At 69.2% G+C, this 112,181-nt stretch carries 108 protein-coding genes, 5 tRNA genes and 1 other RNA gene (2 of these 114 only partly in view); 45 read left to right on the top strand and 69 right to left on the bottom strand.

The genetic code is table 11. The features are described 5' to 3' along the window. Both ACIPVB_RS13625 and ACIPVB_RS13630 read left to right on the top strand, forming a co-directional pair. Positions 1–257 carry the final stretch of an RNA polymerase sigma factor gene (locus ACIPVB_RS13625; RefSeq protein WP_400369583.1) on the top strand. Its footprint begins 298 nt before the window's first position, so the window shows 257 of its 555 coding nt (coding positions 299–555); its start codon lies beyond the left edge, outside the window; the stop codon is at positions 255–257. Further along, complete coding sequence (locus ACIPVB_RS13630; protein ID WP_400369584.1) at positions 254–1,309, top strand: DUF4349 domain-containing protein; 1,056 nt, start codon at positions 254–256, stop codon at positions 1,307–1,309. The genes ACIPVB_RS13625 and ACIPVB_RS13630 overlap by 4 nt, the downstream gene beginning before the upstream one ends. Before the next feature lie 97 nt (positions 1,310–1,406). Here ACIPVB_RS13630 and ACIPVB_RS13635 read toward each other — a convergent pair. Beyond that, positions 1,407–1,482: transfer RNA gene (locus ACIPVB_RS13635), tRNA-Glu, on the bottom strand. A 187-nt stretch (positions 1,483–1,669) separates the two neighbouring features. Here ACIPVB_RS13635 and ACIPVB_RS13640 point away from each other — a divergent pair. Continuing rightward, positions 1,670–2,308, top strand: coding sequence for an MBL fold metallo-hydrolase (locus ACIPVB_RS13640; protein WP_400369586.1), 639 nt, complete (start codon positions 1,670–1,672; stop codon positions 2,306–2,308). 203 nt (positions 2,309–2,511) lie between these two features. Here ACIPVB_RS13640 and ACIPVB_RS13645 read toward each other — a convergent pair whose 3' ends face one another. From ACIPVB_RS13645 to ACIPVB_RS13685, 9 genes are all read right to left on the bottom strand, one after another. Further along, complete coding sequence (locus ACIPVB_RS13645) at positions 2,512–2,781, bottom strand: HPr family phosphocarrier protein (protein WP_108319101.1); 270 nt, start codon at positions 2,779–2,781, stop codon at positions 2,512–2,514. 27 nt (positions 2,782–2,808) lie between these two features. Next, positions 2,809–4,875 carry a fructose-specific PTS transporter subunit EIIC gene (locus ACIPVB_RS13650; protein WP_400369587.1) on the bottom strand — a complete coding sequence of 689 codons (2,067 nt, stop codon included), beginning with the start codon at positions 4,873–4,875 and terminating at the stop codon, positions 2,809–2,811. 19 nt (positions 4,876–4,894) lie between these two features. Beyond that, a complete protein-coding gene (locus tag ACIPVB_RS13655) occupies positions 4,895–5,860 on the bottom strand; it encodes a hexose kinase (protein ID WP_400369588.1) in 966 nt (321 codons plus the stop codon). Then, positions 5,857–6,642 carry a DeoR/GlpR family DNA-binding transcription regulator gene (locus ACIPVB_RS13660; RefSeq protein ID WP_400369589.1) on the bottom strand — a complete coding sequence of 262 codons (786 nt, stop codon included), beginning with the start codon at positions 6,640–6,642 and terminating at the stop codon, positions 5,857–5,859. The genes ACIPVB_RS13655 and ACIPVB_RS13660 overlap by 4 nt, the downstream gene beginning before the upstream one ends. Positions 6,643–7,027: 385 nt before the next feature. Continuing rightward, positions 7,028–7,456, bottom strand: a complete 429-nt coding sequence (locus tag ACIPVB_RS13665; RefSeq protein ID WP_400369590.1) for a hypothetical protein — start codon at positions 7,454–7,456, stop codon at positions 7,028–7,030. A 285-nt stretch (positions 7,457–7,741) separates the two neighbouring features. Continuing rightward, the gene (locus ACIPVB_RS13670; RefSeq protein ID WP_400369592.1) at positions 7,742–7,951 is read right to left on the bottom strand and encodes a hypothetical protein; all 210 of its coding nucleotides are present in this window, start codon (positions 7,949–7,951) and stop codon (positions 7,742–7,744) included. A 119-nt stretch (positions 7,952–8,070) separates the two neighbouring features. Then, a tRNA-Gln gene (locus tag ACIPVB_RS13675) sits at positions 8,071–8,142 on the bottom strand. A gap of 285 nt (positions 8,143–8,427) precedes the next feature. Beyond that, complete coding sequence (gltX, locus tag ACIPVB_RS13680) at positions 8,428–9,936, bottom strand: glutamate--tRNA ligase (RefSeq protein WP_400369593.1); 1,509 nt, start codon at positions 9,934–9,936, stop codon at positions 8,428–8,430. 10 nt (positions 9,937–9,946) lie between these two features. Beyond that, a complete protein-coding gene (locus ACIPVB_RS13685; RefSeq protein ID WP_400369594.1) occupies positions 9,947–10,897 on the bottom strand; it encodes a LysR family transcriptional regulator in 951 nt (316 codons plus the stop codon). 80 nt (positions 10,898–10,977) lie between these two features. Between ACIPVB_RS13685 and ACIPVB_RS13690 the strand changes: the two genes are divergently transcribed. Then, on the top strand, positions 10,978–12,066 hold the full coding sequence (locus tag ACIPVB_RS13690) for an aminotransferase class V-fold PLP-dependent enzyme (RefSeq protein ID WP_400369595.1): 1,089 nt from the start codon (positions 10,978–10,980) through the stop codon (positions 12,064–12,066). A gap of 226 nt (positions 12,067–12,292) precedes the next feature. Here the strand turns inward: ACIPVB_RS13690 and ACIPVB_RS13695 are convergent, their stop codons facing one another. The 4 genes from ACIPVB_RS13695 to ACIPVB_RS13710 all read right to left on the bottom strand — a co-directional run bounded on the left by ACIPVB_RS13695 (position 12,293) and on the right by ACIPVB_RS13710 (position 16,986). Continuing rightward, on the bottom strand, positions 12,293–13,060 hold the full coding sequence (locus tag ACIPVB_RS13695) for a fumarylacetoacetate hydrolase family protein (RefSeq protein ID WP_400369597.1): 768 nt from the start codon (positions 13,058–13,060) through the stop codon (positions 12,293–12,295). Positions 13,061–13,211: 151 nt separating this feature from the next. Beyond that, a complete protein-coding gene (locus ACIPVB_RS13700; protein WP_400369599.1) occupies positions 13,212–14,318 on the bottom strand; it encodes a branched-chain amino acid aminotransferase in 1,107 nt (368 codons plus the stop codon). Between the two features lie 54 nt (positions 14,319–14,372). Next, positions 14,373–15,422 carry a 3-isopropylmalate dehydrogenase gene (locus tag ACIPVB_RS13705; RefSeq protein WP_400369600.1) on the bottom strand — a complete coding sequence of 350 codons (1,050 nt, stop codon included), beginning with the start codon at positions 15,420–15,422 and terminating at the stop codon, positions 14,373–14,375. A 25-nt stretch (positions 15,423–15,447) separates the two neighbouring features. Then, positions 15,448–16,986: an MFS transporter gene (locus tag ACIPVB_RS13710; RefSeq protein WP_400369601.1), complete on the bottom strand. Its 1,539-nt coding sequence runs from the start codon at positions 16,984–16,986 to the stop codon at positions 15,448–15,450. Between the two features lie 79 nt (positions 16,987–17,065). Here ACIPVB_RS13710 and ACIPVB_RS13715 point away from each other — a divergent pair, with 79 nt between their 5' ends. Continuing rightward, positions 17,066–17,608 (top strand): TetR/AcrR family transcriptional regulator, encoded by a 543-nt coding sequence (locus tag ACIPVB_RS13715; RefSeq protein ID WP_400369602.1) that lies wholly within the window; start codon positions 17,066–17,068, stop codon positions 17,606–17,608. Positions 17,609–17,623: 15 nt separating this feature from the next. Here the strand turns inward: ACIPVB_RS13715 and ACIPVB_RS13720 are convergent, their stop codons facing one another. The 10 genes from ACIPVB_RS13720 to otsA form a co-directional block, all read right to left on the bottom strand. Next, a complete protein-coding gene (locus tag ACIPVB_RS13720) occupies positions 17,624–17,779 on the bottom strand; it encodes a hypothetical protein (protein WP_400369603.1) in 156 nt (51 codons plus the stop codon). A gap of 182 nt (positions 17,780–17,961) precedes the next feature. Continuing rightward, the gene (gene serA / locus ACIPVB_RS13725; RefSeq protein WP_400369605.1) at positions 17,962–19,566 is read right to left on the bottom strand and encodes a phosphoglycerate dehydrogenase; all 1,605 of its coding nucleotides are present in this window, start codon (positions 19,564–19,566) and stop codon (positions 17,962–17,964) included. 332 nt (positions 19,567–19,898) lie between these two features. Continuing rightward, the gene (locus ACIPVB_RS13730; RefSeq protein WP_400369606.1) at positions 19,899–20,246 is read right to left on the bottom strand and encodes a bacitracin resistance protein; all 348 of its coding nucleotides are present in this window, start codon (positions 20,244–20,246) and stop codon (positions 19,899–19,901) included. Continuing rightward, a complete protein-coding gene (locus ACIPVB_RS13735; RefSeq protein ID WP_400369607.1) occupies positions 20,243–20,791 on the bottom strand; it encodes a DNA polymerase III subunit gamma/tau in 549 nt (182 codons plus the stop codon). The genes ACIPVB_RS13730 and ACIPVB_RS13735 overlap by 4 nt, the downstream gene beginning before the upstream one ends. Before the next feature lie 138 nt (positions 20,792–20,929). After that, positions 20,930–21,955, bottom strand: a complete 1,026-nt coding sequence (gene ilvC / locus ACIPVB_RS13740) for a ketol-acid reductoisomerase (RefSeq protein ID WP_400369608.1) — start codon at positions 21,953–21,955, stop codon at positions 20,930–20,932. Between the two features lie 111 nt (positions 21,956–22,066). Further along, entirely contained in the window at positions 22,067–22,576 is a 510-nt protein-coding gene (ilvN, locus tag ACIPVB_RS13745) for an acetolactate synthase small subunit (RefSeq protein WP_400369609.1), read from the bottom strand. 1 nt (position 22,577) lies between these two features. After that, a complete protein-coding gene (locus tag ACIPVB_RS13750; RefSeq protein ID WP_400369610.1) occupies positions 22,578–24,386 on the bottom strand; it encodes an acetolactate synthase large subunit in 1,809 nt (602 codons plus the stop codon). A 44-nt stretch (positions 24,387–24,430) separates the two neighbouring features. Beyond that, on the bottom strand, positions 24,431–26,149 hold the full coding sequence (gene ilvD / locus ACIPVB_RS13755) for a dihydroxy-acid dehydratase (protein WP_400369611.1): 1,719 nt from the start codon (positions 26,147–26,149) through the stop codon (positions 24,431–24,433). A gap of 59 nt (positions 26,150–26,208) precedes the next feature. Beyond that, positions 26,209–26,988 (bottom strand): trehalose-phosphatase, encoded by a 780-nt coding sequence (otsB, locus tag ACIPVB_RS13760; protein WP_400369612.1) that lies wholly within the window; start codon positions 26,986–26,988, stop codon positions 26,209–26,211. 64 nt (positions 26,989–27,052) lie between these two features. Beyond that, positions 27,053–28,540 (bottom strand): alpha,alpha-trehalose-phosphate synthase (UDP-forming), encoded by a 1,488-nt coding sequence (gene otsA / locus ACIPVB_RS13765; protein WP_400369613.1) that lies wholly within the window; start codon positions 28,538–28,540, stop codon positions 27,053–27,055. Positions 28,541–28,751: 211 nt separating this feature from the next. Here otsA and ACIPVB_RS13770 point away from each other — a divergent pair, with 211 nt between their 5' ends. Continuing rightward, complete coding sequence (locus ACIPVB_RS13770; protein WP_295784461.1) at positions 28,752–29,006, top strand: hypothetical protein; 255 nt, start codon at positions 28,752–28,754, stop codon at positions 29,004–29,006. 66 nt (positions 29,007–29,072) lie between these two features. Here the strand turns inward: ACIPVB_RS13770 and ACIPVB_RS13775 are convergent, their stop codons facing one another. Genes ACIPVB_RS13775 through ACIPVB_RS13785 form a run of 3 tightly spaced genes read right to left on the bottom strand, consistent with a single transcriptional unit; the run spans position 29,073 to position 31,683 of the window. Continuing rightward, the gene (locus ACIPVB_RS13775; RefSeq protein WP_400369614.1) at positions 29,073–30,260 is read right to left on the bottom strand and encodes an acetyl-CoA C-acetyltransferase; all 1,188 of its coding nucleotides are present in this window, start codon (positions 30,258–30,260) and stop codon (positions 29,073–29,075) included. Further along, a complete protein-coding gene (locus ACIPVB_RS13780) occupies positions 30,257–30,910 on the bottom strand; it encodes a CoA transferase subunit B (RefSeq protein ID WP_400369616.1) in 654 nt (217 codons plus the stop codon). Before ACIPVB_RS13780 ends, ACIPVB_RS13775 begins: the two co-directional genes overlap by 4 nt. Continuing rightward, a complete protein-coding gene (locus tag ACIPVB_RS13785; protein ID WP_400369618.1) occupies positions 30,910–31,683 on the bottom strand; it encodes a CoA transferase subunit A in 774 nt (257 codons plus the stop codon). Before ACIPVB_RS13785 ends, ACIPVB_RS13780 begins: the two co-directional genes overlap by 1 nt. Positions 31,684–31,983: 300 nt before the next feature. On the opposite strand from ACIPVB_RS13785, the gene ACIPVB_RS13790 reads away from it, so the two are divergent. From ACIPVB_RS13790 to ACIPVB_RS13800, 3 genes are read left to right on the top strand one after another with little or no spacing between them, the layout of a single operon-like run. After that, the gene (locus ACIPVB_RS13790; RefSeq protein WP_400369868.1) at positions 31,984–32,727 is read left to right on the top strand and encodes an IclR family transcriptional regulator; all 744 of its coding nucleotides are present in this window, start codon (positions 31,984–31,986) and stop codon (positions 32,725–32,727) included. 54 nt (positions 32,728–32,781) lie between these two features. Further along, a complete protein-coding gene (locus ACIPVB_RS13795) occupies positions 32,782–33,252 on the top strand; it encodes a MarR family winged helix-turn-helix transcriptional regulator (protein ID WP_400369619.1) in 471 nt (156 codons plus the stop codon). Then, positions 33,249–34,481, top strand: a complete 1,233-nt coding sequence (locus ACIPVB_RS13800; RefSeq protein ID WP_400369620.1) for an MFS transporter — start codon at positions 33,249–33,251, stop codon at positions 34,479–34,481. Before ACIPVB_RS13795 ends, ACIPVB_RS13800 begins: the two co-directional genes overlap by 4 nt. On the opposite strand, the gene ACIPVB_RS13805 is transcribed toward ACIPVB_RS13800, so the two are convergent. After that, entirely contained in the window at positions 34,478–35,509 is a 1,032-nt protein-coding gene (locus ACIPVB_RS13805) for an alpha/beta fold hydrolase (protein WP_400369621.1), read from the bottom strand. The genes ACIPVB_RS13800 and ACIPVB_RS13805 overlap by 4 nt on opposite strands. A gap of 341 nt (positions 35,510–35,850) precedes the next feature. Between ACIPVB_RS13805 and ACIPVB_RS13810 the strand changes: the two genes are divergently transcribed. Continuing rightward, complete coding sequence (locus tag ACIPVB_RS13810; RefSeq protein ID WP_400369622.1) at positions 35,851–37,824, top strand: DUF222 domain-containing protein; 1,974 nt, start codon at positions 35,851–35,853, stop codon at positions 37,822–37,824. 61 nt (positions 37,825–37,885) lie between these two features. Here ACIPVB_RS13810 and ACIPVB_RS13815 read toward each other — a convergent pair whose 3' ends face one another. Both ACIPVB_RS13815 and ACIPVB_RS13820 read right to left on the bottom strand, forming a co-directional pair. Beyond that, positions 37,886–38,419 (bottom strand): NUDIX domain-containing protein, encoded by a 534-nt coding sequence (locus ACIPVB_RS13815; protein ID WP_400369623.1) that lies wholly within the window; start codon positions 38,417–38,419, stop codon positions 37,886–37,888. 262 nt (positions 38,420–38,681) lie between these two features. Further along, positions 38,682–38,757, bottom strand: a tRNA-Lys gene (locus ACIPVB_RS13820). 103 nt (positions 38,758–38,860) lie between these two features. Between ACIPVB_RS13820 and ACIPVB_RS13825 the strand changes: the two genes are divergently transcribed. Then, positions 38,861–39,685 carry an inositol monophosphatase family protein gene (locus ACIPVB_RS13825; protein WP_400369624.1) on the top strand — a complete coding sequence of 275 codons (825 nt, stop codon included), beginning with the start codon at positions 38,861–38,863 and terminating at the stop codon, positions 39,683–39,685. Then, positions 39,682–40,314, top strand: a complete 633-nt coding sequence (locus tag ACIPVB_RS13830) for a hypothetical protein (protein WP_400369625.1) — start codon at positions 39,682–39,684, stop codon at positions 40,312–40,314. Before ACIPVB_RS13825 ends, ACIPVB_RS13830 begins: the two co-directional genes overlap by 4 nt. A 21-nt stretch (positions 40,315–40,335) precedes the next feature. Here the strand turns inward: ACIPVB_RS13830 and ACIPVB_RS13835 are convergent, their stop codons facing one another. After that, on the bottom strand, positions 40,336–40,698 hold the full coding sequence (locus ACIPVB_RS13835; RefSeq protein ID WP_400369626.1) for a hypothetical protein: 363 nt from the start codon (positions 40,696–40,698) through the stop codon (positions 40,336–40,338). Positions 40,699–40,748: 50 nt separating this feature from the next. On the opposite strand from ACIPVB_RS13835, the gene ACIPVB_RS13840 reads away from it, so the two are divergent. Further along, positions 40,749–41,288: a YaeQ family protein gene (locus tag ACIPVB_RS13840; protein ID WP_400369627.1), complete on the top strand. Its 540-nt coding sequence runs from the start codon at positions 40,749–40,751 to the stop codon at positions 41,286–41,288. Between the two features lie 95 nt (positions 41,289–41,383). Here ACIPVB_RS13840 and ssrA read toward each other — a convergent pair. Continuing rightward, positions 41,384–41,753, bottom strand: a transfer-messenger RNA (tmRNA) gene (gene ssrA / locus ACIPVB_RS13845). A gap of 137 nt (positions 41,754–41,890) precedes the next feature. On the opposite strand from ssrA, the gene ACIPVB_RS13850 reads away from it, so the two are divergent. Next, on the top strand, positions 41,891–42,547 hold the full coding sequence (locus ACIPVB_RS13850) for an SIMPL domain-containing protein (protein WP_400369628.1): 657 nt from the start codon (positions 41,891–41,893) through the stop codon (positions 42,545–42,547). Positions 42,548–42,554: 7 nt separating this feature from the next. On the opposite strand, the gene smpB is transcribed toward ACIPVB_RS13850, so the two are convergent. From smpB to prfB, 4 genes are all read right to left on the bottom strand, one after another. Continuing rightward, positions 42,555–43,031 (bottom strand): SsrA-binding protein SmpB, encoded by a 477-nt coding sequence (gene smpB / locus ACIPVB_RS13855; protein ID WP_076676126.1) that lies wholly within the window; start codon positions 43,029–43,031, stop codon positions 42,555–42,557. A gap of 68 nt (positions 43,032–43,099) precedes the next feature. After that, on the bottom strand, positions 43,100–44,017 hold the full coding sequence (gene ftsX / locus ACIPVB_RS13860) for a permease-like cell division protein FtsX (RefSeq protein WP_400369629.1): 918 nt from the start codon (positions 44,015–44,017) through the stop codon (positions 43,100–43,102). After that, positions 44,014–45,081: a cell division ATP-binding protein FtsE gene (gene ftsE / locus ACIPVB_RS13865; RefSeq protein ID WP_400369630.1), complete on the bottom strand. Its 1,068-nt coding sequence runs from the start codon at positions 45,079–45,081 to the stop codon at positions 44,014–44,016. The genes ftsX and ftsE overlap by 4 nt, the downstream gene beginning before the upstream one ends. Before the next feature lie 124 nt (positions 45,082–45,205). Beyond that, positions 45,206–46,318 carry a peptide chain release factor 2 gene (prfB, locus tag ACIPVB_RS13870; protein ID WP_400369631.1) on the bottom strand — a complete coding sequence of 371 codons (1,113 nt, stop codon included), beginning with the start codon at positions 46,316–46,318 and terminating at the stop codon, positions 45,206–45,208. 71 nt (positions 46,319–46,389) lie between these two features. Here prfB and ACIPVB_RS13875 point away from each other — a divergent pair, with 71 nt between their 5' ends. Then, the gene (locus ACIPVB_RS13875; protein ID WP_400369869.1) at positions 46,390–47,640 is read left to right on the top strand and encodes an MFS transporter; all 1,251 of its coding nucleotides are present in this window, start codon (positions 46,390–46,392) and stop codon (positions 47,638–47,640) included. A 63-nt stretch (positions 47,641–47,703) separates the two neighbouring features. Here ACIPVB_RS13875 and ACIPVB_RS13880 read toward each other — a convergent pair whose 3' ends face one another. Next, the gene (locus tag ACIPVB_RS13880) at positions 47,704–48,723 is read right to left on the bottom strand and encodes an NADPH:quinone reductase (RefSeq protein WP_400369870.1); all 1,020 of its coding nucleotides are present in this window, start codon (positions 48,721–48,723) and stop codon (positions 47,704–47,706) included. 121 nt (positions 48,724–48,844) lie between these two features. Here ACIPVB_RS13880 and ACIPVB_RS13885 point away from each other — a divergent pair. Both ACIPVB_RS13885 and ACIPVB_RS13890 read left to right on the top strand, forming a co-directional pair. Then, a tRNA-Leu gene (locus ACIPVB_RS13885) sits at positions 48,845–48,926 on the top strand. A gap of 68 nt (positions 48,927–48,994) precedes the next feature. Next, entirely contained in the window at positions 48,995–49,744 is a 750-nt protein-coding gene (locus tag ACIPVB_RS13890; RefSeq protein ID WP_400369632.1) for a DedA family protein, read from the top strand. Positions 49,745–49,759: 15 nt separating this feature from the next. Here the strand turns inward: ACIPVB_RS13890 and ACIPVB_RS13895 are convergent, their stop codons facing one another. Then, positions 49,760–50,617, bottom strand: a complete 858-nt coding sequence (locus ACIPVB_RS13895; protein WP_400369633.1) for a Ku protein — start codon at positions 50,615–50,617, stop codon at positions 49,760–49,762. 148 nt (positions 50,618–50,765) lie between these two features. On the opposite strand from ACIPVB_RS13895, the gene ACIPVB_RS13900 reads away from it, so the two are divergent. Further along, complete coding sequence (locus tag ACIPVB_RS13900; protein ID WP_400369634.1) at positions 50,766–53,378, top strand: ATP-dependent DNA ligase; 2,613 nt, start codon at positions 50,766–50,768, stop codon at positions 53,376–53,378. 36 nt (positions 53,379–53,414) lie between these two features. On the opposite strand, the gene ACIPVB_RS13905 is transcribed toward ACIPVB_RS13900, so the two are convergent. The 5 genes from ACIPVB_RS13905 to murI all read right to left on the bottom strand — a co-directional run bounded on the left by ACIPVB_RS13905 (position 53,415) and on the right by murI (position 57,391). Further along, entirely contained in the window at positions 53,415–54,116 is a 702-nt protein-coding gene (locus tag ACIPVB_RS13905; protein WP_400369635.1) for a GNAT family N-acetyltransferase, read from the bottom strand. Between the two features lie 107 nt (positions 54,117–54,223). Next, a complete protein-coding gene (locus tag ACIPVB_RS13910) occupies positions 54,224–55,141 on the bottom strand; it encodes a cation diffusion facilitator family transporter (protein WP_400369636.1) in 918 nt (305 codons plus the stop codon). Positions 55,142–55,212: 71 nt separating this feature from the next. Continuing rightward, complete coding sequence (rdgB, locus tag ACIPVB_RS13915) at positions 55,213–55,809, bottom strand: RdgB/HAM1 family non-canonical purine NTP pyrophosphatase (RefSeq protein WP_400369638.1); 597 nt, start codon at positions 55,807–55,809, stop codon at positions 55,213–55,215. Between the two features lies 1 nt (position 55,810). After that, a complete protein-coding gene (gene rph / locus ACIPVB_RS13920) occupies positions 55,811–56,536 on the bottom strand; it encodes a ribonuclease PH (RefSeq protein ID WP_400369640.1) in 726 nt (241 codons plus the stop codon). Positions 56,537–56,572: 36 nt separating this feature from the next. Further along, positions 56,573–57,391: a glutamate racemase gene (gene murI, locus ACIPVB_RS13925; RefSeq protein ID WP_400369641.1), complete on the bottom strand. Its 819-nt coding sequence runs from the start codon at positions 57,389–57,391 to the stop codon at positions 56,573–56,575. A 91-nt stretch (positions 57,392–57,482) separates the two neighbouring features. Here murI and ACIPVB_RS13930 point away from each other — a divergent pair, with 91 nt between their 5' ends. After that, positions 57,483–58,808 (top strand): nicotinate phosphoribosyltransferase, encoded by a 1,326-nt coding sequence (locus tag ACIPVB_RS13930; RefSeq protein WP_400369643.1) that lies wholly within the window; start codon positions 57,483–57,485, stop codon positions 58,806–58,808. Between the two features lie 136 nt (positions 58,809–58,944). On the opposite strand, the gene ACIPVB_RS13935 is transcribed toward ACIPVB_RS13930, so the two are convergent. From ACIPVB_RS13935 to ACIPVB_RS13945, 3 genes are read right to left on the bottom strand one after another with little or no spacing between them, the layout of a single operon-like run. Then, a complete protein-coding gene (locus ACIPVB_RS13935) occupies positions 58,945–59,211 on the bottom strand; it encodes a DUF3039 domain-containing protein (RefSeq protein WP_243498275.1) in 267 nt (88 codons plus the stop codon). Between the two features lie 50 nt (positions 59,212–59,261). Continuing rightward, positions 59,262–60,824 (bottom strand): hypothetical protein, encoded by a 1,563-nt coding sequence (locus ACIPVB_RS13940; protein ID WP_400369645.1) that lies wholly within the window; start codon positions 60,822–60,824, stop codon positions 59,262–59,264. After that, on the bottom strand, positions 60,800–62,821 hold the full coding sequence (locus tag ACIPVB_RS13945) for an ATP-binding cassette domain-containing protein (RefSeq protein WP_400369647.1): 2,022 nt from the start codon (positions 62,819–62,821) through the stop codon (positions 60,800–60,802). Before ACIPVB_RS13945 ends, ACIPVB_RS13940 begins: the two co-directional genes overlap by 25 nt. A gap of 704 nt (positions 62,822–63,525) precedes the next feature. Between ACIPVB_RS13945 and ACIPVB_RS13950 the strand changes: the two genes are divergently transcribed. Together ACIPVB_RS13950 and ACIPVB_RS13955 are read left to right on the top strand one after the other, a co-directional pair. Further along, positions 63,526–64,434: a hypothetical protein gene (locus ACIPVB_RS13950; protein ID WP_400369648.1), complete on the top strand. Its 909-nt coding sequence runs from the start codon at positions 63,526–63,528 to the stop codon at positions 64,432–64,434. Positions 64,435–64,505: 71 nt separating this feature from the next. Continuing rightward, positions 64,506–65,840, top strand: coding sequence for an aminoglycoside phosphotransferase (locus ACIPVB_RS13955; protein ID WP_400369649.1), 1,335 nt, complete (start codon positions 64,506–64,508; stop codon positions 65,838–65,840). A 125-nt stretch (positions 65,841–65,965) separates the two neighbouring features. Here ACIPVB_RS13955 and ACIPVB_RS13960 read toward each other — a convergent pair whose 3' ends face one another. Further along, positions 65,966–66,448, bottom strand: coding sequence for a MarR family winged helix-turn-helix transcriptional regulator (locus ACIPVB_RS13960; RefSeq protein ID WP_400369650.1), 483 nt, complete (start codon positions 66,446–66,448; stop codon positions 65,966–65,968). A gap of 183 nt (positions 66,449–66,631) precedes the next feature. Between ACIPVB_RS13960 and ACIPVB_RS13965 the strand changes: the two genes are divergently transcribed. Further along, a complete protein-coding gene (locus ACIPVB_RS13965; protein WP_400369651.1) occupies positions 66,632–66,796 on the top strand; it encodes a hypothetical protein in 165 nt (54 codons plus the stop codon). A 26-nt stretch (positions 66,797–66,822) separates the two neighbouring features. Next, positions 66,823–67,164, top strand: a complete 342-nt coding sequence (locus ACIPVB_RS13970; protein WP_400369652.1) for a hypothetical protein — start codon at positions 66,823–66,825, stop codon at positions 67,162–67,164. Between the two features lie 167 nt (positions 67,165–67,331). Here the strand turns inward: ACIPVB_RS13970 and ACIPVB_RS13975 are convergent, their stop codons facing one another. Then, a complete protein-coding gene (locus tag ACIPVB_RS13975) occupies positions 67,332–68,876 on the bottom strand; it encodes a S1C family serine protease (protein ID WP_400369653.1) in 1,545 nt (514 codons plus the stop codon). A 148-nt stretch (positions 68,877–69,024) separates the two neighbouring features. Between ACIPVB_RS13975 and ACIPVB_RS13980 the strand changes: the two genes are divergently transcribed. The 3 genes from ACIPVB_RS13980 to ACIPVB_RS13990 all read left to right on the top strand — a co-directional run bounded on the left by ACIPVB_RS13980 (position 69,025) and on the right by ACIPVB_RS13990 (position 71,022). Continuing rightward, on the top strand, positions 69,025–70,230 hold the full coding sequence (locus ACIPVB_RS13980) for an aminotransferase class I/II-fold pyridoxal phosphate-dependent enzyme (protein WP_400369654.1): 1,206 nt from the start codon (positions 69,025–69,027) through the stop codon (positions 70,228–70,230). Between the two features lie 161 nt (positions 70,231–70,391). After that, the gene (locus ACIPVB_RS13985) at positions 70,392–70,682 is read left to right on the top strand and encodes a hypothetical protein (protein WP_400369655.1); all 291 of its coding nucleotides are present in this window, start codon (positions 70,392–70,394) and stop codon (positions 70,680–70,682) included. 121 nt (positions 70,683–70,803) lie between these two features. Next, positions 70,804–71,022: a hypothetical protein gene (locus tag ACIPVB_RS13990; RefSeq protein ID WP_400369657.1), complete on the top strand. Its 219-nt coding sequence runs from the start codon at positions 70,804–70,806 to the stop codon at positions 71,020–71,022. Positions 71,023–71,061: 39 nt separating this feature from the next. Here the strand turns inward: ACIPVB_RS13990 and ACIPVB_RS13995 are convergent, their stop codons facing one another. Beyond that, complete coding sequence (locus tag ACIPVB_RS13995) at positions 71,062–71,868, bottom strand: carbon-nitrogen hydrolase family protein (protein ID WP_400369659.1); 807 nt, start codon at positions 71,866–71,868, stop codon at positions 71,062–71,064. A gap of 265 nt (positions 71,869–72,133) precedes the next feature. Between ACIPVB_RS13995 and ACIPVB_RS14000 the strand changes: the two genes are divergently transcribed. From ACIPVB_RS14000 to ACIPVB_RS14015, 4 genes are all read left to right on the top strand, one after another. Further along, positions 72,134–72,207: transfer RNA gene (locus ACIPVB_RS14000), tRNA-Met, on the top strand. Between the two features lie 146 nt (positions 72,208–72,353). Further along, a complete protein-coding gene (locus ACIPVB_RS14005) occupies positions 72,354–72,644 on the top strand; it encodes a hypothetical protein (protein ID WP_400369661.1) in 291 nt (96 codons plus the stop codon). Between the two features lie 11 nt (positions 72,645–72,655). Further along, entirely contained in the window at positions 72,656–74,404 is a 1,749-nt protein-coding gene (locus ACIPVB_RS14010; protein ID WP_400369662.1) for an alpha/beta hydrolase, read from the top strand. Positions 74,405–74,934: 530 nt separating this feature from the next. Beyond that, positions 74,935–75,228: a WXG100 family type VII secretion target gene (locus tag ACIPVB_RS14015; RefSeq protein WP_400369664.1), complete on the top strand. Its 294-nt coding sequence runs from the start codon at positions 74,935–74,937 to the stop codon at positions 75,226–75,228. Positions 75,229–75,420: 192 nt separating this feature from the next. On the opposite strand, the gene ACIPVB_RS14020 is transcribed toward ACIPVB_RS14015, so the two are convergent. The 14 genes from ACIPVB_RS14020 to ACIPVB_RS14085 form a co-directional block, all read right to left on the bottom strand. Next, complete coding sequence (locus tag ACIPVB_RS14020) at positions 75,421–75,630, bottom strand: hypothetical protein (protein ID WP_400369666.1); 210 nt, start codon at positions 75,628–75,630, stop codon at positions 75,421–75,423. A 165-nt stretch (positions 75,631–75,795) separates the two neighbouring features. After that, complete coding sequence (locus tag ACIPVB_RS14025) at positions 75,796–76,698, bottom strand: carbohydrate ABC transporter permease (protein WP_400369668.1); 903 nt, start codon at positions 76,696–76,698, stop codon at positions 75,796–75,798. A 9-nt stretch (positions 76,699–76,707) separates the two neighbouring features. After that, a complete protein-coding gene (locus ACIPVB_RS14030; RefSeq protein ID WP_400369669.1) occupies positions 76,708–77,571 on the bottom strand; it encodes a carbohydrate ABC transporter permease in 864 nt (287 codons plus the stop codon). 59 nt (positions 77,572–77,630) lie between these two features. Continuing rightward, positions 77,631–78,926, bottom strand: a complete 1,296-nt coding sequence (locus ACIPVB_RS14035; protein WP_400369670.1) for an ABC transporter substrate-binding protein — start codon at positions 78,924–78,926, stop codon at positions 77,631–77,633. After that, positions 78,923–79,930, bottom strand: coding sequence for a phosphotransferase (locus ACIPVB_RS14040; protein WP_400369672.1), 1,008 nt, complete (start codon positions 79,928–79,930; stop codon positions 78,923–78,925). The genes ACIPVB_RS14035 and ACIPVB_RS14040 overlap by 4 nt, the downstream gene beginning before the upstream one ends. Positions 79,931–80,192: 262 nt before the next feature. Further along, positions 80,193–80,726, bottom strand: a complete 534-nt coding sequence (locus tag ACIPVB_RS14045) for a serine O-acetyltransferase (protein ID WP_400369673.1) — start codon at positions 80,724–80,726, stop codon at positions 80,193–80,195. Next, positions 80,668–81,174 carry an acyltransferase gene (locus tag ACIPVB_RS14050; RefSeq protein ID WP_400369871.1) on the bottom strand — a complete coding sequence of 169 codons (507 nt, stop codon included), beginning with the start codon at positions 81,172–81,174 and terminating at the stop codon, positions 80,668–80,670. Before ACIPVB_RS14050 ends, ACIPVB_RS14045 begins: the two co-directional genes overlap by 59 nt. 44 nt (positions 81,175–81,218) lie before the next feature. Beyond that, the gene (locus ACIPVB_RS14055) at positions 81,219–82,067 is read right to left on the bottom strand and encodes a glycosyltransferase (RefSeq protein WP_400369674.1); all 849 of its coding nucleotides are present in this window, start codon (positions 82,065–82,067) and stop codon (positions 81,219–81,221) included. Then, positions 82,064–82,582 carry a hypothetical protein gene (locus tag ACIPVB_RS14060; protein ID WP_400369676.1) on the bottom strand — a complete coding sequence of 173 codons (519 nt, stop codon included), beginning with the start codon at positions 82,580–82,582 and terminating at the stop codon, positions 82,064–82,066. The genes ACIPVB_RS14055 and ACIPVB_RS14060 overlap by 4 nt, the downstream gene beginning before the upstream one ends. A gap of 1,614 nt (positions 82,583–84,196) precedes the next feature. After that, the gene (locus ACIPVB_RS14065) at positions 84,197–85,489 is read right to left on the bottom strand and encodes a lipopolysaccharide biosynthesis protein (RefSeq protein WP_400369678.1); all 1,293 of its coding nucleotides are present in this window, start codon (positions 85,487–85,489) and stop codon (positions 84,197–84,199) included. Next, positions 85,486–86,520, bottom strand: coding sequence for a hypothetical protein (locus tag ACIPVB_RS14070; RefSeq protein WP_400369680.1), 1,035 nt, complete (start codon positions 86,518–86,520; stop codon positions 85,486–85,488). The genes ACIPVB_RS14065 and ACIPVB_RS14070 overlap by 4 nt, the downstream gene beginning before the upstream one ends. 215 nt (positions 86,521–86,735) lie before the next feature. Further along, on the bottom strand, positions 86,736–87,521 hold the full coding sequence (locus ACIPVB_RS14075) for a WecB/TagA/CpsF family glycosyltransferase (RefSeq protein ID WP_400369681.1): 786 nt from the start codon (positions 87,519–87,521) through the stop codon (positions 86,736–86,738). Then, complete coding sequence (locus ACIPVB_RS14080) at positions 87,446–88,651, bottom strand: glycosyltransferase (RefSeq protein ID WP_400369682.1); 1,206 nt, start codon at positions 88,649–88,651, stop codon at positions 87,446–87,448. The genes ACIPVB_RS14075 and ACIPVB_RS14080 overlap by 76 nt, the downstream gene beginning before the upstream one ends. Before the next feature lie 375 nt (positions 88,652–89,026). Further along, positions 89,027–89,536, bottom strand: coding sequence for a CPBP family intramembrane glutamic endopeptidase (locus tag ACIPVB_RS14085; protein ID WP_400369873.1), 510 nt, complete (start codon positions 89,534–89,536; stop codon positions 89,027–89,029). Positions 89,537–89,900: 364 nt separating this feature from the next. On the opposite strand from ACIPVB_RS14085, the gene ACIPVB_RS14090 reads away from it, so the two are divergent. The 6 genes from ACIPVB_RS14090 (at position 89,901) to ACIPVB_RS14115 (ending at position 96,407) form a co-directional block, all read left to right on the top strand. Continuing rightward, positions 89,901–90,515 (top strand): low molecular weight phosphatase family protein, encoded by a 615-nt coding sequence (locus ACIPVB_RS14090; protein WP_400369683.1) that lies wholly within the window; start codon positions 89,901–89,903, stop codon positions 90,513–90,515. Between the two features lie 143 nt (positions 90,516–90,658). After that, entirely contained in the window at positions 90,659–92,173 is a 1,515-nt protein-coding gene (locus tag ACIPVB_RS14095; protein WP_400369685.1) for a polysaccharide biosynthesis tyrosine autokinase, read from the top strand. 65 nt (positions 92,174–92,238) lie between these two features. Continuing rightward, positions 92,239–94,053 (top strand): DUF4012 domain-containing protein, encoded by a 1,815-nt coding sequence (locus tag ACIPVB_RS14100; RefSeq protein ID WP_400369687.1) that lies wholly within the window; start codon positions 92,239–92,241, stop codon positions 94,051–94,053. A gap of 223 nt (positions 94,054–94,276) precedes the next feature. Beyond that, complete coding sequence (locus tag ACIPVB_RS14105) at positions 94,277–94,825, top strand: LPXTG cell wall anchor domain-containing protein (RefSeq protein ID WP_400369689.1); 549 nt, start codon at positions 94,277–94,279, stop codon at positions 94,823–94,825. A 111-nt stretch (positions 94,826–94,936) separates the two neighbouring features. Continuing rightward, positions 94,937–95,425: a hypothetical protein gene (locus tag ACIPVB_RS14110; protein ID WP_400369691.1), complete on the top strand. Its 489-nt coding sequence runs from the start codon at positions 94,937–94,939 to the stop codon at positions 95,423–95,425. 154 nt (positions 95,426–95,579) lie between these two features. Then, on the top strand, positions 95,580–96,407 hold the full coding sequence (locus tag ACIPVB_RS14115; RefSeq protein WP_400369693.1) for an SMP-30/gluconolactonase/LRE family protein: 828 nt from the start codon (positions 95,580–95,582) through the stop codon (positions 96,405–96,407). 162 nt (positions 96,408–96,569) lie between these two features. On the opposite strand, the gene ACIPVB_RS14120 is transcribed toward ACIPVB_RS14115, so the two are convergent. Together ACIPVB_RS14120 and ACIPVB_RS14125 are read right to left on the bottom strand one after the other, a co-directional pair. Further along, on the bottom strand, positions 96,570–96,944 hold the full coding sequence (locus tag ACIPVB_RS14120) for a serine O-acetyltransferase (protein WP_400369695.1): 375 nt from the start codon (positions 96,942–96,944) through the stop codon (positions 96,570–96,572). Positions 96,945–97,149: 205 nt separating this feature from the next. Further along, positions 97,150–97,503, bottom strand: a complete 354-nt coding sequence (locus tag ACIPVB_RS14125; protein ID WP_400369697.1) for a hypothetical protein — start codon at positions 97,501–97,503, stop codon at positions 97,150–97,152. A gap of 569 nt (positions 97,504–98,072) precedes the next feature. Here ACIPVB_RS14125 and ACIPVB_RS14130 point away from each other — a divergent pair. Further along, entirely contained in the window at positions 98,073–98,732 is a 660-nt protein-coding gene (locus ACIPVB_RS14130; protein ID WP_400369699.1) for a formylglycine-generating enzyme family protein, read from the top strand. Here ACIPVB_RS14130 and ACIPVB_RS14135 read toward each other — a convergent pair. Beyond that, positions 98,716–99,186, bottom strand: a complete 471-nt coding sequence (locus ACIPVB_RS14135; protein ID WP_400369700.1) for a MarR family winged helix-turn-helix transcriptional regulator — start codon at positions 99,184–99,186, stop codon at positions 98,716–98,718. The genes ACIPVB_RS14130 and ACIPVB_RS14135 overlap by 17 nt on opposite strands. Positions 99,187–99,258: 72 nt before the next feature. Between ACIPVB_RS14135 and idi the strand changes: the two genes are divergently transcribed. Genes idi through ACIPVB_RS14170 form a run of 7 tightly spaced genes read left to right on the top strand, consistent with a single transcriptional unit; the run spans position 99,259 to position 104,879 of the window. Next, the gene (idi, locus tag ACIPVB_RS14140) at positions 99,259–99,810 is read left to right on the top strand and encodes an isopentenyl-diphosphate Delta-isomerase (RefSeq protein WP_400369702.1); all 552 of its coding nucleotides are present in this window, start codon (positions 99,259–99,261) and stop codon (positions 99,808–99,810) included. Then, positions 99,807–100,877, top strand: coding sequence for a polyprenyl synthetase family protein (locus ACIPVB_RS14145; RefSeq protein WP_400369704.1), 1,071 nt, complete (start codon positions 99,807–99,809; stop codon positions 100,875–100,877). The genes idi and ACIPVB_RS14145 overlap by 4 nt, the downstream gene beginning before the upstream one ends. Next, entirely contained in the window at positions 100,874–101,743 is an 870-nt protein-coding gene (locus ACIPVB_RS14150) for a phytoene/squalene synthase family protein (RefSeq protein WP_400369706.1), read from the top strand. Before ACIPVB_RS14145 ends, ACIPVB_RS14150 begins: the two co-directional genes overlap by 4 nt. Beyond that, a complete protein-coding gene (gene crtI / locus ACIPVB_RS14155; protein ID WP_400369708.1) occupies positions 101,740–103,296 on the top strand; it encodes a phytoene desaturase family protein in 1,557 nt (518 codons plus the stop codon). Before ACIPVB_RS14150 ends, crtI begins: the two co-directional genes overlap by 4 nt. Position 103,297: 1 nt before the next feature. Next, the gene (locus ACIPVB_RS14160) at positions 103,298–103,678 is read left to right on the top strand and encodes a lycopene cyclase domain-containing protein (protein ID WP_400369709.1); all 381 of its coding nucleotides are present in this window, start codon (positions 103,298–103,300) and stop codon (positions 103,676–103,678) included. Continuing rightward, the gene (locus ACIPVB_RS14165) at positions 103,675–103,992 is read left to right on the top strand and encodes a lycopene cyclase domain-containing protein (RefSeq protein WP_400369712.1); all 318 of its coding nucleotides are present in this window, start codon (positions 103,675–103,677) and stop codon (positions 103,990–103,992) included. The genes ACIPVB_RS14160 and ACIPVB_RS14165 overlap by 4 nt, the downstream gene beginning before the upstream one ends. Next, positions 103,989–104,879 (top strand): prenyltransferase, encoded by an 891-nt coding sequence (locus tag ACIPVB_RS14170; protein ID WP_400369713.1) that lies wholly within the window; start codon positions 103,989–103,991, stop codon positions 104,877–104,879. Before ACIPVB_RS14165 ends, ACIPVB_RS14170 begins: the two co-directional genes overlap by 4 nt. Positions 104,880–105,404: 525 nt before the next feature. Here the strand turns inward: ACIPVB_RS14170 and ACIPVB_RS14175 are convergent. Together ACIPVB_RS14175 and ACIPVB_RS14180 are read right to left on the bottom strand one after the other, a co-directional pair. Continuing rightward, positions 105,405–108,356, bottom strand: coding sequence for a UPF0182 family protein (locus ACIPVB_RS14175; protein ID WP_400369714.1), 2,952 nt, complete (start codon positions 108,354–108,356; stop codon positions 105,405–105,407). 43 nt (positions 108,357–108,399) lie between these two features. Further along, positions 108,400–109,539, bottom strand: a complete 1,140-nt coding sequence (locus ACIPVB_RS14180) for a PDZ domain-containing protein (protein ID WP_400369716.1) — start codon at positions 109,537–109,539, stop codon at positions 108,400–108,402. Positions 109,540–109,669: 130 nt separating this feature from the next. On the opposite strand from ACIPVB_RS14180, the gene ACIPVB_RS14185 reads away from it, so the two are divergent. After that, positions 109,670–111,094 carry a zinc-dependent metalloprotease gene (locus tag ACIPVB_RS14185; protein ID WP_400369717.1) on the top strand — a complete coding sequence of 475 codons (1,425 nt, stop codon included), beginning with the start codon at positions 109,670–109,672 and terminating at the stop codon, positions 111,092–111,094. 808 nt (positions 111,095–111,902) lie between these two features. On the opposite strand, the gene ACIPVB_RS14190 is transcribed toward ACIPVB_RS14185, so the two are convergent. Beyond that, positions 111,903–112,181: the end of an ATP-dependent helicase gene (locus ACIPVB_RS14190; protein ID WP_400369719.1), read on the bottom strand. 1,473 nt of this gene lie beyond the right edge of the window; the window shows 279 of its 1,752 coding nt (coding positions 1,474–1,752); the start codon falls outside the window, past its right edge; it ends in the stop codon at positions 111,903–111,905.

Below are 112,181 nucleotides of genomic sequence, written 5' to 3' on the forward strand. Positions count from 1 at the left end.
AGCTCGACGATGCGGTCCCCTCGGTCGTCGACGTCGAGGCGCAGGTTGTGCGGGCCGAGACGGTCGCGGCGATCCTCGCCGCGGTCGATCGGCTGAGCGACCTGGATCGCGAGATCTTCCGGCTGTGCGCGGCGGAGGGATATGGATACGAAGCCGCCGCGGCCTCGCTGGGCGTGTCGCACGGCACGGTGCGCAACCGCCTCTCCCGCATCCGCTCCCGGATGCGCGCCACCGCGATGGAGACGGAGACCCCATGACCACCCCCACCCTTGCCCCGCTCACCGACGACCGGATGGATGCCGTCGAGACCGCCGTCTTCGCCCGGATCGCCGACGAGCGCGAGAGACGCCGCCGGCGCCGGCGCGCCGTGTGGGGCGGCGCGGCCGCTGCGGCCGCCGTGGTGATCGTCGCGGGCGTCGTGGGCCCGGGGTTGACCACCGCCCGAGACGGTGCGTCCAGCACCTCGACCGAGGCCGGCGGCGGCGTGACGGAGCAGTTCGACGGCGGCGTCTCCTCTGGCGATGCGCCGCTGGTCCCCCTCGCTCCGGAGGGCGCCTCCGATTCGCGATCGTCGTCGGGCGCCGCCGACGCCACCGCGACCGCCGGGCGCGACGTCGTGGCCACCGGCTCGAGCTCGGTCGAGGTGGACGACGTACGCACCGCGATCGACGCGGTGAGCGCGGCGGCCGTCACGGCCGGAGGCTACGTCGAGTCGTCGCAGATCGGCGGCGGTCAGGTCGTGATGCCGATCGACGGCGCCGCCGCGCCCGCGATCGGTTCGGGCTTCGTCACGGTCCGCGTGCCGGCCGAGGCTCTCGGGGAGGTCATGGACGGACTCCGCGACATCGGCGAGGTCACCGCGACCAGCGTCACCCGCTCCGACGTCACCCCGCAGACCGTCGACCTGCGTGCGCGGGTCGCGGCGGGCGAGGCGTCGGTGGCCCGACTCACCGAACTGCTCGCGCAGGCGGCATCCGTCGCTGACCTGGTGACGGCCGAGACCGCCCTGGCCGACCGGCAGGCGCAGCTCGACAGCGACCGTCAGGTGCTGCAGAGCATCGAGTCGCAGGTGGCCCTGTCCGCGCTGAGCGTGCAGCTCGTCGAGCGCTCCCCCGCCGTCGCCGCCGATCCGGCGGGCTTCGGCGATGGGCTGTCGGCGGGATGGAACGGGCTCGTGGCGACGCTGAACGGCCTGGTGGTCGGGCTGGGGTTCCTGCTGCCCTGGATCGTCGTGGCGGCGGCCGCGGGCGCGATCGTGTGGGGCGTGCGGCGGGTGGTGCAGCGGCGGCGCGCAGCGCGCGAGGGGTGAGCTGCGGCGGCGGATCCCCTTCACGGGGCGCCCTGCCGCACATCTCGCCGACAACGAAGAAGAGCCCCGACCATCCGGTCGAGGCTCTTCTTCGTGTTGGTGACCCCAGCGGGATTCGAACCCGCGTTACCGCCGTGAGAGGGCGGCGTACTAGGCCGCTATACGATGGGGCCGCGTCGCAACGTGTTCAAGTATGCACCACGAATGACGCGCACGCAAAATCAGGGCCGAGCCACCGATATCCCGGGCGTGTCCGGCCACCGTACCGTGAACGCGCGCCGCGCGGAAGACCCGTTAGGCGATGTTCACCCGACGCGCCACCGCTTGCCGCCGCCGGCGGAGCGGGAGTTGACTCGCTGCATGCGCATCACGAAGCACGAACACGCCGCCCTCGTCGTCGTCGACGCCGGTCACTCCCTCGTCATCGATCCGGGAAGCTTCACCTCTCCCCTCGAGGACCTCGTGGGCCTCGTCGGCGTCGTCATCACCCACGAGCACGCCGACCACTGGACTCCCGAACACCTCACGCGCCTGCAGAAGGCGCACCCCGATGTGCCCGTCTACGGCCCTGAGGGCGTGCGCCACGCCGCCGCCGGGTTCGACGTCACCGTGGTGCACCCGGGTGACCGGCTGGATCTCGGCCCGTTCCATCTCGAGTTCTTCGGGGGCCGGCACGAGGTCATCCACGAGTCGATCCCCGTCGTCGACAACGTCGGCGTCCTGGTCAACGACGCCCTGTACTACCCGGGCGACTCGTACGCGGTCCCCAAGCACAAGAAGGTCGCCCTGCTCGCGGCCCCGGTCGGCGCCCCCTGGCTCAAAATCGGCGAGGCCATCGACTACGTGCTCGCGGTCAAGCCGGAGCGCGTGTTCGCCACGCACGACATGACCCTCTCGGTCGCGGGCAAGCAGATGGGCGACGCGCGCCTGACCTGGGCGGTCGAGCAGAACGGCGGCTCGTTCGTCGACCTCAAGCCGGGCGACTCCGTCGAGGTCTGACCGGGTCACGGGCCGGAGCCGGGCGTGCACAACTCCTGAGAACCGATCCCGAAGCGGTCGTTTCCGACGGCGGACCGGTACGGAGACGGGCGTTGCGCAGGAGTTCGGCCCGGATTCGGTCCGCGCCCGGTCGCACCGCCCGGAGAAACAGTGGATGCCACGAGCCCGAAGGCCCGTGGCATCCACTGTTCTGCGTCGCAGGGTTACTGCGCGTCGAGGTCCGTCTCGAGCAGGGCGACGAGCTCGTCGAGCGCCTGCTCGGCACCCTCACCCTCGGCCTTGAGCGTCACGACCGTGCCGTGGCCGGCTCCGAGTCCCATCAGCGACAGGATGCTGCCGGCGTTCAGGTCGGGACCGCCCTGGGCGGCGATGGTGACGGGCACCTTCTTCTCTTGCACGGCCTGCACGAAGAGCTTCGCGGGGCGGGCGTGCAGTCCCGAGCTGCTGGCGATGGTGGCCTGACGTTCTGCCATGGTGATTCCTTTCGAACCGGAGGGGTCTTAGGCGGCGACGGTCGCGGCGGGAGCCGCCTCGGCGACGGCCGCATCCTTGGTGCTGCGTCCGATGCCCTTGAGAGCAACGACGATGAGCGCCGTCACGACCGTACCCACAATGATCGCCAGCGGAAAACCCCACACCGGGTTGATGGCGAACAACACGAAGATGCCGCCGTGCGGAGCGTAGGACTGCACGCCGATCAGCATGCTCAGTCCACCCGTGATCGCGCCGCCCACCATCGAGGCCGGGATGACGCGCAGCGGGTCGGCTGCGGCGAACGGGATCGCACCTTCCGAGATGAACGAGGCGCCCAGCAGCCAGGCGGCGGCGCCGTTCTCGCGCTCGACCGGGGTGAACTTGCCGCGGGCGAGGATCGTCGAGGCGAGAGCCATGGCGAGCGGGGGGACCATACCGGCGGCCATGACCGCGGCCATGATCATGTAGGGCGTGGTGTTGGTCTGGGTCGCGGCGGCCAAGCCCGTGGTGGCGAAGACGTAGGCGACCTTGTTGACGGGCCCGCCGAGGTCGAAGCACATCATCAGACCGAGGATGACACCGAGCACGATCGCGCCGGCGCCGCTGGCGGCGAGACCGGTGAGACCCTCGGTGAGCGCGGCCATGAGCGATGCGATCGGGCGTCCGAGGAACAGGATCATCAGACCCGAGGCGAAGATCGACCCCAGGAACGGCACGATCACGACCGGCATGAGGCCGCGCAGCCAGCGGGGGGCGTCGAAACGGCCGAGCCACCAGGCGATGAACCCGGCGAGCAGACCGCCGATGATGCCGCCGATGAAGCCCGCGTTCATCAGGACCGCGACGGCACCGGCGACGAAACCGGGGGCGATGCCCGGGCGATCGGCGATCGCGTAGGCGATGAAGCCGGCGAGCACGGCGACGATGAAGCCCATCGACGTCGCGCCGATCATGAACGCGACCGAGCCGAGGTACTGACCCAACGGGCCGAAGGACGACGTGATGTCCTCGGTGGGAAGGTCCCACAGCGAGTTCTGGATGATGACGTTCGCGGCGTTCGCCGTGACCTCGTAGCCGCCGAGCAGGAAGCCCAGGGCGATCAGCAGACCGCCACCGGCGACGAAGGGGATCATGTAGCTGACACCGGTGAGCAGCCACCGCTGGATGCGGCGTCCCACCGACTGCTGCGCGACGGGGGCGTCGGAGGCGGATGCCGCGCCGGCACCGCCCTGCACCCGGGCCGCGTTCGGGTTCTCGGCGGCGGCCAGGGCCTCGGCGATGAGCTGCTTCGGCTGCTCGATGCCGCGCTTGACCCCTGCGCGGACGACGGGCTTGCCGGCGAAGCGCTGGGGTTCGCGCACGTCGACGTCGACGGCGAAGATCACGGCGTCGGCGTCGTCGATGACGCTCTGCGGCAGGGCCTTGTACCCGCTCGAGCCCTGCGGCTCGACGATCAGCTCGACGCCGTCGGTCTCGGCGCCGGCGGCGGTCAGGGCGTCGGCGGCCATGAAGGTGTGGGCGATGCCGGTGGCGCACGCGGTCACGGCGACGATCTTCTTCGTCGCGGTGGTCGTGGTGGAACGGGCCTCGGCGCGCGTGGCGGCGGCGGGGGCCGCAGCGGCGGCGACCGACGGCTCGGCGGCCGGGGTGATGGCATCCGTGATGAGGCGCACGGCCTCGGTCTCGGACGAGGCACGGCGGAGGCCGCCGGTGAAGTCGTCCTTCATGAGGCTGCGGGCCAGCTGCGACAGCACCGACAGATGGGCCTCGTCGGCGCCCTCGGGCGCGGCGATGAGGAACACGATGTCGGCGGGCCCGTCGGGGGCGCCGAAGTCGACGCCCGGGGTGAGGCGGGCGAAGGCGAGGGTGGGCTCGGTGACCGACGCGCTGCGCGCGTGCGGGATGCCGATGCCGCCGGGCAGGCCGGTCTCGTCCTTCTGCTCGCGGGCCCACGCGTCGTCGAAGAGCTCCTGTGCGCTTCGGGCGCGGCCTTGCGCGACGACGCGCTCGGCGAGGGCGCGGATCACCGACTGCTTGTCGGTGCCCAGGGGCACGTCGAGGGTGACGAGCTCCGGAGTGATGATGTCGGACATTGTCGGTGACCTTTCGTGGTCAGTGTGTAGCGATAGGGGTGGCGAAGTCGGAGACGGCGATCGGGCCCGCGGGCAGATCGGCCGGTGTCGGGGCCTGGGTCCCCGGCAGGGTCGCCGCGGCGGCGCCGTAGGCGATGCTGCAGGCGAGACGGTCGGGGGCGGTGGCCCCCTCGACGGCGGCCAGCAGGTAGCCGGCGAGCGAGCTGTCGCCCGCGCCGACCGTGCTGGCGACCCGGATCTTCGGGGCGCGTCCGCGCCAGGCGCCCTCGGCGGTGAACAGCAGTGCGCCATCGGCACCGAGGGTCACGAGGGCGGATGCCACGCGGTCGGGCACGAGAGCCGTCGCACGTCGTGCGGCGTCGGCGAGGGTGTCGGCGTCGCTCGTGTGGTCCTCGCCGACGAGCTCGGCGAGCTCCTCGTGGTTGGGCTTGATCAGGTCCGGACGGGCCGTGGCCACGACGGCGGCGAGAGCCTCGCCCGACGCATCCACCGCGATCAGCGGGGCGTCCGCACCCCAGCGCTCGCGCACGGCGACGATGAGGTCGGCGTAGAAGGTCGCGGATACGCCCGGCGGCAGCGATCCGGCCAGGACGAGCCAGGTCGCGCCCTCGGCGGCGGCGACGACGCCGGCCGTCAGGGCGTCGGCCTCGGCGGGCGACAGCTCGGCGCCCGGCAGGTTGAGCTTGGTCGTCTCGCCCGCGGGGTCGGTGATGGTCAGGTTGGCCCGCGCGCGACCGGCGACCTCGATCAGGTCGAGGGCGATCCCGGTGTCCTCGAGCAGGACGCGATAGGGGTCGTGCGCTCCCACGGGAACGACGGCGCGGGCGGCGACGCCGGCGGCCGCGACGACACGGGCGACGTTGACGCCCTTGCCCCCGGCATCCTCTCGGGACGACACGGCGCGCTGCACCTCGCCGGCGACGAGCGCGCTCGGCAGGACCACGGCGCGGTCGGCGGAGGGGTTGGCGGTCAGAGTGACGATCATGCGACGCGCACCTCGATGTCGGCGTCGGCGAGGGCCTCGGCCAGGTCGGCGGGCGGGGCGGCATCCGTGACGAGCACGTCGATCTCGTCGAGCTGGGCGAAGCGCACGAGCAGTTCCTCTCCGAACTTCGCGGCGTCTGCGACGAGGACGACGCGACGGGCCGACTGGATGATGGCGGCTTTGACGGCGGCTTCGTCGGGGTCGGGCGTGCTGAGCCCGAATCCGGCGCTGAGTCCGTTCGTGCCGACGAAGGCGATGTCGGGACGCAGCTGGGCGATGGTCCGCACCGTGTGCGCGCCGACGGCGGCAGCGGTGACACCGCGGACGCGGCCGCCGATGGTGGTGAGCGACAGCCGCTCCTCGCCCGAGAGCACGTGGGCAGCCTCGAGCGAGTGGGTCACGACCTCGACGCCGCCGATCCCCGCGCCGAGGGCGTCGGGCAGCAGGGCCGCGACGGCGGCGGACGTGGTCCCGGCGTCGACGAAGATCGAGCCGCGGAAGTCGTGCCCGAGCAGCTGGACGGCCGCCGACGCGATCGCGCGCTTGGCGTCGCCATGCCGCTCGCGGCGTTCGGTGAGCGGTGACTCGGCGGTGCTGGCGCGGCCGATGTCGACGGCGCCGCCGTGGACACGGCGCAGGGATCCCAGGCTCTCGAGCCGGTCGAGATCGCGACGCACCGTCTCGGTGGTCACGTCGAAGCGACGAGCGAGATCGACGACGCTGACGCGTCCGACATCGCGCAGTTCGCGCTCGATGAGCTGCTGGCGCTCCATTGCGTACACGGGATCTCCTTCGAAGATTCCCACACAGTACAACACGAACCCACATGTAGCAACACATTCTCGACGCCGAGTGGTCGCGCGAGCGCGGCCGGTACGAACGTCGGGCGCACCCGCATTCCGGCACCGGGCTCGGTTGGCGGGCCGCCGATCGACGGAACGACGGATGCCGGCGACTCTCCGCCCCAGGACAGGCGGAGGCATCGCGTGCGCAAGACGCGCCCGCCCGCCCGCACGACAGGCGGGATCATCACCTCCGCGTGCAGCAGCTCACCGCCCGCACGGCGGGCGGCTCGCCCCGAGGCAAATCCCGGCTGTCACCCGTGCGGGAGGTGGTGAGAGAGGCGGCGGCATCCCCGCCCCGCGGGTGCGCTGGCCCGGTCGCGGTTCAGTACGGGACGACGGTGATGGTGAACGCGATCGTCCGACCGTCTGCGCCGGTCAGGGTCGCAGACGTGCTGCCGACCTCGCGGACGATGAAGCCGGGACGATACACCGCCCCCTCGGACGGCCCGCCGGGCGAGAACTCCGCGATCGCGACGTCGGCGGTCGTCCCCGTCCACTCGGCCTCGCTGGCATCGGGCACCGTCAGTACGAGAGCGGTGCCGAGGATGACTTTCACGTCGGTGCCCGCGAGTTCGTCCGGGGCGACGAACGTCGGCGGAAGAGCCCCCTCGATCGGCGACTCCGAGGGGCTCGGCGCGGACGCCGAGGGTCCGTCGCTCGTCGGCGCCGACGGCGTCTCGGGAGCGCACCCGGCCAGGACGATCGCCGCCGCGACGGCCACGACCACGGGGAGCAGAGGAGTGCGCTTCATGAGGACCTTCTCTCAAGACGTGGGCGGATGCCGTTCGGACTCGGATCGTACCGCGGCCCCCCATGTCCACCCCGGCGCACCGCCGTCGCGCGCCGGCACCGATCGCAGAGCCCACGACGTGCACCGCAACCTCGTCGTCAGCTCCAATGAGAGGGCGAGGGCGAATCGGCCACCGCCATTTCCCGTCGTCGAGACGGATGCGACAGGCCCCGACCGCCATCGGGTGCGCACGAGGAGGGGGCGACCGCCCGTCCTGATGACCGTGCGCTGAGGGCGTTCGTCTCCTCAGTCCTCGTCCGGGGCCGGCGCGGTCGGCACGACGGGGATCTGCACGGAGGTGATCGGGGCGTCCACGAGTCCGAGCAGGCTGACGGGTGACGCTCCCGTGGCCGCGTCATCCGGGAGTTCCTCCGCGCGGGACAGCGGCCTGGCGGGTTCGCCGGGCAGACCCGCCCATTCGCTCGGTTCCTCGGGTCGCTGCGTGAAGAGTCCCATGCCTCCTTTGTGCGCGCGCTTCGTCGTCGCCGGGCCCGCCACTCACCGCGGAGATCGGCATCCCGGGCGGGAAAGCGAAAGTCCCGGCGATCTTTGCGATCACCGGGACTTTTCGAAAGCTGGGGTACCTGGACTCGAACCAAGAACAACGGAACCAGAAACCGCCGTGTTGCCAATTACACCATACCCCAATGGCTTCGAGCCGTAACCCGTGCCGAGGATCAAGCTTACGCGAGAGCGCGCCGAGCGCCAAACCGGCGGCCGGGTCCGCGCGTCCCGGGCGCGTCCGGGGCGCCGCTCGCGCGCACCGATCTCGGACCATCGGACGGTTCCCGGCCTTTCCACGCGGCATCTCCGAGTTGCGGCCTCCTCCGACTTTCGCGCCCCGCCTTCCACCCCCGGCCGCCCTCCCCCTAACGCGGCGATCCCCGCCCCTCCAGACGGAGAGACGGGGATCGCTGCGTTCCGTGCGCGCATCAGGACAGGTGCTGCACCAGAGCGTCGAGGCGGCGGAGCGTCTCGGCCTTGCCGAGCAGTTCCATCGACTCGAACAACGGCGGCGACACCCGGCGACCGGTCAGCGCCACGCGCGGCGGGCCGTAGGCGACGCGGGGCTTGAGGCCGAGTTCGTCGACCAGCGCCGTCGACAGCGCCTGCTGCACGACCTCGGTGCGGAAGTCGTCGACGCCCTCGAGGGCGCGGATGGATGCCGTGAGCACCTCGGCGGCGTTGGCGGGCAGGCCCTTCAGTGCGTCGTCGGCGTAGGTCACGTCCGAGACGAACAAGAAGCCGAGCATCCCGGGCACCTCGCCCAGCAGCTGCACGCGCTCCTGCACGAGGGGCGCGGCCTGCGCGATGATCGCGCGGTGCTCGTCCGACGGCTGCTCGGCGATCAGGCCGGCACCCGCGAGGTAGGGGACGATCCGGGCGGCGAAGTCGTCGGCATCCAGCATGCGGATGTGGTCGCCGTTGATCGCCTCGGCCTTCTTCTGGTCGAAACGCGCCGGGTTGGGGTTGACGTCCGCGATGTCGAACGCGGCGATCATCTCGTCCAGCGAGAAGACGTCGCGATCACTCGTGAGCGACCAGCCCAGCAGCGAGAGGTAGTTGAGCAGCCCCTCGTGGATGAAGCCCTTCTCGCGCTGCAGGAACAGGTCGGCCTGCGGGTCGCGCTTGGACAGCTTCTTGTTGCCGGTCTCGCCCAGCACCAGCGGCATGTGACCGAAGCGCGGGACGAACGTCGTGATCCCGGCATCCACGAGAGCCGAGTACAGCGCGAGCTGGCGCGCCGTCGACGGCATGAGGTCTTCACCCCGGATGACGTGGGTGATGCCCATCAGCGCGTCGTCCACGGGATTCACGAACGGGTACAACGGCACTCCCCCGGCGCGCACGAGCACGAAATCGGGGAAGGATCCCGCCGGGAAGGTGACCTCGCCGCGGATGAGGTCGACGTAGGTGAGGTCGTGGTCGGGGACGCGCAGACGCCACGCGGGCTGACGCCCCTCGGCGCGGAACGCGGCCTTCTGCTCGTCGGTGAGGTCACGGTCGAAGTTGTCGTATCCGAGCTGCTTCGCGCGCCCGTTCGCCTCGTTGCGGGCGTCGATCTCGTCGGCGGTGGAGTAGCTCTCGTACACCGCCCCGGCGGCGACGAGCTTGTCGAGCACCTCGCGGTAGAGCTCATGACGCTGCGACTGCCGGTACGGCGCGTGGGGGCCGCCGACCTCGACGCCCTCGTCCCAGTCGATGTTCATCCACCGCAGCGCGTCGAGCAGCTGCTGGTAGCTCTCTTCGCTGTCACGGGCGGCGTCGGTGTCTTCGATGCGGAAGACGAGCTTTCCGCCGTTGTGCCGGGCGTAGGCCCAGTTGAACAGGACGGTGCGGATCAGGCCGACGTGCGGCAGGCCCGTCGGGGACGGGCAGAACCGGACGCGAACGTCGGCGCCGGTGGCGGTCGTGGTGCGGGGATCGGGCGTGGCAGACATCCCCTCGATCCTACCGGCGGACGCCGCCGCGCCGAGGGTCGGCCAGCACCTCGTCGACGACCTCGAGAGCCGCCCCGACGGCCGGAACGCTCTTGGCTCCGCGGGCGGTGACCACGTGCAGCGTCCGCGATTCGGCGGGGGGCAGGCGCGGCGCCGCGATCCCCGCGGGGAGCGGAAGGGATGCCACCGCCATCCGCGGCAGGATCGCCATGCCGACGCCCAGGGCGACGAGGTTCTCGACCGCGATGTAGTTGTCGGTCTCGAACGCGATGTCGGGGGTGAAGCCGGCGCGCCCGCACGCCTCGAGCAGGTGACCCCGGCACTGCGGGCACCCGGCGATCCATCGCTCCCCCGCCAGCTGCGACAGGTCGATGGGATCGTGGGATGCCGCGGGGTGCTCCGCCGGGACCACGACGACCGTGTCGTCGTCGGCGAGGTGGCGCACCGAGAGCCCGGCGGCCGCCTGCGTCAGCTGTTCGCGGCGGTCCCCGGGGTAGCTGTAGATGAGGGCGATGTCGGCGCGGTCCTCGCGGACGGCGGCGATCGCCTCGGGCGGTTCGGCCTCGACGAAGCTGATCGAGACACCCGGTCGGCGCGCGGTCACGGCGGCGATGACCCGCGGGACGACGGTGGATGAGGCCGAGGGGAACGCGGCGATGCGCACGCGCCCGGCGCGCAGCCCCCGCAGCTCGGCGAGGTCTCCCGCGGCGGCGTCGAGCGCCGTGGTGACGGTGGCGGCGTGACGCGCGAGGACGCGGCCCGCCTCGGTCAACCGCACGCCCCGTCCGACGCGCTCGACGATCGGCAGGCCGGCGCGACGTTCGAGCCGCCGCAGCTGTTGACTGACGGCGGGCTGACTGTAGCCGAGCGCCCGCGCAGCGCCCGTGATCGAGCCGGTGTCGGCGATCGCCTTGACGACGCGCAGGGCGTGGGCGTCCAGGCCGTCCTCGGTATCGCTCATGGCTATACATAAGCAAAGCGCATGCATCTCATGCAATACCTGCTCTAGTGCAATGGACGGCGGCCCGGGAACCTGGACTCATGAGCAGCCTCGCCTCGCACTTCGCCGGCGGCCGCGACTACCTCGCCGCCTGCACCCTCGGTCTGCCGTCCCGCGCGACGGTGCGCGCGGTCCGCGCAGATCTGGAGGCCGCGGCATCCGGTCGTCCCGATGTCGTCGCCGCCTCGCAGGCCGTCGAAGACGCACGTGCGTCCTACGCGCGTCTCGTCAGCGTGCCGGTCGACGACGTGGCCATCGGCGCGCAGACGTCCGTCCAGGTCGCGCTCATCGCCGCCTCGGTGCCCGACAACGCCGAAGTGCTGTGCGCCGAAAGCGACTTCTCGTCCCTCGTGGCTCCGTTCGCGCACGCCGGTCGCGGCATCCGCCTGCGCACCGCCCCGCTCGACGAGCTGGCCGACGCCGTCTCGCCCGACACCTGGCTGGTCGCCTTCTCGCTCGTGCAATCGGCCACGGGCCAGGTCGCCGACGCGGTGCGCATCTCAGCCGCGGCCGCGCGTGCCGGAGCGCGCACCCTGGTCGATCTGACCCAGGCCGCGGGATGGCTGCCGGTGGATGCCACGATGTTCGACGCGACCGTGTGCCACGCCTACAAGTGGTTGTGCTGCCCGCGCGGGGTGTCGTTCCTCACGTTCTCGCCCGCCTTCGCACGCGGCATCCGCCCCGTGCAGGCCGGGTGGTACAGCGGAGACGACCCGTGGTCGTCCTGCTACGGAACGGGTGGAGCGCTCGCCGCCGATGCCCGCCGCTTCGACGTCTCGCCCGCGTGGCAGGCGTTCGTGGGCGCCGCCCCCGCCCTCGCCCTCTTCGCCGAGGCCGACATCACCGCCTCCTATGCGCACACCACCGCCCTGGCGGCCCGCTTCCGCGACGGTCTGGGCCTGCCCCGTCCCGAGCGCCCCTCCGCGATCGTCACCTGGCCGGATGCCACGGGCGAAGCCCTCGCCCAGCTCACCGCCCACGGGATCACGGCGTCGGGTCGCGCCGGGCGGGCGCGCGTGGCCTTCCACGTCTTCAACGACGAACTCGACGTGGACAGGGCTCTGCATGCGCTGGGCGTGCGCGGGGGCGGCGACCTGTCAGCGTTCGACGGCCTGGTCTACGCGATCTAGGTCGTTCGCCGCGTCGCCGGACGTGGGCGACGCACGGTGCACAACGGCGGGCCGTACCGGCGACACGCCGCGCGCGCCGGCCGTCACGCGGCGTGTCGCACGCTTGACCCGCCGTTGTGCGCGCCTACGCACCGCCGTTGTGCGCGCGCTCGCCCCGCCGTTGTGCGGGCACCCGGACGGGGCCGCGCTGCGTGGCCACGAGGTCGACGCCCGCCGGGGCGAGGGTTCAGGCGTCGCGAGCGGTGTTGCGCAGCACCCCGATGCCGTCGATCTCGACCTCGACGACGTCGCCCGCCCCGAACGAACCGATCCCCGCGGGGGTGCCGGTGAGGATGAGGTCGCCCGGCAGCAGCGTGAAGACCGCGCTGGCGTAGGCGATCAGCGCGGGGATGTCGTGCACCATGTCCGAGACCGGGCCGTCCTGCCGGACGTCGCCGTTGACCCGGGTCACGATGCGGGCCGCGCCGAGGTCGAGGTCGGTCTCGATGACGGGGCCGACGGGACAGAAGGTGTCGAAGCCCTTCGCGCGCGACCACTGCCCGTCGGTGCGCTGCAGATCACGCGCGGTGACGTCGTTGGCGACGGTGTAGCCGAAGATGTACTCGCCCGCGCGCTCGGCGGGGACGTTCTTGGCGATGCGCCCGATGACGACGGCGAGCTCCCCCTCGTAGTCGGTCTGCTGGCTCAGGCTCGTGGGGCGCACGATGACGTCGTTCGGTCCGATCACCGAGGTGTTCGGTTTGAGGAACATCAGCGGCTCGGCGGGCGCCTCACCGCCCATCTCGGCAGCGTGGTCGCGGTAATTCTTGCCGATGCACACGACCTTGGAGCGCGGGATGACGGGAGCCAGCAACGTCACGTCGGCGAGCGGGACGCGGTCGCCCGTCGTGCCGAACCCGGCGAACATCGGATCGCCCTCGAGCACGACGAGGTGGTCGTCGTCGACGATTCCGTAGCGGAGGGCATCCTGGTGGCTGAATCGAGCGATCTTCACCCCGTCAGCCTAGCCGCGGGGTCCGACCTTGCGCCCTCCCCGCCCACCACGGGGCCGGGTCGCCGGGGTCGGGGCGAGGACGAGCGTCGTCGCCGCGCACAGCACGAAGGGGCCCCCGGCATCGGGGAGCCCCTTCGCGACACACCGCACTTCAGGCGTCGAGTCGGTAGAGCCAGCCGTGCTTGTCGTCGGCCCGGCCGTACTGGATGTCGGTGAGTTCCTGACGCAGCTCGAGGGCAAGGGTGCCGCTCGGCTGCTCGTCGATGAAGTCACGGCCCTTCAGCGTGCCGATCGGGGTGACGACGGCCGCGGTGCCGCACGCGAACACCTCGACGATGTCTCCGGATGCCACGCCCCGGCGCCACTCGTCGAGCGAGACGTTGCGCCCCTCGACGTGGTGGCCGCGGTCGCGGGCGAGCTGCAGCAGCGAGTCGCGCGTGATGCCCTCGAGGATCGAGTCGGACTGCGGGGTGACGATCGTGCCGTCCTTGTAGACGAAGACGACGTTCATTCCACCGAGTTCTTCGACGTTGCGGTCCTGGTCGAGGAAGACGACCTGGTCGCACTCGTTCTCGTAGGCCTCGGACTGGGGCAGCAGGCTGGCGGCGTAGTTGCCGCCGGTCTTCGCCGCTCCCGTGCCGCCCTTGCCGGCGCGCGAGTAGTCCTCGCTGAGCCAGATCGAGACCGGCTGCACGCCGCCCTTGAAGTAGGCGCCCGCGGGGCTGGCGATGAGGTAGTAGGCGACCTTGTGCGCGGGGCGGACGCCGAGGAACGCCTCTTTCGCGAACATGAAGGGACGCAGGTACAGGCTCTGGTCGTCGCCCGAGGGCACCCACGCGCCGTCGACGGCGATGAGTTCCTTGAGCGACTGCAGGAAGTACGGCACCGGCAGCTCGGGCAGAGCCAGTCGGCGTGCGGAGCGCTGCAGGCGGCGCCCGTTCTGGTCGGGGCGGAACGTGTGCACCGATCCGTCGGCGTGGCGATAGGCCTTGATGCCCTCGAAGATCTCCTGCCCGTAGTGCAGGACGGCGGCAGCGGGGTCGAGCGAGATCGGGCCGTAGGGCGAGACGCGCGGACGGTGCCACCCGCCCCGGACCGACCAGCAGATGTCGACCATGTGGTCGGTGAAGTTCTGCCCGAAGCCGGGGCTGGCGAGGATGGCGTCGCGGTCCGCGGCGTTCTTGGCCGCGAGGTTGCGGGTGACCGAGAACTCGAGCGGGTCGAGTCCGGTGTCGGGGTCGGTGTCGATCGTGGTCATCTGTGATCCAAAACTGTTCGTGTGCCGGGGGCGAAGCGAGCCGATCGGTCCAGGTTACGCCTGGACGCGTGCGGCGATGGCGTCGCCGATCTGCGCCGTGGTGCGCTGGCCGTCGCGCTCCGCGATGTCGTCCTCGACCGCGCGGGTGACGCGGGCGGATTCGTCCGAGAGCCCGAGATGGTCGAGCAGCAGGGCGACGGAGAGGATCGCGGCCGTGGGGTCGGCCTTCTGGCTTCCCGCGATGTCGGGCGCAGATCCGTGCACGGGCTCGAACATCGACGGGAACGCGCCGTCGGGGTTGATGTTGCCCGAAGCGGCGAGGCCGATGCCACCGGTGACGGCGCCGGCCAGGTCGGTGAGGATGTCGCCGAAGAGGTTGTCGGTGACGATCACGTCGAAGCGGCCCGGGTTCGTGACCAGGAAGATGGTTGCCGCGTCGACGTGCAGGTAGTCTACGGCGACCTCGGGGAACTCGGATGCCACGGCATCCACGATCCGCTTGTACATCCCGCCGGCGTGCACGAGCACGTTCGTCTTGTGCACCAGGGTCAGCTTCTGCCGCCGGCGCCCGGCGAGGGCGAAGGCGTAGCGGACGACGCGCTCGACGCCGTAGGCGGTGTTGACCGAGGTCTCGTTCGCGACCTCGTGCGCGGTGCCACGGCGGATCGACCCGCCGTTGCCGACGTAGGGTCCCTCGGTGCCTTCGCGGACGACGACGAAGTCGATCTCGCCGGGGTCGGCGAGCGGCCCCGTGGCGCCGGGGTAGAGCTTCGACGGACGCAGGTTGACGTAGTGGTCGAGCTCGAAGCGGAGTCTCAGCAGGAGGCCGCGTTCGATGTTGGCGTCCGCGAGGCGCAGGTCGCCCGGCACTCCCCCGACCGCGCCGAGCAGGATCGCGTCGTGCTCGGCGATGGCGGCGAGATCGGCGTCGGTGAGCGTGTCGCCGGTCTCGAGGTATCGTCCCGCACCGAGCGAGAAGGGCGTCTTCTCGAACGTCACGTCGGTGTCGGCGGTGACGGCGTCGAGCACCTTCACCGCCTCGGCGACGACTTCGGGCCCGATGCCGTCACCGGGGATGACGGCCAGTTTCACGACGCGCGACATCGCTCTCCTCAGAGCTCGGGGCACGTCACTTCGTCGACGCGCCGCGGGATGATCCCAGGGTAGTGGCAGCGATCACCCCGGCCACGACGATCAGTCCCGCGCCGATGAGCGCGGTGACCACGACACCGGAGTCGAACGCGTGCGCGGCGGCCAGGCGCAGCGCCTCTCCGAGGGCGGGATCGTCGAGCGTGTTCGACACCGCCACGGCACCGGCGAGCGTCTCGCGGGCGGCCTGGGCCGCGGCATCCGGAAGACCCGCGGGCAGCACCAGCTGGGCGCGGTAGAAGGCCGCGAGGATGCCGCCGAGCACGGCCGTGCCGAGGACGGCTCCCACCTCGTACGCGGTCTCGGACACCGCGCTCGCGGCTCCCGCCTTCGCCGACGGGGCGCTCGAGAGGATGAGCTCGTTGGACACCGTCTCGGCGGCGCCGATACCGATGCCGAGCAGACCGAAGGCGACGATCAGTTGCACGAGGTCGGCGGTCGAGAACGCGACCATGACGTACGCCACGACCGAGAACGACAGCGCGATGGGCACCACGACGCGCGGTGCGAACCGCTTGGCGACGGGTACGACGGCGAGTCCCGAGACGATCATCAGGACGAGCCCGGGCAGCAGGGCGAAACCCGCGACCATCGGCGAGAGGCCGACGACGAGCTGCAGGTGCTGCGCGACGAAGTACAGGAAGCCCACGAGCCCGACCACGCTGAGCAGGTTGACCAAGATCGCCCCCGAGAACGTGCCCCGCTGGAACAGGGTCATGTCGAGCATGGGCGTCGCGAGCCTGCGCTGACGGCGCACGAACAACCAGCCGAACACGACGCCGACGACGAACAGGGCGGGTGCGAGGGAGAGCGGGCCGTCGACGGCGAGCTTCTTGATGCCGTAGACGATCGGCACCATCGTCGCCAGCGACAGCAGCACGCTAACGGGGTCGAAGCGCCCCGGGTTCGGGTCGCGACTCTCGGGCACGAAGAACGGCGCGAGGATCAGCAGCGGAACCAGCACGGGGACCGCCATGAGGAAGACCGAGCCCCACGAGAAGTGCTCGAGCAGGAATCCGCCGACGATGGGACCCAGTGCGGCGCCCGCCGAGAAACCCGACGCCCAGATCGCGATCGCGAACCGTCGCTGGTCGCGGTCACGGAAGATGCTGCGCAGCAGCGACAGCGTCGAGGGCATGAGCATGGCACCGAAGACGCCCATGAGCGCGCGCCCGGTGATCAGCAGGGCTGCGGTGGGCGCGAACGCCGACAGCGCCGACACGGCGGCGAAGCCGGTCGCACCGATAAGCAGCAGGCGCCGGCGACCGAAGCGGTCGCCAAGCGTTCCCATGGTCACGAGAAGGCCCGCCAGCACCAAGGGGTACACGTCGATGATCCACAGCTGCTCGATGCTCGTGGGCTGCAGTGAAAGGGCGATCTCGGGCAGGGCGAAGCTCAGCACCGTGTTGTCGACCGAGACCAGGAGCACCGGCAGCATAAGCACCGCGAGCGCGAACCAGCCGCGCCATCCGGCGCGGGTCACGGTGATATCCGAGGTGGGTAACGACGAGGTGAGCATGTACCGTTTCCGTTTCTAAACCGTCCAGCCGGTATAGTAACAGATTCCACCACCCGGCCGCCAGTACGATCGAAGAGTCATGAGTCGTCCCCCCCTTGCCCGCGAAGCCGTGCTCGACGCGTTCACGCGCATCCTCGTCGACGACGGAGAGCGTGCGGCGACGATGGATGCCACCGCTCGCGCGGCCGGGGTGTCCAAGGGCGGGCTGCTCTACCACTTCGCGTCGAAGAGCGCCCTTGAAGAGGCGCTCGTCCAGCGGCTCGAGAAGCTCGCCCGCGAGGACGTCGCCGAGATCGAGAGCGCCGACGAGGGCGTCGTCGCCGCGCACCTGCGGTCGTCGCAGAACACCGGCTCACCCCTGGATGTGACGATCCTGGCGGTGTCGCGCCTCGCGCAGAACGGCAACGACGCGGCATCCACGTGTCTGCGCCGCGTGCGCGAGCTGTGGGAAGAAAGCCTGCGCGCCCACACGCGCGACGAGACGGCGCTGCAGATGGTGCTGCTCGTCAGCGACGGCCTCTACTTCAACGCGGTGCTCGATCTGAACGCCGTACCCGGCCCCGCGCTGGACGGCCCCGCGCTCGATCGCTTGATCGACGCCGTCGTCGCGGCGACGACCTGACGCCGACCGCGGGACTCACGGCCGGCGGCGGATCTGGATCCCCCCGACCAGAAGGAGCAGCCCTCCGACGATCTCGAGCCATCCGAACCACTCGGCGGCCAAGACGTCCAGGACCCCCACGGCGCAGAACATGCCCCCGAGCAGCATCAGGGCGATGGCGACCGGGGTCATCCCTCCATGCTCGACGACACACCCTCCGACCCCGATCGCGGGCCCCGATCTTCACCTTCTCGCCGGTCTCTTCTCACGACCCGCCCGCTCCGAGGTGAGGGGAACCGTCGCGCCGGCTTGCGCCTCCGCACCCCGACGACGAGGGGGGCCGCCGAAGCGACCCCCCTCACACCGTGCGGGCCTCAGCCCTCGACGATCTCGATCTGCCGGAAGAGGTCGGCGCCGACGGACTCGCGCATCGCGTCGAGGATCTCGTCCGGCACCGGCGAGTCGACGGTGAGCACCGACAGCGCACGCCCCGTGGCGTCCTGAGCCGCGACCTGCAGACCCGCGATGTTGATACCCGCGTCGCCGAGCTTCTGGCCGTAGATCGCCACGATGCCGGGGCGGTCGGCGTAGCGCATGACGACGTGGTGCTGCTCGATCGGCACCTCGATGTCGTAGCCGTTGATCGAGACGACCTTGGGCACCATGCGCGTTCCCGCGAGCGTGCCGGCGACCTCGAGGGTGGACCCGTCGGCCAGGGTGCCGCGCAGGATCGTGATGTTGCGGTAGAGCGGGCTCTCGGCCTCGACGACCAGGCGGGCCTCGACGCCGCGCTGCTCGGCGAACAGGGGCGCGTTGACGTACGACACGCTTTCGCTGACGATGCGGCTGAAATAGCCCTTGAGCGCCGCGAGGCGGTACACGCTCACGTCGTACTGGGCGAGCTCGCCGCGCACCTCGATGTCGAGGCTCGTCAGGGCGCTGTCGGCGAGGCCGCTGAAGAACTGGCCGAGCATCTCGACGAGAGCGATGCCCGGGCGCACGAAGGGGTCGATCGCACCGCCCGCGACGTTCACGGCATCCGGGACCAGGTCGCCCTCGAGCGCGAGCTTGACGCTGCGCGCGACCGAGACGCCCGCCTTCTCTTGCGCCTCTTCGGTGCTGGCGCCCAGGTGCGGCGTGACGACGACGTTCGGCAGGTCGAGCAGCTTGCGAGCCGGACCACTCTCGGCGGGGGGCTCGGTCGAGAACACGTCGAGGCCCGCACCGGCGATCTCGCCCGAGGTGAGCGCGTCGAACAGCGCCTCTTCGTCGATGAGCCCGCCGCGGGCGACGTTGATGACGTACGCGGTCTTCTTCATGCGGCGCAGCTGCTCGGCGCCGATCATGCCGGTGGTCTCGGGGGTCTTGGGCATGTGGATCGTGACGAAGTCGCTCTGGTCGAGCAGTTCGTCGAGCGAGACGAGCTGCACGCCCAGCTGCTGGGCGCGCGCGGCGGTGACGTAGGGGTCGTAGGCGATGACGCGCATGTCGAAACCCTGCAGGCGCGCGGCGATGAGGGCGCCGATGCGACCCAGGCCGATGATGCCGATGGTCTTCTCGAACAGCTCGGTGCCGGTGAACGAGCTGCGCTTCCACAGCCCCTGCGCGAGCGAGGCGTGCGCGGCGGGGATGCGGCGCGCGAGACTCAGCACGTGACCGACGGTCAGCTCGGCTGCCGAGATGATGTTGGAGGTCGGCGCGTTGACGACCATCACGCCGGCCGCGGTGGCCGACTTGATGTCGACGTTGTCGAGGCCGACGCCGGCGCGGGCGACCACCTTGAGCGACGGCGCCGCGGCGAGGGCCTCGGCGTCGATCTGGGTGGCCGAGCGCACGAGGACGGCGTGCGCGTCGGCGAGGGCCGACAGCAGCGCCGGGCGATCGGTCCCGTCGACGTTCCGCACGTCGAAGTCGGGGCCGAGCGCGTCGATCGTGGCGGGAGAGAGTTCTTCGGCGATGAGCACGACGGGCTTCGTCACGGATGCGTCCTTCGAAACGGTGCTGGGGGTCCGCCGCGCACCGTCGCACATCACCGGCGCGAACCGGGCGCGCGACCCGTGCGGGCCGAGAGTCAGCCTAGCGCGGCGTCGGCACGGCCCCGGACCGTGTGACACCCGGCGGCCATCGCCCGTGCAGCGGCCCCGTCGGGCGCTCCGTGCGCCCGGGACGCCGGTGAAACGGCATCCGTGTGACATCTCGGTGACACGATGTCGCCGAGTTGTCAGCCGGGTGCAGTCTCGCAGCCAGAAGGGGGCGCAGGAGGGCAGGGGGCGCGAGAGACGGGGCGAACGGGATGCCGGAGACCGGGCGATCAGCCCCCGTAGAGGCCGTACGACGTCGTGCCGTAGCCGACGATCGCGAGCCAGAACGCCGCGGAGAGCGTGAGCCCCGCGAGCAGCACGATCGAGAACTGCCCGGCCGTCCGGCGTGCGCCGATCGCGAAGGCGACGCCGAACGCGAGCAGAGGGAACACGATCGGCAGGATGTAGACGAACCACCCCAGGCCGTTGAGCCCGAGCGGGCCGTTCACCTGCTGGATGAGCAGGGCGACGGCGCTCCACACGACGTAGGCGTAGAACAACCCGAACACGCCCGCGATCGTCACGACCAGCCAGGTGGGCAGCCGCCGCGCGGAACCAGTCTGCGCGTCTGCGCTCATGCGAACACTCCCAACGACAGGAACGGCCAGGGCACGAGCAGCACGATCCCGAGGATCAGCAGCAGGAACCGCTGCCAGGTGCGCCACGCGCGGGTCAGGGCGAGCACGGCCACGAACCAGACGATGGGTGCGAGTGCCGCGGCGATCGTCAGGGCGACCAGGGTCACGTCCGGGATCGGCAGACCGAGACCCCGCAGCTGCAAGCCGGCGATCAACCACCCGACGGCGAAGAGCACGAAGGTCGCGGCCACCATACCGATCCCGACCAGTCCGACGTTGCCGAGGGGCGCCGCGTGCTCGGCATCCGCTTCGGGCCGGTCGTTCCGGGCCGGGGTCTCCGGTTCGGGATGCCGCGTGGCCGGCGCCGCGGGAGCGGACGGCTCGGGCTGCAACGGCTCGGGCTCCGGCTCCGGCGGGAGCGGCTCCGGGTCGCGCTCGGCGGGCGACCCGCCCACCCGGCGGGTCGCCCCGTTCTCGCCGACGTCGAGGGTGGGGTCGTCGTCGCCGCCCCACGAGAGGGCGTCGTCATCGCGCGGAGTGCTCACCCGACCACGGTAGCGCCGCTCCCCCGGCCGGCGGCTGCGCCCCGCCGCACGTGGGGGCTCTGGCATCCGGAACCCGACGACCCGCGCAGACGACGAACGCCCCGCGGCCGGAGCCACGGGGCGTTCGATCGACGCGGGTCAGCGTGCGGCGGAACCCTCGACGTAGTCGGCGTCCTGCTGCTTCCACGCGAACAGACCGCGCAGCTCGCGACCGGTCGCCTCGATGGGGTGACCCTGCTCCTTCTCGCGGAGCTCGAGGAACTCCGTGGCGCCGTTGTCCTGGTCGGCGATGAAGCGCTCGGCGAAGGCACCCGACTGGATGTCGGCGAGCACGGCCTTCATGTTCTCCTTGACGTCGGGCGAGATGACGCGGGGACCCGAGACGTAGTCGCCGTACTCGGCGGTGTCCGAGATCGACCAGCGCTGCTTGGCGATGCCGCCCTCCCACATCAGGTCGACGATGAGCTTGAGCTCGTGCAGCACCTCGAAGTAGGCGATCTGCGGCTGGTAGCCGGCCTCGGTCAGGGTCTCGAAGCCCGCCTGGACGAGGTGGCTCATGCCACCGCAGAGCACGGCCTGCTCGCCGAAGAGGTCGGTCTCGGTCTCTTCGGTGAAGGTCGTCTTGATGACGCCGGCGCGGGTGCCGCCGATGGCCTTGGCGTACGACAGGGCGGTGTCCCAGGCCGAGCCCGAGGCGTCGCGCTCGACGGCGATGATGTCCGGGATGCCACGGCCGGCGACGTACTCGCGACGGACGGTGTGACCGGGAGCCTTGGGAGCGACGAGGATGACGTCCACGCCCTCGGGGGCGTCGATGTAGCCGAAGCGGATGTTGAAGCCGTGGGCGAAGGCCAGGGTCTTGCCGGCGGTGAGCTTGTCCTTGATCGAGTCGGCGAAGATCGACCGCTGGTGCTGGTCGGGCGCGAGGATCATGATGAGGTCGGCCCACTCGGCGGCGTCGGCCACGTTCTTGACCTCGAAGCCGTCCTCCTGCGCCTTTGCGGTCGACTTGGAGCCGTCCTTGAGGGCGATGACGACCTCGACGCCCGAGTCGCGGAGGTTCTGCGCGTGGGCGTGGCCCTGCGAGCCGTAGCCGACGATCGCGACCTTCTTGCCCTGGATGATCGAGATGTCGGCGTCGTCGTCGTAGAAGATCTCTGCCATGGGAATGCTTTCTCCTTGTGAGTGGTCTATCGGGAAGTTGAGTGTCCAAGACACGCCCTGAGGCGAGGGATCCGTGCGGCGTGTCTTGGACACTCGAACCGCACGGAACGTTCAGCCGCGCAGGACGCGCTCGGTAATGCTCTTGCCGCCGCGGCCCACCGCGAGCAGGCCGGACTGCGCGAGCTCTTTCACCCCGAAGGGCTCGATCGCCTTGAGGAAGGCACCGACCTTTCCGGAGTCGCCGGTGATCTCGATGACCATGGCGTCGGGGGCGTAATCCACCACCGACGCGCGGAAGAGGTTGACGACCTCGAGCACGTGGGAGCGGCTGGCGTTGTCGGCGCGCACCTTGACGAGCACGTGCTCGCGCTGCACGGAGCTGGCGGGGTCGAGTTCGACGATCTTGATGACGTTAATCAGCTTGTTCAGCTGCTTGGTCACCTGCTCGAGCGGCAGGCCTTCGACGTCGACGACCACCGTGATGCGCGACAGACCCGGCACCTCGGTGACGCCCACGGCGAGGGATTCGATGTTGAAGCCGCGCCGGGCGAACAGGCCCGCGACGCGCGTGAGCAGACCCGGCTTGTCCTCGACGAGGAGGCTCAGAACGTGGCGCGACATCTCAGTCCTCCTGCTCGTTGAAGGCGGGCGAGTGGTCGCGCGCATATTGCACGTAGCTGTTGCTGACGCCCTGCGGCACCATCGGCCACACCATGGCGTCAGCGCTCACGACGAAGTCGATCACGACCGGCCGGTCGTTGGTGTCAAGGGCGAGCTGGATCGCCGCGTCGATCTCGTCTTCGTTCTCGACCCGGATCGCGAGGCATCCGTAGGCCTCGGCGAGCTTGACGAAGTCGGGGATGCGGCGCGTGCCGTGTCCCGTGTTCAGGTCGGTGTTCGAGTGGCGTCCCTCGAAGAACAGCGTCTGCCACTGGCGCACCATGCCGAGCGAGGAGTTGTTGATGATCGCGACCTTGATCGGGATGTCGTTGATGACGCAGGTCGCGAGTTCTTGATTGGTCATCTGGAAGCAGCCGTCGCCGTCGATCGCCCACACGGCGCGCTCGGGCTGGGCGACCTTGGCCCCCATCGCCGCGGGGACCGCGTAGCCCATGGTGCCGGCGCCGCCCGAGTTGAGCCAGGCGTTCGGGCGCTCGTACTTGATGAACTGCGCGGCCCACATCTGGTGCTGGCCGACGCCCGAGGCGTACACGCCCTCGGGCCCCGTCATCTCGCCGATGCGCTGGATGACGTACTGGGGCGAGAGCAGACCATCGGACGTCGGGGTGTACCCGAGGGGGAACTCCTCGCGGAGGCCGTTCAGGTAGGTCCACCACTCGGTGTAGTCGTGGGGGTGCTCGGCGTCGGCGGCGCGGAAAGCGGCGTCCAGGTCGACGAGGACCTCTTTGAGGTCGCCCACGATCGGGACGTCCGCAGTGCGGATCTTCGAGATCTCGGCGGGGTCGATGTCGACGTGCACCACCTGCGCGTGCGGCGCGAAGAGCGCGGCCTTGCCGGTGACACGGTCGTCGAAGCGCGCGCCGAGCGACACGATCAGGTCGCTCTCCTGCAGGGCGAGCACAGCGGGGACGGTGCCGTGCATGCCGGGCATGCCGAGGTGCTGCTCGTGCGAGTCGGGGAACGCACCGCGCGCCATGAGCGTGGTCACCAGCGGCGCACCCGTGGCCTCGGCGAGCACCTTCAGCTCGGCCGAGGCGTTCGCGCGGATCGTTCCGCCGCCCACGTACAGCACGGGCTTCTTGGCGGTGGCGAGCAGGTGCGCGGCGGCCTGGATCTGCTTGCCGTGCGCCTTGGTGACCGGACGGTAACCGGGCAGGTCGATCTTGGGCGGCCAGACGAAGGGGGCTTCGGCCTGCTGGGCGTCCTTGGTGATGTCGACGAGCACGGGGCCGGGGCGACCGGTCGAGGCGATCTCGAAGGCCGAGGCGATCGCGCCGGGGATCTCGTCCGCCGACTTGACCAGGAACGAGTGCTTGGTGATCGGCATGGTGATGCCCACGATGTCGGCCTCTTGGAAGGCGTCCGTGCCCATGAGGGTCGAGAACACCTGGCCGGTGATGCAGACCAGCGGCACCGAGTCCATGTAGGCGTCGGCGATCGCGGTGACGAGGTTGGTCGCGCCGGGACCCGACGTGGCAATCGCGACGCCGACCTTGCCGGATGCCGCCGCGTAGCCCTCGGCGGCGTGGCCAGCGCCCTGCTCGTGGCGCACGAGGATGTGGCGCACGTGCTCGTCGTCCATCAGCGGGTCGTAGACGGGCATGATCGCCCCGCCCGGCAGACCGAACACGTCGGTGACGCCGAGCAGGTCGAGCGAGCGGACGACCGCCTGCGCGCCCGTCATCACGGGCGCCGGGGCGGTGCGGGCGGGCGGCCGGGGCACGGCCGCGGTGGGGGAATCGATGGACATGGGAGTACCTCGAGAACCGGGAGAAGGTGAGAAGGGGATGGCGGTCAGCCCGTGACCGCGCCTTCGGCAGCGGAGTGTACGAGCTGGGAATACTTGGCCAGAACGCCACGGGTATAGCGCGGGGGAAGCGGTTCCCAGCCCTCACGGCGGGAACTCAGCTCGGCGTCATCGACGATCAAGTCGAGAGTGCGAGCGGCGATATCGACCCGTATCAGATCACCATCGCGCACGAAGGCGATGGGACCTGCGTCCACCGCTTCGGGAGCTATGTGGCCGATGCACAGGCCGGTTGTGCCGCCTGAGAATCGTCCGTCCGTCAACAGTAGTACATCTTTTCCGAGGCCCGCGCCCTTGATGGCCGCCGTGATGGCGAGCATCTCGCGCATGCCGGGGCCGCCCTTGGGGCCTTCGTAGCGGATGACGACGACGTCGCCGGCGGCGATCTCGCCCGCCTCCAGGGCGTCCATCGCGCCGCGCTCGCGCTCGAATACGCGCGCGGGGCCCTCGAAGACGTTGCCGTCGAAGCCGGCGGACTTGACCACGGCGCCCTCGGGGGCCATCGACCCGTGCAGGATCGTGATGCCGCCGGTGGCGTGGATCGGGTCGTCGAAGCGGTGGATGACCGTGCCGTCGACCGGGTCGGGGGCGAGGTCGGCGAGGTTCTCGGCGAGCGTCTTGCCCGTGACCGTGAGCGCGTCGCCGTGCAGGAGGCCCTCGTCGAGCATCGCCTTCATGATCACCGGGATGCCGCCGTGCCGGTCGACGTCGTTCATGACGTACTGGCCGAAGGGCTTCATGTCGGCGACGTGCGGGGTGCGGTCGCCGATGCGGTTGAAGTCGTGCAGATTCAGCTCGACCTCGGCCTCGTTGGCGATGGCGAGCAGGTGCAGCACGACGTTGGTCGAGCCGCCGAGTGCCATGGCGAGGGCGATGGCGTTCTCGAACGCCTCTTTGGTGAGGATGTCGCGCGTCGTGATGCCCTGACGCAGCAGGTTCACCACGGCCTCGCCCGAACGGTGGGCGAAGTAGTCGCGGCGACGGTCGGCCGAGGGCGGGGCGGCCGATCCCGGAAGGCTGAGGCCGAGTGCCTCGGCCACCGACGCCATCGTGTTCGCGGTGTACATCCCGCCGCACGCGCCCTCTCCGGGGGCGATGGCGCACTCGATGCGCTTGAGGTCTTCTTCGCTCATCTTGCCCGCGAGGCACGCGCCCACGGCCTCGAACGAGTCGATGATGGTGACGTCCTTCTCGGTGCCGTCGCTGAGCTTGACCCAGCCCGGCGCGATCGACCCGGCGTACAGGAAGACGCTCGAGAGGTCGAGACGGGCGGATGCCATGAGCATGCCCGGGATGGACTTGTCGCAGCCCGCGAGCAGCACCGAGCCGTCGAGGCGTTCGGCCATCATGACGGTCTCGACGCTGTCGGCGATGACCTCGCGCGACACGAGCGAGAAGTGCATGCCCTCGTGGCCCATCGAGATGCCGTCCGAGACGGAGATGGTGCCGAACTGCAGCGGGTACCCGCCGCCGGAGTGCACGCCCTCTTTCGCGCCCTGCGCGAGGCGGTCGAGGCTGAGGTTGCAGGGGGTGATCTCGTTCCAGCTCGACGCGATGCCGATCTGGGGCTTGTCCCAGTCCTCGTCGCCCATGCCGACCGCGCGGAGCATTCCGCGCGACGTGGTGGCTTCGATGCCGTCGGTGACGACGCGACTGCGGGGCTTGATGTCGAACTCGCCGGTGTTCGGGTTGTGCGGTGCGGGCATGATCGCAGTCTATTGCGCGCGTACCGGCGCCCGACGCGCCGCCGGGCCCGAACAGACGATCACGGCGTGTGCGCGCGGCGCAGCCGCGCCACCCGCTCCAGCACATCGACGAACGCGTCGATGTCGTCGACGCACAGCGTGGCCGCGGTGTCCGCGGTTCCGACGTGGATGCCGAGGTCACCGGCATCCAGGGATCTCAGCGCGTCCTCGTCGGTGACGTCGTCGCCCGCGAACAGCACCGCGGTCGCGTCGAGGCGGGCGCGAAGATGCGCGACGGCGGAGTCCTTGCCCTCGTGGCGGAAGGAGAACTCGAGGATGTCGTGACCCGTGCGCCGGCGCCACTGCGGGGCGTCGGCGGCGAGCACGCGGTCGGCGATCTCGCGGGCGGTCGCGGCCGTGTCGGCATCGGCGGTGCGGGTGTGCACGCCGAGGCCGAATTGCTTCGGTTCGACGTGGACCCCGGGCAGCGCGGCGATCGCCGCGGCCACCTCGCGGGTGAGGCGGTCGCGCAGGGCGAGATCCGCGTCGTCGTCCGCTCCCGCGGCCACGACCGCGCCGGGCTCCCACGACTCGGCGCCGTGCGAGGCCATCAGCCACCAGGGCGAGTCGTCGTCGTGCTCGGCGATCACCCGCAGGTCGGCGAGCGTGCGCCCCGACACCAGGGCGACCGTCGTGCGCGGGAGCGCGGCGAGCTCGGCGAGCACGGCACGGGCGCCCGGCGTCATCCGCGCCGTCATCGGTTCATCGACGAGCGGCGAGAGGGTGCCGTCGAAGTCCAGGGCGACCAGCAGCCGTTCGGTGGTCGCGACGGCCTCGATCGCGGCATCAGCGGCGGTCATCCGGCGCTCGTCACGTCGTCGCGGACGGGCGGGGCCGTGCGCGCCGGTGCGGTCCCGAAGGCGGTCATTCGGCATCCGTCTCGTCGATGGGCTCGCGCTCGGGCGTCGAACCGTCGTCGTCGTGCGTGACCTCGGCCGCCGCGGCGGCGGTCGACGCCTTCTCGTGGAACACCGACAGCGCCTCGAGGAAGTCCTGCGACCAGTCCTCGACGTCGTGGTCGCGCACCCGCTTTCGCAGCGCCCGCATGCGACGGCCCTGCTCGGCGGCGGGCATCTCGAGGGCGCGGACGATGGCATCCTTCATGCCGTCGATGTCGTGCGGGTTGATCAGCAGCGCGCTGCCCATCTCGTCGGCGGCACCGGCGAACTCGCTGAGCAGCAGGACGCCGCGGTTGTCGACCCGGCTGGCGACGTACTCCTTGGCCACGAGGTTCATGCCGTCGCGCAGCGCCGAGACCAGCATGATGTCGGCGGCGAGGAACAGCGCGACCATCTCTTCGCGGGGATACGACTGGTGCAGGTAGCGGATCGCGGTGTGCGTGGTGGTGTCGTGGTCGCCGTTGATGCGCCCCACCGTCATCTCGATCTCGTCGCGCAGCTGCATGTAGGCCTCGACGCGCTCGCGGCTGGGGCTGGCGACCTGCACGAGCGTGGCGTCCTCGACGGTGGCGCGCCCGTCCTCGAGCAGTTCGCCCCAGGCCTTCAGCCGGTGCCGGATGCCCTTGGTGTAGTCGAGGCGGTCGACGCCGAGCAGGATCTTGCTCGGGTTGCCGAGTCCCTCGCGGATCTCTCTCGCGCGCTGCTGGATCTCGGGCCTGTTCGCCAGCTCGATGTAGGAGTCCGCGTCGATCGAGATGGGGAACGCCTTGGCCAGGGCCACGCGCGTGGTCTCGCCCTCGGGCACCAGGATGCCGCTGGCCTTGGTCTCGTAGCGCAGCTGGCGCCGCACCGCGCGGGCGAAGTTGCCGGCGTCGGCGACGCGCTGGAATCCGATGACGTCCGCCCCCAGCAGCCCCTCGAGCACCTGCTTGCGCCAGGGCAGCTGGGCGTACAGACCGTACGCGGGGAAGGGGATGTGGTGGAAGTAGCCGATCGTCAGGTCGGGGCGCAGCTCGCGCAGCAGTTTGGGCACGAGCTGCAGCTGGTAGTCCTGCACCCAGACGATGCCGCCCTCGGCCGCGGCGTCGGCGGCGGCCTGGGCGAAGCGCCTGTTGACCTTGACGTAGGCGTCCCACCACGCGCGCTTGTACGTGGGAGCGGCGATCACGTCGTGGTACAGCGGCCAGATGGTGTCGTTGGAGAAGCCCTCGTAGTAGAGCTCGACGTCGGACGCCGACAGGGTCACGGGCACCAGGTGCGTGCCCTCGAAATCGAAGGGCTCCACGGTGGTGTCGGCCTGCCCCGCCCACCCCACCCACGCGCCCTCGGCGCGGCGCATGACGGGTTCGAGGGCGGTCACGAGTCCGCCGGGTGAGCGTCGCCACCCCTCGCCGTCGGGGGTGCGGTCGACGGGCAGACGATTGGCGACGACGACGAAATCGGCCTGGGTCACAGGTCCTCCTCGGGGATCGTCCTCAGGCTAACAGCGGGCCGCGCGCTCGCAGGGGGGTGGACGTCCGGCGCAGGGCCACCCCTCGATAAACGCCGTGCGTGCCGAGACACTGTGCGTCACCGCGTGTCTCGGCCCGAACGGCGTTTATCGGCGGGGTGGGCCGCGCTGTCAAGCTGCGGCGGGCACGCGCCCACCTCGCTAGGTTGAGTGCATGCGCCAGTACATCTTCGGAACCGGTCTCCTCAGCGCCATCACCGGTGGCGTCACGCTCCTGCGCGGCCTCAAGAACGACGAGCCGTTCACGTGGCGCACGGCGCTGGCGTGGCTCAGCTGGGGCATCACCCTCGCCCTCGCGATCGGCGCGGTCGTCGACACGCGTCGCGCGCGGCGCGGGCGCACGATCGCCGGCGACTCCCCCATCTCGAAGAAGCAGGGCAAGCTGCTGAAGAAGCGTCTCGCGCGCTGACCTCCGAACGACGAATGGATGCCGCGGCCGGGCCGTGGCATCCATTCGTCGTTTCGGGGTGCGCGGTCAGCGGGTGAGGATGAGCGCGTCGCCCTGACCTCCGCCGCCGCACAGGGCGACCGCCGCCGTACCGCCGCCACGGCGGACGAGCTCGTGCACGGCGTGGACGACGAGCCGGTTGCCGGAGGCGCCGATGGGGTGGCCGATCGCGATCCCCCCGCCGTGCGGGTTGACGACGTCGTCCGAGACGCCCAGTTCGGCCTGGGAGCGCGCGACGACCGCGCCGAACGCCTCGTTGATCTCGATGAGGTCGAGATCGGATGCCGCCAGGCCCTGCTTCTCGAGCGCTTTCGCGATGGCGCGGGCCGGCTGCGCGTGCAGCGAGTTGTCGGGGCCGGCGACCTGACCGGCCGCACCGACGACGGCAAGCACGTCCCAGCCGTGCTCGTCGGCGGTCGCGCGGGTGGTCACGACGACCGCGGACGCGCCGTCGGAGATCTGCGAGGCGTTGCCCGCGGTGATCGAGCCGCCCTCGGCGAAGGCGGGACGCAGCGCGGCGAGCGTGTCGACCGTCGTGTCGGCGCGGATGCCCTCGTCGGCGGTCACGACGATCGGCTCGCCCTTGCGCTGCGGGATCGACACCGGGACGATCTCGGCGTCGAACACCCCGTCCGCCTGCGCGGCGGCGGCGCGCTGATGCGAGCGGGCGGCGACGGCATCCTGATCCCGGCGCGTCACCTCGTACCGGGCGTTGGCCCGCTCGGTCGAGGCTCCCATGCTCTCGCGGTCGTAGGCGTCGGTCAGGCCGTCGTACGCCATGTGGTCGAGCACCTCGACCGAGCCGTACGCGTAGCCGTCACGGGAGTTCATCAGCAGGTGCGGGGCGCGGGTCATGGACTCCATGCCGGCCGCGACGACGACCGTGGCATCACCGAGGCGCAGCATGCGGGCGGCGTCGATGATCGCGGTCAGGCCCGAGAGGCAGACCTTGTTGATGGTCGCGGCGTGCACGTCCCAGCCGATCCCGGCCTCGATCGCGGCCTGACGGGCGGCGTTCTGTCCGGCTCCGGCCTGCAGCACCTGCCCGACGAGCACGGCATCGACGGCGTCGGCGGGGATGCCGCCGCGCTCGAGGGATCCGCGGATGGCGGCGGCGCCCAACTGCACGGCGCTGAGGGGGGCCAGCTGCCCCTTGAGCCGGCCCTGGGGGGTGCGGGCGGCGGCGACGATGACGACGTCGTTCTGTGCATTCATGCGTGCTGCTCCTCAGCGAGTCGGACGGTCAAGGCGGGTTCGGTGGCGGCCCGCACCTCGTCGACGCTCACCCCGGGGGCGGTCTCGACGAGCACCAGTCCATCTTCGGTCACGTCGATGACGGCGAGGTCGGTGATGATGCGATCGACCACGCCTCGGCCGGTGAGCGGCAGCGAGCACGCGTCGACGATCTTGGGCGAGCCGTCCCTGGCGACGTGCTCCATCAGCACGATCACGCGGGCCGCGCCGTGCACCAGGTCCATGGCGCCCCCGGGGCCCTTCACCATTTTTCCGGGGATCATCCAGTTCGCCAGATCTCCGGATGCCGACACCTGCATCGCCCCGAGGATGGCGGCGTCGATCTTGCCGCCGCGGATCATGCCGAAGCTCAGCGCCGAATCGAAGAACGCCGCGCCCGGCAGGGTCGTCACGGTCTCTTTGCCGGCGTTGATGAGGTCGGCGTCCACCGCGTCGTCCGTGGGGTACGGGCCGACGCCGAGGATGCCGTTCTCGGACTGCAGCACGACGGTGACGCCCTCGGGCACGTGGTTGGGGACGAGGGTGGGCAGACCGATGCCGAGGTTGACGTAGGCGCCGTCGGCGAGCTCACGGGCGGCGCGGGCGGCCATCTCGATGCGGGAAAGGGCCATCAGCGGGTCTCCTCACGGACGGTGCGCTTCTCGATGCGCTTGGCGACATCGGGGCCGACCTCGACGATGCGGTGCACGTAGACCCCGGGCAGGTGCACGGAGTCGGGGTCGAGCTCGCCGGGTTCGACGAGGTGCTCGACCTGGGCGATGCAGGTGCGTCCGGCCATGGCGGCGAGCGGGTTGAAGGCGCGGGCGGCCTTGCGGAAGACGAGATTGCCGTGACGATCGCCCTTCCAGGCGTGCACGAGCGAGAAGTCGGTGGTGATGGCCTCTTCGAGGACGAAGTCCCGCGGCGCACCGTCCACCTCGAAGCGGCGGACGTCCTTCGCCGGCGACGCGACGGCGACCCCGCCGGAGCCGTCGTAGCGGCGCGGCAGACCCCCCTCGGCGACCTGGGTGCCGACGCCGGTCTGGGTGTAGAAGGCGGCGATGCCCGACCCGCCGGCGCGCAGCTTCTCGGCGAGGGTGCCCTGGGGGGTGAGCTCGAGCTCGAGCTCACCGGAGAGGAACTGCCGCTCGAACTCCTTGTTCTCGCCGACGTAGGACGAGGTCATCTTGCGGATGCGACCGGCACCGAGCAGGACGCCCAGCCCCCAGTCGTCGACGCCGCAGTTGTTGGAGACGACCGAGAGGTCGCGCGTCCCCTGCGCGAGCAGGGCCTCGATGAGGGCGATGGGGTTTCCGGACAGGCCGAACCCGCCCACGGCGAGCGAGGCTCCGTCGGGGATGTCGGCGACGGCGACGGCGGGCGAGCCGACGGTCTTGTCGATCATGAGTTCTCCCCCGCGGGGACGGCGCCCCGGGGCGCGGGCGGGGACCAGGTCGTGGCGATCACGCGGACTCCTTCGTAGCAGCGTGGTCCCACTCTCGGCCGGGGCCCGGTCGCGGGGCGACCCCGCTCTTGTCATGTGGATGCCACGCGGCGTAGCGTCCACATCGTGGACACCCCCGCCTCGACCCCCGCCTCGGCTCGCATCTCGACACGCTCCTCGGCCCGCTACTCGACCCCCGCGACCCCCGCCTCGCGCCCCGCATCCGCCGCCGCCGGGCCCGCCGTCCCGGGCGCCCAGGCCATCGCGCGCGCCGCGCACCTGCTGCGCCTGGTCACCTCGGCCGGGGACGCCGGAGCAGCCGTGGGCGACCTCGCGCGCGACGCCGCACTGACCCGACCGACCGTCCATCGCCTGCTCAGCGCGCTGCGCGCCGAGGGTCTCGTCGACCGCGACGACACGACCGGGCAGTGGCTGCCGGGGCCGGAGCTGTATCTGATGGGGAGCGTCGCGGCATCCCGGTTCGACATCACGGCGACAGCGCGCGACATCGTCCGCTCGCTCGCCGTGCGTACCGAGGAGAGCGCGTTCCTGTCGGTGCGGCGAGGCGATGAGACAGTGTGCCTCGTGCGCGAGGACGGCAGCTTCCCCATCCGGTCGTTCGTGCTGTCGGAGGGGGTGCGCTTCCCCTTGGGGGTGGCGTCGGCGGGCCTGGCGATCCTGGCCTTCCTGCCGCCCGAGGATGTGGACGCCTATCTCGAGCGGCATCCGGAGCTGTCCGAGAGGTGGGGGGCGTCGCACTCCCCCGCGCGCCTGCGCACACGCATCGCCGACACGAAGGCCCGCGGGTACGCCGTCAACCCGGGCCTCATCGTGGAGGGCAGCTGGGGCGTGGGGGCGGCGGTCTTCACGCGCGCGGGGGATCCGCAGTGGGCGCTGAGCCTGACGGGGGTCGAGTTCCGTTTCGGCGGCGAGCGCCTCGCGGAACTGGGGCGCATCCTGCTCGCGCATGCCCATCAGTTGTCGACGCGGATCGCGGCGCGATAGTCACGGCATCCGGTTTCAATGCCCTAGGTATATATCAGGGGTATACTTTCTTGCATGACCCGCGACGACGATCTGCAGCGACTCCTGCTCGCCGTGCACGCCCTCACGCGCATCGCCGCGCTCGACACGCAGAGCGAGGCGCCTGCCGCCCAGTGGCGGACGCTCACCCTGCTGCGCGACCACGGTCCGCAGCGCCTGGGCGATCTGGCGACGCTCAGCCGGGTGACGCAGCCGGGGATGACCCGGCTCGTGCACCAGATGGATGCCGCCGGCCTCGTCGCCCGCACCGCTCATCCCGGTGATTCGCGGGTGAGCGTCGTCACCGCGACCGGCGCCGGCCTGGCGGCCCTCGAGCGGTGGTACGAGCAGTTCCGCGGAGCCCTGGCTCCGCACGTCGCCGACATGTCGGACGACGAGTGGCAGGCGGTGAGCGTGGCCGCGGCGGCGTTGTCGGCGCGCGTGGGACTCGTCCCCGTCGGGTCGCACGAAGTTCCCGCGAAGAAGGAGAAGGAGGCCGTCCGGTGAGCACCGGTACCGCAGCAGCACCCCGTGTCTGGAAGCAGCCCGCACAGGTATGGGCCGTCGCGTTCGCCTGCGTCGTGGCGTTCATGGGGATCGGCCTGGTCGACCCCATCCTGCCCGCGATCGCGGAGTCGCTGAAGGCGTCGCCCGTCGAGACCGAGCTGCTCTTCACGAGCTACCTCGTCGTGACCGGTCTGGCCATGCTGGTCACGAGCTGGATCTCGAGCCGCATCGGCGCCAAGGCGACCCTTCTCGTGGGCCTGGGACTCATCGTGGTCTTCTCGTTCCTGTGCGCGATCAGCGGGAGCGTGGATGCCGTGATCGGCTTCCGTGCCGGCTGGGGTCTGGGGAACGCCCTGTTCATCTCGACGGCGCTCGCCACGATCGTCGGCGCCGCCTCGGGCGGCAGCTCCGCCGCGATCATCCTGTACGAGGCCGCTCTGGGTCTGGGCATCGCGGTGGGCCCGCTGCTCGGCGGCATCCTGGGCGAAGTGAGCTGGCGCGGTCCGTTCTTCGGCGTCGTCGTCCTGATGGCGGTCGCGTTCGTCGCGGTGATGGTGCTGCTGCGCGGTCCCGCCCCGGCGCGTACTCCGCTGCCGTTCAGCGCTCCGTTCCGCGCGCTGGGGCGTCCGGCTCTCGCGATCCTGGCCGCGACCGCCCTCTTCTACAACATCGGTTTCTTCACGCTGCTGGCCTTCTCGCCGTTCCCCCTCGGGTTCGGCGCCATGGGCATCGGTCTGACCTTCTTCGGCTGGGGCGTGGGGCTGGCGATCACGAGCGTGTGGGTCGCCCCGCTCCTGCTGCGCCGGATGCGCCTGACGTCGGTGTTGCTGGTCGCTCTGCCGCTGCTCGCGGTCGACCTGCTGGTCGCCGCGTTCGTGGTGTCGTCGGCGACGGCGCTCGTGTTGTGCATCATCGTCGGCGGCCTGGTGCTGGGGGTGGTGAACACCGCGCTGACCGAGGCCGTCATGGAGGCCACCGATCTGCCCCGCTCTGTCGCGTCGTCGGCGTACTCCGCGGTGCGCTTCTTGGGCGGCGCCGTCGCTCCCCCGCTCGCCGCGCTGCTCTGGCACGCGTTCAACGCCGGCGTCCCCTATGTGATGGCCGCGGTGTCGGTCACCCTCTCGGCCCTGTGCATCCTGTTCGGTCGGCGGCTGCTCGCCCACATCGATGCAGCGCACCCGGATGCCGCCGACGAGGGCGCAGCGGTCCTGGTGGGCGACGCGGCCTAAGCCCCGCCCACCGCCTCGACCACGGCTCTCGCGCCGGGGACCGACATGACGATCGAGTAGTGATCGACGTGCGGCACCCGGCGCGTCGTCGTGAGGGCGGGGTGGGCGCGGACGATCGCGTCGAGGTCGGGGTACAGCCCGGGGACCTCGCCCCGCAGTCCCCGCTCCGCCGAGAGCAGCGCGGTGGGTCGCGGCATCCGTTCCCTCGCCCGGGCGATCGTGGTGCCGGTGTTCTGGTCGATCGAGTCGGCCTCCACGGTGGCGAAGGTCGTCGCCGGGCGCAGCTCCGGGGGCGTGCCGCGCAGGTCGTAGGCGAAGTAGGCGTCGAGCAAGGGATCCTCCCGTCCCGCGAAGGCCGGATGCGCCCGCCAGAAGTCCCGATACGCGGTGGGCGTGTCGAAGCGCATGTCCAGTCGCGCGGCGGTGGGGCCGAGGACGTGTCGGACCGCCGCGCGGGGGTCCATTCCGGGCGGAAGGTCGAGCGGCAGGCCCCCGTCGACGAGGAGGACCCTCTCGACCCGGTCCGGATGCCGGTCCGCGAGCACCAGCGCGATGAAAGCGCCCATCGAGTGCCCGACGACGACCGCACGGTCGATGCCTTTCGCGTCCAGGACGGCGACGAGGTCGTCGGCGTGCCGAGCGAGGCCGGTGGGGGCGGACGGTTGTGAGGGTTCTGCCGGCGCTGGCGATGGTGCATGGGCGGACGGATCTGCCGGTTCTGCTGCGGGGCCGGTCGGGTGACCCGGTTCTCTCACGACGGCGGCGGGGCCGGCATCCGTTCCCGGAACCAGCGCGGTGCTGCGGCCCCGGCCGCGCAGATCCGGCGCGATCAGCCGAGCGGACGTCTCCCGTGCCACCCACGACCATGCCAGGTGCGACGCCGTGACGCCGTGCACGAGCAGCCAGGGTGTGCCCTCGGCATCCGGATGCCATTCCCCCACCCGCAGGGTTCCTCCGGGGACGGGGACGTCGGTGGTGAGGGGGGCGGGTGCCGGGGCGTCCTCGCCCCGGAGATCGGCGTCGCACATGAGGGAATGCTGGCACGGGGAGTGTGGGATCGCGCGGTGCGCGGGCTTTATGGGGCGGGGGTCGTGCGCGTTAGGCGGCAGCGATCCGCGGGGCGTGCCGACGGAGGATCGCGCGAGACGTGCCCGCGGGGGGATGGTGCACGCGTCATCCGCGCAATGTTTCGCGGGGGTCATGCGCGCGGGGTCGCTCACCGTCGCTGTCGGCCGCTACACGCGAATCCCCCCGTGCAGCCGGGCCATCGGGCCGACATCGGCACCCCGATCACGGGGGTCCACGTCGCCGAATTACCCTCCGACCGGCTCTTCCGGTCGATGTCGGAGGTCCGCGATACCTTCCTCTCATGACCGATTCGCGCACGATTACCGACCGGCATCAGCCGGTCGTCGAGGCGCGCTTCTTATCCTCAGGTCAGGGTTATGACCCGTTTCCGGATGCCGTTCTCCCCCTTTACGGCGGACTCGACGCACCGCCTCCCGACCCCGACGATCTGCGACTCGACATCGACACGGCGTGGGCATTGCAGTGGGGCGTCGAGGAATCGATGTGGCCGGATCTCGATACGGAGTGGCCGGTCAGTCACGATCTCGGTGCGTCCACGGCCGCGGGCGAGACAGTCGGATCGGGCGCCCTGACGGGCACCGGTTCCCCCTCCGCACTCTTCCCCCCTGCTGATCCCGCTTCCTTCGATGGCCCCGTGTCGCCCGAGACGCGGCTCGCGGCGCTCGATGCCGTCGCGACCGACCGTCGCCGCGCCAGCGCCGAGGAGTACAGCCTGATCGCGCAGATCCTCGACGATGCCGTCGCCACGCCCGAGCCCTGGGCGGGCGCCGACCCCACGCTGGATCTCGCGTGGGACGATGCGCGAGGCCGCTCCGTCGCGGCCGTCCGACGCGACCGTCTCGACATGGCGGAGCGAGCCGCGGTCGCCGAGATCGCCGTGCGTCTGCGCCTGTCCGAGCAGACGGTGCGCGTCCGCGCGGGCCAGGCGCGGACCCTCCAACAGCGCAGTCCGGTGACGTGGCGGACGTTCGTCGAGGGCCGCACGTCGGAACGCCACGCCGTCGAGACCGCTCGTCTCGCCTCATCGCTCCCCCACGATGACGCCGAGTCGTGGAAGGCGTTCGACGTCGGTGCAGCCGACCGGGCGTCGCGTCTGACACCAGCCCGCTTCGCGGTCTCCGCTCGGGCGCTGCGCGAACGCGTTCACGCTGAGTCGCTCGAGATGCGGCACCGCCGCGCGGCGCGTGACCGCGGGGTCTGGATCACCGCCGAGCTCGACGGCATGGCCACGCTCAGCGCACTGATGCCCGCCGACCGCGCGTACGCGGCGATGTCGACACTCGATCGAGCCGCGCGACACCTTGCGACCGCGTCCGACGAAGACCGCACTCTCGCCCACCTCCGGGCCGACGTCATGGCCGACCTCCTGGCGTCTCCTCCCGATGATTGCAAGACCGTCGCGACGGCGGTATCACCTTTCGCGGCCACCTCCACGATGCCCGGAGCTCCCCCCGCGACCACCTCCGCGACCGGCAGCACCGCACCGTCGGCCAGCCCGGCACCCACGACCAGCCGCAAACCCGTGACCAGTCGCGAACCCACGACCACCCCCACACCCGCAGGCAGCTCCCCGCACGAGAGCAGCTCTCCACCCGCAGGCCGCTCCCCGCACGAGAGCAGCTCTCCACCCGCAGGCCGCTCCCCGCACGTGAGCAGCTCTCCACCCGCAGGCGGCTCCCCGCACGTGAGCAGCTCGCCACCCTCGACCAGCAACGCTTCCCCACTCGAGCGCACCAGTGGTCCTCCTCGACCCGGCGGTTCGCCCCCGCGCTCGCGCCCCGGGGCGGCGTCCATCGTCGTCACCGTGCCGGCGCTCACACTGCTCGGCGTGGATGACGAACCCGCCGTGCTCGACGGCTACGGGCCGATCGACCTCGACACCGCGCGTCGGCTCGCCGGCGACTCCGCGACCTGGACGAGGGTGCTCACCCACCCCCTCACGGGCGCGCCGCTCGCTCTCGACCGCACGTCCTACCGCGTCACGGCGGCGCTGCGCCGGTGGCTGGGCGTCACCTCGCCCACGTGCGTGTTCCCCGGATGCGGACGAGCCGCGCGCGGCTGCGACATCGACCACCTCACGGCGTGGGCCGACGGGGGCGTGACCGACGCCGACAATCTCGAGCCCGAGTGCCGACATCACCACCGCCTGCGTCACGAGACGAAGTGGACGCCCGTGCGCGATCCCGCCAGCGGCGACGTCCGATGGCGATCACCTCTCGGCCACGAAACCGACGTCGATCCCGCCCCGTTCTGACCGAGCAGTCACCCCTCGGCCACGAAACCGACGTCGATCCCGCCCCGTTCTGACCGAGCAGTCACACGCGACGTGGCGCGACATCCGCCACCCGCTCGACCAGCACTTCCCACAGCTGCTCGAACCGCGCGTTCCACGGGGTCGCGAATGCGTCCGTACGCCACCGCCGCTGCACCTCGTCGAGGGTCACCCATTCGGCATCCTGGACCTCTTCCGGGTCCGGCGTAGGTGCAGGCTCCCCCTCGATCGGCGCAACCCACAGGTCGAAGAGCGCGCGTTCCTCGATCACGCGGCCCACCAGCACGAGATCGTCGGGCGCCACGCGCAGGTCGGTCTCCTCCGCCAGTTCGCGCACGGCCCCGGTCCGGCTGGATTCGCCGCGCAGAGCGCTCCCGGCCGGGAACTCCCACGCGAGCGGGTAGTCCTTACCCTCCGCGCGCAGACTCACCAGCACCCGCCCCGTCGTCGACACCAGACAGACGGATGCCACGATATGAAACGATCCCGCCGCGACCGGCCCATCGCCCCGGCGGTGCAGGGCACCCGTCGGCGTTCCCTGGATGTCCGTCACATCCCACATCTCGTCGTCCGCCATCACGCCCCCCTCTCGATGCGCGCGCGTGCGCATCGACTTCATCATGTCGATGAGCGGCGTGCGGAGGACAGGCCTTGCCACGCGTGTCGACTGCGACCTCGACCCGAGCAGGGGCGCATCCACCGCCCCCGCTCACTCGACCGAGACGCGCCCCACCCCGCCCCAGACGCCCGACCGAGACGCGTCCCACCCTGCCTCAAACAGCGGCGCCGGATACGCGAAACGCCCGACCAGAGTCTCGCCTGATCGGGCATTTCTGCGGTGGTGCACCCCCTGGGACTCGAACCCAGAACCCACTGATTAAGAGTCAGTTGCTCTGCCGATTGAGCTAGAGGTGCGTTCCGTTCGGCGGGAAAATCCCTCTCCGCGCCGAGGAACGACATTACCAGGCGTGACGCGAACGCGCCAAATCGGGCCGGGAGCGCCGGTTATCCTGGAGCCGTGTCCCGCATCGAAGAGCCCGCCGCGCCCCTCGCGGACCTGACCGACGATCTCGCACTGGCCCTCCGCCTGGCCGACGCCGCCGACGCGGTGGCCATGCAGTCGTTCGACGCAGCAGACCTGCGTATCGACACCAAACCCGACCGCACCCACGTCACCGAGGCCGACCTGGCGACCGAGCGCGCCATCCGCCAGATCCTGGATGCCGAGCGCCCCGGCGATTCCGTCCTGGGCGAGGAGTACGGAACCTCCGGCGACACCTCGCGCCGGTGGGTCATCGACCCGATCGACGGCACCCACAACTACATGCGCGGCATCCCCGTATGGGCGACGCTCATCGCCCTGACCGTCGACGGGGTCGCGCAGGTCGGAGTCGTCAGCCAACCGGCGCTCGGACGACGCTGGTGGGCGGCCGTCGGCCACGGTGCCTGGACCACCACCGCCACCGGTGACACCCGGCGCCTGCACGTGTCGCGGATCGACGACGTCGCGGCATCCAGCATCAGCTTCCAGAGCATCGAGCAGTGGGATGACGTCGACCTCGTCCCCACGCTCCAGAGACTCACCCGCGCGGTCTGGCGCGACCGCGGGTATGGCGATGCCCTGCCCTACATGTGGCTCGCCGAGGGGCGCCTCGAACTCGTCGCCGAGTTCGGCGTCAAAGAGTACGACATCGCCGCGATCGCGCCGATCGTCCGCGAAGCCGGCGGCCGGTTCACCGCGTTCGACGGCTCCGACCGCCTCGACGCCGAGTCGTCCCTCGCGACCAACGGCATCCTGCACGACGACTTCCTGCGACTCCTGCACGAGGAGGACGCCCGATGACCGCGCTCCAGAACAACGGATGCCGGCCGCCCACCGCCCGCGGGGATCTCCGCCGTACGACGAGACGCGCGGCTGCGGCGGCAGCCGCCGCCATGGTCGCCGTCCTCGCGCTGGCCGGGTGCGCGGCATCCGCGACGCCCGACACCGCCCCCAGCGTCGCCCCCACCGCCGAGGGCCCCACCATCGCGGCCCCCGACACCACCGCCACCCCGCCGTCCGAGGCCCAGGACGTCGAGCCCACGTGCGAGAACATCATCCCGCAGGCGACGGCCGACGACTTCGCGAGCCTGGGGTGGACCTTTCAAACCGAGCCGTTCCGCATCGGTGCCGAGACGCTGGACGACGGCATCCAGTGCAAGTGGGGCGACACGAACATCGCGTCCGACCGCGTGCAGATCTTCGGGTGGGCCGTCATCGACGCCGACGACGCGGCCAAAGCGCAGAAGGACCTCGTCGCCGCCGGCTGGAAGATCGAGAAGGCCGACGAGGGCACGTATGTCACCGAGAACCCCGAGTGGCTCGGGGGACGCGGCGTCGACGGTTACGGCCTGACCTACCTGTTCGGCGACGGCTGGGTCAAGCTCGCCGATACCAAGCAAAGCCTCGTCCTGGTCGAGGGCCCGCAGTAGCCGAGGCCGCCGCCCCCGACCTCACCGGTACGGGTTGACGGCTCCCGCGTCGCGACCGGCCGCGAGCCCCTCGTCCCAGGCGTCGCCGCGCGCCTCGAGGCCGCGCCACAGCTCGTCCACCTGCAGCACGCGCTGCGCGAAGGCCACCCAGTCGCTCCACGCGCCCTCGACCGCGCCGCCCCCCGCGCGATCGGCGCCGTCGCCTGCTCGGTCGGCGCCGTCGCCTGCTCGGTCGGCGCCGTCGCCTGCTCGGTCGGCGCCGTCGCGCTGGTGCCCGACGCGCCCGACCGCCTCGCGCCCGACGACGCGCCACCGCGCCGACTCCGGCACGGCGTCGAGGTGGAAGGGACCGATGTCGATACGACGGCTGCGAGGGTCGGGCATCCCCCGACGCTAGCGGGACGCGCATGCCGGAGCGCGTAGGCTCGACCCTCGTGGCTATCGGCGCGACCATTCACACGTTCACCGTGCAGCTCTCCGACGTCGATCGCGGCGTCTACGACGAGCTGCAGCTCCGCGTCGCGCGGCATCCGTCCGAGACGGCGCCGTACATGCTCACGCGCGTGCTGGCGTACTGCCTCGAGTTCGAGGAGGGGATCGCCTTCAGCGAGGGCGTCGCCGCGACGGACGAACCCGCCGTGATGGTCAAAGACCTGACCGGGGCCCTGGTCGCCTGGATCGAGGTGGGGGCTCCGGATGCCGCCCGCCTGCACACCGGCTCCATGAAGGCGCAGCGCGTCGCCGTCTACACGCACCGCGACCCCGAGAAGGTGGCCGCCGCCTGGGCCGGCAAGCGCATCCACCGCGCCGCCGAGGTGCAACTGCACAGCTTCGAGCCGGGGTTCGTCGAGCGCCTCTCGGACGCGATCGAACGACGCAACACCGCGACCCTCACCCGCACCGAGGGCCGCGTGTACCTCGAGCTCAACGACGCATCGGGCGACAGCGAGATCCACACGCGCAGCGCGGATTGACCCCTGACCACCCGACCGGGCACGGGCTGAAACGAAGAAAGCCCCCGCCCCCGCCGAAACGGGCGGGGACAGGGGCTTTCTCACGTGACGACGACTCGTGGAGCTGGGGGGAATCGAACCCCCGTCCAACGCTGGGTCTCCGCGTTTTCTCCGGGCGCAGTCTGTGCAGACGTTCTGCTCGGCCCCGACCTTTGTCACAGACACCTAAGTCGACAGGCCCAGCCTGGGAAAAGTCCCGCGTGACGTCCAGACGCCATCACGCAGCAAGACCCCTAAATGACGCCAGGATCCGTGGCGGGGTCACACACGGTCTGACGGACTATCGGGCTCGCTTACGCAGCGAGGGCGAAGTCAGTGCGCTTAGCATTGGCACTTATTGTTTTGCAGGGAGCGTTTACGAGATAACCCCACATCCTCGGCCCGCTTCTCGCGGGTTCGCAGGCGCTGTCGAAACCGATCAGCCCCGAGAACTCCGTGAAGGAGCGGTCGTCGTCACGCTGTTGAATTACCAACCCGGATGCCGAAGCACCCGAGCATCACAGCCTACAACGAATCGCGGGGCGACGTATTCCCCGAGGGCGGGCTCGTCGTAGGCTCACGCCATGAGCGATGTCGTCATCACCGTCCGGGGAGAGAGCCACGTCCGCGTCCGCGCCGAAGAGGCGGCGGTGCGCGTCACCGTGTCCACCGACGGCCCCTCGCGCGGGCCGGTCGTCGAGCGCGCCCAGGAGCGGGCGACGACCATCCAGGACGGACTCGTCGCGCACCTGCGCTCGGGCGAGGTATCGGAATGGTCGAGCGCGCGCGTCTCGGTGTGGTCGGACCGCCCGTGGAACAACGAGGGCGCCCAGCTCCCCCTGGTGCACCACGCGAGCGTAGAGGTGTCGGCCACCTTCACCGACGCGGGAGCGCTGTCGTGGTGGCTCGGCGACGTGGCCGAGTCCGACGACGTCCAGGTGACCGCGGTCGAGTGGCGCCTGTCGCCCGAGACCCGCGCGCGCGTCGAGCGCGAGGTCGCCGCCGAAGCGGTGCACGTCGCGGTCGAGCGGGCCGCTGCCTATGCGGACGCGCTGGGGCTGGCATCCGTCGCCGCCGTCGAAATCGCGGATGCCGGACTCCTCGGCGCCCGCGCCGAGGCACCCACTCCCCTGGGTGCGCGGATGATGGCCGCGTCGGTGGGAGGGGGTCCGTCGTTCAGCCTGCAGCCGCCCGAGATCGACGTGACGTCGGTCGTCGAGGGACGCTTCCGGGCCGAGTGAAGGGGGCTTACTCGCCGAGACGGTTCTTGGTCCGCATGGCGCGCTCGGCCTCGCGCTTGTCCTCGCGCTCGCGGATCGTCTGACGCTTCTCGAACTCGCGCTTGCCCTTGGCGACCGCGATCTCGACCTTGGCCCGGCCGTCGAGGAAGTACAGCCGCAGCGGCACCAAGGTGTAGCCCCCGGCCGCGACGGCGTGCGAGAGCTTGACAATCTCTTCTTTGTGCAGCAGCAGCTTGCGCGTGCGCTTGGCCGAGTGGTTCGTCCAGTGCCCCTGCGAGTACTCGGGAATGTGCACGGCGTCGAGGAAGGCCTGGCCCCCGTCGATGTAGGCGTAGCCGTCGGTCAGGTTGGCACGCCCCTGCCGCAGCGACTTCACCTCGGTGCCGGTGAGCACCAGGCCCGCTTCGTACGTCTTCTCGATGGCGTAGTCGTGGCGCGCCTTCTTGTTCGACGCGATCAGCTTCTCACCCTGCTCACGAGGCATGGTGCCACCTCCTCATGATCATGGGCACACAGAGCCTTACAGTCTACCCGACGCGCGGCCCGCGCGGATCACGCGCGGAGCCAGCGCCGGATCGCGAAGCTCGCGCTGAGGGCGGCGAGGATCACGCCGATGACCACGATCACCGGGATGACGAACGCCACATCGCCCAGGTCGACCCACGAGGTGATGAACGCGACGCTCCCCCGCAGGTACTGGTCGACGCCGACACCGACGATCGCCCAGACGGCGACGCTGGCCAGGGCGGAACCGACGAGGGCCGCGAGCACGCCCTCGACCACGAACGGCGTTTGGATGAAGCGATTGGACGCCCCCACCAGTCGCATGATGCCGAGCTCGCGGCGGCGGGCGAAGGCCGACAGACGAATGGTGGTCGCGATGAGCAGCACGGCGGCGATGAGCATGAGTCCGGCGATCCCGACCGCGACGTAGGTGGCGACCGTCAGCGCCTGGAACAGCGGTTCGAGATACTGCAGCTGGTCGTCGACGGACTCGACGCCCACCTGTCCTCCGAATGCCTCGGCGATCACGTCGGACTGGCTCTGATCGACCAGATTGATGTTGAACGTCGCGTTGAACTGATCCGCCGTCACCACACCGACGATGTCCTCGGGCAGCTGCTGCTTGGCGTTCTCGAACACCTCGTCGCTGGTGAGGAAGGTGTAATCGCGGATCAGCGGCGCCAGAGCAGAGCCGTCGAGCGTGGCGCGCACCTGGTCGATCTCGTCCTGCGACGCCGCCGCGCCCGCGGTGCATGTCGGCGCGTTCGACGACGTCGCGCACATGAACACCGACACCTGCGCCCGGTCGGACCAGTACGACTGCATCTTGCCGATCTGCATCTGCATGAGCATGGCCGCGCCGACGAAGGTCAGGGACACGAACGTGACGAGGATGACCGAGATCACCATCGAGGCGTTGCGTCGCAGACCCGTGAAGGCCTCCGACAGGATGAGCCCGAGCCTCATGACGTGGGCCCCACTTCGTCGTTGCGGTCCTTCGAGCGTCCGAGGCCGAGCCGGTCGGCCACGCCCAGTGCCTCCACATCGGGAGTGCTCACGGGGATGGAACGGGTGTTCGTGCCCGGCTCGCGCGGCTGTTCGGCCGGCGGGGTGGTCACGGAGGGGACGGATGCCGCGGCATCCGGCGTCCGCGCCGGGCGAACAGCCTCGGCCGGACGCGTCACGGCGTCAGCGGCCGACGCGGCGGGGCGCGCCTCGGCGCGCGGCAGCGGCTCGACCGGACCGGTCAGTCCGGTCACCTCGCGCTGCACCTCGAGCACCGCGGTCAGCGCGGCCACCGCGGCGGCGCCGCGCTCGATCTCGGGCGCGAGACGCGGCAGGCTCGCCGTGTCGCCGTACCCGCCGTGGCGCTCGTCGCGCACCATCTCGCCGCCGCGCAGCTCGATCACGCGCCGCTGCATCTGATCGACGAAGCCGGCCTCGTGGGTGGCCATGACCACCGTCGTCCCGCCGGCGTTGATGCGCGCGAGCAGGCGCATGATGTCGATCGACGTGCCGGGGTCGAGGTTTCCGGTCGGCTCATCGGCGAGGAGCACCTGCGGACGGTTCACCAGGGCGCGGGCGATGGCGACGCGCTGCTGCTCCCCGCCGGACAGCTCGTGCGGCAGACGCTTCTCTTTGCCGTCGAGACCGACGAGCGCGAGCACCTCGGGCACGGCCTGCTGGATGAACCCGCGCGAGGCGCCCGTGACCTGCAGGGTGAAGGCGACGTTCTGGTGCACGCTCTTGTTCGGCAGCAACCGGAAGTCCTGGAACACCGAGCCGATGTGACGCCGGAAGTACGGCACCTTGCGGTTCGACAGCGTCCGCAGGTCGCGGCCGAGCACGACGACGCGCCCTTCGCTGGGGGTCTCGGCCCGCAGGATCAGCTGCAGGCAGGACGACTTGCCCGAACCCGAGGCTCCGACGAGGAAGACGAACTCCCCGCGCTGCACCTCGAAATCCACGGCGTTCAGGGCGGGCTTCGCGGTGCCGCGATACCGCTTGGTGACGTTCTCGAACCGGATCATGGCTCGACGAGCCTAAGCGCGGGTCCCTGTCGCGCCGTCAGGACGCGCCGTGTCGCGGAACGGAGAAAGCCCCGTGGATGCCGGGGGTCCGGCATCCACGGGGCTCTCTCGAACCCGACGACGGTCAGTCGTCGTCGTCCTTGCGCTTTCGCCAACGGATGCCGGCGGCGATGAGGCCGTCGAGGTCGCCGTCGAACACGACGGCGGGGTTGCCGACCTCGTAGCCGGTGCGGAGGTCTTTGACGAGCTGCTGACCGTAAAGGAAGTAGGAGCGCATCTGGTCGCCCCAGCTCGCGGTGATCGTACCCGCGAGCTCCTTCTTCTTCGCCGCCTCTTCTTCGCGCTTGAGCAGCAGCAGGCGCGTCTGCAGCACGCGCATGGCCGCGGCGCGGTTCTGGATCTGCGACTTCTCGTTCTGCATCGACACGACCAGTCCCGTGGGGAGGTGCGTGATGCGTACGGCGGAGTCGGTCGTGTTGACGGACTGGCCGCCGGGGCCGGAGGAGCGGAAGACGTCGACGCGGATGTCGCCCTCGGGCACGTCGACCTCGACCGCTTCTTCCATCACGGGGATGACCTCGACCGCGGCGAAGCTGGTCTGGCGCTTGTCGGCGCCGCCGAACGGACTGATGCGCGCGAGACGGTGCGTGCCGGCCTCGACCGACAGGGTGCCGTAGGCGTAGGGCACGTCGACTTCGAACGTGGCCGACTTGATGCCGGCGCCCTCGGCGTAGGACGTGTCCATGACCTTGACGGGGTACTTGTGCCGCTCGGCCCAGCGCAGGTACATGCGCAGGAGCATCTCGGCGAAGTCGGTCGCGTCGTCGCCGCCGGCGCCGGAGCGGATGGTGACCACCGCGGAGCGCGGGTCGTACTCGCCGTCGAGCAGCGTCTGCACCTCGAGCTGACCGATGACGTCCTTCAATGCGGCGAGCTCGCGGCGGGCCTCTTCGGCCGACTCGTCGTCATCCATCTCGATCGCGAGCTCGACGAGCACCTCGAGGTCGTCGAGGCGCTGCTCGATCTCGGAGACGCGCTTGAGCTCGGCCTGACGATGGCTCAGGCGGCTGGTCACCTTCTGGGCGTTCTCGACGTCGTCCCAGAGGTCGGGGGCACCGGCTTCTTGGCTGAGGCGTTCGATGTCGGCGGTGAGTGCGTCGACGTCGACCACGGCCTGGATGTCGGCGAAGGTCGAGCGCAGCGCCTGGATGTCGGCGGTCAAATCGAGTTCGAGCATGAGACATCAAGCCTATCGTGGACACGGTGACAGCCGACTCTCCCCGGAACGTGCTGGTGCGCTTCGCACCGATGATCTACGGCCCGACGCTGCTGTTCGCGCTCGGCGAGGGCGCCGTCATCCCCCTGATCCCGGTGATCGCGAACCGCCTCGGCGCCGACGTCGCCGTCGCCGCCCTCGTCGCCGCGGCCCTGGTCGTCGGGCAGCTGTGCGGCAACATCCCCGCGGGGTGGGCGGTCGCCCGCTTCGGCGAGCGCGTCACGATGGGGGTCGCCGGCATCGTCGTGCTGGCGGGACTGCTGGGGATCGTCGTCGCGCCGTCCCTGGCGTTCTTCGCGGCGGCGGTGTTCCTCATCGGCTTCTGCGCGGCCGCGTTCGCGCTCGCCCGTCACTCGTTCATGACGACGCGGGTACCGCTCGCCTTCCGCGCGCGGGCGCTGTCGCTGCTGGGCGGGACGTTCCGGCTCGGCATGTTCGTCGGCCCGTTCGTCTCGGCGGCGCTGCTGGGACTGTTCGGCACCGAGACGGCATCCATCGTCTTCTTCGCCGTATGCCAGGTGGCGACGATCCTGCTGGTGTTCCTGGGGCCCGACCCCGAGAAGGCCGTGCCCGTGAGCGCTCCCCCTCGACGCGGCGACGGCGACTCCCGCGAGGCCGAGGACACCGGCGAGGCCGTCACCGGCGCGATTCCCACCGTCGAGCGCGTGGGCGTCTTCCGCACGATGTGGCGGTTCCGCGGGGTGCTGGCCCGGCTCGGCCTGGCCGCGGCCTCGCTGTCGGCCGTGCGCTCCGCGCGGCAGGTCGTGCTGCCGCTGTGGGGGGTGTCGCTCGGACTGGATGCCGGCACGATCGCCGTGGTCGTCGGGGTGTCGGGGGCGATCGATTTCGCCCTGTTCTACGCCAGTGGGCAGGTGATGGACCGCTTCGGTCGCCTGTGGGCGGCGCTGCCGGCGATGGTGCTCATGGGGGCGGGGTTCTTCGCCCTGTCCGTCACCCACGATCTGGGGTCCGCGGCCATGTGGTACGGCATGTTCGCCGCGGTGCTGGGCGTCGGAAACGGCCTGTCCAGCGGCATCCTGCTCACCCTCGGCGCCGACATCGCCCCGCCCGACGAGCCGGCGGCGTTCCTGGGCTCGTGGCGGACGCTGACGGATGCCGGCGGCGCGGTCGCGCCGCTGATCGTGTCGGCGGTGACGGCGGTGGCGTCGCTGTCGATCGGGGTGGCGGCGATGGGCGTGATCGCCCTGCTGGGCGCGGCGGGGTTCATCCGCTGGGTCCCGCGCTACGTCCCGCGCCCGCGCCCGTCGCCCGACCCCGCGTGAGTCGCCGGGAATCGTCGCTTCCGCGCGTCGGGGGGCGACAGATCCTGGCGACTCGCGCGAGGGTCACGCCGAGACGCGGATGAGCACCTTGCCGGTCGCGCCCTGCTCGACCGCGTCGTGGGCGGCGGCGGTGTCGGCCAGGTCGAAGAAGGTCAGCGGCAGGCCCGCGTCCTCGCCCACGGGCAGGGCGCCGTCGGCGACCGCGGCGGCCACGTCCTCGGCGGCCGCGGCGAGCGCCCGCTCCCCCACCGTGTACAGCAGCAGACCCTGCCAGCGGACGTTCTTCGCGAAACTCTCGCGCACCGCCGCGGTGAACTGCGCCCCGCCGTTGTCGGCGTAGTAGCCCACGGTGCCGCCGTTGGCGATCACCGCGACGTCGAGAGCGGCGTTGTCGGCGATGGCGACCTCGACGATGTGCTCGACGCCGTCGGGAGCGATCTCGCGGATGCCGTCGGCCAGCGCGTCGCTCGGGTACTGCAGAACGTGGTGGGCGCCGGCCGCGCGCGCGAGCGCTTCTTTCTCGTCGCTGCTCACCGTCGCGATGACCGTCGCACCGGCCCAGGCGGCGAGCTGGATGGCGGCGTGACCCACGGCGCCGGCCCCGCCCTGCACGAGCACCGTCCGCCCCGAGAGGGCCCCGGGTGCCAGGCGCGACGGGCCGTCCTCGTGCACGGTGAGCGCGCGGTGCGCGGTCATCGCGGGAACGCCCAGGCTCGCGCCGAGCTCGAACGAGGCGTCGTCGGCGAGGGGCACGGCGCGCTCGGCGGGCAGCACCGAGTACTCCGCGGCCGTTCCGGTGGGACGCTGGTGCGCGGCGAGGTAGACCCACACCCGCTGACCGACCGACAGCGACGTCACGCCGGAGCCGACGGCATCCACGATCCCCGCCCCGTCCTGGTTGGGCGTGACCTCGTCGAACGCAAGAGGACGACCCGTGGTCGCGCGCGCCTTCCAATCGGTCGGATTGACCCCCGACACCACGACGCGCACGCGCACCTCCCCCGGGCCGGGCTCGGGAAGCGGGCGCTCGACGAGCGAGAGGACGGAGGAATCACCGGGCTGGGAGTACGAGATCGCCTTCATGCCTGAGAACAAGGGGATCGGCTCCGCAGGAATTCCCTCGACCGGCGCAGAACCGGACGGCCGCATTGACGGCTCGTTCACATCGAGCGCTCCACCGGGCACCTTTAGACTGATCCCACTCGCGGGAGTGGTGAAATCGGCAGACACGCAGGATTTAGGTTCCTGTGCCTTCGGGCGTGGGGGTTCAAGTCCCCCCTTCCGCACGGTCGATGCGTCGCCGCACCGACACCCCCACCGAAACCAGCACCGACTCTCACCCGACGGGACCGTTGTGATCCACACCACCGCTGCGCTGCTCCCGTGGCTCGACCCCGCCACGATCATCACCAACTCGCAGCCGTGGGCCCTGCTGGTGGTCTGCTTCATCATCTTCGCCGAGACCGGCCTGCTGATCGGGTTCCTGCTGCCCGGCGACACCCTGCTGATCATGGCGGGCCTGCTGTCGCACTCGACGCCCGCCGCGCCCAACGGGGTGTTCGGCCTGAACGCCTGGTGGGTGGCCCTGGCCATCGGTGTCGCGGCGTTCATCGGCGGTGAAGTCGGGTACTTCATCGGCCACAAGGCCGGGCCCTCGATCTTCGAGCGCAAGGACTCCGGGATCTTCAGCCGCAAGAACGTCGAACGCACGAACGCGTTCTTCGAGCGCTTCGGCGGGCTGACCGTGATCCTGGCCCGCTTCGTGCCGATCGTGCGCACGTTCGCCCCGATCGCCGCGGGCGTGGGGCACATGCCGTGGCGCAAGTACACGCTGTACAACTTCATCGGCGCCGTCGTGTGGGGCATCGGCCTGACGATGATCGGCTACGCGGTCGGGTACATCCCGTTCATCCGCGACATCGTCACCGAGTACATCGACGTCATCCTGCTCGCCGCTGTCGCCGGCACGGTGCTCTTCATCGCGATCCACTACTTCCGCGAGCGGGCCGCCGCCAAGCGCGAGGGCGCGGTGACCGCCGCGGAAGCGCGGGCGCTCACGCTCGACGCCAAGACCCTCGAAGAGGGCGACCAGCCCGCTCGGTGAGTCGGCCGCGCCGGCTCACGACGCTTTCGAGGACTTCTTCTTCGCGGGGGCTTTCGTCTTCGGCGCGTCCTCGGTCCGGGCCGCGCGCGCGGCGCGGCTGCGCTCGACGCTCGCGCGCAGGGCCTCCATCAGGTCGATGACCTCGCCGCCGTCGTCCTCCTCGGTCTTGCCGAAGGTGGCATCGGTGTCGAGGGCGTCGCCCTGCTCCAGCTTCGCGTCGATGAGCGTGCGCAGTTCCTGCTGGTACTCGTCGGTGAACTCCTCGGGGTCGAAGTCCTTCGAGAAGCTGTCGACCAGGGATGCCGACATCTCGAGCTCCTTCGCCGAGATCCGCACGCTCTCATCCAGCGCCGGGAAAGCGGCCTCGCGCACCTCGTCCGCCCACAGCAGCGTCTGCAGCACGAGCACGTCGCCGCGCACCCGCAGGGCGGCCAGGCGCGTCTTCTGCCGCAGCGAGAACCGCACGATCGCCGTTCGCTCGGTCTGCTCCAGCGTCTTGCGCAGCAGCACGTACGCCTTGGGCGACGACGAATCGGGCTCGAGGTAGTACGCCTTGTCGAGGGTGAGCAGATCGACCTGGTCGCTCGGCACGAACTCGACGACCTCGATCTCGCGGCTGCGCTCGCTGGGCAGCGACGCGAGGTCGTCCTTGGTCAGCACGACCGTCTGCTCGCCGTCGTCGTAGGCCTTGTCGATGTCGGCGTACGGCACGACCTCCCCGTCGATCTCGCAGATGCGCTGGTACCGGATGCGTCCGCCGTCGGCGTTGTGCACCTGATGCAGCGACACATCGTGATCCTCGGTCGCGGAATACACCTTCACCGGCACGTTGACGAGTCCGAACGTCAGGGCGCCCTTCCAGATCGATCGCATGCGCCCAGTGAACACCGAAAAGGGCCGGGATGCCGAGGGGCTTGTGCCCGGGGCGTCCGTCCCGGTGACCGAGCCCGTCGAAGCCGCCTGACCCGCGCCGGACGCCAGCCCTCGGCATCCGGGGCCTCCCGCGCCCTACGCTGGGGCGATGACCGAGCAGACGGTGCGCATCGCGGGCCGCCGCCTGCGCCTGTCCAACCTCGACAAGGTGCTGTACCCCGAGACCGGGACCACCAAGGGCGAGGTGATCGACTACTACTCGCGCATCGCCCCCCTGCTGCTCCCGCACGTCGCGGACCGCCCGCTCACCCGCAAGCGCTGGCCGGACGGCGTCGGCACCGAGGCGGAGCCCGGGCAGCCGTTCTTCGCGAAGGCGCTCGAGCCGGGGGCTCCGGCGTGGGTGCGGCGGCATCCGATCGATCACTCCTCCGGGGCGAAGGACTACCCCGTCGTCGACGACCTGCCCGCCCTCGTCTACCTGGCGCAGGTCGCGAGTCTCGAGCTGCACGTGCCCCAGTGGCGCTTCACCCCGGACGGCGCGCGGCAGAACCCCGACCGTCTGGTGCTCGACCTCGACCCCGGTCCGGGCGTGGGCCTGGCCGCGTGCGCCGAGGTCGCGCGGTGGGCGCGCGACATCCTGCGCGACATCGGCCTCGACCCCCTGCCCGTGACGAGCGGCAGCAAGGGTATCCACCTGTACGCCCGGCTCGACGGCGGCCGCTCCAGCGACGACGTGAGCGCCGTGGCGAAAGAACTCGCGCGCGCGATCGAGGCCGATCATCCCGATCTCGTCGTGAGCCAGATGGCCAAGTCCGCGCGCGACGGCAAGGTGTTCATCGACTGGAGCCAGAACAACGGCGCGAAGACGACGATCGCCCCGTACTCCCTGCGGGGGCGCGCGCGACCGACGGTGGCCGCCCCGCGCACGTGGGATGAACTCGACGAGCCCGACCTGCGCCACCTGCTGTTCAGCGAGGTCCTGGAACGGATGCCGATCCTCGGCGACCCGCTCGCGCCCGTCGACGAGGGCCACGGCCCGCTGCGCGCGTACCTCTCCAAGCGCACCGTCGGCCGCACGCCCGAACCGCTTCCCGCCGGCCCGCACGGCGCACCGGCGGGCGAGGGACTCCCCCGCTTCGTCATCCAGGAGCATCACGCCTCGCGGCTGCACTGGGACCTGCGTCTCGAGCGCGACGGCGTACTCGTCAGCTGGGCCGTGCCCCGGGGCGTTCCGCACACGACCGCCAAGAACAGCCTCGCCGTCATGACCGAGGACCACCCCCTGCCGTACCTCGATTTCGCGGGCGAGATCCCCCGGGGCGAGTACGGCGCCGGCACCATGACCGTCTGGGACACCGGCACCTACGAGCTCGAGAAGTGGCGCGACGACGAGGTGATCGCCACCCTCGTGGGCCGCGCCGACGGACCGTTGGGGCGCGTGCGCGTCGCCCTGATCCGCACCGAGGGCCGGGGCGAGAAGTCGCAGTGGCTGCTGCACCGGATGAAGACGGATGCCGCCGGCCGCCCCCAGCGCGACGGCGACCCGGTGGTGGCCCGGGACCACGGGACGGACGGCGCGCGGACTCCCGCGGCTTCGCCCGGGCCCACGCCCGCGGCGCCGACGCCCGCGGCGCCCTCGTCTGCCGAGCCCACGCCCGCGGCGCCCACGCCCGCCGAGCCCACGCCCGCGGCGCCCACGCCCGCCGAGCCCACGCCCGCGGCACCCACGCCCGCCGAGCCCGCGCCCGCGGCACCCACGCCCGCCGAGCCCACGCCCGCGGCACCCACGCCCGCCGAGCTGCGCCCGATGCTCGCCACCTCGGCCACCGCGGGGATCGCCCGCGCCGCCGCCGAGCGGTGGGGCGAGCCCTGGGTCGAGATGAAGTGGGACGGCATCCGGGGCCTGGGAATCTGGGACGGCCACCGACTGCGGCTGCGGTCGCGCAACGGCAACGATCTGAGCGCCACATATCCCGAGCTGACCGGGGTCGACCTGGGGCTCGGGAACCTTCCGGCGGTGGTGGACGGTGAGATCGTGGCGCTCGACGAGCAGGGGCGGCCGAGCTTCCCTCTCCTGCAGAAGCGCATGAACCTCGCGCAACCCCGCGAGATCGATCGCGAGGCCGGGCGGACGCCGGTGCGGCTGTACCTGTTCGACGTGCTGTCGGTGGGCGGGCGGGACGCGGCATCCCTTCCCCTCCGCCAGCGGCGCGACCTGCTCGTGCAGCTCACCGCGGATGCCGGGCCGCCCGTGGTCGTCCCACCGGTCTTCGACGACGTGGATGCCGCCGTCTCGACCAGCGGACGGTTCGGTCTCGAAGGGGTCGTGGTGAAGGACCCGTCGTCGACCTATCGCCGCGGGGTGCGCTCGGAGCACTGGCTGAAGGTGAAGCATTCGCGGACGCAGGAGGTCGTCATCGGGGGGATCCGCCCCGGCAAGGGCAACCGGTCGGGGTCGATCGGATCGCTCCTGGTCGGCGTCCCCACGGACGAGGGGCTGCGCTACGCCGGACGCGTCGGTTCGGGCTTCGGCGAGCAGACCCTGGCGCGTCTGACCGAGATGCTCGAGCCGCTGCGCACCGACGCCGACCCGTTCGTCGGAGTGCCCTCGGCCGACGCGCGCGACGCGCTGTGGGTGCGGCCGGCGCTCGTGGCCGAGGTGGAGTTCGCCGAATTCACCCCCGGGGGCATCCTCCGCCACGCGCGGTGGCGGGGGTTGCGGCCGGACAAAGCGCCCGATGAGGTGGTTCGCGAGGGGTGACACCCCGCGCCACCGGTGGCCCGTGTCGGACGACCCTCAGTCGGCGAGGACGGTCCACTCCCCGAAACGACGGAAGCCCGAGGCGATCGCCAGGGCGACGGATGCCGCGTTGTCGAGCTGGCAGCGGTACTGCGGCTCGTATCCCCGCGCCAGGGCCTCGGCCGACAACGCGCGCACCGTCGCCCGCGCGAGTCCTCGTCCGCGGAACTCGGGCAGGGTGATGACGCCCAGGTCGGCCAGGTGCGTCGCCCCCCAGGGGTACATGCTCGCGGCCGCCACCAGGCGGGTGTCGACGAAGGTGCCGACGACGAGCCAGTGGTCGAGTTCGACGAACGCCTCGTCGAGCTCGTGCTCGGGCGCGGCGGCGACCATGGTCGCGAAGGCCGGCGCGTCGTCGGCCGTGAGCCGCCGCGTGTGGATGCCGTGCGTCTCGGCCGCGACCACCTCCTGCTCCTCGAGCGGCAGGTAGAAGAGATGGTCGGGGTCGTTCAGGGAAACCCCCGCGGCCTCGATGCGCGTCGTGACCTCGTCGGCGGGGATGGTCTCTCCGTCGTCGAGCCCGATCTGCGCGGCGTGATCGGCCGAGACGGCGACGACCGTCGGGCCGTCCTCCACCCGCACCACCGACACCGCGCGGTTCTCGGGCAGTCCGGGATCGACGACGACGAACGCCTCTTCTTCGGGGACGTGGGCCGCCCGTGTGGGCAACCAGTGATCGGTGACGGCAGAAGAGAACATCGCAGACCTTCCGGGGGTGGGCGTCTGACCGCAGGCTACCCGACCGCCCGTCGCCCGCACACGAACTCCCGCCCAACTCCCCGCGACGAGATGACCTCGGGATCCGGTCAGGCGTGGCGCGTGTCGTGCTCGACGTGGCCCGCCGGCTCGAGCTGGAACGTCGAATGCTCGACGTCGAAATGGTCGGCCAGGCACGTCTGCAGCGAGGCGAGGATCGTCGCGGCACGGCCGTCTTCGAGCGCGGCATCCTCGACGATCACATGCGCGCTGAAGACCGGAGCACCGCGGGTGAGCTGCCACACGTGCACGTCGTGCACGTCCACGACGCCGTCGGCCTCGCGCAGGTGCGCGCGGATCTCGGCGACGTGAACCCCGACGGGCGCCGACTCGGTCAGCACGACGACGACCTCGCGCAGCAGACCGACGGCCCGCGGCACGATCATCACCGCGATCAACAGCGAGGCGATGGCATCCGCCCGCGAGAACCCCGTCGCGACGATCACCACGGCCGCGATGATCACCGCGATCGACCCGACCAGATCGCCGAGCACCTCGAGGTAGGCCCCGCGCACGTTGATGCTGCGCTTCTGCGCGCGCCCGAGCAGCCACATCGACACCGCGTTCGCGATCATGCCGACGGTCGCCACGACGAGCATGAGACCGCCCTGCACCTCGGCCTCGGCGGGAGCGAGCAGTCGCTGCACGGCCTCCACGCCCACCCAGGCGCACAGGGCGATCAGGATGACGCCGTTGGCCAGCGCACCGAGCACCTCGGCGCGCTGGTAGCCGAACGTCCGCCGGTCATCGGCCGGGCGCGCGGCGATCGAGGTCGCCACGAGTGCCACGACGAGAGCCGCGGCGTCGGTGAACATGTGCGCGGCGTCCGCCAGGAGCGCGAGCGAGCCGGACAGGATCGCGCCGACGACCTGCACGACCATCACCGTGGCGGTGAGCGTCAGGGCGGTCGCGAGCAGGCGCTTGCTGCTGGCATCGCGGATGCCGCCGGCCGGCGCGTGATCGTGCATGGATCCAGGCTAGGGCGGTCGCGGCGGGGTTCGCGTGCTGCGGGGGCAGTCGGGAATGAGAACCGGTGTCGCTACAGCTGCGTCAGCAGCGGCACCAGCCGCTCGAACGCCCGTGCCCGGTGCGACTGCGCGTTCTTCTCGGCCGCCGTCCACTCCCCCACGGTGCGCTCGGCACCGGCGGGCTGCCCGTCGGGGATGAAGATCGGATCGTACCCGAAGCCACCCGGACCCGCGGGCGCGGTCGCCAGACGACCCGGCCAGCGGCCTTCCACGGTGTCCTCGGTTCCGTCCGGCCGTACGAGCGCGATCACCGACACGAATCGCGCGGTGCGGTGTGGATCGGCGACATCCGACAGCTGGTCCAGCAGCAGCTCGAGGTTGGCCGCGGCATCCTTCTTGTGCCCCGCCCAATACGCCGAGAAGACCCCGGGCGAACCGCCCAGCACGTCCACCGCGACGCCGGAATCGTCGGCCAGCGCGGGCAGTCCCGTGTGCACCGCCGCCGCGCGCGCCTTGATCAGCGCGTTCGCGGCGAATGTCACCCCGTCCTCGACGGGCTCCGGGCCGTCGTATCCGACCACCTCGAGGTCGGGACGCACCTGGGCGACGATCGCCTGGAACTCCTCGACCTTGTGCGGGTTGTGGGTGGCGAGGACGACGCGCGCCATGTCAGCCCTCGAGGGTCGCGGTCTGGATGCCGCGCAGCTCGGCGCAGCCGTTCACGCCCAGCTCGAGCAGACGGTCGAGCTCGGCCTTGTCGAAGGGTGCGCCCTCGGCGGTGCCCTGCACCTCGACGAACAGTCCGCGACCGGTGACGACGACGTTCATGTCGGTCTCGGCGCGCACGTCCTCGACGTACGCCAGGTCGAGCATCGGCTCACCGTCGACGATGCCCACCGACACCGCGGCGACCGAGTCGCGCAGCACCTCGGCCCGCTGGCCGATGAACTTCTTCTCGCGGCCCCAGGCGATGGCATCCGCGAGGGCGACGTAGGCCCCCGTGATCGCCGCGGTGCGTGTGCCGCCGTCGGCCTGCAGCACGTCGCAGTCGATGACGATCGTGTTCTCGCCCAGGGCCTTGGTGTCGACGACGGCGCGCAGGGCGCGGCCGATCAGGCGCGAGATCTCGTGCGTGCGACCGCCGACCTTGCCCTTGATGGACTCGCGGTCGTTGCGGCTGTTCGTCGCGCGCGGGAGCATCGCGTACTCGGCGGTCACCCAGCCCTTGCCCTTGCCGGTCAGCCAGCGCGGAACGCCGTTGGTGAACGATGCCGTGCACAGCACTTTGGTGCCGCCGAACGTCACGAGCGCGGAGCCCTCGGCGTGCGCCGACCATCCGCGTTCGATGGTGACGGGGCGGAGCTCGTCGTTCGTGCGGCCGTCTTTGCGGGTCATGGGGTCCTCCAGGGGAACGGGAATGGATGCCACGCCTCAGCGCGGCAGGTCGATGGCGCCGGTCTGCACGAGCTGCACCTCGCGCACCTCGCGGCCCATCAGGCGGTGCGCCAAGCGCACGAAATCGTCAGCCGACGAGCCGGTGGCTTCGTAGCGGTGGTGGGAGACGGCATCCGGGCTCGCGAGCAGGTCGCGCGAGACCAGTTGCCGGAAGACGTCCTTCGCCGTCTCGCTGTCGCTCGAGACGAGACTCACGTCGGGGCCCATGACGTAGCTGATCACTCCCTCGAGGAAGGGGTAGTGCGTGCAGCCGAGCACGAGGGTGTCGACGCCGGCGTGGCGCAGAGGCGCGAGGTACTGCTCGGCCGTGGCGAGCACCTCGGGCGAGTCGGTGACGCCCGCCTCGACGAACTCGACGAAACGCGGGCACGCCTCGGCGAACACCGTCAGACGCTCGTTGACCTCGAGCATGTCCTGGTAGGCGCGGGATCCGATCGTGCCGGTCGTGCCGATGACGCCGATCCGACCGTTCCGGGTGGTCGACATCGCGGTGCGGACGGCGGGGCCGATCACCTCGACCACCGGAACGTCGTAGCGCTCCCGGGCGTCGCGCAGCATCGCGGCCGACGCGGTGTTGCACGCGATCACGAGCATCTTGACGCCCTGGTCGACCAGCGTGTCGAGCACCTCGAGGGCGTACTTGCGGACGTCGGCGATGGGCTTGGGTCCGTAGGGCGAGCGCGCGGTGTCGCCGATGTAGAGCACCGACTCGCGCGGCAGCTGCTGCGACACGGCCCGGGCGACGGTCAGACCGCCGACCCCTGAGTCGAAGATCCCGATCGGCGCGTCGTTCATAGGGGTCCAGCCTATCGGGCGGGGTTCGGCGGCGCGTGCGGGCGGGCGGGGCGGGAGCGGCGGGGCGCGAGCGCCGCAATAGGCTGGCGCCATGAGCCGCAGCACCGCCCTGCACACCGACCGGTACGAACTCACGATGCTCGACGCGGCACTGCGCGACGGCACCGCCTCGCGTCGCTGCGTGTTCGAGGTGTTCGGCCGCCGTCTCTCGGGCGGTCGGCGGTTCGGTGTGGTCGCCGGAACGGGGCGCCTTCTCGAGGCGATTCGCGACTTCCGGTTCGGTGACGACGAACTCCGCTTCCTGCGCGACGAGAAGATCGTGGATGCCGCCACCGTCGACTTCCTCGCCGGTTACCGCTTCACCGGGTCGATCACCGGGTACCGCGAGGGCGAGGTGTACTTCCCGGGGTCGCCGCTGCTGACGGTGGAGGGGACCTTCGCCGAGGCCGTGCTGCTCGAGACGTTGGCGCTCAGCATCCTGAATTACGACTCCGCCGTCGCGACGGCGGCGGCGCGCATGAGCGTCGCGGCGGGCGACCGTCCCCTCGCCGAGATGGGCTCGCGCCGCGCGAACGAAGAGGCCGCCGTCGCCGCCGCCCGTGCCGCGTACATCGCCGGGTTCTCGGCCACCAGCAACCTCGAGGCGGGCCGCCGCTGGGGAGTGCCGACCATGGGAACCGCCGCCCACGCGTGGACGCTGCTGCACGACACCGAAGAGGACGCGTTCCGCTCGCAGATCGCCGCGCTCGGCACGGGCACCACGCTGCTGATCGACACGTACGACATCGCCGAGGGCGTCCGCACGGCCGTGCGCGTCGCCGGCACCGGGTTGGGTGGGGTGCGCATCGACTCGGGCGATCTGCCGATCGTGGCGGGCGAGGTCCGCGCCCTGCTCGACGACCTCGGCGCGACCGCGACGCGGATCACGGTCACCAGCGACCTCGACGAGTACGCCTTGGCCGCGCTGGCGGCATCCCCCGTCGATTCGTACGGGGTGGGGACGTCGGTCGCCACCGGCTCGGGGGTGCCGACCGCGGGGCTGGTGTTCAAGCTCGTCGCGCGCGAAGCGGCAGACGGATCATGGGTCGGAGTGGCCAAGGCCTCGGCCGAGAAGGCCTCGCACGGCGGACGCAAGGCGGCGTTCCGCACGCTCGATGCGGGCACGGCGACGTCGGAGCTCGTCGTCGTCAGCGACGGGTTCGAGCAGCTGTCGACGGCCGCCGAGCATCCCGACGCCCGCGCGCTGCAGACCATGCTGATGTCTCAGGGAGAAGCGGATGCCGCAGCCCTCGGCCGAGACGGGGTGGCCGCCGCGCGGGCGCACCACGCACGCGTGCGCGAGGAACTGCCGGTGCGCGCGCTGGCGCTGAGCAGGTCCGACCCGGCTCTGGCGACGCAGTACCGCGACGCGGAGTGACCGCGGAGGCTCGGCGACAGGCTCGGCCGCCACTGACGTGGTCAGCGAGCTCAGCCGCCGCCGACGCGATCTGCGGGCGGACCAGCCGCCGCAGCGCGCGTCGCGGGCGCGGTCGCCCAGCGGCGACCGGCCGTGCTCAGTTGATGAGGGACTCGTAGATCTCTTTGCACTGCGGGCAGACGGGGAACTTCTCGGGGTCGCGCCCCGGGGTCCACTTCTTGCCGCAGAGCGCTCGCACGGGCTTGCCCGTGATGGCGGACTCGAGGATCTTGTCCTTCTTCACGTAGTGCGAGAAGCGCTCATGGTCGCCGGGCTCGATGTTCTCTTCGCGGATGAGCTCTTCGAGCTCGCGGTCGAGGGTCGCGAGGCCCCCGCTGTCCGGTCTGTCGAGAGGCGTGCTCATGGAGAGCCAGTGTAGCCGCGGTCGAGCACATCGGGTCGGAGAGCCGGCCGTCAGGTGGCTTCGGCGAACTCCATCAGGCGGGTGGCTCGGCGCTCGAACACGGCGGATCCGATGGCCACACCCACGACGAGCACACCGGCTCCCGTTCCGACGCCGACCCACAGCGCGAACATCGCGTCGATGGTGGCGCCGTTGATCGCCTGCCACGTCAGCACGATCGACGGCAGGGCCGCGAGGATGGCACCCGCCATGACGAGTCCCTGCGCCACGACGCCGCCGGATCCGGTGCGCTGCGGCTGCTGGAAGGGACTGTCGCCGGGTCGGGACACGGCGTAGGGCGCGAGCACCGATGAGATGCTCGACAGCCCCAGGCCGGCGAGGAACAGTGCCGCGCACACCCCCACCATGGCGGGGAAGAGCACCCATCGACCGTGGGCGACGATGGCGAGCGGCAGACTCACCGCGAGGATCGGGATGCCGATGAGCAGCACCGGCACGAGTCGACCGACGCGGTCCGAGATGCCGCGCATGCCGCTGGCGATGTGCATCCACAGCGCGGTGGAGTCGTAGGCGAGGTCGTTGTGCGGCAGCCACCCGAAGAACAGCGCCATGATCGGCACGGGCAGCAGCACCGCCAGTTCGAAAGGGACGCCGGCGACGAGCAGCGGCACGGTCGAGACGACGGCGGCGATCGGCACGACGACGACGTTCACCACGTATCGGCGGTCGCGCAGCCAGTAGGACAGGCTGCGCGCGGCGACCGCTCCCCCGGGCGTTCCGGGCAGCAGAGAGAACCACCCGAGCCCGCTGCGCTCGCGCACGGGAGCGGGTCGCGGCGTGGTCGTCAACAGCAGCTGGACGAGGGCGAACCAGGCCACCGCGAGCGCCGCCACCGTGGCGAGGGCCACGACCACGCTGCCGACGGCGGCCGCGGCCGACGGCGCGAGCGCGATGCCCCAGGCGGCGCCGATCGGCGTCCAGGCCAGGATCTCGGCCGCCGAGGCCAGCTGCGAGGGCACCGCCCCCCGCCATTCGAGCGAGCCGAGGAAGACCCCCACGGGTACGACCACGACGAGCACGGCGACGAGGTACACGCTCATCAGCTCGCGCGACTGCCGGGGCCGGCGCACCAGCGCGCCGAGTGCCATGCTGACGCGCGCGAAGAGCACGCACGTGGTCGCGCCGAGGATGACGGATGCCGCAGCGGCGACCGCGTGCGCTCCGTGCGCGCCCCACGCGACGGCGAGGGACACCCCCAGCACGAGGACGACCAGCACCGGGACGCTGAGGAACCCGGCGAGCAGCAGGGCCCCGGCGAGGGGGCGCGGCTCGGGTCCGACGACGGCGAAGCGGCGGGGATCGAGCGGGTCGACGGAGGCCGTGATGGGCGGCCCGACGGCGAAGCCGAGGGTGACGGCGGATCCGGCGAGCACGGTGACGACCGCGGTGGTGAGGCGACCGGCATCCGCGAGACCGGCGGCACTGGTGGCCGCGACGACGGTCGCGGCGATGAGGACGATCACGCCGACGGATCGGCGGATGACGTCGCGTCGGTCGCCCCGGAGGGCGCCGAGCATCATGGCCAGTCTCAGGCGGAGAACGTGTGCAACCATTCGAGGCCCTCCACGTCGCCGAGTCCCCCGGACAGCTCACGGAAGCGCTGCTCGAGCGTGCCCTCGCCGCGCACCTCGTCGACGGCGCCCTCTGCGAGCACCTGGCCCGAGACGATGACCGCGACCCGCGAACACACCCGCTCGACCAGTTCCATGCCGTGGCTGGAGAGGATCACCGTCCCGCCGTGGTCGACGTAGGCGCCGAGGATGTCGAGGATGACGCCGCTGGACACCGGGTCGACGGCTTCGAAGGGCTCGTCGAGCACGAGCAGGCGCGGCGAGTGGATCATCGCCCCCGCGAGCATGACCTTCTTGGTCATGCCGGCGGAGTAATCCGACACCGGCCGCGCGAGCGCGTCGACCAGATCGAAGGCACGGGCGAGGTCGGCCATGCGGCTCTCGACCAGGGCTCCCGGCAGCCCGCGCAGCGCGCCGTAGTACGACAGCAGCTGCCGGCCGGTGAGCCGATCGAAGGTGCGCAGCCGGTCGGGCAGGACGCCGATGAGCTTCTTGGCCTCGCGGGCGCGCTTGTGGGCGTCGACGCCGTTGATGGTGACGGTGCCCGCATCGGCGCGCAGCAGGCCGGCGATGATCGACAGGGTCGTCGTCTTACCCGCGCCGTTGGGCCCGACCAGGCCGTAGAACGACCCCGCGGGGACCGTCAGGTCGATCGCGTCGACGGCGCGCAGCTCACCGAAGTTCTTCGTGACGTGACGCAGCGACAGGGCGGGGACCGCGGTGTCGTCCTCGGAAAATCCGGACGGGGATGCCAGCGCCTCGGGCTCGAGGGTGGGTGGGGCGCCGACGGCGGTCGCGGGCGCAGCCTCGGTATCGGGGTCGGGCACGACCGAGGTCTCGGTCGCGGAGACGGTCGCCGTTCCGGCGTCGGGCGAGGTATCCGACCCGGCGGCGTGCGCGGGGACGTCCTCGGCCTCGAGCCCGGGCTCGAACGCGGGCTGGGACTCGGACTCGAAGACGGTGTCGGCCTCGGATGCGGCGGGCGTCTCGGACGCGGCGGGTGTCTCAGACGCGGCGGCGTCGGGCGAGGCGGGCGTCTCGGACGCGGCGGTCTCGGGCGCGGCGGTCGTCTCGGGCGCGGCGGTCGTCTCGGGCGCGCCGGTCGTCTCGGGCGCGCCGGTCGTCTCGGGCGAGGCGGGCGTCTCAGACGCGGCGGTCGTCTCGGGCGCCGCGGGCGCCTCCGGCGCGGACATCGCCGCGGACGCGTCGTCGAGCTCGGAATCGGTCGTCGCCGTGACGTCGGCGACCTCGTCGACCCGGACGTCCGGCGGCGACGGATCGGCGGGAGCCGACGACGGCGCGGCCTCGGCGAGCTCGACCAATGGGTCGGTCTCGGCCGCGGCGGCACCGACCTCGTCGAGCGGCCGCTCGACGACGAGACCGTCCCGCGCGCTCGAGTTCTCGGAATCCCCGGTGGCGGCGAGCGGCTCGGAGTCGCCGGGGGTCGCACCCACGGACGCGGCGACCGCGTCCGGCGCCAGGAAGCGTCCCCGCTCGATCGCTTCGTCATCGGTTCCGACCGGCGGGGTCTCGACCTGCGGCTCCTCGATCGCCACGTCGGCGGGCGTCGGATCCGCCGCGACGGGGAGGACATCGGCGGGCGTCGGATCCGCCGCGACGGGTGGCACGTCGGCACCCGGGGTCTCGTCATCCGTGGGCGGGTCGTCGTGCTCGGTAGAGGCGTGTCCCAGCGCGGGCGCGGGCACAGGCAGCGGCGGTCGCGGCGGAACGACGATGTCGTCGAGAACGAGGGCGGCCGCCGGGGTCGGCGGCGCGGAGCTGGGCGCGGTCACGACGTCACCCGCGGGAGCTGCCTGCTGCGCAGCCCTCTTCGTCGCCGCGGTGTCGTCCTGCACAGGGCCACCCGTCGATCGGGCACCCCCGACCACGGCGAGCGGAGTGGGCTCGGAGGCGACGCCGGTCGACGCGTCGACCTCGGCGGGTACGGGCGGCATGGGCTCGGCGGGCACGGGCGGCACGGCCGCGGACGCGACGGGCGGTACGACCGAAGCGCCGACGGCCGGCACCGCCTCTGTCGCGGCCGCAGGCGTCGCGCGCGGAGCGGCCGGCTTCTTGGCCGTCGCGCGCGGGGTCGCCGGTTTCTTGGCCGCACCGGTCGTACCCGTGGCTCGCGGGGTCGCGGGCTTCTTGGCCGCACTCGCGGCGCGCGGAGTCGCGGGCCTCTTCGACGCACCCGCGGCACGCGGCGTCGCGGGCTTCTTCGACGCACCGGTCGTCCCCGTCGCATCGGCAGAGCCCGTAGCACGGGCCGTCGCGGATCGGGGAGCGCGCGGCTTGGCGGCAGGCGTGGATTTCGATCCGGCAGACGCGGAGGTCGCGGCAGACGCGGAGGTCGCGGCAGGCGTAGACGTCGACGCGGCGGACGCGGCATCCACCGCATCGTCCGAACCCGTCGCCGCCTTCGATCGCGCCGGGCGTTTCGCCGCGCTCGTCCGCGGCGTGGGGGCGGCCGCGGACGGTTCAGCGCTCGTCGCGGCACCCTCGGTGTCAGAAGAGGACGTGTCTGGGAGCTCCGGCAGCGACGCTGTCATCGCACCAAACTATCAACCCCCTCCGACACCGCCCGACCCTTGTGAGCGGGCGCCGGACGTGCCGTGGCGGGTTCGAACCGGATGCCGTCAAGGCACCGCGCGCATTCAGGCTGGCCGTGGAGGATGTGTGCATGTCCGAGAAGGTGCATCGCATCCATTCCCTTCCGAACGACGCACCCTGGAAGGGCGGCCTGCCACCGGTGGGGTCGGAGGAGCACCCCCGCACGATCCGGATGCTGGACCGCGTGCTGTCCGTGCAGCGTCCCGTCGTGCTCGCCCATCTGCGCAGCATCCGTCTGCGGCACCCCAACGCCTCGGTCGACGACATCCTGAAGATCCTCGAGCGTCGCTATCTCGCCGCGGTCACCACGGGCGGCGCGGCCGTCGGGGCGACCGCCGTGGTCCCGGGGATCGGCACGGGCGTCACCCTCGCGCTCAGCGGCGTCGAGACCCTCGGCTTCCTCGAGGCGACCGCGCTGTACGCGCAGTCGGTCGCCGAGGTGCACGGGGTCGCCATCGAGGACCCCGATCGCGCCCGCGCCCTGGTCCTCGCCCTGATGCTCGGAAAAGAAGGGGTCGACCTGGTCTCGCAGCTCGCTGCGCAGGCCGCGGGGCGGGGCACGACGCGGTCGAACTACTGGGGCGAGATGATCACGAAGACCCTGCCGCGCGCGGCCGTCGGCCCCCTCGTCGACCGCATGAAGACCACGTTCGTCCGGCAGTTCGCCACGCGCGGCGGCGCCTCGTGGATCGGCAAGGCGCTGCCCTTCGGCGTGGGCGCGGTGGTCGGCGGCACGGGCAATCACATCCTCGGGCGTCGCGTCCTGGTGAACGCGCGCCGCGCCTTCGGCGCTCCTCCCGCCCAGCTGCCGCCCGACCTCGAGCCCCGTCCCGGCAGCGAGCGCCTCGAACGCGCCGCCGCCGGGGGTGTACGACGTGCCGGGAACGTCCTCGCGGGCGCCGTCGACGCGGCGAGGAACGCGCTCCCGCGCCGCGGCCGGCGCGACGATGACGCCGCGCCCGAGGCCCCGGCATCCTGACCTCTTCTCATCGACGACACCCCGGGCGCAAGTCCCGCGCGCGGCGGCACCGGGCGCGTTAGCCTCGCGACATGGGCGACCTCCTCGAATCCCTGGCCTTCTGGATGCCGCGTCAGCGCTGGTACGGCACGAAGGGCCGCGATCCGCGCCTCACGGTGGTCGCGGACTGGCCCCTCGACGGTGCGGATGCGCACTTGCTCCTCGTGCGTGACGAGGCCGTCCAGCCGGCCATCGTGTATCAAGTGCCGGTCGCGCGGCGCGCCGAGGGTTCGGTCCCCCCGGGCAGTCTGATCGGACCGGCCCCCGACGGACAGGTGTGGGCGGATGCCACCACCGACGCCGCCTTCACCGACCTGCTCTACCGCTGGGTCACCGCCGGCGGCGAGGTGGGCACCGCCCAGGACGGTTTCATCGGCATCGCGCTGGCCACCGAGGCGGGAGCTGCCGCTCCGCGCGCCACCGCGCGTGTTCTCAGCGGGGAGCAGTCCAACACGTCGCTCATCTTCCGCCCCGAGGGCGAGGGCCGACCCGTCATCTGCAAGCTTTTCCGCCAGGTGAACCCCGGCATCAACCCCGACGTCGAGCTGCAGTCCGCCCTCGCGGCCGGCGGTGCCGCGTTCGTGCCGGCGGCGATCGGCGAAGTGCGCGGCTCGTGGACGACGCCCGAGGGCGTGCCCGTGAGCGGCTCGCTCGCCTTCGCGCAGGAGTTCTTCGACGGCGTCGAGGACGCCTGGCGCGTCGCGCTCGACGCCGCCGCGGCCGGTGAGGACTTCGCCGCCCGCGCCCGCGCACTGGGCGCCAGCGTCGCCGGGATGCACGTCGCCCTGGCGCAGCAGTTCCCGACGATCGAGCCCGATGCGGCCGACCGCGCCGCCGTGGTCGGCGCGTGGGAGCGCCGTCTCGCGATCGCCCTCGCCGAGGTCCCCGCCCTCGCGCCGTACGCCGACCGGATCCGCGCGGTCTACGCCGCCGCCGCGACCGCCCCGTGGCCGGCGTTGCAGCGCGTGCACGGCGACCTGCACCTCGGACAGGTGCTCGACACGGCAGCCAACGGGTGGGTCCTGCTCGACTTCGAGGGCGAGCCTCTGCGACCTATCTCGGAGCGCCTGCGCCCGGATGTCGCCGTGCGCGACGTGGCCGGCATGCTCCGCTCGTTCGACTACGTCTCGGGAGCCGTCGCCGACGACGACGGCGCGGCCGTGCGCGCGTGGGTCATCGCGGCCCAGCAGGCGTTCCTGGCCGGATACCGCGAGACCGCGGGAGTCGCGGGCGACGGCGATGACGCACTGCTCGCGGCGTTCGAGCTCGACAAGGCCGTGTACGAGGCGATCTACGAGACGCGCAACCGGCCGGACTGGGTCGGCATCCCGCTCGCCGCGATCGGACGGCTCGCGCCGCTGGACTGACCGGGGCGGGGCGGCGGGGCGCGGCCTCCTCGGGGCGCACGATCGCCGTTCAGAGCGCCGGGGCGCGACGGCGAGTGCGCACAAGGGTCTGCATCGATGCCCAGCCGCGCGTCACACGCCCCGCGTCACGCGGCCGAGATGCCGTCCTCGGCGAGAGCGTCGATGCGCTCGACCTGCTCGTTCGCGGCCTTCGTCGTCTGCTGCAGGAAGTCGGCGAGATCGACCTCGATCTGCGAGTCGAGGCTCGTGATGATGCGGCGGCACGTCTCGTCGAAGCGGGCGAGCTGCGACCACGGCTCTTTCTCGAGGTCGACGGCGAGGTGGATGTGGTTGACGCGGCGGTCGTTCTGATCGAGCTCGCGTCGCAGGATCTCGCGGCGGACGAGGCGTTCGACCATGGTCGTAACCCCCGCGGACGTCACACCGAGGTGCACGGCGAGGGCGGACGGACGGATGCCGGGATGGGCGCCGACGTAGGCGAGGGCCTTCGCGTCGAGTTCGTTCACGCCGAGCTGCTTGCGCGCCTTCGCCGCCGCTTCGTCGCGAGACCGGCAGAACTCGATCAACGCCGTCATCAGGGGTGACGTCGAGTCGGGTTCCGTCTGCATCGGTCCGCTCCCCTTCTGTCGTCCGAACGAGCCCCACTATATCTAACGCGCTTAGGTTCTCGCGTTAGCGATCAGTTGGCGTGAATGTCAGCTTACCTGATCTCTAGTTTACTTAAATACCTGCTAGGCTATCGATCACCGAGGTTGACCATCCTCGGACGACACGAAGAAGGGAACGCCCCGATGACCGGCACCGTCCTCACCCCCACCGCACCGCTGCGGCACCGTTCCACCTTCATTCCGACCGCGGGCGCCGTCACCGGTTCACGCCTCGCGGCCGTCGTCGTCTGGGCGAGCGTCGCGGTCTGCGGCCTCAGCGCCGCTGTCGTCCTCCCCCTCGTCTTCTGACACACCCGCACCACCAGGAGTCCTCCATGGGCACGCTCTTCTACAGTTCCGACGCGCAGCCGATCTCGATCGACGACCGCCTTCTGCAGTACCTGCAGGTGGTTCTGTCGACGAAGCTCCGCCGCGGCGAATCCTTCACGATCACCTGGACCGACGAGGCCGCCGGTCACAAGCGCACCACCCTGTGGGTGCAGCCCTCGATCTCGATGCGCTTCCAGTACGGCGCGGTCGAATCCGAGCCGCTGTCGGGCGGATACCTGCGTCAGCTCGCCGACCAGGCGGCCATGTCGTCGGGTCTGCTGCTCAACGCCGCCACCTGGCAGCAGCACGAAGACGCACATCGCGTCCGGGTGCTCGCTGCCGCCTGACGCCCGCCGCGCCGAAACGCCGTTCCGAGATCTCGGAGCGGCGTTTTCGCGTTCGCGAGGACGCCCGCCGTCACCCCCGACACGACACCCGGTGCACGCCCCCACACACACGAGACGCCGCCCCGGCACGAAGCGGGGCGGCGTCTCGGCGCTGGGGAGCGGAGCGCTCAGCTGGTCGGCATCGAACCGAGGGTCACCTCGGCCGTCTGCTCCCGACCGCCCCGCAGATAGGTGAGCTCGGCCGTGGTGTTCGCGGCGAGCGCGCGCACCTGGGCGGTGAGGTCGATGGAGTTGGTGATCGGGATGCCGTTGAACTCGGTGATCACGTCACCCTCGCGCAGGCCCGCGGCTTGCGCGGCGCCGCCGCTGACGGCCTCGGCCACGTACGCACCGGTGGTGGTCGCGCCCTGCTGGGACGCGGCATCCTGAACCGAGGCACCCAGCAGACCGTGGGTGGCCGAGCCGTTCTCGATGATCTCGCTCGAGATGCGCTTGGCGATGTCGGAGGGGATCGAGAAGCCGACGCCGATGTTGCCCGACTGCCCGCCCGAGGACGATCCGCCGGCGCTCGCGATGGCGACGTTGATGCCGATGAGCTTGCCCTCGTCGTCGACGAGCGCGCCGCCGGAGTTTCCGGGGTTGATGGCGGCGTCGGTCTGGATGACGGCGATCTTGATGGTCTGGTTGGCCGTCTGCGACTGCTCGCCCTGACCGAAGTCGAAGCGGAACGGGCTCTCCTGGCCGGGCTCGGTCTGCTCCTGGTCGGAGCCGTCCGAGGGCGCGGCCGACGAGGCGACCTGGATGGACCGGTTCAGCGCGCTGACGATTCCGGTGGTGACGGTGTTCGGCAGGTCGAGGGGCGCGCCGACGGCGACGGTGTTGTCGCCGACGTTCAGCTGCGACGAGTCGCCGAACTCGATCGGGGTCAGGCCCGACGCGTCCTCGAGCTTGATGACGGCGAGGTCGTAGGTGGGGTCGGTGCCGACGACGGTCGCGGCGTACACCTTGCCGTCGCTGGTGGTGACCGAGATCCGGGCGGTGCCGGTCTGGCCGTCCAGGGTGACGACGTGGGTGTTGGTGAGGACGTAGCCGTCCGCGCTCAGGACGACGCCCGAACCGGTGCCACCGCCCTGCGAGCCGGTCGCGCTGATGGTGACGACGCTGGGCACGACCTTGCTGGCGACGGCGGCGGTGGCGTTGACGTCCTCGGGGTCGTTGACCGTGATCGCGGTGGGCCCCGAGACGGTCGAGGCGTCCGAGCCGCCCCACAGGCTCAGGCCGGCGTAGGTGCCGCCCAGGCCCGCGCCGCCGCCGACGAGGGCCGCGGCCACGAGCAGGGCCGCGATGCGCGGCGCCGAGCTCTTCTTGCGGGGCTTGTCGGCGGATGCCGTGTCGGGCAGCGTCAGCGTGGGGTGCGCGTTCGTGGCGCCGGGGCCGAAGGCCTGTCCGGTCGGTGCGTTCGCGCCCGAGGGGGCCGAGGCGTAGCCGGGGTGCTGCGGCGCGGAGCCCGGCGCGGGCGGGGGCCAGGCGGCGGCCGCCGCGGCCGGCGATCGCGTCGGCATGGGGGGCACGTCGCCCCGCGGGGCGGCGGGGGTGCCCTCGCCGAGGTGGGGGGCGTCGTGGCGCGGCGTCGTGGGGACGGCGCCGTTCGCCTCCGCCGAGGTGTGGCTGTGGTCGTTACCCTCGGGACGGTTGTCCGTGGTGTCGCTCATGGGATGCTCCTTCTTCCAGGCGCTTCTACGATGACCTCGGATCCTGTGGGCCACCTATGACGAGCGTGAGCCGCCTCTATGGGTCTAGCAGGTACACGCCCCACGGCATTCCCGCTTGCGCCGGCCGTGTGTGCGGCATCCTGGTGTCATGCAGCACATTTCCGGCGCGTGGCAGCGCACGGCCCGCGGTGCCGGACTCCTCTCCCCCGACGGCTCCGCGGTTCCGACGATCTTCGCCGAGATGAGCGCGCTCGCCTCGGCGAACGGTGCGCTCAACCTCGGGCAGGGATTCCCCGACCAGGACGGTCCGGCAGAGGTGATGGATGCCGCCCGCCGCGCGATCGCGGATGGCGTCAACCAGTACGCGCCGGGGCGCGGCTTCGCCGACCTGCTCGCCGCCGTCGCCGAGCACCAGCAGCGGTTCTACGGCATCGCCCTCGATCCCTCGCGCGAGGTCCTGGTCACCGTGGGGGCGACCGAGGCGCTCGCGGCGACCCTGCTGGCGCTGGTGGATTCCGCCGACGACGAGGTCGTCGTCTTCGAGCCGTACTACGACTCGTACGCGGCGTGCGTGGCCCTGTCGGGCGCGAAGCTCGTTCCGGTGCCGCTCGGCTGGCCCGACTTCCAGCCCGACCTCGAGCAGTTGGCATCCGCCGTCTCCGACCGCACGCGCGTGATCCTGGTCAACGATCCGCATAATCCGACGGGCACGGTGTTCTCGCGCGAGGTGCTCGACGAGGTCGTGCGCCTGGCGCACCGCCACGACGCGATCATCGTCACCGACGAGGTGTACGAGCACCTGGTGTTCGACGGCCCGCACGTGCCCGTCGCGACGCTGCCCGGGGCGGCCGAGCGCACGCTGTCGATCTCGTCGGCGGGCAAGACCTTCTCGCTCACGGGGTGGAAGACGGGGTGGGTCACCGGGCCGGCCGAGCTGGTGTCGGCGGTGCTCGCGGTCAAGCAGTTCCTCACCTACGTGGGCGCGTCGCCCTTCCAGCCGGCGATCGCGGTGGGGCTGCGGCTGCCCGACGAGTTCTTCGCGTCGGTGGCGTCCGACATGGCGGCCAAGGCGGCGCTGCTGGGCACGGGGCTGCGCGCGGCCGGTTTCGACGTCTCGACGCCGGGCGGGTCGTATTTCACGGTGGTGGATGCCGCCCCCCTCGGCGCCGCGGACGCCGACGCCTTCTGCCGCGAGCTGCCCGGTCGCGCCGGGGTGGTCGGCATCCCGCTCACCGCTTTCGTCTCGCCCGCTCATCGCGACCGGTACGCGACGCTCGTGCGGTTCGCCGCGTGCAAACGCGTGGAGGTGCTCGCCGACGCCGCGGAGCGCCTCGCCGGGATGTCGCGCGGCTGAGCGTCGGAGCATGACGGGTGATTCCCGTCGGCGCCAGCCATTGCGCTCGCAGTCCCTCGTCGCGCATGCTCCCGATGGCGGAGACCGTCGAAGCCACTCACCCGCACACCGCGGTGGCGGAGTCCGTCGCCGCCACCCACCCCGCACCCCGAGGAGCCCCCATGCCGGACGACTGGAGCGTCGAGATCTACGCACCACGCCAGACGCCGGGCGTCGCCCCGACCGGCGGTGAGATCGTCGAGGCGAGCGTCGACGCGTTGCGCGAGAGCTGGCACGACACGATCGAGAAACTGACCGCCGTGGTCGACGGCATCGACGATGACATCTCGACGTGGGGCGTGAACCAGGTCGAGGTGGGGCTGACGCTGAGCGCGAAGGGGCAATTGCTCTTCATCGCCCAGGCGGGCGCCGAAGCGACGGTGAAGATCACGCTCACCCGCCGGCAACCCTGACATCGCCCCACGGGGCATTCTTCTCCTCGCCGTTACCCGGGCGACGAAACACGAAATGTGGGCGTGGTACTTTTCGGCTGAACGCGGGATTCGCCCCCGCGTTCTGGGGGAAGTGGGGACGATGTCTCGTAAACACAACGCACTGCATTCGCGGCCCGCACGCGTGATGGAGCTGTACGGAAAAGATCTGCGCTGGGAGCGCGCCGAACCGCATCTGCGCCTGACCGACGAGACCATCGCGCGGCTGACGCACGAGGGGTACACGATGGCTCTCGTGCGCGTGGGGCTGTGGCGTACGCGCCGTGTGTCGCTGATCCGGCAGTCGCAGCGGCTGTCTTAGGTCGGCCGGCCCCCGGCATCCGTCAGTGGTCAGGGTTCGTCAGCGCGGGGTGACGCGGTAACGCCGCAACTCGAGCGCCGGGTTGACGCGCCGCGCGCGCGCGATCGCCTGCGGGTCGATGTGGGCCACCGCGACGTCGGTGGCCGTGCCCACCTGCGCCAGGATGACGCCCTGCGGGTCGACGATCATGGAGTGCCCGACCCCGAGGGGCGGCGTGTGGTCGGCCGCGACGACGAAGAACGTGTTCTCGATCGCCCGCGCCTGCAGCAGGGTGCGCCAGTGGTGCTCTTTGAGCGGTCCGCGCACCCACTCGGCCGGGACGAGGGCGACGTCGACGCCCGCGTCGGCGAGGGTCCGCGCCACCTCGGGAAAGCGCAGGTCGTAACACGTCATCAGACCGAACCGCAGTCCGTCGACCGTGAACGTCTGCGGGGGCGCGATCTCGCCGGGTTCCACCCAGTCCGACTCCCGCTGGCCGAAGGCGTCGTACAGGTGGAGCTTTCGATACACCGAGCGGATGCCGTCACCCCCGACCGCCACGACCGTGTTGCGCACGCGGTGGCCGTCGTCGGCCTTCTCGAGCACCCCCGCCACGATGGTGACGTCGAGCTCGGCGGCCAGGGCGGTGAGGGCTTGGACGAAGGGCCCGTCGAGGTCTTCGGCGTTCTGGGCGAGCGAGGCGTCGAACGGGTCGACGAAGTAGCTCGAGTACTCGGGGAAGACGATCACCCGCGCACCGCGGCTCACGGCGGTGCGCGTCGCCGCTTCGATGTCGGCGAGGTTCGACGCCCGTGAGGCGACCGGCGCGAACTGACCGATGGCGAGGCCGACGCTGTCGTGGTTCATCGCGCTGTCCCTCTCCCCCGGCGCCGGACGGACGCCGGGACCACGATCCACAGTACGAGGATGACCGCTCCCGCACGACTCCCGCGGTCGCGGCCGCACCCACATCGTCGATCACGTCGATAACCCACACCACGACTCCGATGAGCACCACCGACACGAGAATCGCCGAAAGCGATGCTCATCAGCACATTCTCGCGCGACACTCCCGGGCGGTATGCCCGGATTTGCCATGTCGTTCATCTCGGCGTAATGTTTTCTCTTGTGCCGCGGGGTGGAGCAGCTCGGTAGCTCGCTGGGCTCATAACCCAGAGGTCGTAGGTTCAAATCCTGCCCCCGCAACAAGAAGAAGGCCCCGGATCGCAAGATCCGGGGCCTTCTGCCTTTCCCGGATGCCGCTCCCCCGCGTCGAGGTTCACCCTCTCGGGCGCGCATTTCACCTGTGGACAACCCCCTCTCCGCGGGGTCCGCGGTCTTAGCTGGAACGCATGTCCACGTTCTCGGTCGATCCCGATGCCCTCACCAGCACGGCCGGCGTCGTGCGCAAGCTCGCCGACGTCGCAGCGGCCGAGACGCCGACGGAACGCCCGTCCGACGTCGGTCACGGCGGGCTGTCCGACGCGATCGGGCACTTCGCCTCGGCGACGGATGCCGCGTGGAGTGCTCGCGTCGACGACATGCGCCGCATCCCCGACGCCCTCCACGACAGCGCCGCGGCGTACGAGGACGCCGACGACGAGGCGGCGAGCGCTCTCCGGCGGTCGGACGGGGGCGTCTGATGATCGGTTCGATGTCGACGGATCCGGCCGTCCTCGTCCCGGGCTCCCCCGCATCCATCGACGCGGCGATACGGGGATGGAGGGCGCGGGCGGGCCGCGCCGACGACAACGGCGCCGCCCTCGCCAAGGTCGGCACTCCGGAGGGATGGAAAGGTTCCGCCCCCGCCGCCTTCGCTCGACACGTTCGCAAGGTCTCCGCGTCGTGGAAGCCCCTGCACGAGTCGCTGACGGTCGCCTCCGCCGCGCTGCAGGAGTACAACTCGACCCTCAGCTGGGCGCGAGACCAGGCGGGCATCGCCATCGACACCTGGCTCCAGGCGCTACAGGCCGACGCGTCGGCTCCGCTGCTGCCGACGACGCAGGCGGACGCGACCCGCGCCGAGACGTTGCGCGAGAAGGCGTGGTCGATTCTGCGGCACGCGCAGTCGCGTGTCGCCGAGGCCGGCGACCGCGCGGCGGGCATCATCCGAACGGCCGCGGCGCAACCGACCCTCTCCCCCGAAGGGTGGCAGCGCGTCGCCGAGAGGGTCTCAACTTCCGAGCAGGCGGCGACCTTGCTCGCCTCGCTGTCCGCGGCCGACATCGACGACGTCCTCGCGGCGCGCCCCGACCTCGTCGCCCTCCTGAAGCAACTGGATGCCGCGGCGGTCAACCGATGGTGGACGGGCCTTTCGGTCGCGGCACAGAACGCGCTGGTCGTGTCCGCATCAGAAGCGGTCGGAACCCTTGAGGGCATTCCCTTTGACGCGCGCGACAAATCAAATCGAAGGGCGCTGGCCCAGCGCCTGCGTGACGCTGAAGGAGAGATTGCGGATGCTGAAACTCCCCTGCCGCTCACGCCACCACCCACGGCCGTCGACATCGGGGAGCATCAGCGACGGCTGAAAGCTGCTCGTGAGGAGCTCGAAGCTCTCCGGGGAGTCCGCGACGGGCTCGAATCGGATGCCGATCGACCATCCCGACTCTTGGTCAGTCTGACGGTTGACCATCCGCCGCTTGCTGCTGTTGCGATCGGGAATCCTGACACGGCGGACAACGTCACGATTGCTGTCCCCGGCATGACTTCGGAGGCGGCGAACATGCGCGAGTGGGCTCAATCCTGCGAAAACCTGCACGACGAGCAAGTCACTATCGACCCCAGCAGGACGCACTCGGTGATTGCCTGGATCGGCTACCGAGCGCCGTCCTCTCCCGCATCGGGAGACTTCTCCGTCCTGGGGAATGAAGACGCGCTGAAGGGTGCAGATCGATTGAATCGGGCGCTGCTGGGGGTGGACGCAGTGAACTCGGGCGCGACGATGAACCTTCTTGGCCACAGCTACGGATCAACGACGTCGTCCATCGCGCTTGCGGGTGGTCCACTACGCGTAGATACCTTTGTCGCCATCGGCAGCGCGGGTTTTCCCTCCGAGATCGACCAGGCGAGCGACCTCAACGCCGACGCAGTGTTCGCGGGCCAAGCCACAGACGTGCCCCCTCTCATCGGCGCAAGCGGTGACGATTTGGCATGGATTGGTCGGATATCGCACCACCCTTCGAATCCGATGGACCCAGAGTTCGGCGCGCGACCGTTCGGCACAGGCGATGGCGGCGGAACCCTCGTTCCTGTTGGTAGCCACTCGACAAGCACCGCAGAGGGCGACGGCTACCTCGATAGGGGCACCGAATCTCTTGCCAACATCGCGCGCGCGACAACCGGACACGGAGAGCAAATTACGCCTCCGACATCGAGAAGGTGGATCGAAGATGACCCGTACTGAAGCACGTAAAGCATTGAGTGTGCTTTTGATCGCCGCCGTTCTTCTCTATGTACCTGGCTGCAGTTCCGCCGAGTCCCGAAGGAACGCAACAGAAGTCGAGGACCTCCTCGTCTCGACGATAGAGGACACGGCCCTTCTCGCGGCCTCGACGGATTGGGCTTCGAATAGCGGCCGCCCAGCACCAGGGCCATGTGGAAGCCCAGAGGTAAGCGATTTCGCCTGGTCGATCACAACCGACCGTGGAGAGGACCCGGCGTCCGACGCACGGCGAGTGTACGAGTACTGGAAGGGGCTCGGCATGAGAGCCAGCCTTGTCGAGAGTCCGATCCCGGCCGTCTATGCCCGGGGTGGAGGTGTTCAGACCGTCGCGTTTTCAACCGGGCCAGCTTTGTACTCGATATCAGGAACATCGCTCTGCGCCCCGGGCGACTCTGCCGAGTTGGAGAAACGACCGACCGTCTCGCCTTCTCCCCGCTTTGGGGGGCAGCCATGAACTGCGCACATCTGTTTCGGCTTGAGGAGCTGCGGCGATGACCATCACCTTCGACCCTGCCCGCCACGCACAACTGCTCTCAGCCCTCACCGACAGCGCCACCGCCATCGAGTCCCACCTCGCGGAGCTCGAGAAAGAATCTGATGCCCTCCGTGCACAGTGGAGCGGACAGGCACAGCGGGCGTACGAACGCCTGCACGCGCAATGGGCGTGGCAGATGCTCGACCGCCGCGCGACGCTGAAAGCGACCACCGAGGCCGCTCAGAAGACCGCAGAACTGCTCGACGAAGCCAATCGACGCGTTACCGCCATCTGGCGCAACCTCGCCTGACCCCGCCGGGCGCCCCCGCCGGCACCGGCCGCGCGATGAGGTGAGAACGCTCCGAGGACCTCTGCGCCGCGATCTCCCCGGCACCCACCCCGCACAGAAAGAAAGTCCCGGGCCTCTCGACCCGGGACTTTCCCATCCCCCCCACTGGCTCTCAGTACCGCCCTCGGTCCCCCGACCGAGCAGGCAAGACTGTTACAGATAACTGCGGTGGTGGCTCGAGGCCGCAGCAGGAGCCGCGACGACGAGAGCGGCGACCATCAGAAGAACTCCGGTGTCACCGTGGATGGTCAGCATGACGGCACCGGCCACCGCGAGGACGACCACAGCCGCCCACAACATGATCGTGACCAGGGGTGTCGCCCAGAGCGGCAACGCAGCCTGCTGCGTATAGTCGTTTCGCATTGCTCCTCGCCTTCGAGACGCGTAGGGAACTGCTCCGGAATGTCGGTCTGTTGCTTCTTCGTCACCCCGGCTGGAACGGATGGGGTGCCGATGCAGAAACCATACGCCACACGTCCCCCTTTTGGGGGACATTGTGTCGAGAAACCCCGTTTGATAGGACTGCGGCTAACGGATGCCGCTGCGCGCGAAGCCCTGGACGAAATACCGCTGGAACAACAGGAACAGCAGCACCATCGGCACGACCGAGATCAGGGCCAGCGCCATGCTGGCGCTGTAATCGGGCGTCGACTGCCCCTTCAGGTAGAGCAGACCGATCGGCAGCGTGAACAGGGCCGGGTCTTTCAGCGCGATGAGCGGCCACGCGAAGTCGTTCCAGCTACCGAGCAGGGTCAGCAGTGTCAGGACGGCGATGAGCGGCTTGCTGAGCGGCAGGACGATCTGCAGGAACGTCCGCAGGTGACTAGCCCCGTCCATTCGCGCGGCCTCGATCAGCTCCTCCGGAATGCTCAAGAAGAACTGCCGCGCCAGGAACAGCCCGAAGGCGGCCGCCGCCCCGGGCAGAATGACCGACCAATACGTCCCCGTCAGCTGCAATCCGGTCACGAGCCGGAATTGCGCGACCATGATCGCCTGCACAGGGATCATCAGCGTCGCCAGCGCCAGGATGAACAGGATGCCGCGGCCCGCGAACCGGATCCGCGCGAAGGCGTACCCCGCGAGCAGGTTCACGATGACGGTCAGCGCCGTGACGAAGGCGCCGATGACGAGCGAGTTCGTGAACCACTCCGCGATCGGGAACCGCGCGAACAGCGACGCGAAGTTCTCGGTGCTGAACGTGCTCGGCCAGAACTGCACCCCGCCGGGGCGGAACACCTCACCGCGCGGCGAGAACGCGATGACGACCATCCAGTACAGCGGAAAGAAGATCACCGCCGACGCCACGACGGCCAGGGCGATACGGATGCCGAGCCCCAGCGCCGATCCATCGCGCCGACGACGGCGGCGGGAGGGCGTTCTCTGCGGCGGTTCCCCGAGGGGAGCGATCTGCGTGAGGGTGGATGAAGTCACGGTCGTCCCCTACTCGACGGTGTCGCGCGAGCGACTCGTGCGCCATTGGATGTACGTGAATACGAGGGTGATGAGCAGGATGACGACGCCCAGCGCGGCGCCGTATCCCTGCTCGCGGATCTGGAAGCCGTTGCGGTACGCGTAGGTGCCCAGAACCGAGGTCGAGAACCCGGGCCCGCCCCCGGTCATGACGAAGACGATGTCGAACACCTGGAACGACGCGATGACGTTCATGATCAGCAAGAAGAACGTCGACGGTCCGACCAGCGGCGCCGTGATGCTGCGGAACAGCTGCCACCGCCCCGCTCCGTCCAGACGCGCAGCTTCGTACAGCTCCGGCGACACGCTCTGCAGGCCGGCGAGGTAGATCACCATGTTGAATCCGATCCGCAGCCAGATCGCCGTCACCATCACCGATACGAACGCCGCCGTGCCGTCGGACTGCCACGCGATCGGGGCCGCACCGACCGAGGTCAGTGCTTTGTTGATGATTCCGGAGCCCTCGCTGAAGATGGTGACCGCGATCATTCCGGATGCCACTCCCGAAATGACCAGCGGCAGCACGATGATCGTGCGGAAGACGCCTTTTGCGGGCAGCACCGAGTTGAGCAGCACCGCGAGCGCCAGGCCGCCGAGAAGCTCGATTGGGACGGTGATGGCGGTGAAGAGCAGGGTGTTGCCCAGGCTCTGCCAGAACACGGGGTCGCCCACCATGCGGGTGTAGTTGGCCAGGCCCACCCATTCGGGGTCGCCGAACCCGCGCGAACTGGTGAACGACAGCTGCACCGCGAGAACGATGGGCACGAACAGGAACAGCCCCATCAGCAGCATGTTCGGCGCGATGAACCCGTATCCGGTCAGCGCTTCTTGCACGCGCGCCCGCCGCGGCCGCCGTGTCGGGGCGACGGGGCGACCGCGGACGGACGCGACGGTCACGAGCCGGTCGCCTGTCGGATGCCGGCGGTGATGTTGGCGAGGGTGTCCGCCGTGCTCTGTCCGTTGACGAACGCCGCCTCGAGCTGGTCCTGCATCGATACGGCGATCGCCGCGAGCGACGGCGAGGTGAGCTGCTTCACGTCACTCGGCTGGATGGTCGTGGCTTGCTCGACGAACACCGGCATCACGTCGGGGCGTACCGCGAAGGGAATGGACGACGGGTCGATGTCGACGCGGGTGGGCAACTCGTTGGTGGCCGCGCAGAATGCGGTCATGTTGTCGGCATCCACCATGAACTTCAAGAACTGCGCGGCCAGTTCGGGCTGCGCGGAGGTCTGAGTGGCGACCAGGGCGTTGCCGCCGAGATCGGTGGCGCCGCGGTCGTTGACGGGCAGGGGCAGGGCGGTCCAGTCGAAGCCGGCGAGGTTGTCGATGTCGGGGACGACGAACGAGCCGACGAAGGCCATGGCGACGGATTCCTCGGTGAAGAACGAGTCGGCGTAGGTGGCCGACTTGACCGAGCTGGTGGGCGGGACCCATCCGTTGTCGAAGAACGAGCGGGTGAAGTCGAGGGCTTCGGCGCCGGCGGCGGAGTCGATCTGCGGGGTGGTGCCGTCTTCGCCGAGCAGCGCGCCGTCGGCCTGGAACAGCCAGCTCAACCAACGGGGCGTGCCGCCCAGCTGCCAGTTGTAGACGAACGGGTAGGTCTCGGCGGGGAGGGATGCCTTGAGCTGGGCCGCGACGTCGGCGAACTCGTCCCACGTCCAGGCGTCGGCCTGCGTGGTGGGCAGGTCGGTGATCCCGGCGGCGCTGAGCAGCTGCGTGTTGACGAGCAGGGCCGAGACATCGGTCTGGTGCGGGACGCCGTAGGGTGTGCCGTCGTACGACACCGCCTCCCACATGGCAGGGGTGAACTGCTCGATCTCGTCGGCGGTGAAGTAGGGGCTGACGTCGAGCAGCTGATTCTGGCTCGAGTAGACGCCGAGGTTGCCGTAGTCGACGCGGAAGATGTCGGGAGCATTGCCCGCCGACAATTGCGCGTCGATATTGGTGAACATCTGGTCGTAGGGCACGACGTTCAGCTGGACGGTGACGCCCTCGTTCTCGGCCTCGAACTGCGAGACGAGCTCTTCGAAAGCGGCCTGCTCGGATTCGCTCGCCCACGTGGTGAACGTCAGTGTTCCTTCTTGCTGCGCGTCGGAGCCTCCGCCGGTGAAGCCGGTGCAGGCGCTGAGCGACAGGGCGGTCACCGCGGCGAGCGAAAGCGCGCTCAGCATTCGTGTGTGATTCATGGTTCTTCTTTCTTGTCGGCGAGCGACGGACTGTGGGGCAGCCGTTGGAGCTCTGTCTCGACGAGGGTCACGAGCCCGTGGGGGCCGAGAATGCCGTCGAGCATCCGGAAGGGGGCAGGGTCTGCGGGGTCGCCGTCGAGGGCGGCGAGAAAGGACGACGTAGCGTCTTCGATGGCGCGCACGCAGCCGAAGCGGATGACGCGCTCGCGGTCGATCTCGATGTCGCGGCCGTAGCCGTCATGGAATCTCTCGCGGTGCCGCTCGGCGAGGGGTGCGTCGAACATCACGCCCAGCTCGACGAGCATCAGATCGACCTCGCGTGGCGCGATGGTCGCCTCGTCGAAGTCGATGAGCCAGGGGCGTCCGTCGTCGTCGAGCAGCACGTTGCCCAGGTGAGGGTCGCCGTGGGCGGTGACACGAGTGGTGGGGCGTCGGGTGCGCTTGAGGGTGCGCGCGACGTCGGCGAGGTGGCGCAGCCGGGGGCGGGCGGCATCCCATCTGCGAGAGAGGTCGTCGCCGACGCGGTGGCGGTAGGCCCGGTCGACGGCGTCGATCAGCGCGCGGGGTGACGACGAAGAACGACGGATGCCGCCGCGCTGCGGCCGCACCCCCTGCGGCACGGGCTGGTCATGCACCGCGCGCAGGACGCGCCCGAGTTCGTACCAGTCGACGTGGTCGGGTCCGAGGTCGACCGCGTCGGCGCCGTCGACCCAGTGCGAGACGGTGATGAGGTGTCCGGCCGCGGTGGCCCACAGCGCGCCGTCGAGGGTGGGGACGGGCTGCAGCACTCCCCCGGCGGCGGCGAGCCCGGCGGAACCGGCAAGCGACAGCCCGAACTGCACGTCGCGCGAGGTGATCTTGAGCGCGTAGCGGGTTCCTGCGGCGTCGACGCCGGTCCACATGGTCGCCGAGGCGTCCCACCCGCCCTCGAACTGCTCGAGGTCGGTCAGGTCGAGGTCGTACTGCTCGCGGAGCAGACGGGCGACGCCCGCGGGGGTGGACACGTCGGCACGCGCGCCGCTGAGGGCGTCGCGAGGTGCCCATGCCCCCGAACGCCGTCCCCCCTTGGTGCCGGCCCCCATGGCCGTTGAACGTTCCACTGTGGGGTCAGCCTGGCCCACCGGCGCTCAGACGGCTGGCTCTTGACAAAATCTTCTACCTACCCGGCGAAATCTCGCTGGCACGAAGAGAACCGGGCGGCCTCCTGACTGCAGCGAGCATCGTGGCACGTCATCGGGCAGCTCAGCCCAACGGGGTCTTCCGCGTTCAGGTCTGCTTCACGACACGTGCCTTCGTGCCCACAGCGATACCACGCGAGGGAACATCGTCAACGACAACTGCGCCAGCACCGACTATCGAATCGTCCCCCAAAGAGATCGGCCCGAGAAGTTGTGCGCCACTACCCACCTGAACATGAGAGCCCAGACGCGGAACTCCCTCTCCGTTTCGACGAATACCAATCGTAACTCCGTGCTTCAACACGCAGTTATCACCTATTATGGCGTCTGGATGAACAACTAAGCCGAATCCGTGATTGATGACAAGCGGGACGCCAACGGAAGCGCGAAGCGGCAATTCGATCATCAGACAGGCCGATACTAACTTGTAAACGACCGCAAGGGGCGCAAACGAAAGGCGACGCAACCCGCGGCCAGTCCGCGCCCACTGAGCTGCCCGGAACACAACGAGAAAGAATTTCATCCTCGGTTCGTGATTCGCGGCGCGATCCGCACGGATCTGATCAAGAAGCATCATTGTCAGTCTCCAAATCTCGGACAAACGCAGCTGGAACACCAGCATATAGGCAATTCTCGGCGCAATCACGGATAACCACAGAACCCGCCGCAACAACTGCGCCGCTCCCTACTTTTACCCCGGGAAGTATAATGGCGCCAGCGCCGATCCATACGCCGCGACCGATACTAATTGGCTGCGCGAACTGGTGGCCAGCCCTTCGATATTGATCTCCAATTGCGTGACTACCCGTTATCAGCTGGGCATTCATTCCGACCGCGACATCATCTTCGATAGCGATCTCGGCGGAGGCGTCGAAGAACACACCCCGGTTGATGAATGATCGCGCGCCAATTTTTACACCGGACCCACCGAAAAATACGCGAGGGGAAACCGTGGCACGGTTGCAAGAGACACCAAAAATTCCAAGCAGAACCGGACGGAGACTCTTTAACAACAAAGGACTTGCAATGACCTCGTTCACCATGAAATCCACAAACGAGCTCGCAATCATGGACCGCAAACGCGACATTCTAGATACACCCACGGCTGGCACAATTAGACCGCCTTCTTGATCGGACGAACTGAGAACGAGTTGCACGCGGCAGCAAACAAGTGACGCAGATTTCCCCGAAATGTCGAGTGGTTTGCATTCTTCACCACGGAGAGCACAAATAGCGGGGTTGCCACGACCCATCTGAAACGACTTAGCGCGCCCAGATTCTTTCGCGCGAAAAGAAGTCTATTGCGACTAATCATGGATGTATAAAGAACGCTTTTCCCCGAGCTGGACTGACTGCCGCCGACTTCGTGAATCGCCGACAGACTCGAGTCCACTATGAGCTGGCCACCTCTCATCGTCCAGCGATATGTGAAGTCAACGTCCTCCCAGTATAAGAAGTAGTCTTCGTCAAACCCTTCTAGCAACTCCCACTGGTGTCGGGAGAAAGCCAGGCACGCACCCGAAAGCCAGGGAGCGAAACCGTCGGCCGAAGCTTCGGCGTGGCGCGCCATTCCACGCCACTTCAGTATTACTGATCCCTCGAACCAAACGCCGCCATGCAGGTCGAAGATTTTGGGCGACAGCATAACGTTGGGCGATTCAGACAGGAGAGCCGCCATACGCTCAACCACCTGTGGCGATACCAACAAGTCCGGATTCACGACTACGAATTTGCTATGACCGTCTATGATTGCGCGCTTGATCGCCTCGTTGACCGCCGAGCCAAATCCGAGATTGCGCGGGGATCGAATCAAATTGGCAGCGAAGTCCTCCGCGACCCTCGAGATTCGAAGAACCTCGTCTTGCGACGAGAAGTTGTCAAAGATGTAAAGGTTTTCGTGACCTTTGAAATATTGTGCGATCAACGATGACGTACCGAAGTTCACCACGATGACTGCGATCATCGGACGGACTCCCCGACATAAACTCGCGAGTATTGGCCTGCAATATGAGGCCACTCCCGGAGGGGCATTGGAGGGTTCCCGTCGCCCAGAAGCGACGGCGACGCCAGCAGGGCGTCTCGAATATCCTCCGCGCTAAGGTTCCCGTCGAACAAGCTCACGAGCGCGTCGCCGAATTCGTCGAGAAGAGCTTCACTTGATGCGGAGCGCGGCAGCAGTATGGGCGTACCCACTGACAATGCCATCAGTGCGATTCCTGAATTCTCAAACTTTTCGTAATTCAAGATTACGAGATCGCTCGATGCAAGAGCCGAAAGCAACTCCTGGTCCGACACGTAGTCGAGCCGCAGTGAAACGCGATCGTCGCCCTTCGATCGGTCATGAAGGTCATCGCCGATAGCGACCGATGCTGGGCGGCCGACAATGGTCAGGGATGCCTCCGCGTCTTCATACTCTGTGAAAACTTCGACAATCTCGGGGATTCTTTTGTAAGGGCGTATGAGGCCCGCGGTGATCAACCTCCGACGCTGATTTGGTCGTGCGGGGTTCGGTCCAACGAGCGGCCGGTAAGACCCATGCGGGATAGTCGCAATCGAAACGTTCGCGCGCAACCCCTCGGGGAGCACGGCTGAGCCCATCACCACCGCCGTATCGACGAATTGAAGAAGTCGCCTAACGCTTCTTCGTTCGCGACGTGTGAGCTGCTCGTGGGGCGCGGAATTATGAATTGTATACACGACACGCGCGCGGGTGAGTCGCAGACGCAGTAGTAATAGCGCAAAAAAACATCGCTTGAGGGCTCGCAACGAACGTCGCCTCGCGACTAGCAGATTCTCCGGCCAGTGCAGGTGCAGGACCGACCATCTGCCTAGAAGCGCGGTCCGCCAGCTGAACCAACGTTGCTCTACTTCCAAGGCTTGCAATTCGTCCGAAAGGAGGGTTAGGAATGGATTCGTGTCCGCGGCCGGGGCGCGCGAAGAAGACAGCACTATCAAGGTCTGGACCACCCCGGCACGTTCCTGAGGACTTGCAACAGTCTCTTATCGGGTCGTCCTCCGACAGGAATGCGCCCCTTGAGTTCGGAGGATACGCCGCCATAACCCCACCCGTCAGCGTTACTACGCCAGCTGGTGGTCAATCCTCGTAGGTGCCTATACGAGAGCCCTGGGATTGTTGGCAACCACCACCCGCGGAGAGAGTGGGTGCGAAGCTGCGCGCTATGGGGTATCCGCGACGGTACGATGGCCCATTTGGCGGGCGAATTTCGACGGCGCGGGTCAAGTTCCTGCAGCCCGAAGTCGCTGTGACGGGGCGTGCCTGAATGACGTAATACTGGTGACGACGATATCCATTTACCTGGGATATTCACGCCACCCAGGGGTGACATCTCCGCAAATGCATGCGCGCCCAATTTCAACACCGGTAGAACTAACTCGTCTATGTCGACGTTAAGCAGACTGCGCGACGGACCAGTAATCAGGCTTCGGCTGTGCGCGAACGAGCCATGCTGACAGTAGTCGGAATCCCACATCCGCCGCTCGCCGCCCCCGGGGCCATAAGGAAAATTCCATTCCACAATGATCACCTTCCGCAGGCCTTGTACCGCTGTTAATGCACCCACCAAGCTGTCGACAGCGTAGGACGCGGACCCGTTGTCGTATAGAACAACCGTGTCGCTACCGTGGACCTGTACGTAGTAGGTAGCCCAGTCACGAATCCAACCTGGCTCGTTATCTTTCGAGAGTGTCTGCAGAACCCTTCGCGCAGACAGATCCATCGCTGAGGAGCGAAGATCCTTCACGTCCCACGTCTCCGATTCGTCCGAAACGTGAGCAACGATGCGGCTCGCGGAACTGGTGACCGGCACATCGACAATTGTGCTCCTATCTCCGATGACGACACGCGGCTTCACCGACCTATTGTCAACCTCCAGCCTGAGTAGCGGCGAAAGATTCAAGAGCGGCGGTGCGACAAAGCGAATTACGTTTTCCGTAGCAATCGCATCGTAGAAGACTGTGCGCGCGTCGAATGCTAAGTCGTACCCCGCCTGCCGCGAATGGACGGGCCGCGGGGCTGCTCGTTGCGCACCATCCCCCTGCAGCCTGAACGGCCGTGGCACGTAAATGGAGACCTCAGTCATTCTTCGACCTCGACTTACCCTTATGGAAGCGTATTGAGTAGGGGACAACCTGAAAAACAAACATGCATACAGCGGAAGATATAATCGGACCGGACGCGCCAATCTCACGCGCAAGAATCACCGATAGTGTCACGTTGACCGGTAATGCGAGGGACACGCACCACGCCTGAAATTTTAGCCCGCGGGGATCCATGAAGTTCATGCCGAATGGATACAACACAGCATTCATCACCACGTATAAAAAGAACGACCCAATCAAGACGGGGCTCAGGGTTATCAAACCGTGTGCCACAAAATCCTCGATGAGCGGAAGTGCGCAAACTAAAACCCCCGCGCACCCAGCGGCCACCACTGCAAAGATCGCCGACGCCTTCCCTACTGGAGGTGCCTCTCCCCTATCCTTCATTCTGGAAAAAATTGGCCACAGCGAGACGCCCGCCGCTGCGGTCACCTGCCACACCATCATGAAGATTTGGGAAGACAAATTATACTGCGCAAGCTGCTCCGTCGTAGAAACCTGACTGATCACCACTCGATCGCTCTGCGTAGCAAGAGGGATGGCCAGCGATTGCACAAGCATCGGCCAGGCTGTATGCCCGACGCGCGCTCCCTTCGCTCGTCGAACGAGAAGTCGCCGCAAAGCCCACCGAAAGTCTTCACCTAGCTTCCGGCTCGCAAGCCAAACACAGAGTGCGTTCACAACAAAGGTTGAGATGTAGGCACCGACCGGCAGGAAGGGCCCCGCCGAAGCCCCAGCGGCACTCATCAGGAGGATCATCGCCAATATGAGCGGGTACTGGAGAGATTGAATGAGAATGAGGGCAGTGTTTTGCCCCAAACCCACCAGCGCCCTCGCTCCAATAGACACTGGAAGATTGATTGCGAAAAGCGAGACACAAAGCAGAACCGCTAGGTCGCCTTCCCGTCCCGCGAGCAGCGAATCCCCGAGAAGGAGTCGCCATGAGCCGAGTAATGTGACAACGATTGCCGCCGAAACGAGAACGACCGCCGACGCGGCAAGGATTCTCAGGACAGATAGGAGCGCGCGACGCAAATTGCGCGAACGCGCTCCGTGCTGGGAGACCACATTGATGATTACTGCTGCCATACCGAGGTCTGCAAACGGGAGTAGAGCGACGAGAGCGACCAAAAGGCCGTAGCTTGCATATGCCTCCACCCCCCACCAGCCTATGACAAGCTGCATCGCAAAAAGCGAGACTAGCGCGTTTATTGGCAGGGTAGCGGCCTTCGCTATTGCGGCGGATCCGACGCTAGTCCACCTCATGTTCGCGTCCCAACAAGTTTCGAGGGGGTCGCCGAAGCACATAGGACGAGCGCCAGGACGATCAGTGGCGAATCCGTGTAAATCGGCCCAAACAGCATGCTCCAGATAGCCCACACGCTCAAGAGAGCAGTCATGCCGGTGGTGATCGATCGCCGCAGGTTGGAAATCAAGGATCTAGTGAGTGTGAGCGTCACGAGCACAGCGAAGGCTAAACCCACTACGCCGTACCGCGCCCACAGGTCAGCGATAATCGAATGAAGCTCGACCCCTGACCCGAACATGTAGACCTGAACGTATGGGTTGCTAGAGCCGATACCCACGTTGTCGAGAGCGGCGAATGCGTACCCCAGTTCATTCCACCCTGCTGACACTCCTGGCCCGAAACCCCAGATATGCTGACCCATCAATGCGAAAGTCGCAAACCATTCCGGCCGAGCACCCGAAAGCAGGGAGCCGGTTGCATCGAATTGATAAACAGATCTGGCCTGAATTTCGTTACCCAGAAGCCCATTCAGCGCAGCATCGGTGCCGATCTGATTGATGACAAGCAACGCCAGAACAATTATGACCGCATACACGATGTCATGACTGCCGTTCCTCCGCGCGGCGCGAGCAGAGCCAGCTTGAGACACAACTATCAAGAGCCCGGCGAGTGCGCACATCGCAGCCAGGCTGCGGTAATCAAACGCGACAGAGATGACGGCCAGCGCGGCTAGCAAGAGCCCGGTCGCGATCAGACGTCGCTTTGCGTGGACCGAGTACATCACCGCGAGCAATAGAATCGCTACCGGCAACGCAAGATTGTACTTCCAGACATTCGACATATTGAAGCCGGTTTGCGTCAGGGCAGCCAGACGTCCGAAAGCGAACGCGACGGCAACGGCTTGAAGCGAGCACCTCCGAGTGGCCATTCGCAGAACACAGAACAGAGCGAAGAACGATGCCAACGACCAATTTGACAGCGCATGAAGGTCGGGCGACACCAACCGCCCATCAAGCGATGCCGCAAGTACCAGGATTTCGCCCGCCATCACTAGGACTACGAACCAGACTACCGCCCAACGAAGCCAAGCATCGGACGCTAGGTCACGCAACCACAAAGGTGCCACAACGAGAAGCACTATAGTCGCCGCAGAAATCGAACCATTCACTGTGATCAATGTGGACGCCGAGAATGCTGCTATTGCCCACAAACCAGCATTGGCTGAAGTCGCCGTCGGAGCTTGCGGCTCGGCCGTTCTGACCATCAAGATTGTTGACGCCAATCATGAATATTGCGCCGAATTTTTCGGCGCACAATTAGCGCATGGATCGCATCCACTGTGTATCGACGCCAAAGCCGTCGGGGCTCTCGCGACAGCCTCACAAGCCATGTCAGGCCTAATGGGTACGCCCAACGAGGGTAGTAATCAGGTTGAATGAATTGATCCATCCAACCCCCGCAGGTGAAGGCCATAATCGCGGAATCTGGTGCACACGCATCTTTTATTGCTGCAAGGTATCTTTCTTGCATCGGCGCGCCGAGGCCAATAATCGCAACATCCACGGACGCGCTCAGGATCTGTGAGGCGAACGCCTGGGGCGTCGGCCGGTTCCCGTAGCCGTCGGCGCAGTACACAACCTCGTGCTTGCTCCATCGTCGTTCAAATGCTTGCCGAAAATTCGCTATGGAACTCGGGCTGCCACCGACTAGCGCAATTCTCGCGGCAGGCAGGGAGTCCAGCAGGATAGGCAGTGTGGAGTCAGCGCTCGTACGGCGCGACGGTGGCTCCCCGACAATCCGGCTGAGGAGCTGTCCGTCGATCGCCACTATGTCGGCAAATGAGTGAGGCAAGCGGGCCCCGGAGACCCGCAGCGCCGTGTAGTGATTCAGCCAAGCACAAGTCGTCCGCAGGCCCCGCGCGCGCCTTGTGAGAACCTGTGAGACTAGGTGCTCGGTGGCGTACTCGATATCTGTCACGCCCCCAACTCCCGAAGGCCGTTCAGAGACGTCGAGATTGCGCCTTCGATCTGGCTGACGCGCGCGTTCCACGTGTGATTTCTTAGGGCGTTGTGTGCGAGCTCAGGCAAGGGAAGGCCGTTTCGAGTCCAGATCTCAAACGCTCGGTCCAGAGCGCTTGCAACGTCATCCTCGGTCTCGACAATGAATATCTCGCACCCGTCAGCGAGGAGTTCGCGCGCGTCCGCGTAATCCGTCGCTACGATGGCCATTCCAAGCGCAGCGTACTCGTATATCTTCAGCGGGCTGTGATACATGTCCTCACGCGTTGTTGCGACGTGACCCGAGTACCCCACTGACCATGTCCTCATCTCTGCGATAGCGGCGTCGCGCGGTAAGCGGCCGAGGAATTCGACGTTCTCGTCGATCCCCAGCTCTCGCGCCAGTGCTCTCAGCTTCGTGAGGTCACTCCCTGCTCCGACGATAGACGCCCTCATATTCTCGCGATTCTTGCATTTCTGAAGGCCGAGGAGCATCACTTCGACTCGTTGCCATGGCACGACGGAGCCGATGAATCCTAATTTGAACACCGATCGAGGGGTAACCGGAAGTTTTATCAGATCCGCGGAAATTGCGTTTGGAACCACCACAATCTTTGAATGGTCGACCGCCGCGAAGTCCCTGATAGCTCGCGCGAGCGGGTCACTGACGCTCACTATGAGGTCGGCTCGTCTATACAACCGCCGCTCCACAAACTTAGCCAGGGAAAGGAACGTCAAGGCCTTCCTATCCTGCGCCGTCTCCTCAGACATGATCCCGTTCGACTCAACAATCTTGAACGCGCGGCGCTTGTTGGGATGGAAGGCGGTCAAGTCCTGCAAAACGGCCGCACGCTCGTAGATCACGTCGGAATTCTTGTCGGCCCGTCGCCTCACCCATAAACCGGACCAGACCGCGGCGAGCAGCCTCACAATGTCAATGAGAACGCGCTTGAGAGGCGCAAGAAAGTTTGTCGAACCTCCGCCTTCTGGTGCGCCCCTCAGCCGCGCCAGTCCGGGGGCGTCGTTAGCGAGATGCAAACGCACAGTGTGAGCCCTCGCCCTGAACGCATCGATGACGTTGAGGATGTGAGAACGAGGACCCGGTGTCGCACTGTCCTCATCCACAGAAATACGCAGGCCACCGACTAGATAGTCGATGGAAAATTTCGATTCAGTTGGCATCTCAGCTCATTCTTCCGCAGAAGCGGGTGGGCTCCGCAGCCTCGACACCCCCGCGATCCGACGGGAGAACCATATCCCAGGTTTGTTACGGCGTTCGAACGCCGGCGCCACGAGGCCCCGACGCTCGCCTCCCCTCCCCCGAGCCAATCGCTTCATTACCCTGTGGTTGGGCTACGCCCAAATTGGCTCGATGACCATCGAACCGGGAGCGCGGGGTGGTGAGCACCGCATGTCATGGCCTCCGTCGAAGCGTTCACGAAAGCGATCCGTGAATTTCCGACTGTGGGCACCTTCCCGAACCGGCAATGTAGCGTCACAACACACCGCGCGCACATATGGCATCGCTGTGAGGATTGGGGGTCAAACGCACGCGGATCAGGTTGACAAACTGGAACCTACATAGACAATCAGCAAAAAGCTTACGTTGTAGATGACGTGCGCGATTACCGCCGCCCATATGCGTCCCGTTAAAAGTACCAGAGCACTGCAAACCAGACTTAGGAGCGAGAACTGAAGCCCGTCCACCAGGCTTATCGGAGTGAAGGTCGCGTGGAGGCAAACGAAGAGACCCGTAGAGGCAAGAGCTGCTGTGACGGACGCGGATACGTGACCGACGTGTCGTCGAAGTATTTGGAACAACGACACTAGAATTACTGCACGGAAGAACAGTTCCTCGACCACGGGCCCCACAAGACCGAGCGGAACTGCCTCGTGGAGGAACCACGAAGTCGTCTCGGCGCCGATGAGGGGCGACGTCGGAAAGGGCACCGAGTCACCTGCGCTTTGAGCGGCTTTAGCCAAAAGCAAGGAAAATCCGAACGCGGCGCCCCAGACCAAGTCCTGCGCACGAAATCGGAAGAGGCCCGCCGGACGCGCCCTTATCATCGCGAAGACGCAGACGGCCAACAGACCAGTCCACAGCGTCAAAGTGGCGAGCACGCCTTGCACAATGTCCGCAAAACGGGTTACCGCGAGGCTTGCGATCGTCGCCGCAGCAGCCCCACACAGCGCGACGAGAAGTACGAGTATGTTCCACCGCCCGACTGCTCGACCGCCAAGACGCCAATCTCGTCGGGGATTGCGTCGACGTGTCCGCGAGACACCCCGCAGACTGTCATCCGGCGGTATGACATCGGTCTGACGGGGCCGAACACGGGGCCGCTCATCGTTAGTGTCGTCGTGCACATAGAAAACGTAGCGTCAGCGTCGTCTCAGCGACGATCTGGCCCTCCGCCATTAAGGAGAGAACGTGCTCAAGATCCTGACCGTGTGCACCGGCAACGTTTGTCGGTCACCGATTGCGGAACAGCTGTTGGCGGAGCATCTGAAAGGTCTCCCCGTGCAAATTGAAAGCGCAGGGACGCGGGCTCGCGACGGCATGGGGATGACAGCAGAAGCCACGAAATTCGCCATCGCTTTGGGAGTTCCTGAAGGCCTGGCCGCGGCGCACCAGGCCCGGTACCTCACTGGCCATCGACTGGCATCTGCCGATCTCGCGCTGGCGATGGCGCGCGATCACCGGCGTGAAATAGTTGAACTGAACCCGGCCTTTCTGCGCAAGACATTCACGGTCAGAGAGATACACCGGCTTGTCAGCACTGTTGGTGACGGTGCGTTGGAGGCGGCCGCCGATTCCGCAAGGGAGCAAACCCATGGCTCGCGGCTCGCGGGAATTTTGGCTTATGTTGCAAGCCTCCGCGGCACCGTGCCGCCGCCTAACACGCTCGAGGTCGACGATGTGATCGACCCCTTCGGTCGGTCTTTGCGAACCTACGAGATGTCCGTCTCGCAGATCGATGAGGCCCTGCCGTCGGTTGAGCGCCTTGTGCGTCTGGCGACCCTCCGGGGTGGCAGCCTGATCTGAGTGCACCCTCCGAACCTGCGGGGAGATTGCGGGCGGCGCGCTGTCGTTCAGAGCCGCAAAACCGGCCGGAAACATTCCATGTGTCAAACTTGCGTGGAAACCCCGCGCTCCTCCCCCAGGTCAGCGCATCTTCGAGAGGCACCATGGAGCTCAGCGACTACATTCGGATCCTCCGCAAGAATTGGCTCGTCCTCCTCGTGCTCACAGCACTAGGTCTGACCGCCGCTACCGCCTATACGCTGACGCGCACCCCAATCTACGAATCGTCGAGCACGGTTTTCGTGTCGACGCAGGCGGGCGGCACCGCGGCCGAACTGCAACAGGGATCCACGTTCACGCAGGCACGCATCAATACCTACGTCGGACTGGCGACAGCACCTATCGTGCTCGACCCGGTCATCTCAGGACTTGGACTGACCACAACTGCGGCGAAGCTAGCGGAGGACGTCAAGGCTGCGGCCGCTCTCAACTCCACGTTGATCACGGTCACCGTCTCTAACCCCAGCGCGGACGAATCTGCAGCTATCGCCAACGCGGTCGCCGACAGCCTTGCAACCGTCATCCCGCAGCTCGAGCCCGCGTCGAACAATGGATCGAGCCCCGTTCGCCTGAGTCGGGTGCGGGACGCGGAACCCGCTCTTCAAGCGTCGAGCCCCAACGTTCCACTCAACCTCGCCCTCGGCGTGCTCGTTGGACTGGCCCTTGGGGTTGGAACAGCGGTGCTTCGGACTGTTCTCGATAATCGAGTCCGGACACCGCGCGAGGCCGAGCAGATTACCGGATCGCCCGGCATTGGCGCGATCGCATACGACGCGAAGGCGAAAGAGCGCCCGCTTATTGTGCATGCGGATCCCCTCAGTCCGCGCGCGGAGTCGTTCCGTGCGCTCCGCACCAACCTGCAGTTCCTCGACATGGGCGGACGGTCGAGCTTCGTCGTCACTAGCTCCATTCCCAGTGAAGGCAAGACGTCGACGACGATCAACCTCGCGATCGCTCTCGCCGACGCCGGGAAGCGCGTTGCCTTGCTCGACGCAGATCTCCGGAAGCCGAAAGTCGCTGAGTACCTCGGCATCGAGGGCGGCGCGGGCCTGACAGACGTGTTGATCGGACGAGCGAGTGTCAACGACGTCATGCTCCCTTGGGGGGGTCGCAGTCTCTACGTGTTGCCTGCCGGGAAGATTCCGCCGAACCCCAGCGAGCTGCTTGGTTCCCGCCAGATGAGCGCGCTGCTCGACATGCTGGAGCGCGACTTTGACGTCGTTCTGTGTGACGCTCCGCCGCTGCTGCCGGTGACCGACGCGGCGATTCTGTCACGAGCGACGAGCGGGGCCCTCATGGTCGTCTCGGTCGCGCGGACGACGCGCCACCAGTTGACCGGGGCGACCGAAGCTCTCAACACGGTAGGCGCCAAGTTGGCCGGGTTCGTCATGTCCATGGTTCCGACGCGCGGACCCGATTCGTACTACGCCGCCTACGGGTACGGCTACGGGTATGGGTATGGGTACAAGTTGTCGCCGGCCGAGCAGGCCAAAAGCAATCGAACACCTAAGAAGGCTGATGGTGGCCGCGCTGCACTGCCCGCCGCAGACGAAGAGGCTCTCGACGAGCTCGGCTTCGCTTCGAGGCGCGAAAGTCGTGAGGCGTCGCGCGAGTCATAACCGTCCGAGTTGACTTCGCTGCCCTAGGGCAACCCCGTCCGCTATCTCACGCTTGAGGTTTTCTTTTGGCTAGACGAGAGCCCGTCCTGTTCGGACAAAAAGCGGGGCGCATCACTTTGTGGGTCGTCTCGGGAGCGCTGATCCTGGGTGTGGCGCTTGCAACGTGGATCGGCATCCGAGGGGCGCTCGGTTACCAGCACCTGCGAGCGATTGAGGCAGGCGCTTCCCGTGCGAGTGCTCAGATTCTGGCCGACCCGGCGCAGGCGCGGAGCCTGGTCGCGTCGTTGGCGGAGGAGGCGAAGGCAGCTCGCGACCTCACCGGTGACCCGATCTGGGGCTTGGCCGAGCAGACTCCGTGGGTCGGACCGCAGCTCGAGGCGGTTCGCATCATCTCTGCATCGTCGAGCGGTCTGCTCGGGGACGGGCTGCGCCCGCTCGTGGACGCCGTCGGCGAGACTTCGCTCGATGTGCTGAAACCTATCGACGGACGGATTGACCCCGCGGCCATCGCTCGGCTGGCGGCTCCGGCTAAATCAGCCGCTATCGATGCACGCGACGCATCATCGGCCGTCGCGGAGATCAATACGGTCCCGCTGCTCGGGATTGTCCAGGGCGCCGTCGAGCGCGTCAGCGAAGCGTTCGCTCGGACCGCCGACGGGCTCGACGCTCTCTCACGCGCAACCGACCTGCTGCCCGGAATGCTTGGAGAGGACGGACCCCGTCAGTACCTCGTCCTCGTGCAGAACAACGCCGAAGCCCGCTCTCTCGGCGGTATTGCCGGCACGGCGATTCTTCTTCGCACAGAGGGTGGGGCGGTCTCACTGGGCGACACCCGCTCCGGCACCTCTCTGTCCGAAGCCCTGCAGGGTACGAGCGCGGCGAGCCTCTCGCCAGATGCCACAGCTCTGTACGGCGAAAGGCCCGCCAGGTATTTCCAGAACGTGACTCAGGTCCCAGACTTCACGGTCGACGGTCCCCTGGCCCGCCAGATGTACCAGTCTGTCACCGGCGTGAGCGTCGACGGTGTCATCACCATCGATCCCGTCGTGTTGTCGTACATGCTGGCGACGACGGGTCCGATTCAGCTGCAAGACGGTACGGTCGTCGACGGCAGCAACGCCGCGTCGCTGTTCCTGAATGACGTGTACAAGCGCTTTCCCGATCCCAAAGCGCAGGACGCATTCTTCGGAGAAGCGACGGCCATCATTTTCAAGGACTTTCTTGGCGGAAAGGGCTCCACGCCCGGTCTATTGAGTGCTTTCTCGCGTGGAGCCGAAGAGCGTCGCGTCCTGTTGTGGAGCACCCACGAAGACGAGCAAGCCGTGCTCTCCGGCTCGACCTTCGCCGGAGCGTTGCCCATCACGAACGAGCGCACCGCCCGATTCGGGGTCTACTTCAACGACGCCGGTGGATCGAAGATGAGCTACTACGTCAAACCTGACGTTCGTATCGCCTGGTCGGGGTGCGTGCCCGGCGCCGCCAGCGAGCGCGAACTGACGCTCTCAGTTTCTCTCACCAGCACAGCGCCCGCGGACGCGGCGACCAGTCTGCCGCGCTATCTGACAGCCAACGGCGCCTTCGGAGTCGCGCCGGGCAACGCCGCCACCCTAACGAACGTCTTCCTGCCCGAAGGATGGGATCTCGTCAGCGCCGCCAGCTCGAACGGGCTTTCATTCGCCGACGGGACGTACGCGGGGCGACGGGTTCTGAGCATCGGCACCAACCTGGCTCCCCAGGCATCGAACCAGCTGGACATCGTCGTGCAAAAGGTCTCAACGGCAGCCGAGGCGGAAGCCTTCGTCACTCCGACCGCCGACGGGTCGATCGACCCCACACCCTCTGCCGACTGCGGGCACACGGCCGCACCGCTGCTGCAGTGAACGAATCGAATGCGCCGGATTCTGAAGAAATATTGCGCGCCGGAGAAAATTAACGTTCCCGAAACCCTCTCAGTTTGCTTCCGGGTGGCGCCTAGGCAATACTCAGGAAGGCTCTCAGTACCACCCACCGCTTCATTGTTGTCCTTCCCCCTTGCGTCACCATCGGATAGCACGAACGCGGACCACCCATAAACCGGTAGCCCGGATTCGAAAGCAGGCATTCATGAAGCTCAACTTTGCCAAGGTCGGTGCATCCGCCGCCCTCGCTGGCGCGCTGCTATTCGCAGCCCCCGCCGTCGCTCAGGCCTACGTGCCCACCACCCCCGACACCGTGTCGGTGACCGTCACCTCGAACGGTCCTGTCCCGATCGCCGGTTTCGCGCCTGGCGCAACCGTCACGTTCACGCTCGTCGGCGTCGGCGTGACTGGCTCCAACATCGCCACCGCAGGTGCCGCTGTTTCTTCGGCTTCGGTCACCAAGACGGCTGATGCCTCGGGTTCGGCCACCGCGGTCGTCACCCTGCCCGAGCCCCGCGTCGGGTCCTACACCCTCGCGGCCTCCGGCGCCCGTGCCGACGGCTCAGTCGGCGCCGGAAGCGGCTCCGGCTCGACCGGCGGCAGCAATGCCGGCAGCAGCGCCCTCCCGGCGACCGGTATGGACGCGAATTCTCTTCTCGGCTTCTGGGTCGGCGGCGGCGCCCTCGTCCTCGCCGGTGCAACCGTTGCCGTGGCCACCACGGTTCGCCGCAACCGCCAGAGCAACAACGCCTGACGCTCAGCGTCGCGCCGGAAGCGCCGTCGACCTCGGTCGGCGGCGCTTCTGCCTTTCAAAGCTGCCGTCAAGCCGCCCGTCCCTCCCCCGCCACACAGGTTGACTCAGCGCATGGACACCACCACGACCGCTCCGCTCGACAACGACGGCCGGAGCGAAAGCGCCCCGCCCTCACTCCCCTTCGTGCACATGTGGACAGAACTCGACGGAAAGAGTCGCCTCGACGAATCCATCCTTCGTGGGTTCGGGTTGCAGAGCGTCGGCGGCGGCGCCGATCCGCAGTGGATGCGACCTTTCCCCGGCGAGGTATCGGCCGTGCTCTTCGCCGCGCTCCCCGTTGGCTGGGTGGGACAGTGGCATCCGTCCCCTCATCCTCAATGGGTCATTCCGCTGCGGGGAAAGTGGTTTCTCGAGACGCAAGACGGCTCTCGTGTGGAGATGGGACCCGGCGACATTCATTTCGGGCAGGACACGGATACCGCCGAAATCGACGGAAAGACCGGACACCTGTCGGGGACCATCGGTGACGAGCCGTGCCTGCAGGTGATGATTCAGTTCGCCGCGTCGCCGGCTGCCCCGACACCGCACCCCTTCGGCTGAGGGCGTCAACCCGCGCGCGCTCCGGGCTGCTATCACGTTGACTGGGAGCATGACCTCGGACGCAGCACGAATCCCCATCGACGGACAGGTGCTACAGGGGCCTCGTACGCCTCATGAGGTGGACGTAAATCCGCCGCGGGTGTGGGATGAGCGGTTGGCCGCGGTCTTGCCCGCGTCGTCGAGGCTGCTGTCGCTCTATGACGACGCCACCTGGGCCGAGGGACCCGCCTGGTGGCCCCACGAGCAGTCGCTCATCTTCAGCGACGTGATCGGCCGCCGCACGCTCGCCTGGCGTGAGGACGGCAGCATCGTCACGGTGCGCGACCGTTCCAACTTCGCCAACGGCAACATCATCGACGCTCACGGCCGCCTGGTGCAGGCGGAACACGGCCGCCGAGGCGTCAGCCGCACGGACAGCAACGGAACCACTCTGCTGGTCGACTCGTACGAGGGTGCGCCTCTCAACTCGCCCAACGACCTCGTGGTGGCTTCTGACGGTGCAATCTGGTTCACCGATCCCACCTACGGCATCTCGGATCCTCGCGAGGGCTACCCCGCCGACCCCGCTCTGAGCCACACAAGCGTGTACCGCTGGCGCGAGGGCGAGCCGCTTCGGCGCATGATCGATCTCGACGAGCCGAACGGGCTCGCCTTCAGCCGCGATGAGCGCACGCTGTTCGTCGCCGAGTCGCGCGCAGACGGAACGCCCCGCATGGTCGCATGCGATTGGGACGGTGAGACACTCGGCGCGCCCCGCTTCTTCGCCGGCGTCGATGCCGGCATCCCGGATGGGTTCGCCATCGACAGCCGCGATTGGCTGTGGATCTCGAGCGAGGCCGGAATCGTAATCGTCGACGAGACGGGCGCGCGACTGGGCGTCATCCCGACACCGCACGTCGCCAGCAACTGCACCTTCGACGCGGACGAGAAGCGGCTGTTCATCACGGGGGACAGCGATCTGTGGATGGTCGAACTCGCGTAGCGCGACCCATCTCGATCTGGCAACCGCCAGCGACGAACAGAGGTCACAGAGGGCTGGATCGGGACAAGAAGTTCTGGGTCAATTGTGCAGTACCTCTCTACGCTCCTCATCGCCCCGTATTCGCCGGCGATCGATGCAGCAATCCGCGCCGGGAAGATGCAGTCAGTCTGTTTTGGCGAACACCCACACGTCGGAAGTGCGGGGCTTCGCGTGCGCTGGAATCCCAAACGCGATGGAATCGTCGGGCACACTCTTGGTGACTACTGCATGCGCGCCGATGATCGTCCGCGATCCCACTTCGACGCCGCCGAGAATGGTTGCCCGCGGTCCGACGAAAACGTCATCGCCGATCTTCGGGGCACGGGCATCGCCGAGGGTGGTTCCAAGGATCACGTGCTGCTGCAGCGTCACATTCGAACCGAGGACGGATCGGCTGTTTACCGACAACAATCGACCACCGTGCGGAAGGATGACCCCAGGGCCACAGACAACTCCGCCGGGCAGATCGGAACCCATGAGCATCTTGGTCCAGATCACGTCAGCGGGTATCGCGAGCAATCCGATAAGCCTGCCGGGCATCCTGCCACGTGCCCTGAGCTGCATGAGCCGCCAGACCACAGCTGTCAGGAGTCCAAATGCCCCCGTGCGACCGCGCCCCGCAGAAAGGTCAGACCGAATCGCTGCCACAGTGTCTCGGATCGTGATTGCCATGCACTCAAGGTATTGCCTCGGGAGAGGCAACCTACTTGCTGCTGGTCCTTGGGCCCAGAAGTTTCACGTCCATGCGCCTGGAAGATGCAAGCTGCAGACACTGGGTTTCGGGAATTACCAGGCTGCAGACGCTGGGGTTTCGGGAAGTACGGAGCCCGCTGATCGCGAAGGAGACCGCCTGTCTGCTGCCGTCGTCCTTTACGCGCAGTCTGATCTTCGTGATGGCGGCGCCCATGCCCGTGCCCCTGTCGCTGATCTTGTCTGCTGCGGTGAAGCGAGCGCGGTAGGGCTTTCCCGGGTACAAGAACTTGGTCTCGTCGGAGCCGGGTAAGATCTGAAACGACGAGAAATTCGCTATGTTGTCGCTCTTCATCATGGAGAACACGCGGCTGTGGATCGTCGGCTTGTCGACCTGGATGAGAGCTTCGAACGCCTTGTCGGTCGGGTCGAACGTGGTCGTGGGACGTCGATCGCGCCGAGCGCCGCGCCACCAGTGCCGCGGGTCACCCCAGTCACTCCCTGCGTGCTGAGGCCCCACGCGTCCTGAGGGGTTGTCATCGAGCGTGAGCGCTCCCTACGAGCCGGTGCTGACGTCGCCGGTCGAGCAGCGGCCCGATTTGTAGCGTTCAGAAAGGTCTCGTCGGCTGAGCCACGAACCGGGATAAGAGGATGAGCGCCCGAGTCGCCAGGTCGGGCGGAGCGAAGAATTTCTGCCCCTTGGACTGAACGCGCGCGTCCACAGCGTTTGGGGCGGGCGTGCCGGCGGTGCCCATTTCGGCGCCGGAGACCGATGCAATCGTGCTTAGAACATGCAATCTCGTTCTCTCATGGAACAGCCACGCCTGACTCGTACATCACTCCCCCTCCCCTGTCACCCCACCCATCCGCTCCCCCGCGCTGGCGCACGCTTGACTACGTAGCGATCGTGCTGCCAAGAGAGTGGGTAGATCGCGCATGAGCGACATGGAGATGGCGCGTATCGCCGCGGGCAGCGTGCTGCGCATCGATCAGCGCGGCAGCGAACGTCGCGAGATCGTCGTCCAGGCGTTCGAGATCGGCCGCTACGCCGTCACCGAAGAGCAGGTCGCCGAATTGCTTGGCATTCCGTCGCGACACCCTCGTCGGCCCGCGACGCACATGAGCTGGCTGCGGGCGATCCGCCTGTGCAACGCGCTCAGCGAGTGGGAGGGGCTCGACCCCGTGTACTCGTTCGATGGTGAGGTCGTCACGGGCGACCCCGACTCCGAGGGCTTCCGCCTGCCCACCGAGGACGAATGGGAGTACGCCTGCCGCGCCGGGTCGACGGGCATGGCGTACGGTCCCGTGCGAGAGGTCGCCTGGACCTCGGCTGACGGTCTCGGTCATCCGGCCGAGGTCGGCATCCGGATGCCGAACCTCAACGGCCTGTTCGACACCCTCGGCAACGTGTGGGAATGGTGCTTCGACCTGTATGACCCCGAGGGTGAATCCGACGCGCGTGTGTTCCGCGGCGGAGGGTGGTCGGATCCCCCGAACGTGGTGCGGGCCGCCGTCCGGCGCGGAGCTCGACCGCGCGAGGCGTTCGACGACGTGGGGGTGCGCGTCGCGCGCGGACCGCTCAGGCGTCGGTCGTGATCGCCTCGGTCAGCTGTTCCATGAACGCGGCCACCGTCGTCAGCTGCGCGTCGTCGTACTGAGCGGCGAGCTCGCGCATCGCGCCCAGGTGCACCCCGAAGTGCTCGAAGAACTCGCGACGCGACTTGTCGGTCAGCACGACCACGCGTGATCGGCCGTCGGACGGGTGCTTACGGCGCTCGAGGTGACCCGACTTGACCAGTCGGTCGATGAGCTTCGTGGTGGATGCCGTCGAGATGCGCAGATGCGTCGCCACGTCGTGTGGGCTCACGATCTCGCCCCGGCGCTCGCGGATGGTGAGCATGCGCAGCGTCGCGAGGTCGCTGGCGTTCATGTCCATGTCGCTCTTCATGCCGCTGTGCATGCGGTCGAGAGCGTCGCTGAGCGTCTGCACAGCCCGCAGGGTCTCGAGCACCGCGGGCCGCGTAGCAGAGGTCGACACGGCTTTCGTCACGGTGGACACCCCCTTTCGCTCACGGTAAAGTCAGGCTCACATCGCTAGCTAAACTAGCAAACGGGAGGCACGATGAGCGAGACCGAATATGTCGTCCTCCTGGACGACTTCGGCAACGAGATCGGCACGGCGCCCAAGGCCGACGTGCACGACACCGACACGCGACTGCACCTCGCCTTCTCGTGCCATGTCGTCAACAGCCACGGCCAGGTGCTCGTCACCCGCCGCGCCCTGCACAAGAAGACCTGGCCCGGTGTGTGGACCAACTCCTTCTGCGGTCACCCCGGCCCCGACGAGGCCATCACCTCGGCCGTGCACCGCCGCGGCGAGTTCGAGGTCGGTCTGCGCGTGCGCGACGTGGAGCTGGCCCTGCCGACCTTCCGCTACCGGGCAGTGGATGCCAGCGGCATCGTCGAGCACGAGATCTGCCCCGTCTACACCGCCCGCACCGACGACGACCCGCAGCCCAACCCCGACGAGGTCGCCGAGTACCGCTGGGTCGACCCGCTCGAGCTCGCCGCCTCGCTCGAGTCCACCCCGTGGGCGTTCAGCCCGTGGCTCGTGCTCCAGGCGCAGCAGCTGCACCTGTTCGACCCCGCACCCGCCGTGAGGAGAGCCTCGTGATCTTCGCCGTTCCCAGCGCCCCCACCGCGCGTCAAGAGATCGAAGACGCGATCGAGACCTCGCTCGAACGCCTCGAGAACCGCCTGCTCCCCCTGGGCGACGGCGCCCACGCCCTGGCATCCGCCATCCGACGCGCCACCACCGGCGGCAAGCGCTTCCGCCCGCTGCTCGTCGCCGCGGCCTACGACACCCTCGACGGCGACGGCGTCAACCTGTCGGACCTCTGGCGCATCTCGGCCGCCTTCGAGCTGCTGCACACCGCCTTCGTCGTGCACGACGACGTCATCGATCACGACCTCGAGCGGCGCGGCATCCCGAACGTCGGCGGAGAATTCCGCCAGCGCGGCCTCGACAAGGGCGCCGACGAGACCGGAGCCTCGCTGCTCGGCACGGCCGCCGGCATCCTCGCCGGCGACCTGCTGCTGCACGAGGCCACGCGCCTGGTCGCCCTGAGCAACGTCCCCGCCGAGATGCGCGCCGACCTGGTCACCCTGGTCGAGGAGGCCGTGATCGTCTCGACCGCCGGCGAACTCGCCGACGTCGAGAACTCCATCACCTCGGCCGACCTCGACCCGATGACGATCCTCGCGGCCACGCGCGACAAGACCGCCGTGTACTCGTTCTCTGCCCCCCTGCAGGCCGGGGCCGTCATGGCCGGCGCCGACGACGCCGTGCTGCGCGCCCTCGAACGGTTCGGCGAGCGACTGGGCCTGGCCTACCAGCTGATCGACGACCTGATCGGCGCCTTCGGCTCGCCCGAGGTGTCGGGCAAGGACGAGGGCTGCGACCTGCGCGAGGCCAAGAAGACCCACCTGATCTCGCTCGCGCGCGAGACCGCGAGCTGGCCCGAGGTCAGCGAAGCCCTCGCCCAGGCGCACACCGGCCCCGTCGCGATCCGCGTCGCCCAGACCGCCCTCGCCAACTCGGGAGCCCGCAAGGCCCTCGAGCGCCTCGTCTACGACACCCTCGACGAGGCCGTCAACATCGTGAGCCTGTCGACCCTGCCGAGCGAGTGCAAGACCATGCTCATCGAACTCGTCGACATGGTCGCGGAGCGCGTTCCGTGAGCGCAGCGCCCACGGGCCTCGAACTGTATTCGCAGACGGCCGACGACGCCGCCGCCGCCGTCATCAACCGCTACTCCACCTCGTTCGGCATCGCCACCAAGCTGCTCGGGCCCCGCCCGCGCCCGCACGTGCGCAACATCTACGCCCTTGTGCGCGTCGCCGACGAGATCGTCGACGGCCCCGCCCACGACGCCGGTCTCTCGCCCGAACGCGAACGCCACGTGCTCGACGCCCTCGAAACCGAGGTGATGGATGCCATCGCCACCGGCTTCAGCGCCAACCTCGTCGTGCACGCCTTCGCCCGCACCGCCCGTGAGTGCGGCATCGGCGCCGACCTGATCGCCCCGTTCTTCTCATCCATGCGGACCGACCTCGACACCGCCGCCCACGACGACATCTCGCACGACGCCTACGTCTACGGCTCGGCCGAGGTCGTGGGCCTGATGTGCCTGCAGGTGTTCCTCAACGCCGGCATGTCGGCTCCGGCCCAGCCTGCCGCCGACATCGTCGACGGAGCGCGCCGCCTGGGCGCGGCCTTCCAGGACGTCAACTTCCTGCGCGACCTCGCCGACGACGCCGACCGCCTCGGCCGGGACTACCTCGACGGCGCCGCCGACGACGAACGGCGCATCACCGTGCTCGACCGGATCGACGCCGACCTGGCCGCCGCGGCATCCGTCATCCCCCACCTTCCGCCCGACTGCCGGGCCGCGGTGACCACGGCGCACGACCTGTTCGCCGAACTGTCGCGGCGCCTGCGCGCCGCCCCCGCCGGAGCCCCGCGCGTGCGGGTTCCGGACGGCGTCAAAGCCACCCTCGCCGCCCGCGCCCTTCTGGGGCGGCCCCCGAAAGGATCACGCTCATGAGCGCCCAGCGCATCGTCGTCGTCGGAGGCGGGATCGCCGGACTCGGCACCGCCGCCCTGCTCGCCGACCGCGGACACGACGTCCAGCTGTTCGAAGCCCGTGACGCCCTCGGCGGCCGCGCCGGATCGTGGGAGAAGGACGGCTTCCGCTTCGACACCGGCCCCAGCTGGTACCTCATGCCCGAGGTGTTCGACCACTTCTTCCGCCTGCTCGGCACCAGCGCCGACGAGCAGCTCGACCTCGTGCGCCTCGACCCCGCCTACCGCGTGTACGGCCCTCCCGGAAAGGGCGAGCCCATCGACATCGTCTCGGGCCGCGAAGCCGTGCGCGCGCTGTTCGAGAAGCACGAGCCCGGCTCGGGAGACAACCTCGAGAAGTACCTCGACTCGGCCAAGGACGCCTACGAGCTGTCGACGTCGAAGTTCCTCTACGACCCGTACTCCTCGACCAAGGGCCTGCGCGACCCCGCGCTGATCAAGCGCCTGCCCACGCTGATCCCACTGCTCACTCGGACGCTGTGGAAGCGCGTCACCGACGACTTCCAGAACACGCGCCTGCAGCAGATCCTCGCCTACCCCGCGGTGTTCCTCGGCGGCTCCCCGTTCGAGGTGCCGAGCCTGTACCACCTGATGAGCCACCTCGACCTGGGCGACGGCGTGCTGTACCCCCGGGGCGGCATGACCGAGATCATCACGGCCATCGAGAAGCTCGCCCGCGAACGCGGCGTCCGCATCGAGACGTCGTCGCCGGTCGAGGCGATCATCACCGACTCGGGCACCGCCCGCGGCGTGCGCCTCGCCGACGGACGCGTGATCGCCGCGGATGCCGTGGTGTCGGGCGCCGACCTGCACCACACCGAGAACGTGCTGCTCGAAGAGAAGGACCGCCAGTACCCCGAGAAGTGGTGGAAGGACAAGGTTCCCAGCCCCGGCGCCCTGCTGCTGCTGCTCGGCGTCAAGGGCGAACTGCCGCAGCTCACCCACCACACGCTGCTCTTCACCGACGACTGGCACACCAACTTCGACGCGATCTTCGGCGAGAACAAGAAGATCCCCGACCCCGCGTCGATCTACATCTGCCGCCCGAGCGCCTCAGACGACTCCGTCGCCCCCGCCGGCCACGAGAACCTCTTCGTGCTCGTGCCCGTGCCCGCCGACCCCGACAGCGGACGCGGTGGCGTCTCGGGTGCCGGCGACGCGCGCATCGAAGCCGCAGCCGACCGGGTCATCGCGCAGATCGGCGAATGGACCGGCATCCCCGACTTCGCCGACCGCATCGTCGTGCGCAAGACCATCGCCCCCGAGGACTTCAAAGAAGACCTGCACGCGTGGCACGGCAACTCGCTGGGACTGGCGCACACGCTCAACCAGAGCGCGATCTTCCGCCCCAAGAACCGCTCGCGCAAGGTCGACAACCTGTACTACGCGGGCACCTCGGTGCTGCCGGGCATCGGCCTGCCGATGTGCCTCATCTCGGCGGAGCTCGTGGTCAAGCGCATGACGGGCGACACCACCCCCGGCCCCCTGGCGGAACCCGCGCGCGCGGCGGTCTGACGTGCCCGGGATCTACCTGGGCGCGATCCTCTTCTCGCTCGTCGGCATGGGTCTCATCGACGGGAAGTACTCGCTCGCGCTGCGGGTCGCCCCCGTGCGGACGGTGATCGCCGTGCTCGTGGGCACCGCGTTCTTTCTCGCGTGGGACGTCGTCGGGATCGTCACGGGCGTCTTCGTCAAGGGCGAGAGCCCGCTGTTCGTCGGCGTCATGCTCGCCCCGCACCTGCCGCTCGAAGAAGTCTTCTTCCTGCTGTTCCTGAGCTACCTGACCGTGGTCATGTTCGCCGTGTTCGAACGGCGGGCGGCGGCGCGCTCCCGGGCGGCGGGGCCCGGGGCGTCGACGTCGCACCGTTCGCCGTCGGACACGCGGGGGGCGTCGTGACCTACCCGCTCATCGTCATCCCGTTCGTGGTGGTCACGGCGCTCGTGACCCTCGCGACGGCGCGGCGACCCGGATTCCGCAGGCGCATGGCATCCTCGGGCCTCACCGCCCTGGTGCTGGTCGGCCTCACCCTCGTCTTCGACAACCTCATGATCGCCGTCGACCTGTTCTCTTACCCGCCCGAGCACCTGAGCGGCCTCAAGCTCGGACTCGCCCCCGTCGAGGACTTCGCCTACCCGCTGTGCGCGGCGTTCCTCGTGCCGGCGGTGTACACGCTGCTGTCTTCCACCCCGTCCCCGAAGGATGCCGCATGACCACGCCCGCCTTGACCCCCGGGCGCATCGTCCGCGAGCTGTTCGTGTCGTCGCGGCCGGTGAGCTGGATCAACACGGCCTTCCCATTCGCCGCCGCCTATCTGCTGACCACGCGGCAGATCGACGCGCCGCTGATCATCGGCATCCTGTTCTTCCTCGTGCCCTACAACCTCGCGATGTACGGCGTGAACGACGTGTTCGACTACGAATCCGACCTGCGCAACCCCCGCAAGGGGGGCACCCACGGCGCCGTGCTCGCCAAGCGCATGCACCCCATCACGCTGTGGGCCTCGGCGCTGTCGTGCCTGCCGTTCGTGGTGTACCTCGTGATCATCGGCTCGCCGCTGTCGTGGCTGGTGCTGGCGCTCAGCCTGTTCTTCGTCGTGTTCTACTCCGCGCCGCCGCTGCGGCTGAAGGAGCGACCGTTCCTGGACTCGATCACCAGCAGCATCCACTTCTTCTCACCCGCCGTGTACGGCCTGGTGCTTGCGGGCGCCGTGTGGACGTGGCAGCTCGTGTTCGTGTTCATCGCCTTCGCGCTGTGGGGCATCGCCTCGCACGCCTTCGGCGCCGTGCAGGACGTCGAAGCCGACCGCGCCGCCGACATCTCGTCGATCGCCACGGCCCGCGGAGCCCGGTGGACCGTGCGCTTCGCCCTGACCGCGTACCTGCTGGCGGGCGTCGCGATGCTGTTCACCGCCTGGCCCGGGCCGCTGGCCGCCCTGCTCGTCGTGCCGTACCTGGTGGTGTGCTGGCCGTATCGGAACGTGACGGATGCCGAATCCGACCGCGCCACCGCCGGCTGGAACCGCTTCTTGTGGTTGAACCAGATCGCCGGGTTCGGCACGACGATGCTGTTGATCTGGTGGTGGTTCCTCAGCGCCTAGCCGGCGCGCGGGGGCGCGGCGGCGGTGCGCCGGGCGGGCGGGCGCCGGCCGGGCGGGCGGGCGCCGGGCGGGCGGGCGGGCGCCGGGCGGGCGGGCGCCGGGCGGGCGGGCGGGCGCCGGGCGGGCGGGCGGGCGCCGGGCGGGCCGTGGACCCGCGAGACTGCACGCTGGTGACAAGTCGGTTGCAGGATGTCGCCGAGTTGTCAGCGGCGTGCAGTCTCGCGTGAATCCCGGGCGCCGGGCGTCCGCGCCGGGCCGGTCGGGCGAGGGGGCGACGCGGCGGGCATCCCGGGCGGGCGGGCGATGAGGCGGGGTAGCGACGGGAACGCGCCGGGCGGGCCGTGGACCCGCGAGACTGCACGCGGGTGACGAGTCGGTTGCAGGATGTCGCGGAGTTGTCAGCGGCGTGCAGTCTCGCGGAAAATCCGGGCGCGGCGGGCGGGCGCGCCCGGGCGCGGGAACGACGGGCGGCAACGACGACGCCGGCGCCCCGCGGAAGCGGAGCGCCGGCGTCGGTGCGGAGGATCAGCCCGCGGGCGTGGCCTCGGGCGTCGGGGTCGGCGACAGGGTCGCCGTGCCGCCCTGGCCCTGGCTGTCGAGGTCGAGCAGGCGCTGCACGGCCGCGGTGAGGCGGGCGTCCTGCGTGGCGAACTCGGCGAGGTCGCCGCTGGTCAACGCCGCCTGACGCGCCGAGAGCGCATCGCGCGCCTCCTGCAGCGCCGCGGCGTAGTCGCCGGTCGGGACCGTCGGCGTGGTGGGCGTGGTGCCCCCCGTGCCGTCGCCCTGATCGGTCGGCGTGACCGACTCGTCGCCCGTGTTCGCACCCGAGTCTCCGCCGAACAGCGCGTCGAGCGCCTCGCTCAGCGTGTTCTCGAAGGCGATCTCGTTTCCGAACGCCACGAGAACGCGACGCAGCTGCGGCAGCTGCGTGTCACCCGAGGACTGCACGAACACCGGCTGCACGTAGAGCAGACCGCCGCCGACCGGCAGCGTCAGCAGGTTGCCGTTGAGCACCTGCGACTGGCCCTGCTGCAGGATGTTGATCTGCGACGAGACGTTCGTGTCGGAGTCGAAGGTGTTCTGCACCTGACCCGGTCCGGGCACGGTGGTGGCCGCGTCGATCACGAGCATGCGCAATCGGCCGTAGTCCTCCCGCTTGGTGCCCTGCTGGTCGCCCGCGTTGGAGTCGACCGCGAGGTAGCCGGTGAGCACGTTGCGCGCCTGTCCGCCCTGGGATGCCGGGATGAAGCTCGTGAACATCGAGTACGTCGGCTCGTCCTGGCTCGGCATCTTCATCGTCAGGTAGTACGGCGGCTGGAACGTCTGCGGGTCCTGCGGGTCGTTCGGCGTGGTCCACCGGTTGTCCTGCTGGAAGAACGACCGCGGGTCGTCCACGTGGTACACGCCGAGCATCGAACGCTGCACCTTCATGAGGTCGGTCGGGTAGCGCACGTGGCTCATGAGGTCGGCCGACATCTCGCTCCACGGCTGGAGCGACGTCGGGTAGATGTTCTGCCAGGCCTTCAGCAGCGGGTCCTCGTCGTCCCACGCGAACAGCTCCACCGAGCCGTCGTACGCGTCGACGGTCGCCTTGACCGAATTGCGGATGTAGTTGATGTCATCCAGCGCGAAGGTGGGAGCCGGGTTGTTCGAATCGGCGATCGCACGCGACAGCGACACCCCGGTCGAGTAGGGGTAGTTCGCGCTCGTGGTGTAGCCGTCGATGACCCACTTGATGCGCCCGTCGACGACCGTGGGGTACGGGTCGCTGTCGAGCGTCAGGTAGGGGGCCACCTTCTGCACGCGCTCCGCCGGGTTGCGGTCGTAGAGGATCTGCGAGTCGGCGTTGACGCTGTCCGAGAAGAGGATCTGCTCGGACTGGAACTTCAGCGCGTAGATGAGGCGGTTGAAGACGTTGCCGACGCTGGGGCCGCCCTCGCCCGAGAACGTCGTGCGCGTCTCGGTGCCGCCGTCGGCGCCCAGCGGGTAGTCGAGCTCGATCGGCTCGGTGCCCTCGGGCGCCCCCACGATCGAGTACGTCGGCGAGGTCTCGCCGAAGTACACGCGCGGCTCGTAGTTGAGGTCGGTCAGGAAGCCCGTTCCGGGGATCGCCTGCTCGAGGAACACCGGGTCGCCGTCGGCCGTGCGCTCGTTGCCGGCGGCCGCGACCATGCCGTACCCGTGCGTGTAGACCAGGGTGGTGTTCTGCCACGAGGTGGCGTCGCCCAGCTGGCCCATGTTGAGCTCGCGCAGCGACACCACGGTGTCCTGCGTCTGCCCGTTGATCGTGTAGCGGTCGACGTCGAGCGGGTTGGTGAACTGGTAGTACGCGCGGTACTGCTCGAGCTGACGCACCGTCGGGCCGATGATCGCGGGGTCCATGATGCGCAGCTGCGCGGTGGACTCGGCGTCGTTGCGCAGCTGACCGGCCTCGGCCTCGGTCGAAGCCTGGAAGTTCTCTTTCTCGACCCGGTCGATGCCGTACGCGGCCTTGGTGCCCTGCAGGTTCCGCTCGTAGTACTGGCTCTCGAGCTGGAGCTGGTTGGGGCGCACCTGGAACGTGTTGACCGCCCACGGGATGGCCGCCCCCACCACGATCGCCGACACCACGAGCAGGGCGGTACCGATCAGGGGGTAGCGCCAGCGGCCGAGGAACGCGGTGACGAAGAAGGCCAGGGCGACGATGACCGCCGCGATGGCGAGGATCGTCTGACCGGGGATGACGGCGTTCGCACCGACGTAGCCGGGACCGGTGATGCGCTCGGACGGCTCGACGAGCGTGCGGAAACGGTCGAGCCACAGGCTCGCACCCTGCAGCAGCAGGTAGACGCCGGCCAGGATCGCGAGTTGGATGCGCGCGGCCTTCGAGATGCGCAGCTCGCGCTGCCCGACGCGGACCGACCCGTACAAGTAGGACACCACGGCCGTCAGCAGCAGGCACACCAGCACCACGGCCGAGGCGAAGCCGAGCGCCGAGGTGTAGAACGGCATGGCGAACAGGTAGAACCCGGTGTCGAGGCCGAACTGGGGCTCGGTGACCGCGGTCGCGACCCCGTTCGCCCAGAGCCAGGTGGTCTCCCACTGCGCGGATGCCGCGAACCCGGCGAAGAAGCCGAAGAACACCGGGATCCCCCACATCGCCAACCGGCGGAGGGGTTCCACCACCTCTTGGTAGCGGTCGAGCTGCGAGCTCAGACGCGCGTACACGGGACGGAGGCGGTAAGCGAGCTGGATGGCGCCCCACACCGGAACCGCCATCGCGAGGAATCCGACGAGGAACATCACGGTGCGCGCGATCCACTGCGTGGTGAGCACACCGGTGAAACCGAGCTGCGAGAACCACAGCCAATCGGAGTACAGGTTCGCGAAGACGAAGAACGCGACGACGAGAGCGGCGATCACCGCGAGGGTGATCGAGATGATCCGTCGAGAGCGGTTCGGGGGCGTGGCCTGGTTCGGCGCTGAGGTCGTGGTCACCCTTTCATCCTAGGCGCGGCATTCCCGGGGTTCGCCGTGAATGCTACGATCCCGAACCACAGCTCGGCAGGGCGTCCAGGTCTCCCCCGTCGCGGATCGTCTCGAGGGCGGTGAGCGACTGCGCAAGCGTCGAGGTCGAGAACACGCGGATGCCGTCGGGCACGTGTCCGACGACCTCGTTGCAGTTCGCCTCGGGGGCCAGGAACCAGGTGGCCCCGGCATCCCGCGCTCCGAACAGCTTCTGCCGGATGCCGCCGATCGGACCCACGTTGCCGTCGGCGTCGATCGTTCCCGTGCCGGCGATGTGCTGACCGCCGGTGAGGTCGCCGGGGGTCATCTTGTCGATGATGCCGAGGGCGAACATCATTCCTGCGCTGGGACCGCCGACGTCGTTGAGCTGGATCTGCACGTCGACCGGCAGGTCGAACGAGATGCTCAGGCCGACTCCCAGCAGGTACTGCTGCTCGCCGTCGACGTCGGTGGGCTGCGGGGTGACCTCGGCCATGCGCGCGGTTCCCTCGCGGTCGAAGCCGATCGTCACGGGGGCGCCGGCGGCATCCTGAACCGCGGAGCGGACACCCTCGACGCTGGTGACGTCGGTGCCGTTCACCGAGGTGACGACGTCGCCCGGCTGCAGGATGCCGGCGGTCGCGCCGGTCTCGTCGACGGTGGCGACCGAGATGGTCTGCGGCACCGTGTAGCCCTGTTCGCGCAGGGCCGCGGCGGCGGCCTCGTTCTGCGAGTCGGTCATGAGGGCGGCGTTCTCGCTGTTGCGCTGCTCGGTACTCTGGCCCGCGGGGAAGATGCGGTCGATCGGCACGACCGCGCGCGAGGGGTCGAACCACGCCTGCACGAGCTCGACCCACGAGGGGGTCCGCTCGCGATTGCCGCTGACCTGCACCGTGAGCAGGTCGAGCCGGCCCTCGCTGGTGGTGTCGTCCTCGTTCGGGACGCTGATGAGCGGAACCTCCTGCCCGTCCGCGGTGGTCGAGGTGCCCAGAGTGTCGTACACCGGCCCGGGCTGCTGGATGACGTACCCCGACGGGACGAAGGTGAGCACGAACAGCACCAGGACGGCCAGCGTGAGCGCCCACACGCCCACCACCGTGCCGCGACTCCACCGGCGGCGGGGTTCGGGCTCGGTCACCGGCGCGTGCGAGACGTTCTGGTCGAACAGGGTCACGGTCTCAATCCTTCAGCGGGTCGTCGTTCGCGCGCGGCGTAAGGCGAGGAGAGGCCGGGCCGTCAGATGCGGGGAAGCGTGCGACTAGCGTAGGACTCCCATCCCCAGACCTGGCTGAAAGGCGGCTGAAGTGGCAGACGACGACCGGAACCCCGAAGAGGAGTTCCAGGAGCTCATGCGTCGCCTGATGTCGGGCGACGTCAGCGGGATCGATCCCGAGCAGCTCTCCCGCCTGTCGGGCATGCAGATCGACCCCGCCATGCTGCAGGCGGTGATGAACCAGCTGCAGGGCGCGTTCGCCGGCACGCAAGAGGGCGTCGACTGGAGCCTGGCCGAACGTCAGGCCCTGCACATCGCCAATCAGGACGGCCTCGGCGTGACCACCGGGCAGAAGACCGACCTCGACCAGGCCTTCACCCTCGCCGGTCTGTGGCTGGGCGAGGCCACCACCATCTCGGACCTGCCCCGACCGCCGCGGGCGGTGACCCGCGGCGCGTGGGTCAGCGCGACCCTGCCGGTCTGGCAGGAGCTCGCCGAGCCCGTCGCCACGAGCATCGCCGACGCGCTCACCGCGGCGCTCGGCCAGCAGGCTCCCGACGACATGCAGGACATGATCGCGGGCGCCGGCCGCCTGATGCGGACCGTCGGCGGCTCGCTGTTCGCCACTCAGCTGGGGCACGTCGTCGGGCGGCTGTCGACCGAGGTCGTCGGCGGCGGGGACGTCGGCATCCCGGTCATGCCCGACGGCGACGCGGCGATCCTGCCGCAGAACTTCGCGGATTTCGGTCGCGACCTCGAGATCCCCGACGACCAGCTCGCGCTCTACCTCGCGACGCGCGAGCTCGCGCACGCGCGACTGTTCCGCCACGCGCGATGGCTGCGGCTGCACGTCATCTCGCAGGTGCGGGACTTCGCGCACGGCATCCGCGTCGACACCGACGCCCTCGAAGAGCTCGCGACGCGCTTCGACCCCTCGCAGCCCGACGAACTGCGCGGGGCCCTCGAGAGCGGCGCCCTGCTGCCCGAGCGCAGCGAGGAGCAGACGGCCGCGCTCACCCGCCTCGAGAACCTGCTCGCCACGATCGAGGGCTGGGTCGACGTCGTCACCGAAGACGCGACCTCGCGTCTGCCCTCGGCCGTGCGCATCGCCGAGGCCGTGCGCCGCCGCCGCGCCGTGGGCGGCCCCGCCGAGCAGGCCCTCGGCTCGCTCGTCGGCCTCGAGCTGCGTCCGCGCCGCATGCGCGAGGCCGCGGCCATGTGGCGCGCCGTCACCGACGCCGTCGGCGTCGACGGACGCGACGCGCTGTGGGACTACCCCGACCTCATGCCCACCTCGGACGACATCGACGACCCCGCCGCCCTGGTCGCCCGCTTGACCGCCGCCTCGCGGGGCGAAGCGGCTCCGGCGGATGCCATGGACGACGCCCTCGCGCAGCTGTTGGCCGAGGAGGCCTCGGGCGGGCGGGACGGCGGATCCACGGCAGACGGTTCGGGTGCCGACGGCGGTTCCGAAGACGATGACGGAGCGTCACCGGGCGACCAGCGACCGGTGTGAACCGACCCGGGCCCCGGGTCCGGAGAGAACGCCCGCGGCGGTCCCCGCGGGCGTTCGGCGTTTCGCGGACCGGTCCTCCCCACGTCGCTGCCGGCGCATCGAGGTGGGGACACCGGCATCCGGCCTCGGTGAGCGGGACAGGCTCGGTGCATGATCCGACTCGATCCCGCCGCTCCCCCGCTCTGGCGTCACGACGGGCGCGTGCAGTTCGGCGCCCCCGCCGTCGCCGTCGCACCCACCATCGGCGCCTGGGTCGACCACGTGGTCGCCGCCCTGGTCACGGGCAGCACCCGCGCCGAACTGCACTCGATCGCCCACCTGCACGGGGGCGGTGCCGCCGCGTGCGACGCCGTGCTCGCGGCGATCTCGCCCGCCCTGGCGCGGGTGCCGCGGCATCCGCCGATCATCGTGCAGACCGCCGACGATCTGCCCCCGCGCGCGGTGCGGGCGGTGCTGGCCGCGCTCCCCGGGCGCAGCGCGGTCGTGTCGTGGGCGGGACCCGCGAGCGACCCCCTGCCCGTCGACGCGCGGGTCGTCGTCCTGGCGGCCTACCGCGTCGATCCGCGCCGCGCGGCGGCGCTCGTGCGCGACGACATCACGCACCTGCCGCTCGTGCTCGACGGGGCCGGCGCCGTCATCGGGCCGGTGGTCGCCCCCGGACGCACCGCGTGCCTGTCGTGCCTCGACGCCGTGCAGCGCGAAACCGATCCGCACTGGCCGCTCGTCGCCGCTCAGCTGCTCGGGCGCGCACGCCCCGAGGTCGATGTCGCGCTCGCCGCCGAGGCGGGACGCGGAGCGCGGTTCCTGCTCAACGCGCCGATCGCGTCGACGAGCCGCTCCCTGCGCCTGCGCGCCGATTCGTTCCGGCGGGCCTGGGCGCTGCATCGGCCGAGCGCAGACTGCCGGTGCCGATCTCTCGCAGAAAACGCGACGGCGAGCGCTCCATCCGCCCCCGCCCTCGCGCCCAGCTCACCGACAGCGTTCGCGCGGCCCGCGTGACCCCGACGTACGCGAGTCGGCGTTCCTCGTCGACCGCCTCGAACGTCTTGGCGTACGAGATGGGCAGCAGCCCCTCGCTCACCCCCAC

It is taken from the genome of Microbacterium sp. NPDC090007 (genome assembly GCF_044748345.1).
Classification (GTDB): Bacteria; Actinomycetota; Actinomycetes; order Actinomycetales; family Microbacteriaceae; genus Microbacterium.

Coding starts and splice junctions, on each gene's coding strand:
- ACIPVB_RS13630 (WP_400369584.1), top strand. CDS start 254: ATGACCACCCCCACCCTTGCCCCGCTCACCGACGACCGGATGGATGCC.
- ACIPVB_RS13640 (WP_400369586.1), top strand. CDS start 1,670: ATGCGCATCACGAAGCACGAACACGCCGCCCTCGTCGTCGTCGACGCC.
- ACIPVB_RS13645 (WP_108319101.1), bottom strand. CDS start 2,781: ATGGCAGAACGTCAGGCCACCATCGCCAGCAGCTCGGGACTGCACGCC.
- ACIPVB_RS13650 (WP_400369587.1), bottom strand. CDS start 4,875: ATGTCCGACATCATCACTCCGGAGCTCGTCACCCTCGACGTGCCCCTG.
- ACIPVB_RS13655 (WP_400369588.1), bottom strand. CDS start 5,860: ATGATCGTCACTCTGACCGCCAACCCCTCCGCCGACCGCGCCGTGGTC.
- ACIPVB_RS13665 (WP_400369590.1), bottom strand. CDS start 7,456: ATGAAGCGCACTCCTCTGCTCCCCGTGGTCGTGGCCGTCGCGGCGGCG.
- ACIPVB_RS13670 (WP_400369592.1), bottom strand. CDS start 7,951: ATGGGACTCTTCACGCAGCGACCCGAGGAACCGAGCGAATGGGCGGGT.
- gltX (WP_400369593.1), bottom strand. CDS start 9,936: ATGTCTGCCACGCCCGATCCCCGCACCACGACCGCCACCGGCGCCGAC.
- ACIPVB_RS13685 (WP_400369594.1), bottom strand. CDS start 10,897: ATGAGCGATACCGAGGACGGCCTGGACGCCCACGCCCTGCGCGTCGTC.
- ACIPVB_RS13690 (WP_400369595.1), top strand. CDS start 10,978: ATGAGCAGCCTCGCCTCGCACTTCGCCGGCGGCCGCGACTACCTCGCC.
- ACIPVB_RS13700 (WP_400369599.1), bottom strand. CDS start 14,318: ATGACCACGATCGACACCGACCCCGACACCGGACTCGACCCGCTCGAG.
- ACIPVB_RS13705 (WP_400369600.1), bottom strand. CDS start 15,422: ATGTCGCGCGTCGTGAAACTGGCCGTCATCCCCGGTGACGGCATCGGG.
- ACIPVB_RS13710 (WP_400369601.1), bottom strand. CDS start 16,986: ATGCTCACCTCGTCGTTACCCACCTCGGATATCACCGTGACCCGCGCC.
- ACIPVB_RS13715 (WP_400369602.1), top strand. CDS start 17,066: ATGAGTCGTCCCCCCCTTGCCCGCGAAGCCGTGCTCGACGCGTTCACG.
- ACIPVB_RS13720 (WP_400369603.1), bottom strand. CDS start 17,779: ATGACCCCGGTCGCCATCGCCCTGATGCTGCTCGGGGGCATGTTCTGC.
- ACIPVB_RS13730 (WP_400369606.1), bottom strand. CDS start 20,246: ATGAGCGCAGACGCGCAGACTGGTTCCGCGCGGCGGCTGCCCACCTGG.
- ilvC (WP_400369608.1), bottom strand. CDS start 21,955: ATGGCAGAGATCTTCTACGACGACGACGCCGACATCTCGATCATCCAG.
- ilvN (WP_400369609.1), bottom strand. CDS start 22,576: ATGTCGCGCCACGTTCTGAGCCTCCTCGTCGAGGACAAGCCGGGTCTG.
- ACIPVB_RS13750 (WP_400369610.1), bottom strand. CDS start 24,386: ATGTCCATCGATTCCCCCACCGCGGCCGTGCCCCGGCCGCCCGCCCGC.
- ilvD (WP_400369611.1), bottom strand. CDS start 26,149: ATGCCCGCACCGCACAACCCGAACACCGGCGAGTTCGACATCAAGCCC.
- otsB (WP_400369612.1), bottom strand. CDS start 26,988: ATGACCGCCGCTGATGCCGCGATCGAGGCCGTCGCGACCACCGAACGG.
- ACIPVB_RS13770 (WP_295784461.1), top strand. CDS start 28,752: ATGCGCCAGTACATCTTCGGAACCGGTCTCCTCAGCGCCATCACCGGT.
- ACIPVB_RS13775 (WP_400369614.1), bottom strand. CDS start 30,260: ATGAATGCACAGAACGACGTCGTCATCGTCGCCGCCGCCCGCACCCCC.
- ACIPVB_RS13780 (WP_400369616.1), bottom strand. CDS start 30,910: ATGGCCCTTTCCCGCATCGAGATGGCCGCCCGCGCCGCCCGTGAGCTC.
- ACIPVB_RS13785 (WP_400369618.1), bottom strand. CDS start 31,683: ATGATCGACAAGACCGTCGGCTCGCCCGCCGTCGCCGTCGCCGACATC.
- ACIPVB_RS13795 (WP_400369619.1), top strand. CDS start 32,782: ATGACCCGCGACGACGATCTGCAGCGACTCCTGCTCGCCGTGCACGCC.
- ACIPVB_RS13805 (WP_400369621.1), bottom strand. CDS start 35,509: ATGTGCGACGCCGATCTCCGGGGCGAGGACGCCCCGGCACCCGCCCCC.
- ACIPVB_RS13810 (WP_400369622.1), top strand. CDS start 35,851: ATGACCGATTCGCGCACGATTACCGACCGGCATCAGCCGGTCGTCGAG.
- ACIPVB_RS13815 (WP_400369623.1), bottom strand. CDS start 38,419: ATGGCGGACGACGAGATGTGGGATGTGACGGACATCCAGGGAACGCCG.
- ACIPVB_RS13830 (WP_400369625.1), top strand. CDS start 39,682: ATGACCGCGCTCCAGAACAACGGATGCCGGCCGCCCACCGCCCGCGGG.
- ACIPVB_RS13835 (WP_400369626.1), bottom strand. CDS start 40,698: ATGCCCGACCCTCGCAGCCGTCGTATCGACATCGGTCCCTTCCACCTC.
- ACIPVB_RS13850 (WP_400369628.1), top strand. CDS start 41,891: ATGAGCGATGTCGTCATCACCGTCCGGGGAGAGAGCCACGTCCGCGTC.
- smpB (WP_076676126.1), bottom strand. CDS start 43,031: ATGCCTCGTGAGCAGGGTGAGAAGCTGATCGCGTCGAACAAGAAGGCG.
- ftsX (WP_400369629.1), bottom strand. CDS start 44,017: ATGAGGCTCGGGCTCATCCTGTCGGAGGCCTTCACGGGTCTGCGACGC.
- ftsE (WP_400369630.1), bottom strand. CDS start 45,081: ATGATCCGGTTCGAGAACGTCACCAAGCGGTATCGCGGCACCGCGAAG.
- prfB (WP_400369631.1), bottom strand. CDS start 46,318: ATGCTCGAACTCGATTTGACCGCCGACATCCAGGCGCTGCGCTCGACC.
- ACIPVB_RS13875 (WP_400369869.1), top strand. CDS start 46,390: ATGATCTACGGCCCGACGCTGCTGTTCGCGCTCGGCGAGGGCGCCGTC.
- ACIPVB_RS13880 (WP_400369870.1), bottom strand. CDS start 48,723: ATGAAGGCGATCTCGTACTCCCAGCCCGGTGATTCCTCCGTCCTCTCG.
- ACIPVB_RS13895 (WP_400369633.1), bottom strand. CDS start 50,617: ATGCGATCGATCTGGAAGGGCGCCCTGACGTTCGGACTCGTCAACGTG.
- ACIPVB_RS13900 (WP_400369634.1), top strand. CDS start 50,766: ATGACCGAGCAGACGGTGCGCATCGCGGGCCGCCGCCTGCGCCTGTCC.
- ACIPVB_RS13905 (WP_400369635.1), bottom strand. CDS start 54,116: ATGTTCTCTTCTGCCGTCACCGATCACTGGTTGCCCACACGGGCGGCC.
- ACIPVB_RS13910 (WP_400369636.1), bottom strand. CDS start 55,141: ATGCACGATCACGCGCCGGCCGGCGGCATCCGCGATGCCAGCAGCAAG.
- rdgB (WP_400369638.1), bottom strand. CDS start 55,809: ATGGCGCGCGTCGTCCTCGCCACCCACAACCCGCACAAGGTCGAGGAG.
- rph (WP_400369640.1), bottom strand. CDS start 56,536: ATGACCCGCAAAGACGGCCGCACGAACGACGAGCTCCGCCCCGTCACC.
- murI (WP_400369641.1), bottom strand. CDS start 57,391: ATGAACGACGCGCCGATCGGGATCTTCGACTCAGGGGTCGGCGGTCTG.
- ACIPVB_RS13930 (WP_400369643.1), top strand. CDS start 57,483: ATGAGCCGCAGCACCGCCCTGCACACCGACCGGTACGAACTCACGATG.
- ACIPVB_RS13935 (WP_243498275.1), bottom strand. CDS start 59,211: ATGAGCACGCCTCTCGACAGACCGGACAGCGGGGGCCTCGCGACCCTC.
- ACIPVB_RS13940 (WP_400369645.1), bottom strand. CDS start 60,824: ATGGTTGCACACGTTCTCCGCCTGAGACTGGCCATGATGCTCGGCGCC.
- ACIPVB_RS13950 (WP_400369648.1), top strand. CDS start 63,526: ATGTCCGAGAAGGTGCATCGCATCCATTCCCTTCCGAACGACGCACCC.
- ACIPVB_RS13955 (WP_400369649.1), top strand. CDS start 64,506: ATGGGCGACCTCCTCGAATCCCTGGCCTTCTGGATGCCGCGTCAGCGC.
- ACIPVB_RS13960 (WP_400369650.1), bottom strand. CDS start 66,448: ATGCAGACGGAACCCGACTCGACGTCACCCCTGATGACGGCGTTGATC.
- ACIPVB_RS13965 (WP_400369651.1), top strand. CDS start 66,632: ATGACCGGCACCGTCCTCACCCCCACCGCACCGCTGCGGCACCGTTCC.
- ACIPVB_RS13970 (WP_400369652.1), top strand. CDS start 66,823: ATGGGCACGCTCTTCTACAGTTCCGACGCGCAGCCGATCTCGATCGAC.
- ACIPVB_RS13975 (WP_400369653.1), bottom strand. CDS start 68,876: ATGAGCGACACCACGGACAACCGTCCCGAGGGTAACGACCACAGCCAC.
- ACIPVB_RS13980 (WP_400369654.1), top strand. CDS start 69,025: ATGCAGCACATTTCCGGCGCGTGGCAGCGCACGGCCCGCGGTGCCGGA.
- ACIPVB_RS13985 (WP_400369655.1), top strand. CDS start 70,392: ATGCCGGACGACTGGAGCGTCGAGATCTACGCACCACGCCAGACGCCG.
- ACIPVB_RS13990 (WP_400369657.1), top strand. CDS start 70,804: ATGTCTCGTAAACACAACGCACTGCATTCGCGGCCCGCACGCGTGATG.
- ACIPVB_RS13995 (WP_400369659.1), bottom strand. CDS start 71,868: ATGAACCACGACAGCGTCGGCCTCGCCATCGGTCAGTTCGCGCCGGTC.
- ACIPVB_RS14005 (WP_400369661.1), top strand. CDS start 72,354: ATGTCCACGTTCTCGGTCGATCCCGATGCCCTCACCAGCACGGCCGGC.
- ACIPVB_RS14010 (WP_400369662.1), top strand. CDS start 72,656: ATGTCGACGGATCCGGCCGTCCTCGTCCCGGGCTCCCCCGCATCCATC.
- ACIPVB_RS14015 (WP_400369664.1), top strand. CDS start 74,935: ATGACCATCACCTTCGACCCTGCCCGCCACGCACAACTGCTCTCAGCC.
- ACIPVB_RS14020 (WP_400369666.1), bottom strand. CDS start 75,630: ATGCGAAACGACTATACGCAGCAGGCTGCGTTGCCGCTCTGGGCGACA.
- ACIPVB_RS14035 (WP_400369670.1), bottom strand. CDS start 78,926: ATGAATCACACACGAATGCTGAGCGCGCTTTCGCTCGCCGCGGTGACC.
- ACIPVB_RS14045 (WP_400369673.1), bottom strand. CDS start 80,726: ATGCTGGTGTTCCAGCTGCGTTTGTCCGAGATTTGGAGACTGACAATG.
- ACIPVB_RS14050 (WP_400369871.1), bottom strand. CDS start 81,174: ATGATTGCGAGCTCGTTTGTGGATTTCATGGTGAACGAGGTCATTGCA.
- ACIPVB_RS14055 (WP_400369674.1), bottom strand. CDS start 82,067: ATGATCGCAGTCATCGTGGTGAACTTCGGTACGTCATCGTTGATCGCA.
- ACIPVB_RS14065 (WP_400369678.1), bottom strand. CDS start 85,489: ATGAGGTGGACTAGCGTCGGATCCGCCGCAATAGCGAAGGCCGCTACC.
- ACIPVB_RS14070 (WP_400369680.1), bottom strand. CDS start 86,520: ATGGCGGGCGAAATCCTGGTACTTGCGGCATCGCTTGATGGGCGGTTG.
- ACIPVB_RS14080 (WP_400369682.1), bottom strand. CDS start 88,651: ATGCCAACTGAATCGAAATTTTCCATCGACTATCTAGTCGGTGGCCTG.
- ACIPVB_RS14085 (WP_400369873.1), bottom strand. CDS start 89,536: ATGATAAGGGCGCGTCCGGCGGGCCTCTTCCGATTTCGTGCGCAGGAC.
- ACIPVB_RS14095 (WP_400369685.1), top strand. CDS start 90,659: ATGGAGCTCAGCGACTACATTCGGATCCTCCGCAAGAATTGGCTCGTC.
- ACIPVB_RS14105 (WP_400369689.1), top strand. CDS start 94,277: ATGAAGCTCAACTTTGCCAAGGTCGGTGCATCCGCCGCCCTCGCTGGC.
- ACIPVB_RS14110 (WP_400369691.1), top strand. CDS start 94,937: ATGGACACCACCACGACCGCTCCGCTCGACAACGACGGCCGGAGCGAA.
- ACIPVB_RS14130 (WP_400369699.1), top strand. CDS start 98,073: ATGAGCGACATGGAGATGGCGCGTATCGCCGCGGGCAGCGTGCTGCGC.
- idi (WP_400369702.1), top strand. CDS start 99,259: ATGAGCGAGACCGAATATGTCGTCCTCCTGGACGACTTCGGCAACGAG.
- crtI (WP_400369708.1), top strand. CDS start 101,740: ATGAGCGCCCAGCGCATCGTCGTCGTCGGAGGCGGGATCGCCGGACTC.
- ACIPVB_RS14170 (WP_400369713.1), top strand. CDS start 103,989: ATGACCACGCCCGCCTTGACCCCCGGGCGCATCGTCCGCGAGCTGTTC.